At 34.0% G+C, this 115,343-nt stretch carries 117 protein-coding genes, 10 tRNA genes, 2 other RNA genes, 3 pseudogenes and 1 riboswitch (1 of these 133 only partly in view); of the genes and pseudogenes, 17 read left to right on the top strand and 115 right to left on the bottom strand.

What is annotated here, in order from left to right:
- Positions 1-45: 45 nt before the first annotated feature.
- From Q2T46_RS13150 to Q2T46_RS13065, 18 genes are all read right to left on the bottom strand, one after another.
- On the bottom strand, positions 46-939 hold the full coding sequence (locus Q2T46_RS13150; protein WP_303265122.1) for a glycosidase: 894 nt from the start codon (positions 937-939) through the stop codon (positions 46-48).
- Between the two features lie 12 nt (positions 940-951).
- Positions 952-1,860 carry a glycosidase gene (locus Q2T46_RS13145; protein WP_303265123.1) on the bottom strand — a complete coding sequence of 303 codons (909 nt, stop codon included), beginning with the start codon at positions 1,858-1,860 and terminating at the stop codon, positions 952-954.
- A 14-nt stretch (positions 1,861-1,874) separates the two neighbouring features.
- Complete coding sequence (locus Q2T46_RS13140) at positions 1,875-3,743, bottom strand: beta-galactosidase trimerization domain-containing protein (RefSeq protein ID WP_303265124.1); 1,869 nt, start codon at positions 3,741-3,743, stop codon at positions 1,875-1,877.
- Positions 3,744-3,789: 46 nt separating this feature from the next.
- Entirely contained in the window at positions 3,790-4,662 is an 873-nt protein-coding gene (locus Q2T46_RS13135; RefSeq protein WP_303265125.1) for a carbohydrate ABC transporter permease, read from the bottom strand.
- An 18-nt stretch (positions 4,663-4,680) separates the two neighbouring features.
- A complete protein-coding gene (locus tag Q2T46_RS13130; protein ID WP_303265126.1) occupies positions 4,681-5,670 on the bottom strand; it encodes a carbohydrate ABC transporter permease in 990 nt (329 codons plus the stop codon).
- Positions 5,671-5,769: 99 nt separating this feature from the next.
- On the bottom strand, positions 5,770-7,098 hold the full coding sequence (locus Q2T46_RS13125) for a sugar ABC transporter substrate-binding protein (protein WP_303265127.1): 1,329 nt from the start codon (positions 7,096-7,098) through the stop codon (positions 5,770-5,772).
- A gap of 70 nt (positions 7,099-7,168) precedes the next feature.
- A complete protein-coding gene (locus Q2T46_RS13120; protein WP_303265128.1) occupies positions 7,169-8,215 on the bottom strand; it encodes a LacI family DNA-binding transcriptional regulator in 1,047 nt (348 codons plus the stop codon).
- Between the two features lie 258 nt (positions 8,216-8,473).
- A complete protein-coding gene (locus tag Q2T46_RS13115; RefSeq protein WP_303265129.1) occupies positions 8,474-9,466 on the bottom strand; it encodes a glycoside hydrolase family 5 protein in 993 nt (330 codons plus the stop codon).
- A gap of 33 nt (positions 9,467-9,499) precedes the next feature.
- Positions 9,500-10,675: a glycosidase gene (locus tag Q2T46_RS13110; protein WP_303265130.1), complete on the bottom strand. Its 1,176-nt coding sequence runs from the start codon at positions 10,673-10,675 to the stop codon at positions 9,500-9,502.
- Complete coding sequence (locus Q2T46_RS13105) at positions 10,659-11,843, bottom strand: AGE family epimerase/isomerase (protein ID WP_303265131.1); 1,185 nt, start codon at positions 11,841-11,843, stop codon at positions 10,659-10,661. The genes Q2T46_RS13110 and Q2T46_RS13105 overlap by 17 nt, the downstream gene beginning before the upstream one ends.
- Before the next feature lie 84 nt (positions 11,844-11,927).
- Positions 11,928-12,944, bottom strand: coding sequence for a LacI family DNA-binding transcriptional regulator (locus Q2T46_RS13100; protein WP_303265132.1), 1,017 nt, complete (start codon positions 12,942-12,944; stop codon positions 11,928-11,930).
- A gap of 333 nt (positions 12,945-13,277) precedes the next feature.
- Positions 13,278-13,730, bottom strand: a complete 453-nt coding sequence (locus tag Q2T46_RS13095) for a VOC family protein (RefSeq protein WP_303265133.1) — start codon at positions 13,728-13,730, stop codon at positions 13,278-13,280.
- A 250-nt stretch (positions 13,731-13,980) separates the two neighbouring features.
- Positions 13,981-14,664, bottom strand: a complete 684-nt coding sequence (locus Q2T46_RS13090) for an anaerobic ribonucleoside-triphosphate reductase activating protein (RefSeq protein ID WP_303265134.1) — start codon at positions 14,662-14,664, stop codon at positions 13,981-13,983.
- Complete coding sequence (locus tag Q2T46_RS13085) at positions 14,661-16,739, bottom strand: ribonucleoside triphosphate reductase (RefSeq protein WP_303265135.1); 2,079 nt, start codon at positions 16,737-16,739, stop codon at positions 14,661-14,663. The genes Q2T46_RS13090 and Q2T46_RS13085 overlap by 4 nt, the downstream gene beginning before the upstream one ends.
- Before the next feature lie 291 nt (positions 16,740-17,030).
- The gene (locus Q2T46_RS13080) at positions 17,031-19,166 is read right to left on the bottom strand and encodes a sodium-translocating pyrophosphatase (protein ID WP_303265136.1); all 2,136 of its coding nucleotides are present in this window, start codon (positions 19,164-19,166) and stop codon (positions 17,031-17,033) included.
- Positions 19,167-19,332: 166 nt separating this feature from the next.
- Entirely contained in the window at positions 19,333-19,995 is a 663-nt protein-coding gene (locus Q2T46_RS13075) for a TrkA family potassium uptake protein (protein ID WP_303265137.1), read from the bottom strand.
- Positions 19,996-20,065: 70 nt separating this feature from the next.
- Positions 20,066-20,713 (bottom strand): TrkA family potassium uptake protein, encoded by a 648-nt coding sequence (locus tag Q2T46_RS13070; protein WP_099253388.1) that lies wholly within the window; start codon positions 20,711-20,713, stop codon positions 20,066-20,068.
- 9 nt (positions 20,714-20,722) lie between these two features.
- On the bottom strand, positions 20,723-23,497 hold the full coding sequence (locus tag Q2T46_RS13065) for a cation-transporting P-type ATPase (protein ID WP_303265138.1): 2,775 nt from the start codon (positions 23,495-23,497) through the stop codon (positions 20,723-20,725).
- A gap of 442 nt (positions 23,498-23,939) precedes the next feature.
- Between Q2T46_RS13065 and Q2T46_RS13060 the strand changes: the two genes are divergently transcribed.
- The 5 genes from Q2T46_RS13060 (at position 23,940) to gcvPB (ending at position 28,876) form a co-directional block, all read left to right on the top strand.
- Complete coding sequence (locus tag Q2T46_RS13060) at positions 23,940-24,185, top strand: helix-turn-helix domain-containing protein (RefSeq protein WP_303265139.1); 246 nt, start codon at positions 23,940-23,942, stop codon at positions 24,183-24,185.
- A gap of 135 nt (positions 24,186-24,320) precedes the next feature.
- Positions 24,321-24,421: riboswitch (glycine riboswitch) on the top strand.
- Positions 24,422-24,552: 131 nt separating this feature from the next.
- On the top strand, positions 24,553-25,659 hold the full coding sequence (gene gcvT / locus Q2T46_RS13055; RefSeq protein WP_303265140.1) for a glycine cleavage system aminomethyltransferase GcvT: 1,107 nt from the start codon (positions 24,553-24,555) through the stop codon (positions 25,657-25,659).
- 12 nt (positions 25,660-25,671) lie between these two features.
- Positions 25,672-26,046 carry a glycine cleavage system protein GcvH gene (gene gcvH / locus Q2T46_RS13050; protein WP_303265141.1) on the top strand — a complete coding sequence of 125 codons (375 nt, stop codon included), beginning with the start codon at positions 25,672-25,674 and terminating at the stop codon, positions 26,044-26,046.
- 33 nt (positions 26,047-26,079) lie between these two features.
- Positions 26,080-27,435 (top strand): aminomethyl-transferring glycine dehydrogenase subunit GcvPA, encoded by a 1,356-nt coding sequence (gene gcvPA / locus Q2T46_RS13045; RefSeq protein WP_303265142.1) that lies wholly within the window; start codon positions 26,080-26,082, stop codon positions 27,433-27,435.
- Positions 27,425-28,876 (top strand): aminomethyl-transferring glycine dehydrogenase subunit GcvPB, encoded by a 1,452-nt coding sequence (gene gcvPB / locus Q2T46_RS13040; RefSeq protein ID WP_303265143.1) that lies wholly within the window; start codon positions 27,425-27,427, stop codon positions 28,874-28,876. The genes gcvPA and gcvPB overlap by 11 nt, the downstream gene beginning before the upstream one ends.
- Before the next feature lie 20 nt (positions 28,877-28,896).
- Here the strand turns inward: gcvPB and Q2T46_RS13035 are convergent, their stop codons facing one another.
- From Q2T46_RS13035 to Q2T46_RS13000, 8 genes are all read right to left on the bottom strand, one after another.
- The gene (locus tag Q2T46_RS13035) at positions 28,897-29,340 is read right to left on the bottom strand and encodes an OsmC family protein (RefSeq protein WP_303265144.1); all 444 of its coding nucleotides are present in this window, start codon (positions 29,338-29,340) and stop codon (positions 28,897-28,899) included.
- 68 nt (positions 29,341-29,408) lie between these two features.
- Positions 29,409-31,073, bottom strand: a complete 1,665-nt coding sequence (gene lpdA / locus Q2T46_RS13030; protein ID WP_303265145.1) for a dihydrolipoyl dehydrogenase — start codon at positions 31,071-31,073, stop codon at positions 29,409-29,411.
- 143 nt (positions 31,074-31,216) lie between these two features.
- A complete protein-coding gene (locus tag Q2T46_RS13025) occupies positions 31,217-32,197 on the bottom strand; it encodes a lipoate--protein ligase (protein WP_311062434.1) in 981 nt (326 codons plus the stop codon).
- A 127-nt stretch (positions 32,198-32,324) separates the two neighbouring features.
- Positions 32,325-33,542, bottom strand: coding sequence for a S1C family serine protease (locus Q2T46_RS13020; protein WP_303265147.1), 1,218 nt, complete (start codon positions 33,540-33,542; stop codon positions 32,325-32,327).
- 196 nt (positions 33,543-33,738) lie between these two features.
- Complete coding sequence (locus tag Q2T46_RS13015) at positions 33,739-34,932, bottom strand: MFS transporter (RefSeq protein ID WP_303265148.1); 1,194 nt, start codon at positions 34,930-34,932, stop codon at positions 33,739-33,741.
- Positions 34,933-35,118: 186 nt separating this feature from the next.
- On the bottom strand, positions 35,119-35,712 hold the full coding sequence (locus Q2T46_RS13010) for a DUF1847 domain-containing protein (RefSeq protein ID WP_303265149.1): 594 nt from the start codon (positions 35,710-35,712) through the stop codon (positions 35,119-35,121).
- A gap of 74 nt (positions 35,713-35,786) precedes the next feature.
- On the bottom strand, positions 35,787-37,148 hold the full coding sequence (locus Q2T46_RS13005; protein WP_399387408.1) for a cell wall metabolism sensor histidine kinase WalK: 1,362 nt from the start codon (positions 37,146-37,148) through the stop codon (positions 35,787-35,789).
- On the bottom strand, positions 37,138-37,806 hold the full coding sequence (locus Q2T46_RS13000) for a response regulator transcription factor (RefSeq protein WP_209453377.1): 669 nt from the start codon (positions 37,804-37,806) through the stop codon (positions 37,138-37,140). The genes Q2T46_RS13005 and Q2T46_RS13000 overlap by 11 nt, the downstream gene beginning before the upstream one ends.
- Before the next feature lie 158 nt (positions 37,807-37,964).
- Between Q2T46_RS13000 and Q2T46_RS12995 the strand changes: the two genes are divergently transcribed.
- Positions 37,965-38,477, top strand: coding sequence for an alkyl sulfatase-like hydrolase (locus tag Q2T46_RS12995; RefSeq protein WP_209453378.1), 513 nt, complete (start codon positions 37,965-37,967; stop codon positions 38,475-38,477).
- A 104-nt stretch (positions 38,478-38,581) separates the two neighbouring features.
- Here the strand turns inward: Q2T46_RS12995 and Q2T46_RS12990 are convergent, their stop codons facing one another.
- The 5 genes from Q2T46_RS12990 to Q2T46_RS12970 all read right to left on the bottom strand — a co-directional run bounded on the left by Q2T46_RS12990 (position 38,582) and on the right by Q2T46_RS12970 (position 41,899).
- Complete coding sequence (locus Q2T46_RS12990) at positions 38,582-39,400, bottom strand: MBL fold metallo-hydrolase (protein ID WP_209453379.1); 819 nt, start codon at positions 39,398-39,400, stop codon at positions 38,582-38,584.
- Between the two features lie 62 nt (positions 39,401-39,462).
- Positions 39,463-39,819 carry a NifB/NifX family molybdenum-iron cluster-binding protein gene (locus tag Q2T46_RS12985; protein ID WP_209453380.1) on the bottom strand — a complete coding sequence of 119 codons (357 nt, stop codon included), beginning with the start codon at positions 39,817-39,819 and terminating at the stop codon, positions 39,463-39,465.
- Positions 39,820-40,689 (bottom strand): ATP-binding protein, encoded by an 870-nt coding sequence (locus tag Q2T46_RS12980; RefSeq protein WP_209453381.1) that lies wholly within the window; start codon positions 40,687-40,689, stop codon positions 39,820-39,822.
- Entirely contained in the window at positions 40,686-41,531 is an 846-nt protein-coding gene (locus Q2T46_RS12975) for an ATP-binding protein (protein WP_303265151.1), read from the bottom strand. Before Q2T46_RS12975 ends, Q2T46_RS12980 begins: the two co-directional genes overlap by 4 nt.
- Positions 41,532-41,533: 2 nt before the next feature.
- Positions 41,534-41,899: a NifB/NifX family molybdenum-iron cluster-binding protein gene (locus tag Q2T46_RS12970; RefSeq protein ID WP_303265152.1), complete on the bottom strand. Its 366-nt coding sequence runs from the start codon at positions 41,897-41,899 to the stop codon at positions 41,534-41,536.
- A gap of 145 nt (positions 41,900-42,044) precedes the next feature.
- On the opposite strand from Q2T46_RS12970, the gene hydE reads away from it, so the two are divergent.
- Positions 42,045-43,121, top strand: a complete 1,077-nt coding sequence (gene hydE / locus Q2T46_RS12965; protein ID WP_303265153.1) for a [FeFe] hydrogenase H-cluster radical SAM maturase HydE — start codon at positions 42,045-42,047, stop codon at positions 43,119-43,121.
- Positions 43,122-43,132: 11 nt separating this feature from the next.
- Here hydE and hydG read toward each other — a convergent pair whose 3' ends face one another.
- From hydG to Q2T46_RS12885, 16 genes and pseudogenes are all read right to left on the bottom strand, one after another.
- Positions 43,133-44,533 carry a [FeFe] hydrogenase H-cluster radical SAM maturase HydG gene (gene hydG, locus Q2T46_RS12960; protein WP_303265154.1) on the bottom strand — a complete coding sequence of 467 codons (1,401 nt, stop codon included), beginning with the start codon at positions 44,531-44,533 and terminating at the stop codon, positions 43,133-43,135.
- 104 nt (positions 44,534-44,637) lie between these two features.
- Positions 44,638-45,510: a YitT family protein gene (locus tag Q2T46_RS12955; protein WP_303265155.1), complete on the bottom strand. Its 873-nt coding sequence runs from the start codon at positions 45,508-45,510 to the stop codon at positions 44,638-44,640.
- Positions 45,511-45,828: 318 nt separating this feature from the next.
- On the bottom strand, positions 45,829-46,131 hold the full coding sequence (locus Q2T46_RS12950) for a DUF5320 domain-containing protein (RefSeq protein ID WP_209453387.1): 303 nt from the start codon (positions 46,129-46,131) through the stop codon (positions 45,829-45,831).
- Positions 46,132-46,400: 269 nt separating this feature from the next.
- Positions 46,401-46,859 carry a Fur family transcriptional regulator gene (locus Q2T46_RS12945; protein ID WP_209453388.1) on the bottom strand — a complete coding sequence of 153 codons (459 nt, stop codon included), beginning with the start codon at positions 46,857-46,859 and terminating at the stop codon, positions 46,401-46,403.
- A gap of 270 nt (positions 46,860-47,129) precedes the next feature.
- Positions 47,130-47,549, bottom strand: coding sequence for a tRNA (N6-threonylcarbamoyladenosine(37)-N6)-methyltransferase TrmO (gene tsaA, locus Q2T46_RS12940; RefSeq protein ID WP_209453389.1), 420 nt, complete (start codon positions 47,547-47,549; stop codon positions 47,130-47,132).
- A gap of 23 nt (positions 47,550-47,572) precedes the next feature.
- Positions 47,573-48,325 carry an ABC transporter ATP-binding protein gene (locus tag Q2T46_RS12935; protein ID WP_209453390.1) on the bottom strand — a complete coding sequence of 251 codons (753 nt, stop codon included), beginning with the start codon at positions 48,323-48,325 and terminating at the stop codon, positions 47,573-47,575.
- Positions 48,322-49,386: an iron ABC transporter permease gene (locus Q2T46_RS12930; RefSeq protein WP_303265156.1), complete on the bottom strand. Its 1,065-nt coding sequence runs from the start codon at positions 49,384-49,386 to the stop codon at positions 48,322-48,324. The genes Q2T46_RS12935 and Q2T46_RS12930 overlap by 4 nt, the downstream gene beginning before the upstream one ends.
- Before the next feature lie 58 nt (positions 49,387-49,444).
- Positions 49,445-50,584 carry an iron ABC transporter substrate-binding protein gene (locus tag Q2T46_RS12925; RefSeq protein WP_209453392.1) on the bottom strand — a complete coding sequence of 380 codons (1,140 nt, stop codon included), beginning with the start codon at positions 50,582-50,584 and terminating at the stop codon, positions 49,445-49,447.
- 264 nt (positions 50,585-50,848) lie between these two features.
- Complete coding sequence (locus Q2T46_RS12920) at positions 50,849-50,947, bottom strand: 4Fe-4S binding protein (RefSeq protein WP_399388634.1); 99 nt, start codon at positions 50,945-50,947, stop codon at positions 50,849-50,851.
- 51 nt (positions 50,948-50,998) lie between these two features.
- Positions 50,999-51,481: an FAD-dependent oxidoreductase gene (locus Q2T46_RS12915; protein WP_303265760.1), complete on the bottom strand. Its 483-nt coding sequence runs from the start codon at positions 51,479-51,481 to the stop codon at positions 50,999-51,001.
- Positions 51,481-51,705: a hypothetical protein gene (locus Q2T46_RS12910; protein WP_209453393.1), complete on the bottom strand. Its 225-nt coding sequence runs from the start codon at positions 51,703-51,705 to the stop codon at positions 51,481-51,483. The genes Q2T46_RS12915 and Q2T46_RS12910 overlap by 1 nt, the downstream gene beginning before the upstream one ends.
- 240 nt (positions 51,706-51,945) lie before the next feature.
- Positions 51,946-52,128: pseudogene (locus Q2T46_RS12905) on the bottom strand (peptide deformylase); the annotation flags it as partial.
- Between the two features lie 13 nt (positions 52,129-52,141).
- Complete coding sequence (gene scfB, locus Q2T46_RS12900; protein WP_303265157.1) at positions 52,142-53,503, bottom strand: thioether cross-link-forming SCIFF peptide maturase; 1,362 nt, start codon at positions 53,501-53,503, stop codon at positions 52,142-52,144.
- Positions 53,504-53,533: 30 nt separating this feature from the next.
- Positions 53,534-54,076 carry a flavodoxin family protein gene (locus Q2T46_RS12895; protein ID WP_303265158.1) on the bottom strand — a complete coding sequence of 181 codons (543 nt, stop codon included), beginning with the start codon at positions 54,074-54,076 and terminating at the stop codon, positions 53,534-53,536.
- Positions 54,077-54,110: 34 nt separating this feature from the next.
- Positions 54,111-54,980: a DUF89 domain-containing protein gene (locus Q2T46_RS12890; RefSeq protein WP_303265159.1), complete on the bottom strand. Its 870-nt coding sequence runs from the start codon at positions 54,978-54,980 to the stop codon at positions 54,111-54,113.
- Between the two features lie 25 nt (positions 54,981-55,005).
- Positions 55,006-55,830: an Mrp/NBP35 family ATP-binding protein gene (locus Q2T46_RS12885; RefSeq protein WP_303265160.1), complete on the bottom strand. Its 825-nt coding sequence runs from the start codon at positions 55,828-55,830 to the stop codon at positions 55,006-55,008.
- A 262-nt stretch (positions 55,831-56,092) separates the two neighbouring features.
- Here Q2T46_RS12885 and Q2T46_RS12880 point away from each other — a divergent pair.
- Both Q2T46_RS12880 and Q2T46_RS12875 read left to right on the top strand, forming a co-directional pair.
- Positions 56,093-56,884: pseudogene (locus Q2T46_RS12880) on the top strand (PIG-L deacetylase family protein).
- Positions 56,885-56,912: 28 nt separating this feature from the next.
- Positions 56,913-58,829 carry an FAD-dependent oxidoreductase gene (locus Q2T46_RS12875; RefSeq protein ID WP_303265161.1) on the top strand — a complete coding sequence of 639 codons (1,917 nt, stop codon included), beginning with the start codon at positions 56,913-56,915 and terminating at the stop codon, positions 58,827-58,829.
- Between the two features lie 67 nt (positions 58,830-58,896).
- Here Q2T46_RS12875 and murJ read toward each other — a convergent pair whose 3' ends face one another.
- Both murJ and Q2T46_RS15600 read right to left on the bottom strand, forming a co-directional pair.
- A complete protein-coding gene (gene murJ, locus Q2T46_RS12870) occupies positions 58,897-60,450 on the bottom strand; it encodes a murein biosynthesis integral membrane protein MurJ (protein WP_303265162.1) in 1,554 nt (517 codons plus the stop codon).
- Between the two features lie 100 nt (positions 60,451-60,550).
- The gene (locus Q2T46_RS15600; RefSeq protein ID WP_399387394.1) at positions 60,551-60,682 is read right to left on the bottom strand and encodes a 4Fe-4S dicluster domain-containing protein; all 132 of its coding nucleotides are present in this window, start codon (positions 60,680-60,682) and stop codon (positions 60,551-60,553) included.
- Positions 60,683-61,196: 514 nt separating this feature from the next.
- Here Q2T46_RS15600 and Q2T46_RS12860 point away from each other — a divergent pair.
- A complete protein-coding gene (locus Q2T46_RS12860) occupies positions 61,197-61,493 on the top strand; it encodes a carboxymuconolactone decarboxylase family protein (protein ID WP_303265164.1) in 297 nt (98 codons plus the stop codon).
- 122 nt (positions 61,494-61,615) lie between these two features.
- A pseudogene (locus Q2T46_RS15595) lies at positions 61,616-61,681 on the top strand (DUF1003 domain-containing protein); the annotation flags it as partial.
- Between the two features lie 21 nt (positions 61,682-61,702).
- Here the strand turns inward: Q2T46_RS15595 and Q2T46_RS12855 are convergent.
- The 15 genes from Q2T46_RS12855 to Q2T46_RS12785 all read right to left on the bottom strand — a co-directional run bounded on the left by Q2T46_RS12855 (position 61,703) and on the right by Q2T46_RS12785 (position 70,086).
- Complete coding sequence (locus Q2T46_RS12855; protein WP_303265165.1) at positions 61,703-62,020, bottom strand: co-chaperone YbbN; 318 nt, start codon at positions 62,018-62,020, stop codon at positions 61,703-61,705.
- Positions 62,021-62,037: 17 nt separating this feature from the next.
- Complete coding sequence (locus tag Q2T46_RS12850; RefSeq protein WP_303265166.1) at positions 62,038-64,446, bottom strand: PAS domain S-box protein; 2,409 nt, start codon at positions 64,444-64,446, stop codon at positions 62,038-62,040.
- A gap of 231 nt (positions 64,447-64,677) precedes the next feature.
- Positions 64,678-65,421, bottom strand: coding sequence for an ABC transporter permease (locus Q2T46_RS12845; RefSeq protein ID WP_303265167.1), 744 nt, complete (start codon positions 65,419-65,421; stop codon positions 64,678-64,680).
- On the bottom strand, positions 65,418-66,146 hold the full coding sequence (locus Q2T46_RS12840) for a phosphate ABC transporter ATP-binding protein (protein ID WP_303265168.1): 729 nt from the start codon (positions 66,144-66,146) through the stop codon (positions 65,418-65,420). The genes Q2T46_RS12845 and Q2T46_RS12840 overlap by 4 nt, the downstream gene beginning before the upstream one ends.
- Positions 66,147-66,166: 20 nt before the next feature.
- A complete protein-coding gene (locus Q2T46_RS12835; protein ID WP_311062261.1) occupies positions 66,167-66,334 on the bottom strand; it encodes a hypothetical protein in 168 nt (55 codons plus the stop codon).
- Positions 66,335-66,431: 97 nt separating this feature from the next.
- A tRNA-Cys gene (locus tag Q2T46_RS12830) sits at positions 66,432-66,505 on the bottom strand.
- A 6-nt stretch (positions 66,506-66,511) separates the two neighbouring features.
- Positions 66,512-66,587, bottom strand: a tRNA-Gly gene (locus tag Q2T46_RS12825).
- Between the two features lie 9 nt (positions 66,588-66,596).
- Positions 66,597-66,672: transfer RNA gene (locus Q2T46_RS12820), tRNA-Phe, on the bottom strand.
- Positions 66,673-66,687: 15 nt separating this feature from the next.
- Positions 66,688-66,764 (bottom strand) — tRNA-Asp (locus Q2T46_RS12815).
- Between the two features lie 4 nt (positions 66,765-66,768).
- Positions 66,769-66,844 (bottom strand) — tRNA-Val (locus tag Q2T46_RS12810).
- A 160-nt stretch (positions 66,845-67,004) separates the two neighbouring features.
- Positions 67,005-67,208 (bottom strand): cold-shock protein, encoded by a 204-nt coding sequence (locus Q2T46_RS12805; RefSeq protein WP_013298441.1) that lies wholly within the window; start codon positions 67,206-67,208, stop codon positions 67,005-67,007.
- 76 nt (positions 67,209-67,284) lie between these two features.
- Positions 67,285-68,040 (bottom strand): NAD-dependent protein deacylase, encoded by a 756-nt coding sequence (locus Q2T46_RS12800; RefSeq protein WP_303265169.1) that lies wholly within the window; start codon positions 68,038-68,040, stop codon positions 67,285-67,287.
- Between the two features lie 48 nt (positions 68,041-68,088).
- On the bottom strand, positions 68,089-68,238 hold the full coding sequence (locus Q2T46_RS12795; RefSeq protein WP_399388629.1) for a small, acid-soluble spore protein, alpha/beta type: 150 nt from the start codon (positions 68,236-68,238) through the stop codon (positions 68,089-68,091).
- 8 nt (positions 68,239-68,246) lie between these two features.
- The gene (locus tag Q2T46_RS12790; RefSeq protein ID WP_303265171.1) at positions 68,247-69,755 is read right to left on the bottom strand and encodes a peptidase propeptide domain-containing protein; all 1,509 of its coding nucleotides are present in this window, start codon (positions 69,753-69,755) and stop codon (positions 68,247-68,249) included.
- A 109-nt stretch (positions 69,756-69,864) separates the two neighbouring features.
- Entirely contained in the window at positions 69,865-70,086 is a 222-nt protein-coding gene (locus tag Q2T46_RS12785; RefSeq protein ID WP_013298445.1) for a NifU family protein, read from the bottom strand.
- Between the two features lie 166 nt (positions 70,087-70,252).
- Here Q2T46_RS12785 and namA point away from each other — a divergent pair, with 166 nt between their 5' ends.
- On the top strand, positions 70,253-71,275 hold the full coding sequence (gene namA / locus Q2T46_RS12780; protein WP_303265172.1) for an NADPH dehydrogenase NamA: 1,023 nt from the start codon (positions 70,253-70,255) through the stop codon (positions 71,273-71,275).
- On the opposite strand, the gene Q2T46_RS12775 is transcribed toward namA, so the two are convergent.
- The 10 genes from Q2T46_RS12775 to Q2T46_RS12730 form a co-directional block, all read right to left on the bottom strand.
- Positions 71,272-72,057, bottom strand: a complete 786-nt coding sequence (locus tag Q2T46_RS12775; RefSeq protein WP_303265173.1) for a YgcG family protein — start codon at positions 72,055-72,057, stop codon at positions 71,272-71,274. The genes namA and Q2T46_RS12775 overlap by 4 nt on opposite strands.
- 12 nt (positions 72,058-72,069) lie before the next feature.
- Positions 72,070-72,639, bottom strand: coding sequence for a LemA family protein (locus Q2T46_RS12770; protein WP_303265174.1), 570 nt, complete (start codon positions 72,637-72,639; stop codon positions 72,070-72,072).
- Between the two features lie 72 nt (positions 72,640-72,711).
- The gene (locus Q2T46_RS12765; protein WP_303265175.1) at positions 72,712-73,188 is read right to left on the bottom strand and encodes a GAF domain-containing protein; all 477 of its coding nucleotides are present in this window, start codon (positions 73,186-73,188) and stop codon (positions 72,712-72,714) included.
- A 48-nt stretch (positions 73,189-73,236) separates the two neighbouring features.
- A complete protein-coding gene (locus tag Q2T46_RS12760) occupies positions 73,237-74,013 on the bottom strand; it encodes a prolipoprotein diacylglyceryl transferase (protein WP_303265176.1) in 777 nt (258 codons plus the stop codon).
- A gap of 80 nt (positions 74,014-74,093) precedes the next feature.
- Positions 74,094-74,258 (bottom strand): hypothetical protein, encoded by a 165-nt coding sequence (locus tag Q2T46_RS12755; protein ID WP_311062255.1) that lies wholly within the window; start codon positions 74,256-74,258, stop codon positions 74,094-74,096.
- Positions 74,255-74,485: a hypothetical protein gene (locus tag Q2T46_RS12750; RefSeq protein WP_303265177.1), complete on the bottom strand. Its 231-nt coding sequence runs from the start codon at positions 74,483-74,485 to the stop codon at positions 74,255-74,257. Before Q2T46_RS12750 ends, Q2T46_RS12755 begins: the two co-directional genes overlap by 4 nt.
- A gap of 46 nt (positions 74,486-74,531) precedes the next feature.
- Positions 74,532-74,762: a hypothetical protein gene (locus Q2T46_RS12745; RefSeq protein WP_303265178.1), complete on the bottom strand. Its 231-nt coding sequence runs from the start codon at positions 74,760-74,762 to the stop codon at positions 74,532-74,534.
- 76 nt (positions 74,763-74,838) lie between these two features.
- A complete protein-coding gene (locus Q2T46_RS12740; protein ID WP_303265179.1) occupies positions 74,839-75,759 on the bottom strand; it encodes a ComEC/Rec2 family competence protein in 921 nt (306 codons plus the stop codon).
- A gap of 11 nt (positions 75,760-75,770) precedes the next feature.
- Positions 75,771-75,980 (bottom strand): DUF3006 domain-containing protein, encoded by a 210-nt coding sequence (locus Q2T46_RS12735; protein ID WP_303265180.1) that lies wholly within the window; start codon positions 75,978-75,980, stop codon positions 75,771-75,773.
- Between the two features lie 141 nt (positions 75,981-76,121).
- Positions 76,122-76,193, bottom strand: a tRNA-Ala gene (locus Q2T46_RS12730).
- 132 nt (positions 76,194-76,325) lie between these two features.
- Here Q2T46_RS12730 and Q2T46_RS12725 point away from each other — a divergent pair.
- The gene (locus Q2T46_RS12725) at positions 76,326-76,952 is read left to right on the top strand and encodes an SGNH/GDSL hydrolase family protein (RefSeq protein WP_303265181.1); all 627 of its coding nucleotides are present in this window, start codon (positions 76,326-76,328) and stop codon (positions 76,950-76,952) included.
- 85 nt (positions 76,953-77,037) lie between these two features.
- On the opposite strand, the gene Q2T46_RS12720 is transcribed toward Q2T46_RS12725, so the two are convergent.
- The 24 genes from Q2T46_RS12720 to Q2T46_RS12605 all read right to left on the bottom strand — a co-directional run bounded on the left by Q2T46_RS12720 (position 77,038) and on the right by Q2T46_RS12605 (position 97,434).
- Positions 77,038-77,114, bottom strand: a tRNA-Val gene (locus Q2T46_RS12720).
- Between the two features lie 37 nt (positions 77,115-77,151).
- Positions 77,152-77,228: transfer RNA gene (locus Q2T46_RS12715), tRNA-Val, on the bottom strand.
- Between the two features lie 58 nt (positions 77,229-77,286).
- Positions 77,287-78,243 carry a mannose-6-phosphate isomerase, class I gene (gene manA, locus Q2T46_RS12710; RefSeq protein WP_303265182.1) on the bottom strand — a complete coding sequence of 319 codons (957 nt, stop codon included), beginning with the start codon at positions 78,241-78,243 and terminating at the stop codon, positions 77,287-77,289.
- A 19-nt stretch (positions 78,244-78,262) separates the two neighbouring features.
- Positions 78,263-78,964 (bottom strand): purine-nucleoside phosphorylase, encoded by a 702-nt coding sequence (deoD, locus tag Q2T46_RS12705; protein ID WP_303265183.1) that lies wholly within the window; start codon positions 78,962-78,964, stop codon positions 78,263-78,265.
- A gap of 63 nt (positions 78,965-79,027) precedes the next feature.
- The gene (gene mnmA, locus Q2T46_RS12700) at positions 79,028-80,146 is read right to left on the bottom strand and encodes a tRNA 2-thiouridine(34) synthase MnmA (protein ID WP_303265184.1); all 1,119 of its coding nucleotides are present in this window, start codon (positions 80,144-80,146) and stop codon (positions 79,028-79,030) included.
- Positions 80,147-80,221: 75 nt separating this feature from the next.
- Positions 80,222-80,583, bottom strand: an RNA gene (gene rnpB / locus Q2T46_RS12695) — RNase P RNA component class A.
- A gap of 63 nt (positions 80,584-80,646) precedes the next feature.
- A complete protein-coding gene (locus Q2T46_RS12690) occupies positions 80,647-81,762 on the bottom strand; it encodes a Nif3-like dinuclear metal center hexameric protein (RefSeq protein ID WP_303265185.1) in 1,116 nt (371 codons plus the stop codon).
- Positions 81,725-82,435, bottom strand: a complete 711-nt coding sequence (locus tag Q2T46_RS12685) for a class I SAM-dependent methyltransferase (RefSeq protein WP_303265762.1) — start codon at positions 82,433-82,435, stop codon at positions 81,725-81,727. The genes Q2T46_RS12690 and Q2T46_RS12685 overlap by 38 nt, the downstream gene beginning before the upstream one ends.
- Before the next feature lie 52 nt (positions 82,436-82,487).
- Positions 82,488-82,563: transfer RNA gene (locus tag Q2T46_RS12680), tRNA-Ile, on the bottom strand.
- A gap of 5 nt (positions 82,564-82,568) precedes the next feature.
- A tRNA-Asn gene (locus Q2T46_RS12675) sits at positions 82,569-82,643 on the bottom strand.
- A 51-nt stretch (positions 82,644-82,694) separates the two neighbouring features.
- Positions 82,695-83,807: an RNA polymerase sigma factor RpoD gene (gene rpoD / locus Q2T46_RS12670; RefSeq protein ID WP_303265186.1), complete on the bottom strand. Its 1,113-nt coding sequence runs from the start codon at positions 83,805-83,807 to the stop codon at positions 82,695-82,697.
- Positions 83,800-85,596 carry a DNA primase gene (dnaG, locus tag Q2T46_RS12665; RefSeq protein WP_303265187.1) on the bottom strand — a complete coding sequence of 599 codons (1,797 nt, stop codon included), beginning with the start codon at positions 85,594-85,596 and terminating at the stop codon, positions 83,800-83,802. The genes rpoD and dnaG overlap by 8 nt, the downstream gene beginning before the upstream one ends.
- Before the next feature lie 128 nt (positions 85,597-85,724).
- Positions 85,725-86,735, bottom strand: a complete 1,011-nt coding sequence (locus Q2T46_RS12660; RefSeq protein ID WP_303265188.1) for a deoxyguanosinetriphosphate triphosphohydrolase — start codon at positions 86,733-86,735, stop codon at positions 85,725-85,727.
- Between the two features lie 57 nt (positions 86,736-86,792).
- Positions 86,793-87,032 (bottom strand): preprotein translocase subunit SecG, encoded by a 240-nt coding sequence (secG, locus tag Q2T46_RS12655; protein ID WP_303265189.1) that lies wholly within the window; start codon positions 87,030-87,032, stop codon positions 86,793-86,795.
- A 115-nt stretch (positions 87,033-87,147) separates the two neighbouring features.
- Positions 87,148-87,504: a DUF134 domain-containing protein gene (locus Q2T46_RS12650; protein WP_303265190.1), complete on the bottom strand. Its 357-nt coding sequence runs from the start codon at positions 87,502-87,504 to the stop codon at positions 87,148-87,150.
- Between the two features lie 150 nt (positions 87,505-87,654).
- On the bottom strand, positions 87,655-88,941 hold the full coding sequence (gene eno, locus Q2T46_RS12645; RefSeq protein ID WP_303265191.1) for a phosphopyruvate hydratase: 1,287 nt from the start codon (positions 88,939-88,941) through the stop codon (positions 87,655-87,657).
- Between the two features lie 20 nt (positions 88,942-88,961).
- Positions 88,962-90,503 (bottom strand): 2,3-bisphosphoglycerate-independent phosphoglycerate mutase, encoded by a 1,542-nt coding sequence (gene gpmI / locus Q2T46_RS12640; protein WP_303265192.1) that lies wholly within the window; start codon positions 90,501-90,503, stop codon positions 88,962-88,964.
- Between the two features lie 12 nt (positions 90,504-90,515).
- Positions 90,516-91,262 (bottom strand): triose-phosphate isomerase, encoded by a 747-nt coding sequence (gene tpiA, locus Q2T46_RS12635; protein ID WP_013298467.1) that lies wholly within the window; start codon positions 91,260-91,262, stop codon positions 90,516-90,518.
- Between the two features lie 13 nt (positions 91,263-91,275).
- Positions 91,276-92,457, bottom strand: a complete 1,182-nt coding sequence (locus Q2T46_RS12630) for a phosphoglycerate kinase (RefSeq protein ID WP_303265193.1) — start codon at positions 92,455-92,457, stop codon at positions 91,276-91,278.
- 62 nt (positions 92,458-92,519) lie between these two features.
- Positions 92,520-93,527 carry a type I glyceraldehyde-3-phosphate dehydrogenase gene (gene gap / locus Q2T46_RS12625; RefSeq protein WP_013298469.1) on the bottom strand — a complete coding sequence of 336 codons (1,008 nt, stop codon included), beginning with the start codon at positions 93,525-93,527 and terminating at the stop codon, positions 92,520-92,522.
- A gap of 50 nt (positions 93,528-93,577) precedes the next feature.
- Positions 93,578-94,600, bottom strand: a complete 1,023-nt coding sequence (locus tag Q2T46_RS12620) for a sugar-binding transcriptional regulator (RefSeq protein ID WP_094044679.1) — start codon at positions 94,598-94,600, stop codon at positions 93,578-93,580.
- A gap of 165 nt (positions 94,601-94,765) precedes the next feature.
- The gene (gene rpoN, locus Q2T46_RS12615; protein WP_303265194.1) at positions 94,766-96,115 is read right to left on the bottom strand and encodes an RNA polymerase factor sigma-54; all 1,350 of its coding nucleotides are present in this window, start codon (positions 96,113-96,115) and stop codon (positions 94,766-94,768) included.
- A 122-nt stretch (positions 96,116-96,237) separates the two neighbouring features.
- Positions 96,238-96,510, bottom strand: coding sequence for an acylphosphatase (locus Q2T46_RS12610; RefSeq protein ID WP_013298472.1), 273 nt, complete (start codon positions 96,508-96,510; stop codon positions 96,238-96,240).
- Between the two features lie 99 nt (positions 96,511-96,609).
- A complete protein-coding gene (locus Q2T46_RS12605) occupies positions 96,610-97,434 on the bottom strand; it encodes a Cof-type HAD-IIB family hydrolase (RefSeq protein WP_013298473.1) in 825 nt (274 codons plus the stop codon).
- Positions 97,435-97,636: 202 nt separating this feature from the next.
- Here Q2T46_RS12605 and Q2T46_RS12600 point away from each other — a divergent pair, with 202 nt between their 5' ends.
- Positions 97,637-98,059 (top strand): Fur family transcriptional regulator, encoded by a 423-nt coding sequence (locus tag Q2T46_RS12600; protein ID WP_303265763.1) that lies wholly within the window; start codon positions 97,637-97,639, stop codon positions 98,057-98,059.
- Between the two features lie 23 nt (positions 98,060-98,082).
- Here the strand turns inward: Q2T46_RS12600 and Q2T46_RS12595 are convergent, their stop codons facing one another.
- The 12 genes from Q2T46_RS12595 to ssrS form a co-directional block, all read right to left on the bottom strand.
- Positions 98,083-99,570, bottom strand: coding sequence for a VanW family protein (locus tag Q2T46_RS12595; protein ID WP_303265195.1), 1,488 nt, complete (start codon positions 99,568-99,570; stop codon positions 98,083-98,085).
- 79 nt (positions 99,571-99,649) lie between these two features.
- Positions 99,650-100,294, bottom strand: coding sequence for an endonuclease III (gene nth / locus Q2T46_RS12590; RefSeq protein WP_303265196.1), 645 nt, complete (start codon positions 100,292-100,294; stop codon positions 99,650-99,652).
- Positions 100,275-101,417, bottom strand: coding sequence for a tRNA epoxyqueuosine(34) reductase QueG (gene queG / locus Q2T46_RS12585; protein ID WP_303265764.1), 1,143 nt, complete (start codon positions 101,415-101,417; stop codon positions 100,275-100,277). Before queG ends, nth begins: the two co-directional genes overlap by 20 nt.
- A gap of 1 nt (position 101,418) precedes the next feature.
- Positions 101,419-103,791 (bottom strand): Lon protease family protein, encoded by a 2,373-nt coding sequence (locus tag Q2T46_RS12580; RefSeq protein ID WP_303265197.1) that lies wholly within the window; start codon positions 103,789-103,791, stop codon positions 101,419-101,421.
- A 16-nt stretch (positions 103,792-103,807) separates the two neighbouring features.
- A complete protein-coding gene (locus Q2T46_RS12575; protein ID WP_303265198.1) occupies positions 103,808-103,957 on the bottom strand; it encodes a hypothetical protein in 150 nt (49 codons plus the stop codon).
- A complete protein-coding gene (locus tag Q2T46_RS12570; protein ID WP_311062431.1) occupies positions 103,954-104,172 on the bottom strand; it encodes an alpha/beta-type small acid-soluble spore protein in 219 nt (72 codons plus the stop codon). The genes Q2T46_RS12575 and Q2T46_RS12570 overlap by 4 nt, the downstream gene beginning before the upstream one ends.
- A 73-nt stretch (positions 104,173-104,245) precedes the next feature.
- Complete coding sequence (locus Q2T46_RS12565; RefSeq protein ID WP_303265200.1) at positions 104,246-104,434, bottom strand: ferredoxin; 189 nt, start codon at positions 104,432-104,434, stop codon at positions 104,246-104,248.
- A gap of 62 nt (positions 104,435-104,496) precedes the next feature.
- A complete protein-coding gene (locus tag Q2T46_RS12560; protein WP_303265201.1) occupies positions 104,497-104,697 on the bottom strand; it encodes a hypothetical protein in 201 nt (66 codons plus the stop codon).
- Positions 104,698-104,766: 69 nt separating this feature from the next.
- Complete coding sequence (locus Q2T46_RS12555) at positions 104,767-105,426, bottom strand: hypothetical protein (protein ID WP_303265202.1); 660 nt, start codon at positions 105,424-105,426, stop codon at positions 104,767-104,769.
- 52 nt (positions 105,427-105,478) lie between these two features.
- On the bottom strand, positions 105,479-106,819 hold the full coding sequence (locus Q2T46_RS12550) for a radical SAM protein (RefSeq protein WP_303265203.1): 1,341 nt from the start codon (positions 106,817-106,819) through the stop codon (positions 105,479-105,481).
- A 114-nt stretch (positions 106,820-106,933) separates the two neighbouring features.
- On the bottom strand, positions 106,934-108,577 hold the full coding sequence (locus Q2T46_RS12545; RefSeq protein ID WP_303265204.1) for a nucleoside kinase: 1,644 nt from the start codon (positions 108,575-108,577) through the stop codon (positions 106,934-106,936).
- Between the two features lie 92 nt (positions 108,578-108,669).
- Positions 108,670-108,846, bottom strand: a non-coding RNA gene (ssrS, locus tag Q2T46_RS12540) — 6S RNA.
- A 273-nt stretch (positions 108,847-109,119) separates the two neighbouring features.
- Here ssrS and Q2T46_RS12535 point away from each other — a divergent pair.
- Positions 109,120-110,832, top strand: coding sequence for an IS1634 family transposase (locus tag Q2T46_RS12535; protein WP_303263384.1), 1,713 nt, complete (start codon positions 109,120-109,122; stop codon positions 110,830-110,832).
- A 148-nt stretch (positions 110,833-110,980) separates the two neighbouring features.
- Here the strand turns inward: Q2T46_RS12535 and Q2T46_RS12530 are convergent, their stop codons facing one another.
- Positions 110,981-111,529, bottom strand: coding sequence for a rubrerythrin family protein (locus Q2T46_RS12530; protein ID WP_303265205.1), 549 nt, complete (start codon positions 111,527-111,529; stop codon positions 110,981-110,983).
- 128 nt (positions 111,530-111,657) lie between these two features.
- Between Q2T46_RS12530 and Q2T46_RS12525 the strand changes: the two genes are divergently transcribed.
- Positions 111,658-111,963 carry a hypothetical protein gene (locus tag Q2T46_RS12525; RefSeq protein WP_303265206.1) on the top strand — a complete coding sequence of 102 codons (306 nt, stop codon included), beginning with the start codon at positions 111,658-111,660 and terminating at the stop codon, positions 111,961-111,963.
- Here Q2T46_RS12525 and Q2T46_RS12520 read toward each other — a convergent pair.
- From Q2T46_RS12520 to Q2T46_RS12505, 4 genes are all read right to left on the bottom strand, one after another.
- Entirely contained in the window at positions 111,950-112,315 is a 366-nt protein-coding gene (locus tag Q2T46_RS12520; RefSeq protein ID WP_303265207.1) for an ATP-binding protein, read from the bottom strand. The genes Q2T46_RS12525 and Q2T46_RS12520 overlap by 14 nt on opposite strands.
- Before the next feature lie 87 nt (positions 112,316-112,402).
- On the bottom strand, positions 112,403-112,972 hold the full coding sequence (locus tag Q2T46_RS12515) for a hypothetical protein (RefSeq protein ID WP_303265765.1): 570 nt from the start codon (positions 112,970-112,972) through the stop codon (positions 112,403-112,405).
- Positions 112,973-113,066: 94 nt separating this feature from the next.
- Positions 113,067-113,669, bottom strand: a complete 603-nt coding sequence (locus tag Q2T46_RS12510) for a hypothetical protein (RefSeq protein WP_303265208.1) — start codon at positions 113,667-113,669, stop codon at positions 113,067-113,069.
- A 79-nt stretch (positions 113,670-113,748) separates the two neighbouring features.
- Positions 113,749-114,489: a hypothetical protein gene (locus Q2T46_RS12505; protein ID WP_303265209.1), complete on the bottom strand. Its 741-nt coding sequence runs from the start codon at positions 114,487-114,489 to the stop codon at positions 113,749-113,751.
- A gap of 234 nt (positions 114,490-114,723) precedes the next feature.
- Between Q2T46_RS12505 and Q2T46_RS12500 the strand changes: the two genes are divergently transcribed.
- Positions 114,724-115,343 carry the 5' portion of a DUF1906 domain-containing protein gene (locus Q2T46_RS12500; RefSeq protein ID WP_303265210.1) on the top strand. The gene runs 22 nt beyond the window's last position, so the window shows 620 of its 642 coding nt (coding positions 1-620); it begins with the start codon at positions 114,724-114,726; its stop codon lies beyond the right edge, outside the window.

The raw sequence follows: 115,343 nt of genomic DNA, 5'->3' as shown, positions 1-115,343 counted from the left end.
CCCTCACATCATATATACTCTCTTGATGTGAGGGGTTTTTCATGATTAATCAAATTTTATGTCATTCATATTTATATACGCAACACCTATTACAGTGTCTGCGCCACCGTAATATACAAATATGTCGTCGCCTCTTACTGCGTTGCCGCAGCTAAAAACTACATTTGATATAAAGCCGTTCTTTTCCCATTCAAGCTCTGGTTCCAAAATCGGCTCCTTTTGCCTTGCTAAAACTATCAATGGATCATTTAACTCGAGAAGTGCAGCACCTAGTCTATAGACATTATTCTCGTCTGCAGCGTGATATATCAAAAACCAACCATCTTTTGTCTTAATCGGAGGCCCAGCAACACCGACTCTTGAGCTTTCCCATGTACCTTTTATAGGTTTTATGATCGATTTATGACCAAACCATGTTTTTAAATCCCTTGAATATGCTATCCATATATCCGGATACCTTCTGTGAAACATCACATAATTGCCATTTATTTTCTCAGGAAACAGTGTGGCATCTTTGTTGGGTTCATCTAGCACAACGCCTTTTCTCTCCCAATTTATCAAATTTTTCGAAGTTGCAAGGCATATTCTGTAGTCATCATCTGTCCTATCCCCAAAGCCTGTGTACATCATGTAATATGTGTTATCTATTTTAACTATCCTAGGATCTTCGCATCCCCTTAATTCTTGCTCTACGTCATTGCTTAAAACAGGCTTATCAAGCCTCATAAAGTTAATTCCATCTTTGCTTACAGCGTAGCCTAACCTTGATATATACTTGCCGTATTTTTTGTGTGGTCCTAAATCTGTCGCTCTGTAGATAAGGTGAAACAATCCATTGTCGTATATTGCAGAACAGTTAAATACAGCTTTTCTCTCCCATTCATGCTCTGTCACTGGTTCTAAAATTGGTTTGTCGCTTAGCCTTTTTAGCTTTATCAATTTATCCACTCCTTAAAATGATATTTTATTTTTTTCCACTACTGCGACACCTATATGTGTATCTGCACCACCATAATAAACGTAGTACATTCCATTTGCTTCAACTGCACCACAGCTAAACACTACATTCGGTACAAGACCTTCTTTTTCCCAATCAAGTTCAGGCTCCAAAATAGGCTCTTTCTGCCTTGCTACCACTTTTGAAGGATCTTTTAAATCTAAAAGTGCTGCACCTAACCTGTACACATTATTTTTGTCAACTCCATGGTAGATAAGAAGCCATCCATCATCTCTTTTTATAGGAGGCCCTGCTATGCCAATCTTCTTAGACTCCCATGTGTCTTCAATAGGCTTCATTATTATCTTATGATTAGTCCAGTTTATCAAATCATCTGAATATGCTATCCAAATATCGGGTTCTCTTCTGTGAAACATGACATACTTCCCATTTATTTTTTCAGGCAGAAGTGCTGCATCTTTATTAGGTTCATCAAGGACCACCCTATGACCTTCCCATCTTTTTAAATCATATGATGTAGCCATACATATTCTAAAATTATTCCAGTCTTTGCCTCCAAAGCCTGTATAAAGCATGTAATATTTATCATCAATTTTTGTTATTCTAGGATCTTCAACACCCCATTCTTCCTGCTCCGTTTCACCCACCATAATAGGTTTATCAAATCTCTCAAAATTGATGCCATCACTGCTTACCGCATAGCCTATTGATGACACAAATTTATTTTCCTCTTCTGGTTTTTCTGTGTTTAAAACAAATCCATTGTTAGAAGCCCTGTAAAAAAGGTGAAACTTGTGATCTTCATATATTGATGCGGCATTAAACACAGCTTTTCTTTCCCATTCATGCTCTTTAACAGGCGACAATATTGGTTTATCTGTAAGCCTCCTTAGCCTAAACATTATAATACCCCTCTCTACATCAAAAATGCAACTACATCATCAGCTTTTATCGTAAAGTTATCCAAATCAATTTCTTTATTGCTTATTAAATCTTTTATTTTCCCTGAAATATTTACATCAATCTTTATATCAATATCTTCATGATTAATAAATATTACAAGCTTTTTGCCCTTATATTCAAATTCTTTTACCTCTATAAACGGCGATTCTACTTCTATTTTTGGCTTTATACGAGATAACTCTTCTGTGAGTTTGTATATTTCATAAGTTTTGTCGTCTTTATATACGTCCGGCATGTAGCTTAAATAAAGTTCGACAGGGTACGTCACAAGGACTGCATTGCCTTTACCAAATTTATTCATTACAACTGCGGGATTCCCTTCATTGTCGTATCCAATCACACTGCATGTCGTAGGTTTTGCGATTAAGTGCTTGTTAAATTTAAGTGTGCTGTAACTTAACTTAATTTTTCTGTCTTCTATATGAATTGAAGCGGTATTATCCTTCGGCACCATTGAATACTGCGTTTCAATGCCAAAAAGTTCATCAAAACCATCAACAGAAATTCCATCATACGATGTATACAATGTACCGCCACTTTTAACATAATTCATTATTCTCATCCACTGATCGTGATTCAGATGTCCCTTCCTATATGCAGATGGAAGTATCAGCATTTTGTATTTGCTAAAATCCCTCTCAGAAGCTTTTACCATCTCTACATCTATGCCAGCTTCTTTTGCAAGTATGAAACTGTTTAAAAGTATTCTAAAATGCCTTTCAGGCGTATAATCACTTCCTACAAATAAGGCACTATAATATTTATCTGGAACAATAATAGCAGCATCACATTTTTTTGGAATTAACTCATTGTATTCAAGTCTTTTTATAAATTCTGAAAAAGCTTTTATTTCAAGTCCTGCCAACTTAGGTTTTCCATCAGATGATGTTATCCCAAACTGCGTTTCAAAAGGCGTCGTGTTGTATGGCAATTTACTGGCGACTGTAAAATCACCAAAGCACCATACTAACGCACCCAGTGATTCATTTGCCAACAGGCTGTATAAAACTGTTTTATAATATTTCCCCTCTATTTCTTCAGACATCATAAGTGTCGTTGCGCCAAATTCTTCAAACAGTACATCTTTGCCTCCCAGCGCTTTTGTAAGCTTTGAAGCAAAAGGTGCAATGTAAGTACTCCTTATAGAATTTACAGGGTCAATGCATGTATCTGTGTAAATAGGATACGCATGCATACATAAAAAATCATTGCCTCCCCCCATATCTTCTGGGTAAAATTTATTATCTGAAAGAAGAGACGCCTGATGTATGCCTAACGTCACAGGATGATTTTTGTCGTGCTTTTTTATCTCGCTTGACAAAACGTAATTCCAAAGCCATGCATCATGATTCGACTCTGCTTTAACATAGTTATCTGGCTCATTAGAAAGATCCCAGAATAAAATGGCGCTTTCGTCTTTATACCTTTGTGCAAAAAAGCTTACCAGTTTAATTTCATGTCTCAGCATAAAAGGATCATTGTATATGCTTTTACCATTTCTCCACGGAATGTCGAAATTTTCTCCGCTCATGTGACCTACGAAAAACGTAGGGACAATTTTTATGTGAACATCGTGGCATATTCCAATAAGTTCATCAAATTTCTTAATCGCGTCTTCCGATATTATGTCAGGATGCGGCTGAAAATCTTCCCACAAGAGATTTATTCTCAATACATCTAATCCTAATGACTTTGCCTCTTTAAACTCCTTTTTGATCTCATCTTTTTCCCACTGCTTCCACATATCAACACCGTAATTTCTTGGCCAGTAATTAGCACCAATTACAAATTTGTCGAATATAGAATTTGTTGTTGTATCCATTCTCTCGTCCTCTCCTTCAATTCTTGCTATAATTCATCAAACAGAATTAATCTTTCAAGCCAGTAAATGTGATACCTTCTATGAAATAGCGCTGTGCAATAAAGAATAATATTAACATTGGCAGAGCTATTACAATTGACATAGCCATCAAATAGTTCCAACTTGGCTGTTCATTCACACCACCCATGAAGAAGTACATTCCAAGTGTCATCGTGTATTTATTCATATCATTGAGGTAAAGAACAGGACCTAAGAAGTCGTTCCAATATCCTCTAAAAGCAAATATGCAGATTGCAAGAAGAGCCGGTTTAATCTGAGGCAAAATTACATGAACAAAAGTTTGCAACGGCGTCGCTCCGTCAATTTCAGCTGCCTCATCCAATTCTACTGGTATACCCATCAAAAACTGTCTCAATAAAAATATATAAAATGGTCCCCACGCTGTCCACGCCCTTATTACCAAAGGATCAAATTGGCCAACTAGCCCCAACTTTTGCCATATCAAATAAGTTGGTATCAATGTCACATGAAATGGCAGCATCATCGTGCTTAAAAGTATAAAAAATATTAAATCTCTACCGGGAAATTTAAATCTTGCGAATCCATACGCAACCAAAGTTTCGCTGGTTATTTCAGCTACCATTCCCAAAACCACTATAAAAATACTATTTATAAGGTAAATATTAAATGGCATCGCATGCCATGCTTTTGCAAAATTTCCCCATAATGCAGGCTTTGGAAAGAAATCTGGCGGCCAAGCAAATATATCTGCATTAGATTTCAATGCTGTTGATAACATCCAAAAGAAGGGCATCAAAATCACTATGGCTATTGCTGAAAGAATAACATACAAAATGATTTTCTTGGTGACATTGCGAATTCTATTTGATTGTCTATATCCATGTAATATATCCACCATAGTTTAACATCTCCTTAATTACCTCTTAATTTCCCCTTCATAATGTACCCAAGCGGGTGTAGATTTAAAGACTAAAAGCGTAAATGCTAAAATGATTAAAAACAATACCCATGCAATTGCTGATGCTTGTCCCATGTGTAACTGTGTAAAACCTCTATTGTAGATCAATTGATTCATAAATATTCCCGCACCTGTTGTAGGCCTTACAAACATAGCCACAGTAAATATCTGCAATGCACTAATAATTCCCATTACTACCTGCAAAAGTATTACCGGTGATATCTGAGGAATGGTTATATTCCAAAATTTTATCCACGGACTTGCACCGTCTAAATCAGCAACTTCATAAAGGCTTCTAGGAACTCCCTGAAGTCCAGCTAGAAAAACAACTGTGTTTGTTCCAAATATGCCCCATACGCTCATTATTATAAACGCCCATAAAACGTATTTTGGATCGCCAAACCAGTCTATTTTCCCAATATGAAATAACTTAAGAAATGGTGAAAGAGCGTAATTAATAAGACCTGATTGACTATTGAAAAGCCATCTCCATATTAATGCAACAGCAACATCAGGCATAACGGCAGGTAAATAATAAATAGTCCTAAAAACACCTATTCCCTTTATTCGATTATTTAACAACATAGCAATCAATAATGACCCTATAACACCAATTGGCACTGTAAATACTGCATATAGCAAAGTAAGTCTTACTGACGGCCAAAATTCATAATCGCTAGTAAAAATATATATATAGTTTTTAAGCCCAATCCATTTAGGTGTTCCAAATAAACTGTAATTTGTAAAGCTCAAATACAAAGAATAAATAAGTGGAAATGCTGTGAAAATAATAAAACCTATAAGCCATGGAGATATCAAAGCAAAACCAGTGGCAGCCCTTTCTTTCCACCCTATCTTTCTAAGCAAAAAATATATTATCAATGCAAGAAACATAAGAACTACAGGTGTCAAAAGCCATCGTTCTGTAGTCCCAATATACTGTTCCATTAAAATTCCTCCTTTTAAAAGGAATATATAAAATTCTTGTTTTAATCTAAAAATAAACGTGCTTATCTCCTTGAAAGGAGGACATGCCTCCTTTCAATTTTATTTGCTACTGCTATACTGTTTTAAAACATTGTCTAACTGCGGTTTTACTTGAGGTATGAGACTATCAGGATTTGCCTTGTTATTTATAATAGGATCCATAAGTTGATTCCAGAATATATTATCCCAGTCTGGATAATTTACAAAGTATCTGAAACCTTCAGCATACGACATAGATTTTACTATTGTATCTAATGTCTCTGTGCTTCTATCTGGATGCAATTTTTTCAATGCATCTACATTTACTTCTGATTTTAGCGGAGGCACCACTTTCCACTCTTGAATAGCATTTGTCAAGTCAATAAACGCTTTAAACGCTGCATCTGGATTCTTTGTCTTTGCGTTTATTGCCATTCCGTACAAATCTCCAAAAGTAACCTTTTTACCTGTAGGTCCTGATGGAACTTCATAAACACCACTATTGAACTTAACCTGTGTTTCTAGGCTATCAGCAGCTCCTCCCATAAACATAGCAACTTCTTGGTTCTTAAACATTGTATCAAAGCCTTGATCCTTAATCGTTTGCTGTGAAGGAACTGCAGGACTGTTTATCAATTCAGAATAAAACTCAAATGCCTTTTTTGCTTCAGGAGTATCTATTGGTGAGCTTTTGAAATCCGGTGTTATAACTTCGCCGTTATTTTGCCATACAAACATTTGAACTGGTGGCCACCCATTTAATGTAAAGCCCCATTGTTTGATGTTGTTCTTATCAAATCCAGCTTCTCCTGGATGTTTACCATTTGCATCAACTGTCAATTGTTGAGCGACGCTTAAAAACTTATCCCAATTCCAAGTACCATCAGGATATGGAATTTTAGCTTTGTCAAATAAGTCTTTATTAATATATAGTACTACTGGGTTTTCTGCCCACGGCAGGCCATATATTTTGTTTTGATATTTAAATGGTGTTAATGAATTTTCGTAATAATCAGATACATTTGCAGCTTTATTACTGGATTTCGATAGATAATCTGTTAAATCAAGCAGTGCACCCTGTGCTGCAAGTTGTGTTGCCCTCTGTGCAGATACCCAAAACAAATCAGGTCCACCACCTGCAGAAAGCTGAGTTGTAAGCCTCGTATCATAGTCAGCAGGATTTGAATTTTGTACTATGACATAGTCTTTAGAACTAGCATTTAATTTATCAATGATTGATTGCAGTTGTTTTGCCTCGTCTGCGCCAGCCCATGTAGCTAATTTAATCGTCACCTTTTTGGTTGTATTGTTTGAAGCAGTATTTTGTTTCTTTGAACTGCTGGAGCATCCACTCACAAGTATTGATAAAATCATCAAAACCGATATCAAAATTGATATTCTTTTTCTCATAATGATCGCTACCTCCTATTTTTATTTATTGTTTACGAGATAAGCACGTTTACATGAATTAATTAAAACTCTATTTCAATTCCTTTACAGATTCTCTCTCTATTAATTTAACTTCCATTCTTATATGGTCATACGGTTCTTTAATATTATTCATCCTCCACAAGAGTTTTTGAACTGCCTTGACACCCATCAGCTCCTTGTTTACACGAACCGTAGTCAATGGAGGAGTGACAATTTTACATATATCAATGTCATCAAAACCCACAACTGAAATGTCATCAGGCACTTTCAACCCTAAAATGTTCAACGCATTATACAATGTTATAGCTGCACTGTCATTTGAGCATACCCATGCAGTCGGTAGCTTATCCATCTTTGAAATAATATTTGCAACTTCTTTGTAGTTTTTGCTTAAAACATATTTTTCAACACTGCCGATTACACAGTATCCCGGATTTACATTTAATATAGGGTCAATATTGAGTCCTGAAGCTCTCATAGCTTCGTTAAAGCCAAGCCACCTCTCTTTAAAGCTTAGAGAAAAATCTATCTCGCCAAAAAATCCTATCTGCGTATGTCCTTTATCAATAAGATATTTTGTCGCCATATAAGAGCCAGGTATATTCTGGGTCAAAACTGCATCAGTATTTATTAAAAATGATGTGTGATCAACTTGCACTATCGGTATGCCATAATCTAAAAGCATTTTTAAGTGTTCGTCTTTTATCGTGCCAACAACCAATATACCCGACACTTTTCTGCTTTGCACGCTTTTAGGAATTTGAAAATCGTCTTTATTCATAAAATTGACTAAAATATCGAAATTATTCTTTCTAGCTTCATTTTCTATTCCCAGTATTACCTTTGTGTAAAAATGAGTATCGCGAAAATTTCGCTCCTCTATCATGAGACAAATATTTTTAAAGTGATTTTTAATGATAAATGATGGATTCTCGTCAAAATACCCCATTTCATCAGCAGTTTTTAAAACCAAGTTTCTAGTTTCTTCACTAACTCCCACTTTATCATTTAACGCTATCGATACCGCATTGACAGATATATTTAATTTCTCTGCTATATCTTTCATTGTAACCTTTTTTTTCTTGATTGCCGGCAATCTAAACACCTCGGTGTAATTATTTCTTGTAATTAAATTATACGTTATGGTTATATAACTTTCAAGCTATTTTTACTTGAATTTAACATCATTTTACTTGAATTTCGTATTAATATCGTGTAAATAACGATTACTTATGTCCTTTTTGGATGTATATACTTTTTATAAAGTTTATAATTCAAGTAATTCAAGTAAACTTTCTATATTAGATTTAAAAGTGTACGCAAAAAGCCGGTTTTTACTTAAACCGGCTTAAATCTAAACTCTATTCTCTATAAGAAGATCTAAAAGCTTTCTATCCACTTTATATCCATGGAAGTTTTCATATTTAGCACCATCACGACCATGTTCTATGATTCCAAATGGTCCTTTAAAGTTCCAGAGGGAATAGCCCCATTCAAATTCTTTGTACAAGCTTAAAAGGTCATTAAACCATCTTAAAGCAACATCATTTGGTGTCTTGTTGAAGCATCCAAATTCGCCTATATGCACCTCAACGCCTTTTTGTTCCACATCTCGCCATGGCTTGTAGTATTCTCTTATGGTATCTTTATTCCACACCTTCCCGTTCCAAACAAGATCTGGATATGTAGGCACTGACAATCCCTTGTAGCCATTCCACCAGGTTGCCTCATAATGTGTTAAAGCCATTGGCTGATATCCTCTCCCGCTGTGTATCACGCCAATATCAGCTAATTCCGGCATCGCTATATTTCCACCGCCTAGACCGTCTATGACTATTTCTCTTTCAGGATCAATTTCGCGTATTGCCTCTACAGTGCGTTTAATTAATGATGAGTGTATCTCGCGAGTCATGCCGTACTGCCCTATATCCGGTGGCTCATTTAAAAGGTCAAAGCTTAGGTATTTGTTTGACACTCCCTTGTACCTCTTAGCAAAGACCTGCCATTGGTATACAAATCCGTCTTGAGCAACCCTGTCAAGCCACAAATTGTCCCTCTCTATGTCATTGCGGTTAATGCAGTATCCAGGTCCCCTGTGTATATTTAGGCACATGTGAATATTTCTCTTTTTACACTCTTCCAAGTACAAATCTATATATTCAAAAACGCTTTCATCAGGATTAAAATAATCAAAATTTTTTATCCAAAATCTATAATCTGTCGGTACCCTTATGAAATTAAAGCCTGTCTCCACCAAAAAATCCAAAGCTTTCAAGTCAGGCTTTAAAGGTGATTTACCTTCATTCCATACGTATATCCACTGAAAATTAAATCCATATTTTTTCATCAAATTCAACTCCTATTATTTATATAAAGCTTTCTATCTCATATTTAACTCGAGATTTTTCTTAATAAGCTCCTTTCTCTGCTTTACACAATCTAAAGATCTAAGTGCATCTGGTGGTGTGTTAAAGGCATAGTCTAAAAGTTTCTCGACAGTTGTAGTAGCAACGTGGATTCTGGTGTCTGATGAAGCGTAGTATATGTACACATCACCATTATCCCTTGCAATTACACCATTTGTAAATACTACGTTAGAAACATCACCAACTCGCTCCTCACCTCTTGGAGCAATTAAATAGCCTCCTGGAGATGCCATGACTTTACTTGGATCATTTAGATCTGTCACAAATAAGTATATGACATATCTCAATCCAGCAGCAGTGTTTCTGACACCGTGTGCTATGTGTATCCATCCTTTTTCACTCTTTATTGGAACACATCCAGCTCCATTTTTTACTTCTGTAATAGTATGATAAACTCTTGGGCTTACAAGTTTTTCTTCGTCTATTATTGGATTTTCTATGTCATCGCACAAACCAAAACAAATCCCACTGCCGCTTCCTGCTTCTATGAAATCATCTTGAGGTCTTGTGTAAAATGCGTACTTCCCATTTACAAACTCAGGATGCAGTACTACATTCCTCTGCTGTGGTGATTTCGTCTTAAGATTAGGAAGCCTCTCCCATTTTTTGAGATCTTTTGTGCGAACTATACCTGCACTGGCAATAGCAGATGATAAGTCACCTGGAGGAGCATTTGGATCCTTGCTTTCAGAGCAGAATACGCCATAAATCCATCCATCTTCATGCTTTGTAAGCCTCATATCGTATACATTTGTTTCTTCAGGATATAAATCATCAAATTCTACAGGGTAATCCCAGAATTTAAACCCGTCTATGCCGCTGTCGCTTTCTGCAACAGCAAAAAACGATTTCCTGTCGTATCCTTCAACACGAGCAACGAGATAAAACTTTCCATCCAGTTCTATCGCTCCCGGATTAAACACCGCATTTATGCCAAGCCTTTCCATAAAGTAGGGATTAGTCCTTTCATCAAGATCGTATCTCCAAAATAGCGGTGTATGCTCCCTCGTCAATACAGGATATTTATACCTGTCAAATATGCCGTTGTAGTCTTCTGTCTTCTCATTCTTTCTGTTTATCAGATCTTCATATTTACGCAGTTCTATCTCATATCTAGCCTGAAACTTCATTATTTTTCACCCTCTCTATAATCTCAATGCACATCCTGCTGTTGTGATAAGGACACTTCCACGGCTCCACTACAGGCATTTCAAATGGTTTTCCCTTTTCATCAACCTTCCAATACCATTCTCCCCCATCTCTTTTGTCGATCACATATCTTTTTATATATTCCCAGATATTCTTTGAAGCTTCTATGAATCTAACATCATTTGTCTTTTGATATGCGTTAAAAAGCCCCACTACAGATTCTGCTTGAACCCACCATACTCTTGATAAGTCAGTTTTACCTTCAACAGTCTCATTTGCTATGCCGTCTGGTGAATAGATATTATTTAATATGTTTTCAGCAATTTCCACAGTGTATTTTTTTGTTGTATTTTTTATTTCTTCATCACTTAATACATCCACAGCTCTATCTAAAAGCCAGCTTGCTTCTATGTCGTGTCCATATGATTTTATGTCGATGGTAGTGTCCCAATTGTCGTCGAAAAATACTTTTAGATGTTTTCCAACTTCACTGTATATTTTATCTTTAAAGAGATTTAGAAGATATATTATGCTTTTCTTAAGATTGCTGTTCTTCCAAACATCATAAAGTAATGTGTAGGCTTCCAATATGTGGAGATGCGTATTCATTGTACGGCTGGATATTACTCCATGTTCGCTAAGTTCATAATTCTCTTTAAGATTCCAATTGCGATCAAATTCCTCCAAATATCCATTTTCATCTCTGCAATTTCTTTCAATAATGTTAAATAAATCAATTGCAATATTTAAGGCTTCTTCATTGCCTGTCGCTTTGTAGTATTGAACCAATCCGTATATGCCAAAAGCCTGACTGTAGGTATGCTTTCTAGTATCCGCAGGCTTTCCTTCATAATCTAGCATCCAGTAAAGTCCTTTATTTTCTTTATCCAATATATTATCTTTTAAAAATTTATAAGCATGATGGGCCAGTTCAAGTGCTTTTTCATCTTTATCTAAACAGTAAATTGCTGAAAAGAACCACAGTATTCTGGAATTCAATATTGAACCTTTCAAGGCTTTTTTGTCAACATTTAAGTCGTAGTCAACATATCCGTAAAAACCGCCATTTTCTTCATCTTTCAATTTGCTCCAAAAAGGAAAAATTCTATCCTTCAACTCTTTATACATTTCCTGTACAATTTTCTCCATCTGATACGTCCCCTCAACTGAAATTTAATGCTAAAACAAGTTGTTGAAAGATGCAATAATCACCTCATACAAATTTTTGAAGTTCTAATCTATCTCTTTAACTGAACTGCGAATTACAAGCCGCGTATACAGCTTTATATCTTCGTACGGTTTTTCAGGATTATTCATTCTGTACAAAAGCTGATTGACAGCTTTTTCTCCAAGTGAGCTTTTAGGTATATCTATTGTCGTAAGTCCAGGATGAGAATAGGCACTCATTTCAATATTGTCAAATCCTACAACCGAAACTTCCTGAGGCACTTTTACACCCATATCTTCCAAGCTTCTCATAAATGCTAATGCAATTTTATCATTGGCGCAAACCCATGCTGTTGGAAAATCTTCTGTTATAGAAATGTTTCTTTTGAAATATTCTGGATCTCTGAAAAATTCGGCACCCTTTAGATTTATATCAAGCCATACATAATCGTTGTCAACATACATTCCAAGTTCTTCCATACTTCTTACATATGAGTAATACCTCTGTCTGAAACTGAAGGCCCACTCATTGTTGCCAATAAATCCTATCTTTCTGTGTCCATTGTCGTAAAGATATTTTACTGCTTTATATATTCCGTTTTCATTTGCCGTATTTATATAATCACAATCAATTGCATTGCTGTAATGGTCTACAACAACAAATGGTATTTTTGTTGCTTTAACCTTTTTAATAAATTCATCATTCAAAGTACCTACTATTATGATTCCGTTTGTGGTATCTTTCGTAATTGTACTAGGAATGCTTAGATTTTCTTCACCTTCTACATCAATGCCTGTAATACTTAATTTTAAATTATTGTTTCTGGCGGCACTTTCAATTCCATACAGGACATTAGACCAAAAAGTTGACTCAATAAGGAAGTCCGCTCTGCAAAGTATGGTTACATTTAAGATTTTATTGGGAATGTCTTTTATCTTTTTGTATCCCATCTTCATTGCTGTCTCTAATATCCTGCTTCTCATTTCTGCACTTACACCTTCAGCACCTCTCAGTGCTTTTGATACAGTATTTTTTGATACACCTATAACTTCTGCAATATCTTGTAAGGTTACTTTTTTCATATTTATCACCCGTATTCGTTTGATTTATGTTTTTATTTTTTGCTTAATTTAAGTATAAAGTAACTTTTATTTAGTGTCAATACGATTTTAAAATTTGATTTGTAGAAATCGTATTGTATTTATCGTACAAAATATAAAAAACTAAAAGATAGGCTGGCTATTATCTAGCACAACCTATATCTTGCCTTTTCGTAGAAAATATTTATATCATCTTATACACCAATTTACACATTCACTTAACGTCTTAAAAGTGCTTTTTCGACTAAGTGTCTTCCAAGTCCTCTATTAGCTGTTATCAATATGTTCATATTGAAGCCTTCTTGGCAATGTCATTTAGAAATTCTCTAAAAGCTCTGTGATTACCTTTAACTTTGAAAAAGTATCTATGTAAGCATATCTCCCGCCTTCGTAATCACCTTTTTGGACTAGGCTCATATCATTTTGCTCTAATGCTTTTATCTTTTCATCCATGTCTTTTACTTGAAACGCTATGTGATGTACACCTTCCCCGTGTTTATCCAAAAACTCTCTCCAGGTGCTTATGTTTTCATCTGGCTCAATAAGCTCTATTTGAAGCTGGCCCATATCAAAAAAGGCAAGCTTTGCACGGGCATCAGATGGTTTCCCATTAAATTCAGCATGTGACTTCTCGTAACCATCTGTCCAATTCCACTTAGGCTTTAAAACTCCAAAAAAGTCTGCATAAGTCTGTGAAGCTTCATCAATGTCTTTCACTATTATGCCTATCTGTGTAACGATATTAGTGCCTAACAAATTCTTGTCCATAATTTCATCCCCTATGAAAATTATTTTAAATGTATTCAAAGGATTTTCTCTCAATATTTTAAGAGAAAATTCCATATGAATAAAGTTCAATAACGATTTCTTCACCGGCTCAAAAAATGTCATTAAAAAATATAGAAGTAAATCACGTTTTTGTAACCTTAATTTTAAACTTAACCATCTACTTAGATTATACACCATCTATGATTTTTTTCTAAAACAAAAAAAGGAGATAATCTCCTTTTAAACAATGCTATCTTATTAGTATTTCTTCGATTTTATCATTTATCATCTCTTTTATCATTAGCAAATATTCAATGTCGCATTGACCTTCACCGCACAAATCCTTATTTAGTACGCCTTCTGAGTATTTGTATCTTTGCAGTACATATCTTTTGCAAACAGATATCATATTTGCTATAGATAAAAAATCATCTGTAGAAAGCAATTTTTTATTTACAGTCGTCCTGAATTCATAATCTATTCCAGAGTTTTTAATTAAATTAATGCTTTTTACAATTCTCCCTATATCTTCATTGTTTTTTACGAATAAACCGTATTTATTTTTAGGTGCTTTTACATCCATAGCAATGTAGTCCAAAAGATTATCATTAAGCAAATCTTCTATTACATTAGGCCTGGAGCCATTTGTATCCAGCTTGACGCTGAATCCCAAATCTTTTATTGTTTTAATGAAGTTTTTCAAGTCTTTCCAAAGTGTAGGCTCTCCGCCTGTTATGCAAACGCCATCTATGAGATTTTTTCTTTTCTTTAGATAATCTATAAATTCTTCTTCACTTTTTATAGATTTCTGCAAATCAATCAATTGGCTGTTGTGACAATAAGGACAGGTAAAGTTGCATCCACTTGTAAAAACAGTAGATGCAACCTTTCCAGGATAATCTACCAACGACACCATCATGTAATCATACATCATATTACAAATTCCTTCCTGTCTGCAAATTCCTTTTTCTTGCCTTCATTCCAGTTTTGAAGTGGCCTATAGTAGCCAACAACTCTGCTGTAAACTTCGCACTCTTTACCACATTGCGGGCAAGTAAAATGTTCTCCAGATATATAACCGTGGTTGTCACATATTGAGAATGTGGGCGTAATGGTATAATAAGGAAGCCTATAGTTGTATGCTATCTTCTTTACTAATTCTTTGCAAGTATTAGGATCGCTTATGCTTTCACCGATAAATCCGTGAAATACAGTCCCACCTGTGTATTTTGTCTGCAGTTCATCCTGCAAATCAAGAGCCGTAAATATGTCTTCGGTAAAGTCGACAGGAAGCTGTGTAGAATTCGTGTAATACGGCACATCATCGCCTTCTGTAATTATATCTTTGTACAATTCTTTGTCTTTCTTTGCTAATCTATATGATGCACCTTCTGCTGGTGATGCTTCCAAGTTATAAAGATAATTTGACTCCATCTGATATTCTTCCAGTTTATGCCGCATAAAATCCAATACTTCTATAGCAAAATTTCTTCCTTCATCGCTTGTTATGCCAACACCCATGAAATTCAAAAGTGCTTCATTCATGCCAATTAGTCCTATTGTATTAAAATGGTTTTGCCAATAAGAACCAAACCTCTTTTTTATATCCCTCAAGTAAAACTTTGAGTATGGGTATAAACCCATTTCAGTCATTTTCTCCAGTACTTTTCTCTTTATCTCTAAGCTTTTTCTTGCTGTGTCCATCTGTTTTTCTAATCTTTTGAAAAATTCATCTTTTGTCTTTGATAAAAATCCAATTCTAGGCATGTTTATCGTTACAACACCTATTGATCCTGTAAGAGGATTAGCACCAAAAAGTCCGCCACCCCGCTTTCTCAGCTCTCTGTTATCAAGCCTTAACCGGCAACACATCGAGCGGGCATCTTCTGGGTTTAGATCGCTGTTGACAAAATTGCTGAAATAGGGAAGGCCGTATTTTGCGGTCATCTCCATAATTTTATCTATAACAGGGCTTTCCCAATCAAAATCTTTTGTAATATTGTATGTCGGTATAGGGAAAGTAAATATCCTTCCATTTGCGTCACCTTCCATCATGACTTCAGCAAATGCCATATTTAACATATCCATTTCTTTTTGAAATTCTTTATATGATCTATTCATGGCTTTGCCGCCAATTATTACAGGCTCATCAGCTAATATATCAGGAACGACGAGATCCATCGTTATATTTGTAAATGGAGTTTGAAAACCTACTCTTGTTGGAACATTTATATTAAATATAAATTCCTGTAAGGACTGCTTTACTTCTTTATACGACAGCTTATCGTAATATATAAATGGAGCTAAATAAGTATCAAAATTAGAAAATGCTTGTGCACCTGCCGCTTCACCTTGAAGCGTATAGAAAAAGTTGACAATTTGACCTAATGCTGATCTAAAATGCTTAGGTGGCTTACTTTGAACTTTTCCCTCTACACCTGTAAAACCCGAAATAAGCAAATCTTTCAAATCCCATCCGCAGCAGTACACTGATAAAAGGCTTAAATCGTGGATATGCAAATCACCATTTACATGTGCGTCTCTCACTTCTTTTGGATATATCTTATTCAACCAGTAATTTGCTGTAATCGTGCTTGCTATATGGTTATTTAACCCTTGAAGCGAGTAACTCATGTTGCTGTTTTCATTTACTCTCCAGTCCAATTTCCCTATGTATTCATCAACCATCTTTTCAATATCCATAAACATGTTTTTAAATTCTCTCATATCTTGATGCTGTTTTCTGTACAAGATATATGCTTTTGCAGCTTTTGCAAAGCCGCCTCTTATCAAAAACTGCTCAACTATGTCCTGAATCTGTTCCACATTTGCATATCCATCAAAATTTTCTTCTATGTACTTTGTAACTTCGTCAGCTATCTTTAAGGCATCACTGTATTCTCCTTCATCAACTGCTTCAAACGCCTTGTATACAGCATTTGCAATCTTTTCTTTGTTGAATTCTTCTTCCATACCATTTCTTTTAATAACCTTCATTGCGTTTTCCAATTTAAACCCTCCATTAAATTATCTTCCGTAAAAATAATCCCACATAAAAGCTGCACCCATTTAATGAGTTAATTAAATAAACACACATGTCTGAAATTTTCTAATATTAACTCTATATATTGTGTATATAAATATCGCAGCATCAATATATAGTATATCATTGTTATATAGGTACGTCAATACAAATATAAAAAAACATTTCCACATTCATCTCCAGTTTAATTGATTAGTACAACATAAAAAGGTGGAGCATTAAACTCCACCTTAAAACTTGCAATATATTTGCAATTTTTATCTAAACAAAGATGCAAATACTAACGTAATAGTGCTTATAAGTTTTATTAAAACGTGCAAGGAAGGACCTGCCGTATCTTTAAATGGATCACCTACTGTATCACCTACGACACCTGCTTTATGGGCTTCAGACTTTTTGCCACCGTAATTACCTAATTCAATATATTTTTTAGCATTATCCCAAGCACCGCCACCGTTATTCAAGAACAACGCCATTATTACACCAGATATAGTGCCAACCATCAAAAACGCTGCTGCGGATTCTTTGCCAAGTAAAATTCCCACTAAGATAGGCGCAACAACGACTATAAGACCAGGGATAACCATCTCTTTCAATGCGCCTTTTGTAACAATGTCCACTGTTTTTGCATAGTCTGGCTTTGATGTGCCTTCCATTATACCTGGATTTTCCTTAAATTGCCTTCTTACCTCCAGTATGACGTATTGAGCCGCTTTACCAACAGCTCTTATAGCTGTAGAGCTGAAAAGAAATACTATCATAGCTCCTATAAATGCTCCTATGAAAACCTCAGGTTTACCTATATCTACAGCAAACCAGGAATCGATAGGTTTACCTAATATTTTCTTTACTTCATCAAGGTATGCAGAAAATAGCAAGAAAGTAGCTAAAGCTGCAGATCCTACTGCATATCCTTTTGTCAAAGCTTTTGTCGTATTTCCACATGCGTCAAGTCTATCTGTCACAAGCCTTACTGACTCAGGAGCTTCAGACATTTCAGTGATTCCGCCAGCATTGTCAGTGATAGGTCCAAATGTATCCATTGCTAATATATAAGCAGTTGTAGATAACATTCCCATTGTAGCTATAGCAGTACCGTAGAAGCCTGCCGTTGCTATATTAGGAAGTGCAAGCTGACCAAGCCTATATGCAATAATTATTGCTGCTGAAATAAACAGTACAGGAAGTGCCGGAGACTCCATACCTACAGAAATACCTGTGATTATATTTGTCGCAGCACCTGTTGTTGAAGCCTTTGCGATCTCTTGAACTGGTCTTTTACTCATAGAAGTATAGTAATTTGTCAAAAATACAAATACGTAGCTTAAAAGTATGCCTGCAACTGCTGAACCGTAAAGAAGTAAGTAGTTGACTTCAGAACCATTTGACAAATGCCCTGAAAGCATAACCTTTACTGCAAAGAAGAGAACGATTAGATTTACTATTGTCGTAATAAAGTAGCCTTTATTTAAAGCTATCATAGGATCTTTTGATTCGTCTTTTGTGTTTACGAATACAATGCCAATAATTGAAGCAATTATACCTACTGCACGAGCCACTAGTGGAAACAGTATGCCCTTTAATCCAAAGACAGGATACAAGCCTACACCCAATATCATTGCACCTATATTTTCAGCGGCTGTTGACTCGAAAAGGTCAGCTCCTCTTCCGGCACAGTCTCCGACGTTATCGCCAACCAAATCAGCGATTACTGCAGGATTTCTTGGGTCGTCCTCTGGAATGCCTGCTTCTACCTTGCCGACAAGGTCAGCACCTACGTCAGCAGCTTTTGTATATATACCACCGCCTAGCTGTGCAAACAATGCTACAAATGAAGCACCAAATCCAAAGCCTACTATCAATGATGGAGCATTTTTAACCAATTCCTGTTGTCCTGAAGCACCGCCATATGCAAAGAACAAAGTAGCAACACCAAAGAGAGACAACGCAGTCACTGCAAGGCCTGTCACTGCCCCTCCTCTTAAAGCAATCTGTAATGCTTTATTAAGACCTGTTCTTGCACCACTTGCTGCTCTGACATTTGAATTAACTGCCATGTACATGCCTATGTAGCCTGATATAGCTGAGCACAAAGCTCCGGATATAAATGCCAATCCTACATGCCATGCATAGCTAATAGCAGCACCCGCTCCTTCTGATTGATGACCGTAATAATTTGCTATTATGATTAAAACAGCCACAATCAAAGCCAGTACTGTTATCGTTTTATACTGCCTGTTTAGAAAAGCCATTGCACCTTCCTTTATGGAGTCTGAAATCTGCTGCATCTTCTCGTCACCTTTATCTTGTGTAAAAATAAACCTAATAAACCCAATGATGGCAAGAGCTGCAATGATAACAACTCCATAGATTAGAAATAGATAGGAATTCAATTAGACCATCTCCTTATATTTAATTAATATATTTATTAAATATTTCTACAAACATAAGAAAATTCCTCCATGTTTTTATAAATTATTTAAAATTTTTAATGACCAGTCATCATGCAAAAACAAAAAAGGCCAATAGCAAATAAATGCTATCAACCTTATTTTGTCTTTATTGCACATCAAACAAATCTTTCAGTTTTTCCTTGCTCTCATCGCTAACAACGCTTAAAACCTCATCGCCAGGCAAAATATACGTACTGCCATTTGGCAACAAAACTTTATTACTTCTGACTATCGACATTATCACACAGTTACCGGGAAGCATCAAATCTTTAATCATCCTATTTGCAGCTTTTGAATCTTTCTCCACCATGCTTCTGACAATGGATATTTTTCCCTCTGCAAGATTCATTACAGTCGTAAGCCCGCTGATTTCTGTCTCCTCTTCAATTAATTTTGCAATAATTCTGGCACTGCTGACAGCTGCATCAATGCCCATATCCCTTGTAAAAAGCCACTCATTTTGGGGATTATTTATCCTGGATACCACCCTTGATACGCCAAACTCATACTTAGCAAGCTGACATATTATAAGATTATCTTCATCATGACCAGTTGCTGCGACAACTATCTCAGTACCGATAATCCCTGCCTTTTTTAATGTATCTGAATTACAGCCATCCCCAACTACAATATTGCACTTTAATTCTCTTTTAAGTTTTTCAATTCTAGACTCATCTTTTTCAACAACAACGACTTTCTCATTTCTTTCCTGCATCAATTGAGCTAGGTATGAACCTAATCGTCCAGCACCAACAATCATTATCGACATATCGTAACCTGCTATTTGGAAACTTTATTGCATTGTTCCCGTCAGGTTCTTTCACCTCCTATTAAAATCTCTACGACATAAGCATTTGTTTTATCTTTGTCTTCCCGAAAGCTGTTAAAGCTATAAATATTTTATCGCCTTTTTTAAAAGTCGTGCTATGCGTTGGTATAAGTGCTATGCCGTCTCTGACTATACTTACAACATTTATTTCAGATGGTATAGCTATATCTCTTACATGGCGGCCATCCAAGAATGCTGTCACTTCCGTTTCAATTATTTCTACTTCACCACTTCCAAACGACGATACTCTAAAAAGATCAGGATGACATATCAAATCTTTTATCTTATTTGCACCCCACAAAGTAGGTGAAACCGTATTTATACCCATTTTTCTGTATATTTCCGCTCGAATAGGATCGTATATCCTGGCTACTATCGTTGGAACTTTAAATTTCTTTTTTGCAATCAAAGCTGTAACAATATTTGTATTATCGCCATTAGTAGTAGAAGCAACAGCATCAGCATGTTCAATGCCAGCTTTTATTAAAGTAGCTTTGTCAAATGCAATCCCCTCTATAAATTCACCTTTAAAAGACGACTTCAATCTTTTAAAAGCATCTTTGTCTCTATCTATAACAGCAACATGATTACCGTCAGAATCTAATATCTGAGCTAACTCAGCACCAAGCCTGCCGCATCCTGCAACAATTATATTCATAAATCAGGCTCATATAGAGCCTTTCACCTCCTTTTCATTTAATGCAATTTTTTTGCGCAAGAAATATTTTCTGATCTCCTCTGCCCCAATAAGTATCGGCATAAATGCTACGTAAAACAGCCAGTGCTTTAATGAAACAGGATAAGTGTCAAATATTTTCTGCAAAAACGGAACATATATAAGCAATGCAGTAAGTACTATTTCAAATATTACGCCAATATTTAATAATCTATTTTTAAAGAAACTGACGCTAAACATAGAAGCAACTTCAGTGCGGCAGGCAAACACATTAGCCACCTGCATAATAACTATCCCTAAGAAGCTCATTGTAGCAGCTTTTCTCGCCAGTGGATCTGTCAGTGGAAGCGTCTCGCCCCAGTGCCAACCTCCGCTTAATAAAACCCAAAAATAACCTGATAGAACTGCTATCGAGCTAATTATTCCTAGTAAAACATACCCTCTTAGGAATAGGGACAAGTTTAATAATTTTTCTTTAGGTGATCTAGGTGGCCTATCCATAACACCCGGTTCAGGCGGCTCAACTCCAAGTGCAAGAGCCGGCAGCGTCTCCGTTCCTAAATCTATTGCTAATATCTGCATTACCGTTATTGGGACAGGAATATTAAATAGAGAAAACAGTATATAAGGTATAGCCTCTGGTGTCAAATGCGCAAAAATGTATGTTATAAATTTCCTTACGTTGTCGTAAACCGCTCTGCCTTCTTCAATAGCATTAACTATGCTGGCAAAATTGTCATCTGTCAAGACCATAGTGGCAACTTCTCTTGCTACATCAGTACCGGATTTACCCATTGCAATACCTATATCTGCCCTTTTCAATGCCGGTGAATCATTGACTCCGTCGCCAGTAACAGCAACAACTTCACCCATTTCTTTTAATGCAGCAACAACTTTCATTTTGTGCTCTGGAGCAACTCTGGCAAATATGATTTCTTTATTCTTCAATTCTTTCTTCAAATCTTCATTTGACATTTTATCAAGTTCATTGCCAGTTATTATCCTTGGTCTAGGCCCTTTTACTATGCCAATTCTCCTAGCAATAGATTCTGCTGTTAATCCGTAGTCACCCGTTATCATGATGATTTTTATGCCAGCTTTATGAGCCTGTTTAACAGCCAATTCAACTTCAGGCCTTGGTGGATCCATCATAGCTACTAATCCGACAAAGATTAAGTCAGTTTCTGTATCTTCTACTGTATATTCTTTATTCTCATTATCCATTATTTTATATGCCATTGCAAGTACTCTAAGCCCGGATTCAGCAAATTTGTCATTCTGTTTAACTATGTTGTCAATATCCGACTGTTCTAGTTTTTTAACACCATCGTCGCTTAAAATGTAATTGCAAACTGAAAGCGTTTCTTTTGGTGCACCTTTAGTGAATACGTAGATTTCTTTTCCATACTTATGAATAGAAGTCATCCTTTTCCGCCTGGAATCAAACGGAAGTTGAGATATTCTTGGATACTCCCTCAGCATTTTTTCTAATGTAAATCCTGCTTTCTCCGCCAGTACCACTAATGAACCTTCCGTTGGATCACCAATTATACTCCAAGATGGGTTCTCATCCGTTGGCCTAACCAACCGGCTGTTGTTGCACAGCAAACCTATTTTTAATAGCAATGACAGCTCATTAGGAAGATTTTTGCTGTCTATCTTTTTGTTATCCACATAAAAGTCGCCTTTCGGCTCGTATCCAACACCGCTTACATTGTAAAATGCATCTGGGGTCCAGATTTCTCTGACTGTCATTTCATTTTGCGTCAATGTGCCTGTCTTGTCTGTACAGATGACAGTCGCTCCGCCCAACGTTTCAACGCTGGAAAGTTTCTTTACAAGCGCATGTCTTTTAGCCATTCGCTGTACACCCATGGCAAGCGCTAATGTCACTGTCGGCAGCAATCCTTCAGGCACATTAGCAGTAATAATGCCTATTGCAAACATAAATGTATCGACTAAGGACCTTCCCATAAACAAGCCCAGGAGGAAAAAGAATACCCCCATCACAAGAGATAAAAGTGCAATAACTTTTGCAACTCTCGTCAACTGTTTTTGAAGCGGGCTCTGTTCTACACTTATTGTCTGCGTTAAAGAGGCAATTTTGCCAAATTGCGTATTCATGCCTGTTGCATAAACTACTGCCGTTCCAGAACCTGATGCTACATTTGTTCCCATAAACACTATATTTGGTGACTGCAACAGTGAGACATCTTCGTCTAAAACTACATCAGATGTTCTTCTAACAGGCTCAGATTCTCCAGTCAATGCAGCATTAATAGTCCGCATTTCAAAAGCCTCTATAAGCCTAGCATCAGCCGGCACGTGATCGCCTTCTTCAAGGTATATAAGATCTCCAGGTACTAACTCCCGGGCTAAAATTTGCTCCTGACGGCCATTTCTTATCACTTTCACGTACGATGGCAACATCTTTTTAAGACTTTCTGTAGCCTGCTCTGCTTTAAATTCCTGCCAAAAGCTGAATAAAGCATTTACGATTATGACAAGTATTATTGCCCATCCAAGCTGCGGCATCCCTCCGATAAAAGAAAGTATGCTGGCTATCCAAAGAAGTATTGCCAATAAATGTGTAAAATTTGCTATGAATCTAGACAGCATTGATGATTTTTTGACTTCTTTTATTTCATTGTATCCATATTTCTGAAGTCGCTCATTTACTTCATCTGTAGAAAGACCTTTTATGGATGTATTTAATTCCCTAAATAGTTCATCTTCTGTCAATCTAAATATATCATCAATCTTCAAAGCAGCAAACCTGTATTAAACAGGTTTCACACCTCCTTATAGTTTAATATGTTCTCTATATAAAATCGTATGCAACGATTGTTCATAACGGCATAAAAATCACCTCAATACATTTTTCTCCAGTATAGCATTATTGATTTACATATTAAAGTTTTAATTTAGTCATTTAAAACTCAATTAAAGCTATACATTTTCATTTCTTCGATATCTATTATATATTTTGTCTATTAATCTCGATTTATTGCATAAATGCTTAATCGCACAAAATAAAAAATCAACTATAGAAAAATGTAATCTACACTTGCTAGCAAAAAGATTTACTATAGTTGACATATTGATTTTTCATTCTCCTTCAAAAATAATTATGTGCTTTATTAGAACATATAAATGTAAATTTTGAGGTACACTTAAAATGTTCTAATTAAGCACAAAGGTGATTAATATGAAATTAATACTCGACAATGATAACCGAAATATTATTGGACCTCGCTTAAAAGCTATAAGATTAAAAAACAAATTAACCCAACAACAATTATCTGCAAAACTAGAAACAATGGCAGTATACATAGATAGAGCAAGTATTTCTAAAATTGAGCAACAAAAACGCATCGTTACTGATTTTGAACTAGTTGCTTTAGCTGAAATACTTAAAGTGAGCCCTAATTGGTTGTTAGGACTGGAAAAATAATTTTTGTTCTTTATTAGAACATTATATCATTTGTTTTATTTTTTGTAAATCAATTTTATTTCCACTACGCTATATTGAATTAATAAAGTTACTGCACTATAATTATAGTAGCAGTAGGAATTTAATATCATCCAAATGATGATAGCGAGAGACACCTTTTATGGTGGCCGAAGGAGCAATATGAAGTGGGTCACGGCTTCATAAAATCTCTCAGGCAAATTAATCGCTATTTGATGGGACTCTGAAAAGCCGTATGGCACCGATGGGGCAATACCTTAGGGTAGAAACTCTCAGGTCATGACACAGAGGAATATGATGACACTTGTCTTCATATTCCTTTTTTGTTGGCAAATTTATTTAGGAAGGGATGATCCGGTTGGATAGCCTTAAAAAAACCCCATTATACGATACACACCTGAAATACGGGGCAAAGATGATAGAATTTGCAGGTTTTTCAATGCCTGTACAGTATGAAAGTATACTTAAAGAGCATGAAGCTGTTAGAAAAAATGCAGGCCTTTTTGATGTATCACACATGGGTGAAATAATAATAGAAGGTAAAGACTCTGAAAAATTCATAAACTACATTATCTCAAATAACGTGGCAAAGATAAATGATAATCAGGCGATGTATTCCCCTATGTGCTATCAAAACGGCACAACAGTAGATGACTTGCTTGTTTACAAATTTTCCAATGAAAAATACATGTTAGTAGTCAATGCCAGCAACATAGATAAGGATTATAACTGGATAGATGAAAACAAAAACTACAATATTGCTGTAAAAAACATATCAAATGAGATTTCTGAATTGGCATTGCAGGGTCCTAAGTCTCAAAAGATACTTCAAAAAATGACAGAGTACAACTTAGACGACATGAAATACTACCACTTTGACAAAATCAACCTAGATGGAGTAAATTGTTTGATATCAAGGTCAGGTTATACAGGCGAAGATGGTTTTGAGATATTCTTGAAAAATGATTATGCACAACCAATGTGGGAAAAAATCTTGGCTGTTGGAAAGGAATTTGGAATTAAACCTGCCGGCTTAGGTGCAAGAGATACATTAAGGTTTGAAGCAGGTCTTCCCCTTTACGGTAATGAGCTTTCTGACGACATAACACCATTAGAAGCTGGATTAGGTTCTTTTGTAAAATTAGAGAAAGATTTCATTGGTAGAGATGCTCTTTTAAAACAAAAGCAGGATGGACTTAAAAGAAAGATAGTAGGTTTTGAAATGATAGATAATGGAATACCCCGCCATGGCTATGATGTATGCGCACAAGGTGAAAAAATTGGATATGTGACAACTGGATATTTATCACCTACTTTAAAGAAAAATATCGGAATGGCATTAATAAGCAGCCAATTTGCCAACATTGGCAATGAAATAAGTATAATAATAAGAAATAAACCTTTAAAAGCTATCGTAACAAGCAAAAATTTTTATAAGAAAAATTACAAAAAATAGGAGGTTGTTTTTATGAAAATTTTAGAAGGTCTTTACTATTCAAAAAACCACGAATGGGTAAAAGTTGAAGGTGACAAAGCATACGTTGGAATAACAGACTTTGCTCAGCACTCGTTAGGCGACATAGTCTATGCAGAACTTCCGGAAATAGATACAGTATTAAATGCTGGAGATACATTAGGTACCGTTGAATCAGTAAAAGCAGCATCTGACGTATATTGTCCCATAAGTGGCAAGGTTATAGAGGTTAACCAATCTATTGCAGACGACCCATCGCTTTTAAACAGCGATCCGTACGAAAATTGGATGATATGCGTAGAAATAAGCGATCCCAGTGAGCTAGATGAACTAATGTCACCTGAAGAATACAGCGATTTTTGCAAATAGCCAAATTAAATCATCCTCAAAAGGAGTGATATCATGCCCCAATACATTCCATCATCAAACGATGAGCAGATGGAAATGCTTAAATCTGTGAATGCTAAATCGATAGAAGATCTATTTGTAGATATACCAGAAAGCATTCGCTTAAATAAAAATCTAAACTTAAAAGGTCCTTTATCAGAGCCAGAACTGTTGAATCACATAAATAAAATCTCAAAAGAGATAAAGACAACAGATGAACTTACATGCTTTTTAGGAGCAGGTGTCTATGATCACTTTATTCCAGCTGTCGTTAAACATGTAGTATCAAAGCCAGAGTTTTATACAGCGTACACTCCGTACCAGCCTGAAATAAGTCAAGGGACATTGCAAGCGATATTTGAATATCAGACAATGATTTGTTATCTTACTGGAATGGACATATCAAATGCATCTATGTACGATGGAGCCACTGCTTTAAGTGAAGCTGCAAAAATGGCTTCTAATGCAACAAATCGGAAAAAAGTCCTTGTATCATCGTCACTTAATCCTGAAGTAAAAAAAGTACTTCATACATACATGAGGTTCAGTAATATTGAGCTTGTTGAAATCGACGACTTAGATGGAACAGTAAATTTAGAGCTTCTAAAATCATCTCTTGACAGCGATACAGCAGCATTTATAGTTCAAAATCCAAATTTCTTTGGCATAATAGAAGATCTTAAAGATGTTGAAGAAATGGTCCATAAGAATGCTTCGCTTCTCATAATGTACGTAGAGCCAATATCTTTATCTATATTAAAAACACCAGGTGAAATAGGTGCAGATATAGCCGTTGGCGACGGTCAACCTCTTGGAAATAGCCTTAATTTTGGTGGTCCACATCTTGGCTTTATGGCAACAACGAAAAAACTTATGCGTAAATTACCAGGCAGGATCATCGGTGAAACAAATGATATTGACGGCAAAAGAGGATATGTATTGACACTTCAAGCAAGGGAACAACATATAAGAAGAGAAAAAGCGACTTCAAATATATGCACAAATCACTCACTAAATGCATTGACTGCCGCTATATACATGACAGCTCTTGGGAAAAAAGATATTAAAGAAGTTGCACTGCAGTGCTTTAAAAAATCTCATTATGCTTTTCAGCAATTAATAAAAACAAGTAAATTTAAACCATTATTTGATAAACTATTTTTCATGGAATTTGCAGTTGTATGCAATGATAACAGCGTCGACGCTATAAATAATGTGCTTCTAAGTAACGGCATCATTGGCGGTTACAACCTAGAAAAAGAATACAAAAAGTACAAAAATGCAATGCTTCTATGCGTAACAGAAAAAAGGACAAAAGATGAAATTGATAAGCTCGTCAATATAATGGGAGGTGTAGTTAATGAACTATGATAAGCTTATTTTTGAGGTATCTAAGCCAGGTCATACATCATACAGCCTTCCTCCATTAGATGTGGAAGACGTACAATTAGAAGAAGCAATTCCAGATAAACTTCTTCGCCATACAGAATTAAATCTTCCCGAAGTCAGCGAGGTAGAACTGATAAGGCACTACACAAATCTTTCATACAAAAATTACAGCGTTGATAAGGGATTTTATCCACTAGGGTCTTGTACGATGAAGTACAATCCAAAGGTAAATGAAGATATTGCAAGCTTTAAAGAATTTACAAACATACACCCACTGCAGGGTGAAAATACTGTCCAAGGTGCTTTAAAGCTTATGTACGATCTTCAAGAAATGCTAAAAGAGATAACTGGAATGGATGGGATTTCACTTCAACCTGCTGCTGGTGCCCATGGAGAACTTACTGGAATGATGATAATTAAAGCATACTTTGAAGACATCGGTGAATACAATAGGAAAAAGATGATCGTACCTGACTCTGCACATGGCACAAACCCAGCAAGTGCTGCAACAGCCGGATTTGATGTAGTAGAGATAAAATCTGGAAATGATGGGCTTATAGATATTGACGCATTAAAATCGGTTCTTGACGATGACATAGCTGGATTAATGCTTACAAATCCAAATACGCTAGGGTTGTTTGAAAAAAACATACTGGAAATATCAAAGTTAATCCACGATGCTGGTGGCCTTCTTTACTATGATGGTGCCAATATGAATGCCAATATGGGAATAACAAGACCAGGTGATATGGGATTTGATGTGGTCCATATAAACTTGCACAAGACATTTGCAACACCACATGGAGGTGGCGGACCTGGAAGCGGTCCAGTTGGCGTCAAAGGCAAACTTGCAGATTTTCTGCCTGTACCAATAGTTGAAAAAAATGACGATATGTATTATTTTAAGTATGATTTGCCACATACAATAGGAAAAGTGAGAAGTTTTTATGGCAATTTCAATGTTATGGTAAAGGCATATGCATACATTCTATCTATGGGAGCGGACGGACTTAAAGCTGCTAGCAGTTTGGCAGTTTTAAATGCAAACTATGTTAAAGAAAAGCTTAAAGAATATTATGAGCTTCCATTTGATTCGATATGCAAACATGAATTTGTCTTCAGCGGCCTCAAAAACAAAACAAATGATGTCACAACACTAGATGTGGCAAAGCGGTTGATAGACTACGGATTTCATCCACCTACCATCTACTTTCCTCTCATCATTGACAGTGCACTTATGATTGAACCAACAGAAACTGAAAGCAAAGAGACACTAGATGGATTCATAGAAGCTATGAAGGCAATTGCAAAAGAAGCAGATGAAAATCCTGAAATTCTAAAAACTGCACCTCATAATACACCTGTAAGAAGGCTTGATGAAGTAAAAGCAGCAAGAAATCCAATAGTAAAAGCCAATGTATGAAAACATTGGCTTTTATCACCTTATTCAACAACAACATCAGATAAAACTAATTTTACGGGATTTGCTAATGAATCTCCTACAGGGCATGTTTTCTCTATAAACTTTGCAAATTCTTCTACTTTTTCTTTTGAAGCATCTGTTTTAACATGCATCTTAAATCTTATTTCTTGAAAGCCTGGTCTTACGTCAGACTTGCCCATGAATCCGTCTAAATCAATGTCCCCTTCCAATTCAACCCAAAAATCTTGTAGATTTATACCTTTTGCTTTTGCAAAAGCTGATGCTACAATAGTCTGACATGAGCCTAAAGCACAAAGCAAAGCCTCTACAGGATTCATGCCTTTATTTGTGCCGCCTAACTCTTTTGGCTCATCTAAAAGCATTTTAAACCCTCTTACTTCGCTTTCAACAGCTAAGCCTTCTGGCAACTTCCTGGAAACCGCCTTAAAAGTTTCTATTGCCATTTAAATTCCTCCTTTTTTTCCTTCCTAAATTTAATTTATTTTAAAGCATTACCGCTTTAAAATCTTTATTACACTTTATGTATCGATTCTTTAAAAATGTCTTTTACTGCCTCCATGATGGTCTCACTTCTCGTAGGATGAGTATATATCGCTTTTTTAAGATCATCTGCCTTTGCACCACTTTGACATGAAGTAGATATTATCTGCGCTATTTCAGATGCATCGCTTCCGACAACCCACGCTCCTAAAACATCTCCATCTTCGGAAGATATGATCTTGACAAAACCTTTTGTTTCACCGTATGTCTTTGCTCTGCCATTAGCTGCAAAGTAAAATTTACCCACTTTTACATTTTTAAATTTACTCTTAGCCTCTTCCTCTGTATAGCCGAAATAACCTATCTCCGGTTCTGTAAATACAGCAGCCGGTATTCTCATATAATCAAGAGCAACATTGCCTCCAAAAATATTGTCAACTGCTGCTTCGCCTTGTGCTGATGCCACATGTGCCAGCATCATTTTATTGGTCACATCGCCAATGGCATAGACATTATCAATATTTGTCCTTAAATATTCATCAACTTTGATAGCTTTTCCATCGAATTCTAAAAGCTCTGAAATTGGTCCTATGTCCGTATTTAGCTTTCTTCCAATGGAAATAAACACTTTGTCTGCGTATATGCACTTTGTTGCACCATCTTTTATTATTGTTACAACACTTCCACCATTTTCTTCTTCTAAAATCTTTTCAACCTTAGAAGATGTATAGATCTTTATACCACGCTTCTGAGCTTCAAACTTTATTAGATTGCTTACTTCTTTATCCAGTTGAGGAAGAAGTCTTGGCATCATCTCGACGATAGATACTTTTACTCCAAACTGATTCATTATAAAGGCGAATTCCATGCCTATTACACCACCGCCTATTATACACATGCTGTCAGGCAGTGATGTAATCTCTAAAATATCGTTGCTATTTATGACATTTTTCGATTTCACGCCTTCGATTGGCAATTCTTGAGGCTTAGAACCAGTTGCTATTATTATATTTTTCGCTTTTATCTTATTTTCTCCCAACAATATATTTTTATCTTTGTCAATTTTTGCTTCCTCAGAATACAAATCAACACCATTTGCTTTAAGCAATGTATTTATACCGGATACAAGCTCATTTACTATATTATCTTTTCTTTCCACTACTTTTTTATAATCAAATGATTTAACATCTACACTAAGTCCAAATTCATCTGACCTTTTTATGATGTCATACACTTCAGCAACTCTTGCGTAAGCTTTTGTCGGTATACACCCTCTATTGAGACACGTACCGCCTACTTTATCTTTTTCGAAAAGTGCCACTTTTGCACCTTTTTTTGCAGCTTTTATAGCTGCCACATAACCTCCAGGGCCACCACCTATAACAGCTAAATCGTAATCTTTTACTTCATTATAAAATGTATCTGCATTGTCTGAAATTGACTTTTGAGAATCATCCTCAGATTTTGAAATGATAGAAATAACGTCTCCTGATTTTACAGTATTGCCTGCTGGAATAATAATTTTGGAAATTACTCCATCATATTCAGAGTACACCTCATAATTCATCTTTCCAACCGCTATATCACATAAAGAAGTTCCTTTTTTAACAGATTGACCTTCACTGACATGCCATTTCGTTATTTTTCCCTCATTCATTGAATCAGACAAGACAGGTACCTTAACTTCTAACTCCATAAGGTACACCTCCAATTTTTACTACTAGCCATACAAAACATTACTTAAAAGTGGAATTTTTAAGCGGGTTAATTATTTGACAACTTACTCTAACCATATTTTAACACTATCTAAACAATAATTCAATATTTTGAACATAATTTTTAAAACATCACATCAAGCAAATTCTCTAATGTTATGTTTGAAAAATATTCTCCAATGTCTATTGATGAAAGCGCATTTTTAACATCATTTTCAGAGTGCTTTACACCCTTTAGCATTTCCTCTACATCTTTTACATCCTTTTTCCCGAAGAAATCGCCGTATATCTTTATGTCTTTTATTATTCCATCAGATACATTTAAATCCACTTCCAATGTTCCACCCAAAAATTTTTTCTCATTTTTCAAATTATAATCTGGTGACATGCCAAAATTCCATTCCCATGTGCTATACTTTTCATTTTTAAGTTTTTCTATATTTTTTATATCTTCGCCTGTAAATTCATACAGCCCACTTCCACCTGTACGCTGCCGTATGTCATTCATAATAAGATTTATAAATTCCTCAATATCAATAGGCTCTTTTAAATGTTCATTTATGTTTGTCACTCTTTTAGATACAGACTTTACACCTTTGTCTTCAAATTTCACCGGCCGCACCTTCAAAGCTGCTGATAAATCTGTCATGTTAGATGATACGAGTAGCGTTCCGTGATGAAGTATCCTGTTTTTGTAATAGTATTGGGCATTACCTGATATTTTTTTACCATCAATCGTTATATCATTTCTACCTGAAAATTCAGCATTAATTGAAAGCTTTTTTAATACATCAATTATTGGCTGTGTAAACCTTCTAAAATCACTGAAGCCATTCAAATCATCGTTTACAATAAAAGTAAAGTTTACATTTCCTAAATCGTGAAATACTGCTCCACCTCCTGACAACCTTCTCACAACTGGTATATTGTGTTCTTTAACATAATCAAGGTTAATCTCAGCCAAAGCATTCTGATTTTTCCCTATTATTATACTTGGCTTGTTTCTCCAAAGCATGAAACATTCATCGTTAAATTGCTTTAACAAGTATTCTTCTGCTGCTAAATTGAAATAAGGATCTGTGATTTTGTTGTAAATATAAATCATCATGTACACCCTCTCCAAAAATAAGCTGACTTTATAAATTAAGTATAACACAAGTGTGAAGAATTTTAGCAAAATCATGTTGATGAAAAAATAAAAAAGTGGCATGAAAGCCACCGTTAAAAACTTATTATTGCCCATTCGAGCCTGAAAGTTTTACATTAACTGTAAGTGTTTGACCATTTCTCCAAACTGTTACGCTTATTACATCGCCAATATTGTGTTTGTTTAAAATATTTTCAAGTTGATTAAACGTGGTGACATTTGTTCCATCGACAGCAGTTATTATGTCTCCAGCTTGAAGGCCTGCAGCATCAGCACCACTTCCTTGCTGCACTTGTACAATGTAAAGGCCAACAGGTATATTATACTGACGTGCTAGTTGCTTAGTTATTTGTTGCACACTTACTCCCATTACAGGTCTTTCTACATAACCATTTTTTATAAGATCATCGATAATTGGTTTAGCTTCATTGATAGGAATAGCAAATCCCATACCTTCCAAAGGTACGCCTTGACTTTGAAATAAGCCAAACGGATCTTGCGTACTTGAACTACCTGTTGATGTAAGCTTTATGCTTGTTATGCCAATTACTTCACCGATGCTATTTACAAGTGGGCCACCGCTATTCCCAGGATTTATAGCAGCATCTGTTTGTATAAGATTAACTGGGCCATAATCACTTTGCAGGTTTCGATTTAATCCACTTATTATACCTGCTGTAGCAGTTCCAGCAAAGCTGTCACCTAGAGGATTCCCTATGGCTACAGCCAGTTCTCCTACTTCTAGCTTTGATGAATCACCTAATTTTGCTGGTGTCAGATTAGTAGCATTTATCTTTAAAACCGCAAGATCAGTCCTTGAATCCTTTCCTACTAATTGCGCTGTAAATTTTCTTCCGTCAGACAAATTTACAGTTATTTTAGATGCACCGTCTACAACATGATTATTAGTAACTATATGACCTTGTGAATCAATTATTATACCAGAGCCACTGCCTTCCTGTACATAAGAGTTTCCATAAGCTTCGTATCCATTCGTATATGTATCAATACCGACCACAGATGGGCTTACAGTCTTTACTATATTTGTAATCAAGCTGAAATTGTTGTTGTCAGATGAAAGTGGCAGATATCTATTTACTATCTGTGTTTTACCCATGTCGGCATATTTCATAATTCCAGCTCCTGCAGCACCACCTATTAAAGCTGCTACAAGCGCAACAACCACAAAAGATAAAAACATCTTTCTTCTATATCTTTTTACCATCTTGCCTAAACTCTTTTTATTGTTTTTTAATCTAGCTTCAGGCATACTATAATTTTCAAAATCATGATTGAACTCCATATCGCTCAACCTCCTTGGATTATTCTTTCCACGATTATATTATAAATAACATTTTTTAAGAATTTGTGAATACTTTGTAAATATTTTTTTACACTTGTAAGTCAAACTATCCTCACAATAGCATATATTAAACCAGTTGTCAGATTATATGTGTTTCAAATCAATTGATGGTTTTGCATTGTTTTTTATAACACTTTTACGCCCTTGATTTTGCATCTTTGGAAAAGCAGCTAAAATTTAGAATAATCGCAATGAAAGCTGCTGAAATAAGCCCAAGAACACCGCCAAACCAGAACGGTGCATCAGGACTTATATGATCCCACATTGCCCCAGCTATAATAGATGCCAACAATAATCCTATACCTTGAATCATACTATAAATACCCAAAACTGTACCTTTATATTTATCAGGAGAAACTTCAGCTATAAATGCACGCTCGGCACCACTTATAAATGCAGTGTAAGCTCCATAAGCTATAAATAAAAGAAAAATTATGATTTTTGCATTGAACAGTGCAAATCCCAAATATACAAGTCCATAAATAGCATAACCAGAAACCAAAATCAATCTCCTGCCAAATTTGTCTGACAACTTCCCGGAAGGAATAGCAAGTAATGATGTCGAAATATTAAATACAAGATAAAGTAACATGATATATTGTAAAGAAAAGCCCAAATTCTGTGCTTTCAAAAGCAGAAAAGTATTTGATGAATTCCCTAGGTTGAAAATAAACATAACAGCAAGATACAGTTTTAATTTCAAACTTAATCTTAATTCTCTGAATGTCAGCTTTTCAATTTTTTGTTCCTTGTTTCTATCCTCTTTAATAAATGGAATAATCATAATACCAAGAACAGCGGGAATAATCGACCACATAAACGCTACTCTATACTTTAGCCCAATTGTTACTATGATAAAAGCAAGAAAAGCACCTACAGAAGATCCAGCCATGTCTAGCATTTTATGTAATCCGAATGAACCACCCAGTTTTCCCTTGTCGCTGGACTGTGCAACAAGTGCATCCCGCGGTGCGGTACGGATACCTTTCCCAGTACGATCGATAATTCGAGCTATCAAAACGCCTACCCATGAACCTGCTAAAAGAAGAAGTATCTTGTAGATAACTGAAGCTGAATATCCTATAAAAGTCAGCACTTTCTTATTTTTATATTTATCACCGATGTAGCCGCTAAACACTTTTAACAATGATGCTATGCTTTCAGCAATGCCCTCAATAATTCCTACGATTGACGGTGAAGCTCCAAGCGTAGCAGTGAGAAAGAGCGGGATAATCGGGTAAACCATTTCCGTACTCATATCAATAAGTAAACTTACCATGCCAATCAACACAATATTGGAAATCACAATTTCCTTTTTTGAATTTGTCATAATCAATTGACTCCTCCTAAAAATTTCTATATTTCGCATGAAATAATAAAAGCTACATTGAAACTTGTTAATATAATTTTAAATTAACTTAAAGTAATTTTGCAAATATTTATAGCGAAAAAAATAAAAATTTCAATAAAAAAGCTATCCTTATATTATGGATAGCTTTGTGAAATAATGCCTTTTTTATTCTTCAAGTGCTTTTACAGGACAATGACTGTACTTCCTGTCCTTAGCAACTAAAGTTGTCACATATGCTTTAGAATTTTTGTTAAAAATCATATCGTGTCCAACGCAAAGCCCAACAACGACATTTAGTTCTGTATTTTCTTTGTTCATAATTTCAGCTTGTGTAATAGGATTGCATGTTGCAATGAATTTATCCTTCTTTTTCTCTATCCCAATTTCTTTTACATCGACCGAACCAACTTTACAACATACAGGTACAACAGTGATATCGTATTTATTAAGCATCTTTACAAATTTCTTTGCCTCTTTTTCGAGTGAATAGCAAAAAGCGACACCTATCTTCTTCATACCCATTTGCATAATTAAATTAATTATTTCATCTGCTCTACTCCTTAATTCGCCATTTTCGTCAACAGGAAGCGTATTGGCTATTTTCATAATCTTATTCACATTTTCATCATTATTATATCTTTCAATTGAATCATTAATAATATCTTTTTCCATAACTGTAGGGCAATTCTTAGGAAAATTATCATCACCTTTTGCACAAGGCTTATTAGGACATACTGCACAAGAAAATATTGAATTCATAAAATCACTCCTTGTATACTGTATTCAACATTATTATATCACATACCTATCCCGTTGTATAGGGGTATCCAAAATTAAATATCTGCTTTATTTAGTGTAAAATAAAACAAAGTACCTTTATTTATCTCGCTTTCTATATAATATTCGCTGCCATGCAAATCTAATATTTCCTTTACTATTGCAAGACCTAATCCTGTACCTTTATTATCACCTTTGTAAAATTTCTCAAAAACACTTTGCAGCTTTTCTTTCTCTATTCCTTTACCTGTGTCAGATACGATGACTTTTACATTATTATCCTCTAATATTGAAGAAATAGTAATCACTCCTGATTCATCAATGCTTTTTATCGAATTGCTTAAAAGATTCATTATAACCCTTCTAATTAGTTCAACATCTCCATTTACAATAACATCAAGATTCTCCGTGACAATATTTATATTTTTGCCATGTAGCAATGGTTCAAAGCTTAAAACCACATCATCAATTAAATTTTTTAAATTAAAAGACGATACCTTTAGTTTTACTAAACCTGATTGAAGCTTTGATAATGATAAAACATCGTCTATCATTTTTGACATTCGATCGACTTCATTTAATGCAACATTTAAATATTTATTTCTTTTTTCTTTATCATCGCCATAAAAGTCCAGTAGCATTTCACAGTATCCTTTTATAAGCCCTAAAGGCGTCTTAAGGTCGTGTGTAATATTTGCTATTAAATCTCTTTTAAATTTTTCCGCTTTACTGAGGTTTTCTGCCATGCTATTCATGGACATTGCCAAATCCTCTAATTCATCATTTGTCTTTACATCTAATTTCACGTCAAGATTCCCCGATGCTATGTTTTGTGCTGCATTTTTTAAATCTTCAATTGGCTTTGTAAGCCTTTTCGACATGATAATTGACATGATGATTATTACAACAATACATATTAGTAGCATCAAAAAAAATTCACTTTTAAATATGACTGTAGTATCCGTAATAGTCGATAGTGGAATAGTCAATACCAGTTTTGCGTTTTGATTATTGTATGAAAATGATCTTATAACTGCAAGAGATTTTACACCAATTGATGGATGCGTAAATTCTACCACAGCTAATTTTTCATTAGTGTTTAAGAAAGTTTTTGGCAACCCTATTCCGTAGCCTTGTCCGTTTCCATGCATTCCAAAAACCAAGTTGCCTGTATCAGTTACTGCAATTACTTTTGCATTGGATTCTTCCATAAGCTCATTAGCAGTCTTATAATCGTTTGTAGTTAATGCGTTAGCTATTTTTAAGCTGTAGTTTTTCATCTGGTTAATCTTATAATAAGTGTATATCTTACCTATAAAGACAACTTGAGACAAGTAAAACAATAAAAAAATTATTCCTGTTATAATCAGATACGTAATAAAAAGCTTTTTTCTTATGCCTCTCACTTTAATCACCACCTAATTTGTATCCATAGCCCCATACCGTTTTTATGATATCTCTTTTATCGCCGAGTTTTTCTCTCAACTGCTTTATATGTGTATCAACTGTCCTTAAATCGCCAAAAAATTCATATCCCCAAACAATATTAAGACATTTCTCACGGCTTAATGCCTTACCCATGTTTTGTGCAAGTAAATTTAAAAGATCAAATTCTTTTGGAGTAAGGTCTATTTTCTTTCCATCAACTTTAACAACTCTTGAATCAGTGTCAATAGTAATACCCGAAAAAGATATTAGCTTATCCGATTCAGTCCATTTAGATCTCGATAAGATAGCTTTTATCCTTGCTATGACTTCTCTCGGACTAAATGGTTTGACTACGTAATCATCAGCGCCAAGTTCAAATCCTAAAAGCCTATCGTATTCTTCACTGCGAGCAGTTATCATCATTACAGGTATTTTAGATGATTCTCTTATTGTCTTTAATACATTCCAACCGCTCATGTCTGGCAACATTACATCCAACAAAACTATATCAAATGAATTATTTTTAAACATATTTATTCCTGTATTGCCATCTTCAGCAAATAAAGCATCAAAATTGTTTTTCTCTAAGTAAGTTTTTAAAATATCCCTCATTCCCTCCTCGTCTTCAATGACCAAAACTTTTTCCATCATAAAACACCTCCAATTTTAGTTTACTTATTTTAAAAGCCTTTTACAATATTATTAAAAAACCTTCACAAAAACATCACACTTTCATTAAAGATGTATCAAATATAATGGGTAGAATAAAAGTGTAAGATAAATAAATTTTGAAAGGAGATGTTTTTATGAACATCAAAAAATTAGTAGCATCAATAATGGTAGGAGGTTTACTTTTAACAGGCATTGCTGCATATGCGGAAACAGCAAATAACAATTCGCCTCAAACAAACACATCATATACTGCACCAAGGTACAGCAGAACACAAATGGTAGATTTTATGGCAAATCTTTTAGGAAAGTCTACAGACGAAACATTGAAACTTTTAAATTCCGGTAAGACACTGGAACAAATAGCAGTTGAAAATGGTGTAAAATTAGAAGACTTCAAAAATGCCTTGTTAAAACAAAAAGCCGACTATATAGACCAAATGGTTAAAAATGGTGTAATTGCAGAAGAAAGGGCAACAGAGCTAAAATCACTACTTAAAGAAAGAATAAATGCATGTGATGGTACTGGCAATGGTGGTGTAGGACTTGGAATAGGCTTTGGAAGAAGTGGAATGTCAGGTAATGGATATGGCAAAGTGCATGGTGCAGGTTTCGGCAAAAATATGCATTTTCAATCAGGAAATAACTAATTTAGTTCCTAATGATGTTTTTACACATTAACGATATACAATTTGTTGATTCATATAATATGGCCGTAGGAATTTATCCCACGACCATATTATTTTTTATAATTTCACAAAATTATAGATGAGCTGGTAGTCAAATAAGATACCCTATCTCCTAAAATTCGTTTCATAATCCCGTACTCATCTATACCTGTACAGTGACCTGTATAAATATATTGTATATCATAACCTTTCATCGTCTCTGAAATATTCACAATATCTTCTTCAGTCATTCCTTTTAAGTGAAATCCTCCAATAAGTGATTTTATTCTATAACCCTTAAATTTACTTTCCGCAGTGTGCAGGATATTCAAAATACCTAAATGGGAGCATCCTGTAATTATATTTATGCAGTCTCCTTCTTTAACAACAACAAATATTTCATCCAAAAAATTATCTTTTATTTTTACATTATCTTTTTCCACTAAAAAATTTTTAGTCGTAAAATCATTATTATATTTCTCATCAATATTAGTGACTATAAAAAAATCTTTTTCCACTTCTGTATCTTCATGAATTAGTACAAAATTTTCTCTGTTTTTTTCATATATTGACAAATCAAAACCTATTTCATCAATTGTGCCGTTTTTACGTAAAGCATATTTTCTATTAAGTATTTTATGGCTTGCATATATGTGCGCATCTTCATTTTCATCCATAAGATCTTTAAGTCCACCAACATGATCATAATGACCATGTGTTAGTATTACTTTGTTTATGTTCTTTAAATTTATGCCCATCAATCCGGAATTTATAATAAAATTGCCGCTTTGCCCTGTATCGACTAAAACTGCCTTGTCTTCTTTCTTTACAAGCAATGATAAACCGTGTTCAGCCAAAAAACCCTTTTTATAGACTACATTTTCAATTAATACTTGTAATTCCATTTAAACACCTCTTTCCCATAAAATTAGGACTATCTACAAGACAGTAGACAGTCCTTTTACTTTTAGTCTTCACAGTGTCCCGCATGTTCATGTTTTTCACATGCACTATCTGTAGATATCAAAGTTCCATCAATATACCTTTTTACCACATCTTCAGCATCGCCAGACGCACCTGTAATGACATCAATGCCGTAAGAATTAAACAAATCTATTGCGCTTGAACCCATTCCACCAGAAATGATGCATTCTACACCTTTGGCTTTCAAAAATTCCGGCAAAAATCCTGGTCTATGCCCTGGATTTTCAATAAAATTGGCACTTACTATTTTATTTTCTTCCACATTAAAAATCGTAAATCCCTCACAATGTCCAAAATGCATTGAAACGCTTCTTCCATCTGTAGCAACAGCTATCTTCATTTAAGCATCCATCCTTTCATCTAAATATTTTTTTATTTTCTCCCACATGTCTAAAATCTGTCTGTATGCAGTGCTGTCAGGAAATTTATTAATGCTTTGAAATCTTTTTAAAGCTTTAATTACTGTTTCATCAAAATTTATCTTTCCTACAACATCTATACTATTTTCTTGACAATATTTCTCTATTTTATTAGAAATATCTTTATTAATATTCCACTTGTTTATGCAAACGAGAGATTTTATTTTAAAACTCTCAATTGCTTCAAGCACTCTTTTCATGTCTTCAAAACCAGAAACAGTTGGTTCAGTAACAATAAGAGCAATATCTGCACCTGTTGCAGAAGATAAAACAGGACATCCTATTCCAGGTGTGCCATCAATTATAATGTAGTCACAATCACCTTTATTCTCAGTAGCTTTTTTTCTTACCTCAGTAACTAACTTCCCAGAACCATCAGCACCTGGAAACAACTCGGCATATATTATTTTTTCACCTTTCTTATTTTCACCTACTATAATTTCACCTGTGTTTTCTTCAATCATCTTAATTGCACCACTGGGACACTTATAAGAGCAGAGACCACAGCCTTCGCAATGATATGGATTTACTTTATAATCAGAAATCGCATCAAATCTGCACAATGTTTCACATAAACCACACTTTATGCATTTGCCATCATCTATCAATGCTACTTCTTTACCATAAAAATTATCGACTTTTTGTATTTCTCCATTGAAAAGTATGTTTAAGTTAGGAGCTTCAACATCACAATCTGCCATAACTTTATTTTCTACAATTTCACTTAGGGCCGTTGCAACTGTTGTCTTTCCAGTTCCGCCTTTACCACTTAATATAACCAACTGTTTCATCTTCCAATCAGCTCCATTAATCTCTGTGATAAATTTTCAAATGTGTGCCTTATTTCATCGTCTTCTTCAATTAGCAGATTCCCCTTAGAATACAATTCAGCGTATTCTTTTTTAAATGGAATTTTTGCAAGCACATTTATACTTTCTTCCTTGCAATAGTTCTCTATAATACTATCTTCTCCACCCGATTTATTGATAATGACCGCAAATGGCAAATGCAACTCTTTTACAAGTTCAACAGCCAGTTTAAGATCATGTAATCCATATGGAGTCGGCTCAGTGACTAAAAGGCAATAGTCACTGCCTTCAATAGAATGTATGACAGGACAAGATGTCCCAGGAGGACTATCAATGATTACATTTTTATCTGTATCTTTTATCAAATATTTAATTTCTTTTATTATAGGAACTCCTGAAGCTTCACCTATATTTAATTTACCATCTATAAAATCTATATCATCTGATCGTCCAACCCTTATAGCACCAATTTTCTTTGGTATTTCATTTATAGCATTATATGGACATATCTCATAGCATGCTCCACATGAATGACATAAATGGTCAAAAACAAGTATTTTCTTTATCAACTTTGTTAGTGCACCAAATCTACATGCCCTTGTACATTCACCACAAAGGGTACACCTATCATAATCTATGTTGGGAATCATTACATTTACATCTTTTACTTTCTCTATTTCCGGTTTTAAAAACAAATATCCATTAGGTTCTTCTATATCGCAGTCAACATAAATGCTTTTTTGAATTTTAGCAAGATTGGAAGAAACTGTGGTTTTGCCAGTTCCACCCTTACCGCTCAAAACAGCTATCTTGTAACCTCTCATTTTTAATGCTCTCCATGATGACCATTATTAGTAGGAAATTCAATTTTTTCTAGTGTACCCTTTTTAAACTCTTTTACATTTTTTTCGATAGTATCATTGATCGATTTATAAACAGTTATCCCAGCTGCTTGAAACACTTCTAATGCATTTGGCCCTACATTACTTGATATAATTGAGTCAACTCCTTCATCTAATAAAAGTTGTGCTGCCTTTGTACCAGCACCACCTGCAGATGATGCTGCAGTATTATCGATAGCTTTGTAATTCATTGATTCAGTATCAACAACGACAAAATATCTTGCTCTACCAAACCTTGAATCCACATTTGAACTTAGATTATCACCTTCTGAAGAAATCGCAATTTTCATAAACAATCCTCCATTATTTCAAACATACGTCATATACAATTATAAATATATAATTATTTTTGTCATATGTCAACAAAAATATTAAAATTTTTATTTGTTGTATGATATAATGTTAATTATAAAAAATGAGAGGCTGATTTTTGCAATGAGCAGAATTGATTATCAAATTAATTATGATTACATAAAAGATTTAATTTCATATCTTGAAAATGAACACACATTAAGCAAGGAAAATCTTGTCATTCTACTAAAATCTGAATACACTGATGAAATTTGCCAAGCTGCAGACAGAGTAAGAAAAAAATTTGTAGGTGATGTGGTTCATTTACGAGGCTTGATTGAAATAAGCAATTATTGCTGCAGAACTTGCTATTATTGTGGCCTTAGGGTCTATAATAAGTCAATAAAAAGGTATAGGATGGATGAAAATGAAATTTTGCAATGTGCAAAGGCTACAAAAGATGCTGGATTAAAAACTGTAGTATTACAAGGTGGTGAGGACAAACATTTTAAAATAAAGGATTTGTGCAACATCGTTGAAAAAATCAAGGATCTTGACTTATCTATTACACTAAGCATTGGTGAATTGACAACAAAAGAATATGCAGATCTAAAAAAAGCTGGTGCAGACAGATATCTTTTGCGCATAGAAACGACTAACAAGGACCTTTACAAAAAGTTGCATCCAAATATGAGTTTTGATAATCGCGTTAGGTGTTTAATAGATTTAAAAGAACTGGGTTATGAAGTGGGTACTGGATGCCTAATTGGATTGCCTGGACAAACTTCAGATATGCTAGCAGAAGATATACTTTTTTTTAAAAACATTGATGCTGATATGATTGGAATGGGGCCATTTATACCAACTCCAAATACTCCATTAGAAAATGAAAAAGGGGGTAATGTTGAAATTGTATTAAAAATGCTGGCTTTGACACGCCTTTTGCTGCCAGACATAAACATGCCAGCCACCACTGCTCTAGGTGTTAAAGCTGACAATGGATATATAAAAGGGTTACGAGCAGGTGCAAATGTCATAATGCCAAATATGGGACTTAATGAATATAAAAAATTGTACGCTCTGTATCCAGGAAAAACTTCTGATGATGGTTCTAAAGTAGTTAATGATCTAGAAAATATAAAGAAAATAATAATTTCAGAAAATAGGATTATAGGACACGAAAAAGGCGATCGCAAAAAGATATGGAAAAATCCGGGATAACCCGGATTTTTTTAGAAGTACAGATCTCTTTCACCATTTTCTAACCGTTTGAGTCTATTTTTCGTTTCTTCTCTTACCTTCTCAGAAGGAATATTTTCTATGTTTGCAGCAATCGTTTCTTCACCTATAGCTTTTGTGGCTTCATCACCGTAATCTAAAAGGAACTCTTTAAATGTAAGTATAGCATTTGGCAAGCAGAAATTGTGAATCTGTCCTGACTTAGCAAAGCTCATAAACCTATCGCCAGTGCGCCCCATTCTGTAACATGCTGTACAATAACTTGGCAAATAATGCTGCTGACATAAAGTCCTCAATATCTCATTTGGTGTCCTATGATCTCCTACTTCAAACTGAGGTTTTGTCTCTTCCTTTTTCGATATTTCTTCGTAATAACCGCCTACACCTGTACAAGAACCTGCACTTATCTGAGATATGCCTACGCTTATAACTTCTTCTCTAAATTCAGGAAGTTCTCTTGTAGATAGGATCATACCTGTATATGGTACGGCTAAGCGTATTACAGCAACTAGCTTTTTGAAATCTTTATCTGATACAAGATATGGATAATCATCTAGTGTAATATTTAAAGCAGGTCTAAGCCTTGGAACAGAAATAGTATGTGGTCCAACACCGAATTTTTCATCAAGATGATTTGCGTGGTACAGAAGTGCTATCGTTTCATATTTATAATCATAAAGTCCATACAAAACTCCCATGCCTACATCATCAATACCCACTTCCATGGCTCTATCCATAGCAGTCGTATGATAATCATAGTCATGCTTTGGCCCTGTCGGATGCATGTATTCGTATGTTGGCCTGTGATAAGTTTCTTGGAACAATATATACGTTCCTATGCCTACATCCTTTAACTTTTTATAATTTTCAACAGTTGTAGCAGCAATGTTTACATTGACTCTCCTTATGCTGCCATTTTTCAATTTTGTATCGTAAATTGTCTTAATCACATCTAAGACATAATCAATAGGGCAATTTACTGGATCTTCACCTGCTTCAACAGCCAATCTTTTATGTCCCATCTCCTCCAATATTTCTATCTCACGTCTTACTTCATCCATAGTAAGTCTTTTGCGCTCTTGCTCATTGGAGTGTTTATAGCCGCAATACCTGCAATTGTTAACACAATAATTGCTAATGTAAAGTGGTGCAAATATGACTATTCTGTTGCCGTAAATTTGCTCCTTAATGTATCTTGCAACTTTGTACATTTCCTCAAGAAGCTCATCATCTTCCAAATTTAGAAGAACTGCCGCTTCTTCAGGCGTAATACCTTTCAAATTTTTGGCTTTTTCAATAATCTTCAATGCTTCATCCTTTGAGGCACTTTCACCATATCTTAAAGCCGCTTTTATCTTCTCGTCGTCAATAAAATCTGCAATTTGCCTATCCATATATTGATTTCTCCTTCCCTTGCCCTCAGTAAATCCCTTGGGCTTAGTATTTTTATAATAAAATTATATACCTTTTTTGTTAAATATTCAACAATGAAATTTTGCTAAAATAAATCATCCATAAATCCTTTCCCTCTTACTTCTGAAACATCTAAAATTGATATAAATGCATTGCTGTCAATGCTGTAAACCAAATGTTTAATATATGGAATTTGTGAAAGTGATACAACGCAATAAAGTATTCTGCGATTAGTCTTTGTATATGCGCCTTCAGCTTGAATAAACGTAACACCTCTTTTTAAATCATTCATAATTGCATTGCTTATTTTTTCCTCTTCATTTGTAATTATAAAAAGCATCTTTCGTCTGTTAAAACCATTTATCGTCTTGTCTAACACAAACGAATTTATCGACATTGAAACAAGTGTGTATAAAGCACTTTTAAGTCCTATAAATATGGCTCCAGCCAAGACTATGAAAAAATTAATATATAGGTTTGTCTTACCTAATTCAAAATTCTCATATTTTTTCTTTACTAATACAGATATGATATCAAGTCCACCAGTAGAACCATGATTGGCAAAGACTATTCCCATACCTGCACCTGTAAGTACACCGCCATAAAGGCACAGTAAAATCGGGTCATCAAAATTGATTATTTTATCCAAAAACTGAGTTAAAATTAGAAATAGAGATAATGACAATGTCCCCATTACTGTATACATAGTAAATCTTAAGCCAATTTTCTTATAGCTTAATATTAACAATGGGATGTTTAATATAAAAATCGTATAACCTGCTGGTAAACCAGTTAGATACTGTACAATCAATGATATACCTGAAACACCGCCACTTAACAATCTGGCATGTACAATAAAAGTATTAATCCCTATAGAATAGATAAAAGTACCAAAGAGAATTTCAACGATATTCTTTATGCTTAGACTGCTTCTCAATTTATTATTGCCAACAAACATTATTATAATTGCCTCCTAGTACAAGCACAAATCATTTAAAAATACAGTCCTTAGTTAAAATAAATTACTACAATCCATCAACAAAGAAAGCCCCTCCACGTCTAGTTTAATCTATATACATTTATAATGCAATAAAAAATGCAAAATAAATTTTAATGAATTAATAATTCATTTGTTTTTTTAAGCTGATATATATTCTCTAAAAATAACATCGTTATATTATATGTTAAAAATGATTATGAATAAACTTTTTCATCTTCCTTCAAAAAAATTAAGGCTGTAGCAAATTGATTGCTAACAGCCTTAAAGTTAAAAAATTTATTCCTTCTTTTTGTCATCATCATTGGTGTCTTCTAAATCGTTAAGCCGATCTTTTATATACTTTAGTTGATCCTCAAGGTATTGAGCTTGTGCCTTTAAATATGACTTTTCATCTTTTGCATTGCCAAATCTAGCATATCCTGGCACTCCTGTTGCATAAAACATATGTCTATATCCTCTGTGCATGCCAAAACCATGCCCATTCATACATCCAGGAACATTGTAACCTGCACAAAATCCCATACCTCTTCCAGACATTGGACCATAACCCATTGGACCTGTTCCGTCTCCTCTTGGCATATTTACCACTCCTTTTAATTTATTTTAGTCTTATGACCATTTCGCAATTATATAGTATCACTATTATTGACATATGTCAATATTATTTTAAAAAATTTCTTCTATCCAAATCTTTGTATGACATAAATATCTATAAAGACTCTAGCTTGACATTCTACGTAAATAGCTTTCAGCATCATTCTCAATTACTACTGTGCTTGCTCAAAGTTTGCTGAGCAAAAACGCTGCAATGGCTTCTGGCTTAGCACTTGGATTTGGAATTAGAATTTTTATTCTTTTGCTTTTTCTCTACATTTTTTACATATACCATAAACATTAATGCTGCCATAATTTATATCAAATCCATATTTATCTTTAATTAAATTTAGAAATTGTATTATTTCATAACCTGAATACTCTTCTACATTTTTACAATGCTTACATATCAAATGTATATGAATACTGCCCTTTTGAGGTGTAATAAGCTCATAATATTTTACATTATCAATTGTGTTAACAGATATGATGTTTTTTTCAATCAACATATCCAAATTTCTATAAAGAGTCGCTATTCCATAATTAGAATCTTCTTTTCTAACAATACTCAGCAGACTATTGAAATCAAAATGAACATCAGGATTGTTTGTAAATGTCTTTAAAAGTATTAATCTAGTTAATGTGATTTTTACACCAGTCTTTTTTAAAAAATCTACTAAATTTTGTAAAGATGCATTTTCCAATTCTATCACCGCTTAAATTATAATTAACATATGTTCATTATATATAATATAATTAATTTCGTCATATGTCAATAATCATAAAAAATTACCTCTACTTACTTAAACAGAGGTAATTTTTATGATTAATTTTACTTTGTAATCATCTGAACAAATTTTATAATGTCAATGTTTTTTCATAAAATCCACATCAAAATTTGTGAATACCAATAAAAATCTTATATTAGCATATATAGCATCAAAAGCTGCTGATTTACTTAATGAATTTTTAAAAACTTACTACTACAATAAAATATCATCTGGTCCTTTTATGCTATCAAGTTCATAAACGTATGGTTTTACATCAATCAGATAGCTGCCATCTAAAGCATCTACACCTTTTACATAAAGTTTATTGCCATCTACTTTCATAAGATCTGCAACACAAAAAGCAATAGGATTAGGTCTATTAGGCGTACGAGTAGAAAATACGCCCCTTAACTCAGGCCCCCATGGTGTCACATGTCTTAATATATCCCTTTTGCTTAAATGTTGCCAATAAAGTACAATTATATGTTTTCTTTCTTCAATACTCAAAAGTCCGTCTACATATTCAGGATATATCTCTAATACAGTTTCTACATTGTTCATTCTACCCTGAAACGGTGCATCACTTTTATTTTTATAAGGACTGTGTATTATCCCAATTGGATTAATTTCCATTAAAATTACCCCTTCCAATATTTTTATAGTGGTATAACTACTTTAATATCATGAACTCTTTCAACAGCAACAGGAATATCATAAACTGCTTCTATATTTTCTTCTGTCATTATTTCTTCTCCACCATATGCATATATCGAATTATCTTTTAAAAGTAAAAACTTGTCAGAAAATCTAAGTGCTAAATTTAAATCATGAATAATAACAATCGCTGCTATATTTTGTTCTTTAACAGTTTGTTTGATAATTCTAAGTACTTCAATCTGATTTTTTAAGTCTAAGTTATTCGTTGGTTCGTCTAAGAGTATCACAAGAGGCTGTTGTGCCAAAGCCCGTGCTATCACTACCTTTTGTAGTTCACCACCACTTAATTCACTTAAATATCTTAAAGACAATTTATCTAAATTAAATTTGTTAATAACATCATTTACTATTTTTAAATCTTTTTTTGTAACATCCCATTTAATATGCGGCTTTCTGCCTAAAAGCACTGCATCAAAAACAGTAAAACGTCCATTTTCATTTCTTTGTGCAACATATCCAATTTTCTTTGCTATTTCTACCCGATCTAGTTTTAGGATATCTTCTTCTTCTATATAAATTGTACCCTTATGGGGTTTCAAAATCTTATTTATGCATTTTAATAAAGTTGACTTTCCTGCTCCATTATTTCCTAGTATAGACAAAAGCTCCCCTCTTTTAATGTCAAATCTAATATTTTTTAATACTGGTACACTGCTATAACTAAATTCAATACCATCAATATTTAAAATCATTTTTTGTACCCCCTTGAGAGCACGTATAAGAAAACCGGAGCGCCTAAAAATGAAGTTATTGCACCAACGGGTAGTACTATAGGTGAAATTATAGTTCTACCTAAAGTATCTGATGCCAAAAGTATTAAACTTCCTATTGCAGAAGATGCTGGAATTAAAAATCTATGATCGCTACCAATCAATCTTCTCATTATGTGAGGACCAACAAGTCCAATAAAGCCAATAATACCAACAAAAGAAGTTATTGTTGCAGCGATTAAAGATGCAATAAACATTCCAATCAATCTTATCCTTTCAACATCAACTCCTAAACCTTTTGCTGTTTCTTCTCCACTGTCTAAAGCATTATAATTCCAGCGATTTAACATAAAGTATATTAAAGAAAGACCCACAACTGTTGACATTATAGCTAAATCACTCCATGAGGTCCTTCCTATATCCCCAAAAGTCCAGAATACAACTGAAGCTACCTGCACATCATCGCTGAAATACTGTAAAATCATAGTAATAGCAGAAAACAAAGAACCCAATGCTACCCCTGTTAAAACCATAGCCTCAGGAGTTACTTTAAAATTCTTTGCAAGCATCAAAATAATCAATGTAGCACCCATTGAACCCAAGAAGGCAAATATTACCACTAAATATGAATTATTTATAATCACAGAATCAGGATTTGAAGTAGTTCCAGCTCCAAATACTATAATAGCCAATGCAGCTCCAAAAGAAGCACCTTGAGAAATTCCTAAAGTAAATGGTGATGCTAAAGGGTTTCTTAAAATACTCTGTGTCACGCAACCAGCTACTGAAAGTCCAGTGCCCGCTACAATAGCCGATAAAACTCTCGGCATTCTAATATTCCAGACAATAATTTTGAATCTTTCACTGCCCTTACCAATCAATGTTTTAATTACATCGTATGTACTAATACCAGCAGAACCAGCATTTATGGCATACATTGCAAGTAAAATAGTTACCAATATTACAAGAAATATTATTAAAATTTTTCTTTTTATGTATTTGTTATAACTTGCAGGTATACTATTTGTAAAAGTCTCCTTCAAAACTACATCTCCCTTAATTTTAATTTTTTCACAGTTTAAAATAAAAACGCTATTATGATTAAAATTTAATTTTTTCAAACCCACCAAAAAACTTTTTCATTTCATTATATACGTTTTTACCCTTATCTCCAAAAAATAAAGTATATATTTCATTTGCCTTTACTTCTGGGTCAACATCTTTAAATTGTTCAGGATAAAGTACTTTTCCTGCCCAGTAAGAATCTACTAAAGCCGTTTCAATATTTGTTGTATATTGATTGTATGGAAGCATGCCATATACATTATTATTTTTTACAGCCTTCAAGCTTTTGTAAAAATTAGGATTCTTCTGATAATCTTGCTTTACTAAATCAAAATTTCCTTCATCAACAAATAATATATCAGGGTTCCATGATAATAGTTTCTCTCTTTCTATAACTATGCTTCCATTTTGTTTTAATGTATCAGCCACATTTTTTGCATGAATTGCTGCAAATGGCGGATAATTGCATTGTGTACTTTCTATTCCATGTCCGCCTTTAAAACCTAATGCTCCAATATAAACCGTTGGTTTTTTATAATCTGGTATTTCTTTTGTTCTATAATTTAAATCTTCTTGTATCTTTTTTATTTGGCTCACTAATTTTTCCGCTCTATCCTCTTTGCCCATAATTTTGCCTACAACATTTAGAGAAGTATATACGTCTTCATCAAATGTACCCAACTTTCCATAGCTTAAAACAACTACAGGTATACCCGTTTTTGCTTGAAGCTCATCAGCTTTTGACTTGTCTAGAAGAGAGGCAACAAATATTACATCTGGATTTGCTTGAACTAAATTTTCTGCATCAGGAACAGAATCTGGTCCACCCTGACCTATAACAGGAAGTTTATTAAGTTCATTATAAAAAACCATGTTATAAGTTCTTCCATCAGTAAGCTTTTTATCTATATTTTCAACTCCAGATACTCTATTTACTCCATCGATATATGTAATAAGCCTTAATGCACCAGGTCCAATGGCAACAACTTTTTTAACAGGAAGTTTTATTCTAATTTGGCGTCCCACCAAATCTGTAACAGTAACTGTTTGACCATTTTGCTTAGAAATATTAGAAGTTCTCTGTTGGTTCTGAGATCTGCTACAACCTGACAGAGAAATAGAAAAAATAAGCAAAACAACCAAAAACACATTGAATTTTTTAAGCTTATTTAACATTCGATTATACCTCCGCATAAATTTTGTATAATGTATACGTATATATATTATCGTGTTACTTTTTTAAAAATTATAACACGAAAAAGAAAACAAAACAAGTTTTGATAATTTAAGCAAAATAACTATAAAATTTTCCAAAACTTTATTGCTTTGGTTTTATAATAAAGGAAAAAGCTAGTACACTCCAGTACTAGCTGATAAACATAACTTATACCTTCAAAACCATCAAAATTTAAAATAGATACTTTTTTCTTTAATATAGCCTTAAGAAATTGCTCCAGCAGGACATATAGCAACGCACCTTCTACAATTTTTGCATTTATCAGAATTTATATATGCAATACCACCTTCTTTCTTTTTTATAATTCATTTTTAGCATATTGTTCAACTGCTTCTTCAACAGTATCCAAATTTTTAGCAGTTATCGGAATTTTCCCCCATTCTTCTTTTATTTTTTTGGCTCTCTTTACCCATAGCTTTTCCTATAAATAAACCCTGTCCCACCAATTCGCAAATCGTAAATCTTTCATTCTCAATTATTAGTCTTTGTCCTTCTTCAATCATATCATTATCAACAAGTTGTGGTAATATATGATCCATCATATCTATAAGATATGTTTTTATGCCAACCGCATTTAATGCTTGTGCAAGTTCTATTCCTATAGCTCCAGCACCTATCACAACAGCTTTTTGTAGATTTTTAGTAGCATCTTTTATTCTTAAAAGTTCATCCTCTGTCTTAAAAGTTGTTACATTTTTAAGATTAATACCTGGTATATTTGGAATAAAAGGTATTACACCGATTGCAATTATAAGTTTATCGTATTTAATTACATTGCCATCTTTTAGAGTTACTTCTTTAGATTTAAAATTGACATTTTCAGCAACGCCCCTAATTAATTCAACACCATTATCTTATCTGTAACCATCTTGTCGCTTTTAAATGTTTTTTCTGGCTCTATTATACCCTCAACTGCATATGGCATAGCACAATATATAAGACTGTGGTCTTCCTGTCTGACAAGTCCTATTGATAGATCATGGTTATTATTACCAAAAACTCGGCATGCACTCAGCGTAGCAGGACCACCTCCAATAATAAGTACGTCATACTTTTTCATATCTAATCTCCTTTCATAAATAACATATGTTAATATCACTATATATATTAATATATAACTATTTTTGTCATATGTCAATAATTCCGTTACATTATCTTTATTTTTATTCAAAAATAGCTGTTAGCAGGCTAATTGCTAACAGCTAGGGAGTGAAATATGGCTTTAAAAATTATTTACTTTATTATGGCCTTATGACCATTTCCTAATTATAGGATGTCACTATTATTAACTTATGTCAATAACAACAACCAGCCTTCTTAAAATCCCAATCTGATTTGCAGCTAATCCAACCCCATCAGCATTGTACATAGTTTCTGACATATCATCTAAATTCATTAATACATGATCATCTATTTTTTCGACTTGTTTTGCTTTTTTATATAATATAGGATCTCCAATTTTCCTAATATACCTTAACGCCATAAAAATCCTCCCTCTATAATTGTACATTATTAAGAGCAGCTTGTACCATTATAGCACACTCTATTCTTTTCTTTTGCAGTATGCAAGCAATCTCATTTGGTTTTGAAATATCTTTATTTGTAAAGTATGCATTAGCGTGACATCCACCTGAGCAAAACAGCTTTGCCCAACAATTTTTGCACTCTTCTTTAGCAAAAATATTGTTGTTTTTAAATTTATCTTTTAATTCTACGTTCGTTATGCCATCATTTATATTACCAATGATAAATTCTTCTTGTCCTACAAATTGATGACACGGATAAATATCTCCTTCTGGTGATACGGCTAAATATTCATATCCAGCTCCACATGCAGTAATCCTCTTTAACAGGCACGGTCCATTGTATAAATCTAAATTGAAATGATAAAAGCGAAATGATTTACCGCTTTTTAATCTTTCAACATATAATTTTGCAAGATTTTCGTATTCATCTAATATTTCTGGTAAATCAGTTTCATCAAAATAAATTTCATCTCCTGTCCCAACAACAGGTTCAATAGATATCTCTCTAAATCCTAAATCTGCTAAATGAAATACATCCTTTGAAAAATCTTTATTCTTTTTTGTAAATGTACCACGTATAAAATAGCTTTTGCCATTTCTTTCTTCAACAAGTTTTTTTGCTAAAGGAACTATTTTATCGTAGCTTCCATTTCCAGATGCATAATGTCGAATTTCATCATGTATCTCTTTTCTTCCATCAATACTTATTACTACATTATCCATATTTTTATTTAGAAATTTTATTTTTTCATCATCCAGCAATGTTCCATTTGTAGTGATTGCAAAATAAAATTTCTTGTTAAATTTATCTTCCAGCGAATGCCCATAATTAACAACTGCTTTTACAACATCAAAATTCAAAAGCGGTTCTCCACCGAAAAAGTCAATCTCAATATTACGCCTTCCCGTAGAATTTTTTACCAAGTAATCAACCGCTTTAAATGCAACTTCTTTGCTCATCAATTTTCGCCCAGTATTGTAATCTCCTTTTGAAGCAAAACAATATTCACATCTTAAATTACAATCATGGGAAACATGTAAACATAGTGCCTTAACGCTATCCTTAGCAACAAAATGTGAAGCAGAATTTTCAAGCTCTTTTAGAGATGCAAATAACAATCCTTCGTTTTCTAATTCTTTTAATTCATTATACGTTTCTTTGATTTCGTCTATTGAATACTTGTATTTCAAACCATCAGCTACTTCTTCGTATGAAGGAAATTCATCTTTACCTTTCAATATATCATAACCTATATTATCAAGCATATGTATAGCTCCACTGTTTCCATCGACTGCAAAATTATATCCATTTAACGAAAAAGTATGTACCAAAGATAAGACCTTCCTCCTAATTGTATATATTTATACATCATTTTTTATCTTATTTAATAATTCCAAAATTCTATATCCTAGTCTTTTTGCTGCTTCCATTGCTTCTACATCCAATCCTATATCACCTTTTTCATAACCAATCCCGGAAATTCCTCTATTTGCTACAATCATCTCATGTTTTAAAAAGAAAGCATTAATTGCTGTTATTGCACTTTCTGCTCCATATTTACATCCAACAACTACAGCCCCGCCTATTTTATTTCTAAGGCCACCCTTTATGCACCATGTACGATCTATAAATGTCTTAAGCTGTGCTGACACATTGTTGAAGTAAACTGGAGTTCCTAAGACAATCCCATCACTTTCTAAAATCATTGGAATTAATTTTTCATTCATGTCATCTTTGACTGGGCATATGCCCGTCTTTTGGCAAACCCAACATGAATTGCAATATTTTATATTATAATCTGAAAGCCTAATAAGTTCTCCTCCTGTTATTTCTAATGAAATATCTAAAAGATATTCTGTATTTCCATTCTTTCTCGGACCTCCTGAAATATATAGAAGATTCATTAAACATCTCCTTTCAAACAAGCAATACCATTGTTCAAAGGTTATATTTTATTATTGCATCCATTATTTCTACATTGAGATCTTTTGATATTACAGGGCACTTTGATATAAGCATAAAAAATATATTTTTATTTTCACTTAATCCTTCATAATTACCTTGACCTTTTGAAATTACAATGTCATGATTTTTAATCCAATCTTTAACTTCTTTATCTTTTCTATTTGGTCCTGTATCTTTCATACCATTTCCAAGTTTATAAAAAGTTATATTTGGAAATTTATCTATTCCTACTTCATATACGTCATCTAACATTGCATCATTAATTATTGGACCGCCTTTAACCACAAATGCAATCCTACTAAAAGGTTTCTTCCTTACATTTATCATCTCTTCAATAAATATTTTATCAAAAACTATTTCACCAGCATTATCAGCAAAAAAAAGAAGATTATCGTATGTCAATATTTTATTAAATAGTATATCGAAATCATCAATTGCTAATTTTTTATTTAAAACATCATTTATAGTTTTATCTAAATCAAAATCTGATGATGGCCCAAAATCAATAATGTTTCCGGCTATTGAAAGTTTTGCAGCAGTATAAAGTCGTTCTCTTTCATTACTGATTGTACTTAGCTGACTTTTCAGTAAAGGATATAATTTTAATACCGTATTATTGCTTTCTTTTTTTATATCTTTATATGGATCTACTATTTTGGTTTCTTCTCTAATTAAATTATAAATTTCATTTACTATCTCATCATGTGAAATATCCCAATTTACTTCATATAAAAATTTAACAACCTTCTTCAATATTGTAGCACGTATTTCTTCTTCTTGATCTTTCGTTGCAAATAACGTATGTCTCAGAAAACATGGTATGCATTCTAAATAAAGCTTCATTTCTGATACCCTCTTTACTTACATTTCAATAAAGTGATTCTAACGCTTTTATACACATTTCTAAATAATTTTCATTAACTTTTTCAATCTCTCCTCTATCGCACAACTCTGCAATATTTTTGTCAATAGGTATTCTTCCTAAAAATGGTATATTCATTTCTTTTGCAATTTTTTCCGTTTTGCTTTCACCAAAGACATCAATTCGTTCACCACATTTTGGGCATACAATATAGCTCATATTTTCTACAATACCTAAAATTGGTATATTCATTGTTCTTGCCATATTAAATGATTTTTTGACTATAAGAGAAACTAAATCTTGTGGAGATATAACTATTACAATGCCATCTAATGGTATTGATTGAAATACTGTGAGAGGAACATCACCTGTACCAGGTGGCATATCAATAAAGAGATAATCAAGTTCATTCCACACGACATCAGTCCAAAATTGTTTAACAGCATTTCCTATAAGAGGGCCTCTCCAAATTACAGGTGAATCAGGGCTGTCCAACAAAAAATTAATCGACATTATTTTTAAATCATTGCCTGTTTCAACAGGAAATATACCTTCACCAAAAACTTGTGGTCTTAACTCATTTACACCAAATATCTTTGGAATTGAAGGACCAGTAATGTCTGCATCTAATATGCCAACTTTATAACCTTTTCTTTTCATCATTACACCTAATAGCGATGTTACAAGTGACTTCCCAACACCGCCTTTGCCGCTTATCACCGCTACTACATGTTTTATATCACTCAATTCATTGCCTTTAATTAAAAAATTATTTTTGTCATTATTCTTACTATTAGCATTAGAATTTTCTTTTTGTCTGCTTTGCTCCATTTTATAAAACACCTCTTTATATTGACATATGTTTATTTTCATTACAAATATACAATTATTTTAATCATATGTCAATATAAAAACTAAATATTTAATAACTTATCCTCTTCTTCTAATAATATAGAATTGAAATATTTATTTTTCTCCCATTAAGCATAAATAGCCAATTTTATCTTTTTTTAATCTTCTGTTAACAATTTATTCATAAAGTTTTGATATTATTTTCTTACAATTATGACACAAATAATAGGGGGAATTAAAATTGAACAAGACATCTTTTAAATGGAAATATATTTTTATATTGCTCGCTCTTTCCGCTATTATTATAATTTCTTCTGTTATGAATTTAAAAACTACTTTTGCCAATCTCACAGAAAAAAAGCCTGTCCCCAATAGCGACGACCCTGGTCAAAGAATACTTGTAGTTGTACCACACCCTGATGATGAATCATTGGGAATGGCAGGTGTCATACAAAAAGCTATCGAATTGAAAAGACCCATAAAAGTTGTAATTGTAACAGATGGCGAAAGCTACAAAAAAGCTGCTATCGCATTGACAGGTCACAAAAATCCCACTTCGCAAGACTTCTATAAATTAGGATTAACGCGGCATGGTGAAAGTTTAGCTGCAATGTCTGTACTGGGCCTTTCAAAAAATGACGTAATATTCTTAGGTTTTGCTGATGGCTGATCTTACAAAGCTTGCTTCATTCTACTATGACAACCACTTGTATTAGGTGTTCAGACACTGTCGCCCATATCAAAAAATGTAAGATACAACATCGAAATGAGGCTGTTTTACAATGAAAGCATAAAGAGGATCGATTTAGGACTGGTGAATAACAAACTTTATCAGTACAGAAAAGCCAATAATTCACTTTTAAATTCTATAGCATCAAGACCAATAATAGACAAAAATATATTGTGGATAAAATTGAATATTCCACAAAAACAGGACTTGCGCTATATATTCATGGGCTCTGACTCAATATACAAAGGAAGACTTATCGATAAGATTCCTTGGAATATGTATAAGATATCTAAAAAAGCATAGCCACTCTTCATAAATCGAGGTGATTAATTTGCAGAAGAGCTATTTAAAAACAATGATATCACTTACCATCGTATCAGTGTTAATAATCACAGCCATAGGCGGTTACTTTTACGTGGAAAAATACAAAAAAGCATCACAGGAGACTAAAGCTAAAGTCATAGAAAAAAAACAAAATCTTCCTAAACCTATAAAGCTTACCCTTCCTGACGATAAAGATATGTATGATGTCATAGTAGTAGGAGCAGAGCCAGAAGGTGTAGCTGCTGCAAGGTCTGCAGCAAAAAACGATGCTAAGGTCCTCATAATTGATAAGCACAATGGTCCTGGCGGCCTTATGACGTACGGCATGTTAAACACAATTGATATGAGCAAAGGCCCCGATGACACATTGCTTACACAAGGCACATTTAAAGAGTTTTTTAAAGGCATAGGCTCAAAAAACTCATTTGATGTGAAAAAGGCTAAAGAAGTATTTTTAAAGCTTTTAAGTTTGCCAAAAATAACACAGTCTTACAATACAGTATTTGAGAAACCCATAATGGATAGAAATAAGATAATAGGCATAACGGCTTTAAAAGACGGAAAAGAAGTAAATTTCTATGGGAAAAGGATAATCGACGCAACGCAGGATGCGGATATTGCAGCATCAGCAGGAGTACCATACACAGTTGCAGCAGAAGACATGGGTGTAAAAGGAAAAGTACAAGCATCAACACTTATTTTCAGATTAAAAGGATTAGATTGGAACAACCTTATAAAAATAATAAAATACAAAAAAAAGATACCAGCAACGTATATAAACGACACATCAGCAAGTGGGTTTTTATCAATTACGAAAAAGTACAAGCCGTCTACACAGATGTTGAGGCTAAGAGGTCTTAATCTCGGCAGGCAAGATGACGGCACAGTATTAGTAAATGCCCTTTTAATATATGGCGTAGATGGGCTTAACAAATCATCAATAGAAAAAGGAATGGAACTAGCAAAGAAAGAGCTTCCAAGGATAGTCCAGTTTTTTAGAGAAAACATTCCTGGCTTTGAAAAAGTAGAGCTTGACGGCACAGCAGACGAATTGTATGTAAGAGAGACGAGGCACATAAAAGGATATTACACACTTGACATAAACGACGTAGTATTCAATAGGGATTTCTACGACAGGATAGCCATAGGCTCATATCCAGTAGACGTACAAGCGACATCACCAGAAGATGTTGGATTTGTATATGGGAAGCCTGTAGAATATGCGGTGCCATTTAGGTGCATAGTGCCTAAGAAAGTAGATAACCTACTTGTAGTTGGACGGTCAGCATCCTACAGCCATCTAGCAGCAGGCTCTGCCAGGACAATACCGATAGGTATGGCAGAAGGAGATGCAGCAGGTGTAGCATCTGCATATTCTATAGCCAAGAATAAATCATTTGCTGACATAATAGGAAGCGAAGAAGATATAAAGAATATACAATCGATTCTTATAAGCCAGGGAGCATACCTTACACCGTTTAAAGCTGAAAACAGTGTAGAGAAAAGCTGGGCCTTCGACGGACTTAAGTTTGTCCTTCACTGGGGGCTTATAGTACCTGGTTATACAAATGATTATAGGCTTGATGAAAATATAAAGAGTATATCATTTTACTATATGGCATCAAATATGATTAAAAGGTCAATACCAGCTAAGTCTCAGCTTATAGATGATGATTATCAGCATTTGCAAAAATACATTGCAGACAAGCCACTTACAAAGGAAGAAGCCGCAGATATACTATTGACATACGCTGGATACAAAGGTGAAACTGATAAATACACTGGTAGCTTATATGACTTAGCATATGAAAAAGGACTGATGTCTGATGTAGCGTACGAAAAGATGAAAGATACAAAATATGTAAAATATGAAGATGCGTACGACATTATATTGTCACTTCACAATTATCTAACCAGTTTTTAAACACAAATACTGCAGTAAAACTCGGTTTTACCCGAGTTTTTTTATCATTTTAAATTTCATTGGCAAATCAATTTTGAAAACTTGTCAATCTATTGGCAACAATTCCATATAAGTATCTAAATTCTTTCACATTCAAAAGAAACATCATTGTTGCATAAACAGCAACTCCAACAATAACTATCATCATTGTAAGCAACAATTCCAACTTAAATCCAACCATGTACCTTGAAAGAAAATTGTTCATAAAGAATACCGCTGCACCCATCACAAGTGAAGATAGAACCAATTTCCCTCCAGTATTTATAATATCACGTCCACCAAAAGAGCCCTTCTTCTTTCTAAAATCCTTCATCAACAATATAGCGCAAATTACAGCAGATGCAGACGAACCTATTGCAAGTCCAGCAATACCGATGTACTTTACTAATATTATACTTATCAATATATTTACTACAATACCCAATATGCTGTTTATCATAGGCGTCCTCGTATCATTTGTGGAGTAAAACGATACGTTAAACACATCTCTTATGCCGTAGAAAATCATTCCTATGGAAAGGTACAATAGTGCAATAGCAGTAATCTCCACACTGTAATCATTAAATTTACCATGTTTAAACAATATGTTTATTATGTGGTACCTTAAAATCATGATGCCTAAAGTGACAGGAATCATGATCATGTTGATGTTATTTATCGCCTTTACCATGTGGGATTTCATGCCTTTATAATCTCCAGTGCTTCCTTCCCTTGACAATGTAGGAAATATTACTGTAACAACCGACGTGGCAAATGTCCCATAAAAAGCACCTGTTAATAAGCTGGCATAGCTAAAAGCGGTGATGTTTCCATTTGGCAGCCCTGAAGCAAGCCTTGTATTTATAATGATATTTATCTGGTTCACAGATAATCCTACTATGACAGGACTAATAAGCTTTAGCATCCTTACTATGCGAGGATCTTTAAAATCTATTTTAAAGCTGTATCTGTACTTGTTCTTGATAAGCCATGGTATTTGATTTACCACCTGAAGTCCGAACGCAACTGTAGTGTATATAGTAAGGCCTACTATGCCACCGTACTTTGCAAAAAACAGCATAAACACAATAGGTGGAATATCTATCAAAATTCCATTTAAAGCAGGCGCAGTAAAATCATTGAGAGTCTGAAGAATAGCAGTAAATCCTGCTGACATACTTAAAAACAGCATGTTTACAATGCTTATTTTGGTCAAATTTACAGCAAGTTGAAACTTCTCGCCTGTAAAATTTGATGCCATTAATTTTACTAGGTAAGGCGAGAAAATCCACGCTATAACGAATATGCCAAATGAAAACAAGAATAAAATGTTCATGATATTGTTGGCAAAATCAAACATTTCATCTTTGCCACGTTTAGCATACGTCTCATTCAAAAGAGGTATAAAAGCAGTGGATACTGCAACACCTATTATAGAATAAAGTACTGTAGGAATATTTAGAGAAACTGTATAAGCGTCAGTTGCCCATGTGGTTCCAAATACTTTACCTTGCACCGTATTTTTTAAAAGTCCTGCGAATTTCCCCAAAATCGTTATAAATGCCACAATAGTTGCTGATTTAAATAATTTCTTATTACTCATACGATCTCCATTCCATCTTTTGATTTTCTATAATTTGTTCTTCAAACTCACCATGACAATTTTATATTTTACATCCTAATTAATTTTTAAGCAATATCATCTACTCTTTATGCTCAGCATAAAATTTTTCATAATTATCAAGCTCTCTTTTCAGGAGATTAGGCGTATCAAGATTATATGGACATTTACTTTTACAGTTTCCACATTCAATACAGTCATTAATTTTTTCCATTTCTTTCTTAAAATTTTTACAATATATGTAGTTGGAACAAGACTAGATAGCCTTTCTTCATTAGTACCAACTACATCAAGAGACTGTTTGTTCCATTTCATATTGTATATATTAATGCGTTATCAAATACAGAACTCAGATTTTCCCTCAACCATAAAAGCTTTATAAAAGAAGACATTGGATGTATTGGCTTACCAGTGGACATATAATTCCATGCCCCACAGTATTCTTAATCATATCTGCATATTCCCAACTCCTGGTGTCAGCTCATATAAAGCATCATAATTGTGTTGCTTTTTTATTATAAAATTGTAAAATTGATTTAAGTGTCAAAATTACTTTATTAGAGATTATCACGCAACATATTGTAGAAACTTTTTTGTTGATACACAATATTCGTATGAGACAATTTTATTTTTTTACTTTTGACACTATAACCAATCTTAAAATAGTGAAATTTAATCAAAAATGGTGATATAATATTACATGTAAAATTATACTAGGAGGGATTCAAATGCCACTACCACCATTCTTATCATCGATTGATAAAAACGATCCTGAATTTGCAAAAGCAATAGAAAAAGTATATTCTTCTGCAATGGGACCAGGTGCGTTAGATCAGAAAACAAAATTATTAATAGCACTAGCTATTGATGCAACACATGGTGCAAATCTAGGTGTTGAAAACATATCAAATCAACTGAGAAATATGGGGGTTACTGATGAAGAAATATCAGAAGCTATTCGTATAGCCTATTTTGCATCCGGAAATACTATATTGTCCTCATATTTTTCAGCTTTCAAAAAATAGCAGCTAAAAATAAATCGAGTAGGAGCTGAATAATTTTATTCAGCTTCCTTCCTCATTATTAGTTTATTTTACTTTATTAAGGCTTGACTTGATTTTTTAGGCAAATCAAAATTATTTATTTTATAAAGCACTTCGATCCATATCCATTTATTCTGTTAAACTTGGTATTGTCATGCCTTGCTGCAATATAAGCAGCACCAATTATTCTGTCAACTCCTATAATATTTTTGAATCTTTTCTTCCAGCATATCAATGCTGATAAATCTAGCCTCTCTTATGACTTCTTTTCCTTCCATAAAAAGAAGTACCGTAGGAACAGTAAAAATCATGAATTCACCAGATGCAGCAGGCAATTCATCCATTGACACATGTGCACTAGATATTTCAGTATAATTCAAAAGCATTTTTTCTATTTTAGGCAACAATGTTGTACAAATGCCACAATCATTTGTAGAAAAATACAATAAAACTATTTTTTTATTGCTAATTAATTTCTTTATATCATCAATCTTATTTAATTTCTGCAACTTTTTGTACCTCCTATTTAATCATGGCAAACACGGTTTCTTCCTGCAGACTTCGCCTCGTACATTATATTGTCAACTCTGCTCATTATCGAATCAGATATATCGCCTTTTTTATACTCTGTCACTCCAAAACTTGCCGTTACATTTTCTATATTTGAAATTTTCATATTGCTTAACCTGCATCGCAACTCTTCAGCCAGATGTGCTGCATCTTCTACTGTAGTGTCTGGTAACAAAACCACAAATTCTTCACCGCCCCATCTTGCAAATACATCTACTTTTCTTATTCTATTCATTATGATATTCGACAAATTTTTAAGGACTTCATCACCTAAATTATGACCATACATATCGTTAATTTTTTTAAAATGATCTATGTCCAGCATAATAACTGAAAATATGCTTTTATACCGCTTTGAACGCTGTATTTCTTCTTCCAACCTCCGTATAAAATAACGGCGATTATAAGCATTCGTCAAAACATCTGTATCGGATAAATAGCGAAGTTCCTCCTCTATTTTTTTGTACTTTGTGACATCGATGGCGTAATGGAGATATATATCATCGCCCAAAGGTATCCACCAAGTGTCCCATATACTTCCATTAACATTTACTTCACTATTTATCGGTTCATTTCTATCAAACGCTTCATCGGCACGACAGAAACCACATTTTTTTGTTAATAAATCAGAACCATTTTTAGCTATCTTTGAATCTTTGACTTGAAGAGTCATATCATGCATGGTTCCCCAACAGTAATCTCCAACCTTCGTTCCAAAAATCGTTTTTGCTGCATTGTTTTGTGCTAATATACAGTGATCTTTTGATACGAGCCATGCAGGACTTGGTATGCCTTCTACCATTAAGCGGATTCTTTCTTCTTTTTGTCTGTTTTCTTTTTCCAACCATTTCTTTTCGGTTATATCATCTACGATTATTTGAGCACCTACTATCTCTTCATCTTCTTCTAAAGGTTTAATGTGAACTCTAAGCCATACATTCTTGCCCCATTTAGACACATAATTTATTTCATATATCCCTGATTTGTTATTCCTTATGCATTCATCAAGTTCTTTAGAAAGGCCTTGATTAACTAGTAAAGGAAATGTTAATAGATTGATTCTTTTTGTCTCTTCAATATCAGGAGAGCCAAGTATTTCTAATGTTTTTTGATTTACATAGATTATATTGCCGTTTTTATCACATCTTATTATTCCAATCGGTGCATTCTCAGCTAACTCAATGAATCGTTTATGGCTTTGCTCAATCTCTTTTTCATGTTGCTTGCGTTCCTCTATATTGCGTATTATACCCAACACATACCATGAATCTAGAATTTTAAAAGAAGATAGTGAAACCTCAATATCAATTTCTTTTCCACTCTTATGCCTCGCTTTAAATTCAACTGTTTTGCCTATTTTTTCCCCATCTCCTGTAAGGTTAAATCTCTTAAAAGCATCAGCAAAAAGGTTATATGCATTTTCATCAGTTACAATAAGGCGATGCAGATCTTTTCCAATTAGCTCTTTCTTTGAATAGCCAAAGAGCTTTTCCACTGCCGGATTTAAAAAAGCAGTTTTCCCATCTTCATCTAATATAATTATTGCATCTTTTGCTGAATTCATTATTGCACTTAAAATTGCTTCATCTTCTTCAAGTTCTTTTTCCAAAGCTCTGCGCTCTGTCAGATCAGTCGCTATTGACAAACACAACTTTTCACCATTATAATCAAAAAGTTCAAAGGTTATTTCCACAGGATATGAAGAGCCATCTTTTCGGGTATGAACTGTTTTGAAAAATAAGTGATTCTTGTCTACACTAAACAATGAATCAACCAAACTTCGAAAACTAGTCATATCATATTCTGGCATAAGATCAAGAGGAGTCATTGTTTTAAGCTCTTCCATCGTATATCCAAGATTTTCTCTAGCAGTACGATTTACGGCAAGAAAATTCATAGTCTTTGGGTTGAAAACATATAGTTCATTTAATGAATTTTGAAAAATCCACTCAAACATTTTAGCATGTACAGATGAATCATGAAGTTTCAAAGCCATTTCTATAGCCGATAGGAGAGCGTATTTATCAGAACCTTTGACAACAAAACCATATCCTTTAACAGCTTTTATATCATCCAATATTTTTTTAGACGTATTCGCCGTAAGAAATATTACAGGAATATCTCGGGAACTCATTATTTCTTTCGCAGTATCTATTCCATCCATTTTACCTTCTAATTCAATATCCATAAGGACTAAGTCTGGTGGAAGCGTACTATTTATCTTTTTTAATGCTTCTTCACCCGTTGTGACTGTTTCTACATCATAACCATTTTCATATAAAAGATCCGAAACAATTCGCTGTGATAAGTAGCTGTCTTCCACTTGTAATATTCTTCCCCTTTTATGCATATTTTCAATGTACAATTTTTACCCCCTCTAATTTGGTATCTGTTTTTATTAGTTAGCACCACATAATTATTACTATGTATAAAGTATACTTTAAATTTTAAAATAATGCACTATCTAGTCAAAACCCTGTCGAAATCTTTTCTAAAAAGCTAGTTTTTCCTAAAAGCAAATGTCTCGTACAAAAGAATAACATAAAATTTAATAACAATCCAGTATCTTCTAAAATAAAACTACAAATAAAATCAGTTAAATCAATTGATGATTAGGCGTAAAGAAGCGGGTGTATGATAAAAGGGCTACTGAAAAACATGCTATTGCTGTTGTCGATGTTATCATGAATGTAACCATCATCTGATATTTAACAGCATTTATAGGATCAACACCACCTAAGATTAGACCAGTCATCATCCCTGGCAGCTGTACAATACCAAGTGTTTTCATACTGTCTATCGTTGGCATCATTCCTGTTTTGATAGCTGTTTTTATTATTTTCTGGGATGCCTGTCTTGAATTAGCCCCCAGTGAAAGATACGTCTCAATTTCATGCCTTCTATTTTTCATCTCATCTTTAAGCCTTGACACTGTTAATCCAGATGAAACCATTGCATTCCCGATTATCATACCTGAGACTGGTATCACTTCTTGCGGTCTAAAATGTATGCTGCCAAATAATATTAGTGCAGTAAGTGTAATAGCAGCACCAAATGCAATGGATATTGTTATATAGTAAAACACATATGGTATTCCTCTTCCTCTCTTTGCTGCATTATTTCCTGCCACAATAATCATTACAATTACCATTGTAAGTGTAAAAAATATATTATTGGCGCTAAAAATATAATGAAGAATGTATCCAACAATTGTAAGCTGTAAAACCGCTCGCACAGTGCCAATGATTACTTCTTTTTCAACACCAAGTTTTTGGTAATATGAAATAAAAATCGATACCAATATAAGACTTGATGACAATATAAGCGACAATAGACTCATTCAGCTTCCTCCTTTGTCAATTTCCCATCAATAAAGAGTTTCGTTACATCAAATTTAGGATTTAAGAAAAAATTTCTTGTCTCTCCGTACTCAACTAATCGTCCTTTATTCATAAAAATAGTATAATCGCCAACGCGTTTTGCTTGTTCCATATTATGTGTAATCCAAATAAATGTAAGATTTAATTTGTTTTTTAAATTCATTACAAGCTCCTCAATCACTTGTGTAGATGCCGGATCAAGCGCAGACGTTGGTTCATCTAAAAGCAACACTTCAGGTTCATTTGCAAGTGTCCTTGCCATAGAAATTCTCTGTGCTTCACCGCCAGATAAGTCATCGACTTTTTTCTTACTATAACTTTTATCAAGCCCAACTATTCTTAAATAATATTCCACATCAATATCTTTCTTTCCTTTAAGCATAGGTCCATATTTAATGTTGTCTTCAACGGTCCCATCAAAAAGATATGGCTGCTGAAAAACCATCCCAATCTTTCGCCTAAGCTGTATTATGTCATAATTCATTATATCGTTTCCGTCTATCAATATTTTGCCTTCAGTCGGGTCTATAAGCCTATTTATCAATTTTATCAAAGTAGATTTACCAGCACCTGACGGTCCTATTATTGTGTATATATGACCCATATATATTTCCAGTGTTATATCTTCCAAAATCACATCATCAGAATATCTAAAGCCTACATTTATAAACTTTATCTCCTTCATTTTCGCACCTCACAAAAAAATTACACATCATTTATTTCATAATAAGCGATGCAGACTTTAAAATCATCCTTTTTTAAATCTTCCTCATATTGTATATTATAATACATAGCGGAAATGCTTTCCATATACTTTTTATTCCTATCTTCAGGGAAAATAAGTATGTTATTTCCTTCTTTTAACCTATCCAAAGTCAATAGGATCGTATCAGTGCAAAAAATCCGACGTGATTTGACACAAATATAAAAAAATAAAAGCCATGAAAGGCTTGATATCGCTTGATTAATATGGAGGCGGCATCCAGATTCGAACTGGAGATAAAGGTTTTGCAGACCTCTGCCTTACCACTTGGCTATGCCGCCAAATTTTGGAGCGGACAACGAGACTCGAACTCGCGACCCTCACCTTGGCAAGGTGATGCTCTACCAACTGAGCTATGTCCGCATATCTTTATGGTGCCTCGAAGTGGAATCGAACCACTGACACAGGGATTTTCAGTCCCTTGCTCTACCGACTGAGCTATCGAGGCTAAATATCAACTTTATGGCGACCCAAAAGGGGCTCGAACCCTCGACCTCCAGCGTGACAGGCTGGCGCTCTAACCAACTGAGCTATTGGGCCGTAATGGTGGTCGCAATAGGGCTCGAACCTATGACCCCCTGCTTGTAAGGCAGGTGCTCTCCCAGCTGAGCTATACGACCATTTCTCGTGACAAGTATTAGTATACCTAAAAAACTCTGATTCGTCAATATCCTTTTTAAAATTTTTTTCAGCAGTCTAGATAAAAAGCAACTACATCATTATTTACAATCTACTAATAATTAAAAACCCTAACATCTCTGTTAGGGTTAAATTTCTCAATTAAGAAACCTTTTTAACGTTAGCGGCCTGTGGCCCTTTTTCTGCCTCCACTATATCAAACTCAACTTCCTGTCCTTCCTCTAATGTCTTAAAACCATCTTGTTCAATTGCTGAGTAATGTACGAATACATCTGAACCTCCTTCTCTTTCTATGAAGCCATAACCTTTCTCAGCATTGAACCATTTTACTTTACCTCTTACCATTATATCTTCCTCCAAACATGATAAATAATTTACCTATTAATAATAGCACTGAAACATATACATTGTCAAATGTATTTTAATTTTTTGCTGTTTTTAAATATCTCACAATTTTGCTTAATGCTTCGCCTGCAGACTCCCTTATTACTACATCAGCTCTCCTGTCTTCAGGCGTTTCTGATTTATTGATGATTATAAGGTGCTTTACTAATCCAGGGAGAAAATTTACCGGCGATACTGTCAGTGAAGAACCTATTACAATCATTAAGTCGCTGCTTTCCACCTCACGCCAAGCTTTTTCAAAGTCTTCAGGCATCGGATCTCCAAACATGACCACATCTGGTCTTAATATGCCGTTGCATTTGTCACATTTAGGTGGTATTTCTCCTTTCTCGACTTTTGAATTCAGTAAATCAATAGAAACTACTTCACCGCAGTTTATGCAGCTTCCGGTCCTTGTCTGGCCGTGAACTTCAAACACCTTGTGGGATCCAGCTTTTTGATGCAAGTTGTCTATGTTTTGAGTTATTACACAAGATATCAAGCCTTCTTGTTCTAATTGAGCCAATATATAATGGGCCTTATTTGGTTTCGCATCTTTCATAGATAAAAGAATTTTAAAGCCATTATTGTAGAATTTAATAGGATCATTGTACAAAACTCTTGTAGACAAAGCCTCCATGGGGTCCATCTTTTCCCACAACCCAGTTCCCGGACTTCTAAAATCAGGAATGCCGCTTTCAGTTGATATACCTGCACCTGTTAGCACAATCGTCTTTTTAGATTTTTTAATGAGTTCTGCAGACCTTCTATATATATTCTCATTGTCAATCATTTCTATCACCTCTCAAATACAAGTACATCACTTAAGCTTGAATTTGCATCACAAAGTTTTATTTTTTTTTCTCTTTTTGACAATTGCACCAATCTTACCAGTTTCTTGAGCAGTTAAATTTGACCAGCCTACTTTGTATGCTTTTTCCAACAATCCTAATTCTTTTGCAGCTTCCAGTTTAAGTTTTTCATTCACAATATCAACTCCTAATTATTTTTTTTAAATTCATTGACAGATATCTTTCTACATGACGATGCATCAATTATGTAGTCCATATTTTTAAACAGGTAAACCGGCTGGATTTTACCTTCATTGCTGTAAATATAGTAAAGAATCGGTTTTTCATCTAAAAATATATTTTTTACTACATTTTTATCTACAATTTTTTTACAAGGCTTTTCTGCATCATCCCAATTTATAGAGACATTTATTATTTTACCATCTTTGTCTGTTTTAATTCTTAAATAATTATCCATAACTATTGCATTATTGTAGATTCGGTAAAACAAATACGTTTTTTCATTGCCATATATTAAAGGATTTTTTATTAGTGCAAGACTATACGTCTTTTCACTAAAAATGCCTTTGACATAATCAATAACTCTATCTATATCACCTTCAGTATCAAACAATCCATCATTGTTGGAAATGTCTATATTTTCGCTAACTGCTTTTCCACTTTCTTCATCAACAGCTACGCTTGCATTAGCGATTAAGTCTTCATCTGTGCGGTTCATATTAAACGTATATGCTGTTTTACCGGTCAAAGAATATTTGTCTATTTTCTTGCTGCTTAAAATGTTTAAATCATTTATTTTTAAGTTCGAAATTTCCTTTTTTGCAATTTCCAGCGCTTCCTCATATGACACAATTTTATTGAAACTTTTTAATTCTGTTGAATTGCCTTTTATATAAACAATGTCATTATAAAGTTCGTCTCCATTATAGTCTACAGCCTTACCATTTATGGCATTTATTCCTAAAAAGTTATAATCGATGTTAGATATATAGTACAACCCGTATTTTGGAAAATCACTATCGTTATTTTTTAAGTATACGAGAACAGGATCAAACTTATCTTTAAATATTTTTGCCGCCTCATTTGCATCCAATATTTCCTTTTTTTTATTATATAAAGACTCATCTAACCATTTTGCTTTTAATTTCAATATATCTCCACTTTTAGAGTCGATATATACATAAGCATTAGAATTATAAACTAGCACATTAGATATTGTATTTTTAAACAATAATTTATAAATTGTTGGTTTTTTCAAAGCATCGTCAAGATATGTTTCGTCTTTAATAGTTGATATGTATGCAAATTTCTCATTAAACAAATTTTCAAGTAATTTCTCCCCTATAGTTATTGCATCATCCGCACTTATATTTGATTCTAAACTTTCTCCTAAAGAATAGCCTAACGGATCAACATAATAATCAACACTTGTTATATTGCCATTATTTATTGAAACATTCAGTGTTTTATATATATTTTTATTTTTCTTCATACTAATGATTAATGAACCATCATTATTTTTTTTGATGCTGTCCAGAGACATATCTTTTACAAAAGGCATTTTCTCTTTTATAAGATTCAAATAACTATTGGCATAATAGTCTGAAGTATACTCTGATAAACCAAATGCAAAGGAATTTGAGCTAAATGTAATGATTACCACCAATAACAAAGATATCAAATTCTTTTTAAACATACATAGAATACCTCCTAGAAATTATTTCCATATATAGTATTCTATGTATTTTCTTAAAATCCTTTTTTTCTAATTAAAAAATCCGGAATAAATCCGGACTTTTTTATTTTTAAAGAGCAACAACTTCCTTTACTTCAGGTAGCTCCTCTTTTATTGCTCTTTCTATTCCTTCTTTTAATGTCATAACTGCAAACGGGCATCCTCCGCAAGCACCAGTCAATTTAACTTGAACAACACCGTCATCAGTAACGTCGATGAGTTCAACATCTCCGCCGTCTGCTTGAAGAGAAGGTCTTAAAAGATTTAAAACTTCTTCTACTCTTTCTTTCACAATATACCCTCCTTTATCTAAATCTAAGTTTATTATACCACGAAACTTAAAAAAAAGAAATAAAACATGTTCATGAATACGTTTTTGCCATTGATATATTTTTTCTTATAATAATTTTTATTTTAACTGTTTAAGTGGTATTATATATTTGAAAGGAGATGGTACTATGTTATTTACACCATTAAAAATTAAAAGTGTAACAATAAAAAACAGGATTATGATGTCGCCAATGTGCCAATATTCTGCAGATACAGATGGATTGGCAAATAATTGGCATTTTGTCCATTATGTGACTAGAGCTATTGGCGGTGTAGGTTTGATTATGATGGAAGCCACAGCAGTTGAAAGCAGAGGAAGGATTACTGATAATGACTTAGGACTGTGGAATGATGAACAAATAGAGCCACTTAAAAAAATTGTAGATGAATGTAAAAAATACGGTGCTACAGTCGGAATACAACTGGCACACGCAGGCAGGAAGTCAGAAGTAACTGACGAAACGCCGGTAGCACCTTCAGCAATGAATTGGAGCAATGAATATAAGTTGCCACATGAACTTACAAAAGATGAAATTAAAGATATCGTAGATAATTTCAAAAATGCAGCACAAAGAGCACTTAAAGCAGGGTTTGATATAATTGAAATACATGCCGCCCATGGATATCTCATACATGAATTTTTATCTCCTCTTTCCAACAAGAGAAATGATGAATACGGCGGTTCTGTTGAAAATAGAGTGCGAATACTTAAAGAAGTCATAAAATCTGTAAAAGAAGTATGGCCAGATAATAAGCCGATATTTGTAAGGGTATCTGCTGACGATTATATTAACGGTGGCATAAATATTGATGAGATAATAAATATTCTATCACACATAAAGGATACAGGTGTAGACATTATAGATGTCAGCAGTGGCGGACTTTTAAATGCAAAAATCGATCTGTATCCTGGCTATCAAGTAAAATACTCAGAAAAGATAAAGGAAGAATTGGGGTTTAAAACAGCCACAGTTGGTCTTATAACAAAAGCAGAAATGGCAGAGCAACTCCTTAAAGATGAAAGGGCTGATTTAATAGCTTTAGGCCGTGAGCTGCTAAGAAACCCGTATTGGCCTCTATACGCAGCTCACGATCTAAAAGAAGATATTAAATGGCCAAAGCAGTATGAAAGAGGCAAATTCAGAGTTTAGCGACCAGCTCCACCTCCACCGGTGGAACCACCGCCAAAGCTTCCTCCTCCGCCGATACTACCTCCTCCAAAGCCGCTTCCACCAAATCCTCCACCAAATCCTCCGCCAAAGCCTCCGGGACCACCCCACCACCAATTGCGGCGGAAAGATGAAAAAATGAGTATTAAAATTATAAAAACTACAACTGAAATTATGCCTTTAACTTTATCATTATTATCAGTATTTGGCTGAGGATATTCGTTTGTATCGACATTTTTTAAATCTATATTATACTCTTTGGCAACTAATGATGCAATTGCCTTGTATCCATCAACAATACCGCCAGAATAGTCTTTGTTATCCCACTTTGGCAGCACATAGTCATCCAGCACTCTTCCTGCTACAGAGTCAGGTATGGCACCTTCTAGCCCATAACCTACAGATATATATACTTTTCCGCTTAATCCTTCTAAAAGTCTTTTTTTATCTACTAAAAGCAGTACACCGTTGTTTTTGTCTTTCTGACCAATCCCCCAGCTTCTAAATAAATTTAGCGCATAGTCAGAAATTTGATAATTTCCGATGTCGTCAACAGTGACAACGATAATTTGAGCACCGCTTAAATCTTCTATTTCCTTTCCTATACTTCTAATTGTCTCAATATCACTTTGATTCATAAGCTTTGCATAATCGTAGACATAGTCGTATTGTGAAGGCTTCGGAGGTATTGATGCTGCAAAAATCTCAGTAAATATCAATAGAAATAAAATTGACAGCAAAAAGACTTTTCCATATTTTATCACTATTTAACCTCCCTATTTTGAAAAGTCCACTTTTGGAACTTCTGATGCTGAGGCTTGCGCCTTGAAGTACTGCTTTTCTGTAAAGCCAAACATTCTGGCGATAATCACATTTGGAAACTGTTTAATACTTGTATTGTACTGCTGTACAGCATTGTTATAGTCCATTCTTGCAACAGCAATCCTGTTTTCTGTACCTGCTAACTCATCACTTAGCTGCCTAAAATTTTGATCCGCCTTTAATGTAGGATAATTTTCTGATATGGCAAGCAATCTTCCAAGTGCAGTTCCAAGCTCATCATTGGCATTGGCTTTTTCCTGCACCGTATTTGCTGCAAGAAGCTTTTCTCTTGCCTTATTTACACTGTCAAATACAGCTTGTTCATGTGCTGCATATCCTTTAACCGTTTCAACAAGATTTGGTATTAAATCTGCTCTCCTTTGCAGTTGATTCTCAATCTGGCTCCATTTGCTATTGACATTCTCTTGCTGACTGACAAGAGAATTGTAACTTGCAAAAAAATATACCACAAATATTACCACAACAGCTAATACTGCAAGTAAAATAATTGATGATCTTTTCATATTTTGCTCTCCTTTCAATGATTTATATTTAACATTATATATATAAATATAAAAATAATGAAGCGATATGCATCATTCGCCTGCTATTTTTTTACTAACTATGTCTGCAACATCTTCTAAAAATCTTCTGTCATCGTCGTCAAAAGCACCTTTTTCATCACTGTCAATGTCAATTTCGCCTATTATTTCGTCGCCTACACGAATAGGTACGACTATTTCAGACTTTGTCTCTATACTGCAGGCAAGGTAATTTTCCTCTTTTGTAACATCATCAACAACGATAGTAGCATTTTCAGCTACAGCTCTACCGCATATCCCCTGGCCAACTTTTATTTTTACGTGTTCCGTTGGCCTTCCTATATATGGTCCAAGCTGAAGAAGCCCATCTTTCATAAAGTAAAAACCTGTCCAGTTGTAATACGGTAGATTGTTATCTAGTATTTTCACTACCTCATGACAAAAATAGTCTAAATCATCTATCTCTCTCGATGCTTTTTCTACCATTGGAAGCAATCTTTCGAAAATGAGTTTTTTATCCACTAAAATCATCCTTCCTTAATTTCTTTGTCTGTATATAAAAAACCCGCATAAAGCAGGTCAATAGCTTAGTTTTTTATTTTCTGGATCGTTTATGACACGTCTCATCATCCAATATGCCAATATCAGTATAAATGGTGTAGCTATCTGAGTCAAAGTGAAAAAGCCAATTCCAAGATGGTTGTTTAAATAAACAGGTAGAAACAAGGGATTTTCCCTCACTGTTTCTTCGATTAATCCCCTCATAAGTTGATAATAAAATATAAATGACCAAAACTGGTACCCATAAGGCATATGCTTTCTCTCAATGTAGAAATAACGTATTAAAAGAATAAGCCCCATTGCGACACCAACTAACTGTGCAGGCCACCTTCCAAAAGCAAAATCCGTCTGTCTCCCCAATACTTCCTGATTAAATATATTTCCTATTCTGACCAGCATATTTCCTATAGCCAGTCCAATAACGGCATAGTCTTCCAGAGGATTTATCCTGACATTTTTCTTGCGGCAATAATAAAGGCCTGCAAGAAATCCACCTAATATGGCACCATGCCATGAAAGACCGCCTTCATAGATCTTTAAAATTTGTATAGGGTCTTTGTAGAACCAGTCTATGTCGTTTGCCAATACAAACATCAATCTTGCACCGACGATTCCTGATATAACTACAATCATTAGGAGATTCAACAAAAAATCTTCATCGTAATTAAGCTCTTTCGATTTTACGTACAAATAATAGGCACCTGCAGCTATCGATAAAGCCATAAATATCCCATACCAATGCACAGCAATAGGTCCTATTTTAAAAGCATAAGGGCTAAGAGATGGTATATACATAACTAACCTCCAAAACATGTTTATTTGCCATGATTTGATTATATTATTCTTTTTATATTAAGTCAACGTTTTATTGGATTTTAAAAAAACAAGGTGGTTTTATACCACTCATAAGTCATCAATGTCACACGGTCCACCAGCGGAGCTAACTTATGGTAATCATATATTCCCGATATCTCAGGTGAGACCTGGTAGTGCGGTATAACAGACATATCAAGAATTTTCCCTTCTTTTTTCATCATCATTCTAAAAGTGCCCATAAATGCTGTAAGATAATCTTTATCCTGAACATAGTTTTTGTTCCATGAGGTATGAATTCAAAATCTATATTATATCCGTCGAAACCATGCTTTCTCAATAAACTTATAAGCTCATTCATTGTCTCAGTCTTAACTTTCGAATCAGTCAAGACGGAGTCTTTGCTGTCAGCCACGTTTACAAGCGGTATAACTTTTAGTCCATTTTTCAGCAAAGCTTAGCGCCTGTGAATTAGTGGAATCTTTCACTGTACCATCGCCTTAAACAGTTAGCCATAATGGTGACAAAGTATTCATGTACTTCGCATATTTTACAAGCGAATTGTATGAATTATCGTATCCAGGCGAATCAACGTAGAAACCAACAACATTTAAACTTCTTTTAGATGTAACCGGCTTTTTTACAGAGCTTTTGCAACCTGCCAATGATACAGTTGCAAGTACCATGATAAAAACCAGTATCAATATAAAATATGTTTTGAATTTTTTCATAAGATATAACCTCCTTATAAAACTTCCTGGTTGTATCTTTTCTTGAGAACTAAAAATTTATGTAAGATACAATTTTTCAGTTTCTCTGCCCTGGCACATAATCACCGGGTTTGACATTAAATGATACACTATGTCCATCACTTGTAGCAACAATTGTTCCACATTCATCTGTTCTATATACAGGTATATTTCTTGCTTTAAGCTTTTTCAATGTCACACTATGCGGATGACCGTAGTCATTTCCTTTGCCACATGAAATAACTGCATACTCTGGGTCAACAGCGTCCAAAAATGCTGCTGTAGTTGATGTATAACTTCCATGATGACCAATTTTAAGGACATCAGACTTTAAGTCGTATCCTTGATTAATCATTTCCTTTTCTGATTCAGCTTCAGCATCCCCTGTAAACAAAAACGATGTGTCACCGTAATTTAATTTGATTACAGCACTGTATTCATTGAGATCATCATATTTGGTCCTGTTGGGTGCAATCATCTTGGCACTAACTTCAGGCCCGAGATCCAGAGATACTCCCGCTTTTGCCACGTCTATCTTTAATCCTTTATTTTTTGCCGCATTCAATACATATTCAAATGTTTTTGTATTTGTCGTCACTTTCGGCATGTAAAATTTACCAATATCAAAATTGTTTATTACATAATCCATACCACCAATGTGATCCTCATGTGGATGCGTTCCTACTAATATATCAATTTTTTTGACACCTAAGCTTTTTATATAGTCAACAACCTTTTTGCCCATTTCTGGAACACCTGCATCTATTAACATCGTTTTACCATCAGGTGACTTAATAAAAATGCTGTCGCCTTGACCTACATCTATAAAGTAAACTTTAAGTATTCCATCTTTAGATTGTACAGTAGAATTTTGTGTTTCACTTTGTACTTGATTGAAATTCGTAGTATCCAAAGAACAACCAGCTAAAGAAAAAAGCAAAGCAACTATTAAGCTAAAAATTAGAATTTTTTTAAACATAATGCACCTCTTTATTCTCTGAATAATTCATCAGCCAATTTTTTTATGTACTGGCTCCTCATCTTCGTCTCTTCTTTATCTATACGAATATCAATTCTAACTACATCCCCTTCTTTCGCATCCTTTGGCAAAAGCAAACGAGGAATATTAAACGTAATACGACCATACTCTATAACAACATAGTCACCTTCAAATCTATCTATAATACATTTCTCATCCATAAACATCCCTCCACTTTTATTATAACATGCAACCAATTCATAACACGTCATTTAGCTTTATTTTATGTAAATCATAAAATTTAAGCAAAAAAAATTACTAACTTACGTTAGCAATTATCAGTGTAAGTTTATAATTGTAAGTGGAGATGAAGGGATTTGAACCCTCGACTCCCACAATGCGAATGTGGTACTCTCCCGCTGAGTTACATCCCCATCGTAAATAATTATACTATAAAATCACCATAATTTCTACAAATTTTTTGTTTTCACATTGCAATAACGTCTATTAAATGATAACATAATTTACGATATAATATATTCCCAACATATTAAGGAGATGGTGGTATGCTATTAAAAGACAATGATGTGGTTCTTTTTCAAGGTGATAGCGTCACAGATGCTGGGCGCAATAGGGAAAACCCTGACGACTTAGGATATGGTTACCCAACCATAATTGCATCAATGTTTTACGCATTGCATCCTGAGTTAAACGTAAAATTCATAAATAGAGGCGTAAGCGGTAACAGGGTTAGAGATCTTAAAGAGCGTTGGAATAGCGACTGCATAGATTTAAAGCCCACTTTTGTGTCAATACTGATAGGAATAAATGACACGTGGAGAAACTACGACAACAATGACTACACATCACCAGAAAAATTCGAAGAAGACTACAGGTACATACTTGAAACGACAAAGGAAAAACTTGACGCAAAAATCATAATGATGGAACCTTTCGTCCTGCCAGAACCAGAAGATAGAAAGGGATGGCGAGTCGATCTAGACCCAAAAATACATGTTGTTAGAAAACTTGCAAGAGAATTTGGAGCATATTTTATTCCACTTGACGGTATCATGGCACAATACTCGATTATAAAAGAGCCAACTTTTTGGGCTTCAGATGGCGTACATCCAACAAATGCAGGACATGCACTCATTGCAAAGGAATGGCTTAAATTGGTGAAGGCTTTATAAATAATTTTCAAACTGCCTCTTTATTAAAAATGAGGCAGCTTTTTTAAATAAAAAATCCGACTTTGATAGCCGGACATGTTTCATTTGGTGGGGTTAACAGGACTCGAACCTGTGGCCTCTACGATGTGAGCGTAGCGCTCTAACCGGCTGGGCTATAACCCCACTTTTAAAAACATTTTAAGTTAACATACATATTTAATGGTGGGGTTAACAGGGCTCGAACCTGTGACCTCTACGATGTCAACGTAGCGCTCTAACCAGCTGGGCTATAACCCCACTAATCTACATGTCTAGTATATTATATTTTCATATCTATGTCAACATCACGGTCATCTTAAATATAAGACCTTATAAGTCTACAGTTACCAGTAACCGTATATTTATCAATAGATGCAGGAACTAGCATCGATTCTCCACTTTTTAAGTGCATTGTATCATTGTCATATGACAATTTACATTCACCATCTATCACTACCAGTGTATTGAAAGTCCCATTTGTTTCTATATTCAATGACGAATCTACAACTATTACGTCTGTTTTGAAATATTTGGAGTCTACCACTTTAGCTATGCTTCCGCCTTCTATTTTTTTATATTCAGGTACAATCTTATCGCTCTTTAAATTAAAATCAATTACATCTAAAGCCTTATCTATATGAAGCTCCCTTTTATTGCCATTATCGTCAACTCTATTGTAATCATAAACTCTGTAAGTAAGATCAGAATTCTGCTGTATTTCACATATGAGTATACCATCGCCTATAGCATGTACCATTCCTGAAGGAATATAAACAACATCGCCGGGATTTACTTCTACCTCATTTAGGCAATCTTCCAATATACCTTCATCCAACAGTGTCTTAAACTGTTCTTTCGTAGTACCTTCTTTTAAACCGCAAACAAGTTTAGCTCCAGGCTTCGCGTCTATTATGTACCACATTTCTGTCTTACCTAGATCGCCGTTTTCATGTTTGTACGCATAATCATCATCGGGATGTACTTGCACCGACAGCTTATCATTTGCATCTATTATCTTTATCAACAAAGGAAATCTATCGTACGATTTACCTTCTCCGTATAACTCATTCTTATAATTTTTTGCCAATTCATTTAATTTGATTCCGTCAAAACTTCCACCTTCGACTTTGCTAACAGCAGTTCTATTGTCAGAAATACACCACAACTCACCAATTTTATCACCATCAGGAATATTAAATCCGTATCTGGTCTTTAAAGCATTACCACCCCATATTCTTTTCATGAATATTGGCTTAAACTTTAATGGTTGCATTCAATCACCCTCTAAATAATTATTCAGCAATATTAAGTGCAATTTCAATCATATCATTAAATGTCTTTTGTCTTTCCTCAGCAGATGTAGCATGTCCAGTTACAAGGCTGTCACTAACTGTCAATATGGTAAGCGCATCTACACCGTATTTAGCAGCTAAAGTGTAAAGACCTGCAGTCTCCATTTCAACTGCCAAAACCCCAAACTTTGCCCACAGTTTCCAGCTATCTTTATCATCGTTGTAAAATGTATCCGAAGAAAGGACATTTCCTACTTTCACATTTATGCCCATACTTGTAGCAGCATCATAAGCCTTTTTTAGAAGTTTAAAGCTGGCAGTTGGAGCATAATCCATTCCATTAAATCTAATCCTATTTATAGCGGAATCTGTCGATGATGACATTGCAAATATTACATCTCTTATATTTACATCAGGCTGCATTGAACCACATGTGCCAATTCTTATCAGATTTTTTACATTGTAGCTTTCAATAAGCTCGTTAACATATATTGATATTGATGGTATACCCATTCCTGTACCTTGCACAGATACCCTTTTATCCTTATAATTTCCGGTGTAGCCATACATTCCGCGAATTTCGTTGTAGCATTTTACATCGCTTAAAAAATTCTCGGCAATATATTTAGCTCTTAAAGGATCTCCCGGAAGTAGTACCGTATTTGCTACTTCTCCTTCTTTTGCACCAATGTGAATACTCATAACCGCATCTCCTTTTCATATTTTACCCAATACTATATTAACAAAAAAAATCTAAACCTTCAATTATATATAATCATTAAGAATATTTTTGTCTTTTACAATGCTGTCTATTACACCACCACCAAGACAATATTCACCATCGTAAAATACGACAAATTGTCCTGGTGTAACAGCCCTTTGCGGCTTATCAAAAACCACCAAGTACCCAGCGTCTTTAGCATAAACAGTTACATCTTGGTCAGGCTGCCTATACCTGAATTTTGCCTTGCATCTAAATGTATCAGCTTCTATGCTGTTGTCAATCCAATTAACATCTTTAGCAAACAATGCATACGAATATAAAGCTGGATTTTTTTCACCTTGTGCCACATAAAGTATATTGTTTTTAACATCTTTATCAACTACAAACCAAGGTTCTCCAGTACCAATGCCACCTATTCCTAGCCCTCTTCTCTGTCCTAATGTATAAAACATCAATCCGTCGTGTTTTCCTAAAACACGTCCTGATAAATCTCTTATTTCTCCCGGCTTAGCAGGCAGAAATTGATTTAAAAATTCTTTAAACTTCCTTTCTCCGATAAAGCATATACCTGTGCTGTCTTTTTTATCTGCAGTTTTAAGACCAGCCTTTCTAGCTATTTCTCTGACTTCAAATTTGTTTAAGTGGCCTATTGGAAACATCGTCTTAGACAACTGCTTCTGCCCTAATTCACACAAAAAATACGTTTGATCTTTATTTTTATCAACACCTTTTAACATCCTGTATTTACCGTTGCTGTATTCTATTCTTGCATAGTGGCCTGTTGCAATATAGTCTGCTCCAATTTTCAATGAAAAATCTAAAAATGCTTTGAATTTTATCTCTTTATTGCACATAACGTCCGGATTTGGTGTTCTTCCACTTTGGTATTCATTCAAAAAATATTTAAATACCCTATCCCAATATTCCTGAGTAAAATTTATTGAATAATACGGTATGCCAATTTTATCACAAACTCTGACAACATCTTCATAATCCTCTGCTGCTGTACAGTATCCAGAGTCATCTTCTTCATCCCAGTTTTTCATAAATATCCCGACTACATCGTATCCTTGCTCTTTAAGAAGCAGTGCAGATACAGATGAATCAACTCCACCGGACATTCCTACTACGACTTTTATATTCTTATTACTTCCAATCATTTAGATTTACAACCTCTCTTAAAAAATAATTATTGAAAAAAACCCAATGCCATATGACATTGAGTTTTATGCTTGATTACGAGCAAGTCTATAAGCCGAGTTCTGTTTTAGATGGTCATCTATCTACGATATCAGTTGCCTGATACCTCTAGCGGTTTTACCCGAGGGTTAAGCGGGCCACTTATCATTCCCTCCTATTTTACCTTGCTCCAGGTGGGGTTTACAGAGCATTCCAGTCGCCTGGATGCTGGTGAGCTCTTACCTCGCCTTTCCACCCTTACCTACCACTTAATTCGTTAATAACGAGTTAAGTGGTAGGCGGTATATCTCTGTTGCACTTTCCTTGGAGTCACCTCCACCGGGTATTACCCGGCACCTTGCCCTATGGAGCTCGGACTTTCCTCGTACATATAGTACGCGACCATCTGGCTTACTCGTATATTTTGCTCTCTAGATTAAATATGGTATCACTATTTCTGTAGATTGTCAAATGGTAATTATTACATGAATATAAATGGATCAACTTGTTCCTCACTAGTAATGACATTTAAGTCTACATTCATTTTTTGTGCTTCATCCCTTATGTATTCAGCGATGAAATTTACAGAAATCTTCTCAGTGCCAAAGTGTCCTGCATCGATTATGGCCAGTCCAAGATGCCTTGCATCTACTGCATCATGGTATCCCACATCTCCTGTAATCAAAACATCGGCACCTTTAAAAGCTGATATAGATACAAGATTACCACCGCTACCACCACAAATAGCCACTTTATTTATGGTTTTCTGCAAATCACCTACAACTCTGAGATTCTTTAGTCCTAACTTAGCTTTTACACCATTGGCAAGGTCTTCTAATGTAGTACCTTTTATGTATCCTATTCTTCCCATTCCATATTCGTCATACAGCGTCTCTACTGGATATATGTCATACGCTACTTCTTCATATGGATGAACCTTTAGCATAGCACTAATTATTCTGTTTACCAATTTTTCTGGAGCAATCGTCTCAATCCTTACTTCTTGTGTATTTTCTACTTTGCCTATTTCACCTATGAAAGGATTTGTTCCCTCTAATGGTCTAAAACTCCCTGTACCCAATATTTGAAAAGTACAATCACTGTAATTTCCTATAAACCCGGCACCTGCATTGCACATAGCATTTTTTACTATCTCCTCATATCCAATAGGTACATATACGACGATTTTCTTATATCCTTCTTTGTATGTAACATGTAGTATTTCCTCATCGTATATACCAAGTATATTGCAAAGAATATCATTCATTCCACCCTTTGCAGCATCAAAATTAGTATGAGCAGAATAAACTGGTATGTCTTCTTTCACCAGCATGGTTATTATTTCCCCTGCCGGATTGTCTGTACGTACGTTCTTTAAAGGTCTAAATATAATTGGGTGGTGTGTGATTATCATATCTACCTTTTTTGATATAGCTTCTTTTACAACTTCTCTCGTCGCATCTAAAGCTACCATCACAGTAGAGACATCTTTTCGAGGGTTTCCAACTAAAAGTCCTATGTTGTCCCAATCTTCTGCACACTTATGTGGTGCAAGTTTGTCAATCATTCCGGCTATTGTCTGGCATTTCAGACTCATATAATAACACCTCATATTTTTTAATTTTATGCAAAATATCCTCTTTTAAAGAGGCACTATTATTGCCTTTAGAAACTTCATCAATTATTTTATTCAACTTTCCTATTTTATATCTTATAAAATCTTTAAGCAAAGGGTGACTCTTTTCAAAGAGTTTTTTGCCTATTTCAAAAAAAATCTCATCGTCAACCGTTTCAATGCCATGCTCAACAGTTATTATTTCAAAAAATTTACCTTTTTCGAAAACAAGGTCTTCATCAATAATTGAATATCCATTTTCACAAATATATCTGCGAAGATGGTCTGATGCTGTCATAGGCTGCAAAATAAACCTCTTTATCGTCGCTGCAATATTTTTATCTTTTTCCAATATATCTGTTATTAGTATTCCACCCATTCCTGCTATTATTGCAGTATCAACTTCGTATGGTTTTATAACACTTAATCCATCACCAAGCCGTACAATAATATTTTCTGACAACTTGTGCCTTTCGATCTCATCAATAGCTTTATTAAGGGAAGCTAATTTTACATCAGATGCAATAATGTAGTCTGAAATGCCATTTAAGTAAAGGTAGACAGGTATATAACCATGATCTGTCCCAATATCTGCAACTTTTGAATGAACTTGTACCATTTGAACAATAGACTTTAATCTCTTTGACAGCTTCATTTTATAAAATAAAAAGCATTTGTTAATCAAATGCCTATCCTTTCATCTTATATGGTGGGCCTTCAGGGACTCGAACCCCGGACCAATCGGTTATGAGCCGACCGCTCTACCAACTGAGCTAAAGGCCCTAATATGGCTCCTCAGGTAGGGCTCGAACCTACAACCTACCGGTTAACAGCCGGTTGCTCCACCATTGAGCTACTGAGGAATACAATAATTATTATACTACATTTTTGCCTTGTGTCAAGACTGTATTAAACTAATCTAAAAAGTCTTTCAACTTTTTGCTGCGGCTTGGGTGTCTCAACTTTCTTAAAGCTTTTGCTTCTATCTGTCTTATTCTCTCTCTAGTTACATTAAACTCTTTTCCTACTTCCTCCAGTGTCCTTGCTCTGCCATCATCTAACCCAAACCTCAATCTCAACACTTTTTCTTCTCTAGGAGTCAATGTGTCGAGAACATCTATGAGCTGTTCTTTTAGCATCGTAAACGCCGCTGCCTCTGCTGGAGCTGGAGCATCTTCATCAGGTATAAAATCACCAAGATGGCTATCTTCTTCTTCACCAATTGGCGTCTCCAATGATACTGGTTCCTGAGCTATTTTCATTATTTCTCTGACTTTATCTACCGACATATCCATTTCTTTAGCAATCTCTTCCGGCAGTGGATCACGGCCTAATTCTTGCAAAAGCTGCCTTGAAACTCTTATAAGCTTATTAATAGTTTCTACCATATGAACAGGGATTCTTATTGTTCTAGCCTGATCAGCTATAGCTCTTGTTATCGCCTGCCTTATCCACCATGTAGCATATGTGCTGAATTTAAAGCCTTTTCTGTAATTAAACTTTTCAACAGCTTTCAGAAGTCCCAAGTTTCCTTCTTGTATCAAATCGAGAAACAGCATACCTCGCCCTACATATCTTTTTGCGATACTAACTACAAGCCTTAAATTTGCCTCAGTCAGCCTCTTTTTAGCTTCTTCATCTCCTTTTTCTATCCTTTTTGCAAGCTCTATCTCTTCATCAGGAGATAAAAGGGGAATCTTGCCAATCTCCTTTAAGTACATTCTTACCGGATCATCGATGTTAATACCTTCAGGAATGGATAAATCTAAGTCTAAATCTTCTTCAGGTATCAATTCTTCCTGCTGAGGCTCTTCTCCTACGATTTCTATCCCCAACTTTTCAAATGTGTCATAGACCTTCTCGATTTGTTCAGCATCCATGTCAATATCTTCCAGAGAATTCATTATCTCATTGTAAGTCAGCATTCCATTTTTTTTGCCTTTATCAATAAGTTCTCTTATAGAATTCTTTACTTTTTCTTTATCCACGGGTGTCCCCTCCTTATGGGTAACCTTTTTATCAGCCATTTTTTAACTTCAGCATCTCCTTTTCATAATTCTGTAATTGTACTAAAAGTTCCCTTTCTTTCTCAATGTCGCCAGAAATATAAGAATCGTCAATTTCTTTTTTAATGCGGACTATCTTCCTGTTTAAATCGTCTTTTATTATCTCTCTGATGCAATCATCAACTATTTTTTCATTGATTTCTTTTTCGCTATACAGTATATCGAATATATCGTTAAATTCGTCTCTCAATTTAGCATTGTCTAACATAAAGCTTAAGTCTTTTATATCTACACGTCCTCCATCTTCAAGCCTTTCAAACATAAATGTTATAACAGACTTTAAAAGTTCATCGTCAATGTCATTTACGTCTATCTTTTCTTTTACTTTATCATAAAGTTTATTATCAATCAGCAGCAATGCAATCAAATATTTAAGGGATGGTATCTTTTTTATCCCACTGTATTTAATATTATGCCTATTATTGCCAACTGTATACCTAATTTTTTTATTATTTTGTACAAAACCCTTGACAAATTGATCTATTTCTGCTCTAATAGTGTTTTCAGGTATTTCAGCATCTTTCGCTACTATTGATACATATACATCTCTTTTTACTTTATCTTTAATTGTAGAAAGATCCTTGCATACCTTTTTGATATATTTGATTCTGTCTGCAGGATTATTTAAATCTAAATCCTGCTTATACTTTTTAATTTTATACTCTATCAATGTGTCTGTTTTTTCAAGAAGCTTTTTAAAAGCATCAAATCCTTCTTTTCTCACATATTCATCTGGATCTTTACCATTAGGTATTGTCAGTATGTTCACATTTAAGTCCAGCTCATCTAAAAGATTAAGTCCTCTCATTGTCGCTTCAACACCAGCTTCGTCAGCATCGTATGAAATGACGACGGTATTTTTGTACTTTTTTATAAGCCTGCCTTGCTCCTTAGTCAGAGCTGTGCCTAATGACGCAACAGCATTATCAATTCCGCTTTGATATAAAGCAATAGCATCCATATATCCTTCAACGATTATAAATTTATCTTCCTTCGTCTTTTTAGCATAATTAATTCCATATAGAGTTTTACCTTTTTTAAAAACAATAGTTTCAGCAGTGTTTAAATATTTTGGCTTCATGTTATCAAGCACTCTACCGCCAAACCCTATTACATTGTTTTTTTCATCAATTATTGGGAACATTACTCGATTTCTAAACCTGTCATAGAATCCACCATTACTGCTTTTTGATATTAGTCCTGCATTAACCATTGTGTCTATACTATATTTATGCGCTTTTAGAAATTTCAATAATTCATCTCCACCATTTGGTGAATATCCAAGACCAAATCTTTTTATCGTAACGTCATCTATACCTCTGTCATAAAGGTATTTTAAAGCAGCTTGTCCAGATCTAGAATAAAGGCATTTGTAATAAAATATTGCAGCTAATCTATTTATTTCATATATTTCTTCTTTCAGCTTTTTCTTTTGGTACTCTATACCTGATAAATTTTCTTCCTCGATTTTTATACCAGCTTTATCTGCCAAGAACTCAACGGCTTCCTTAAAACCTATATTCTCTATATTCATTACAAAGGTAATGACATTTCCGCTTGCATGGCAACCAAAACAATGATAAAGCTGTTTTTCTTGACTTACATTGAAGGATGGTGTTTTTTCATGATGGAATGGGCATAATCCTTTAAAGTCTTTTCCAGATCTCTTTAATGAAACATAATTTGAAACTATATCAACTATATCATTTTCTTCTATAACTCTATCAATTACGTCTTTCGAATAAGACATAAACACCACCTTTATATTTAGTTCGACAAAAAACAGTAAAATCCTCTTTTTTATAAACAATTATAAAATTTTCACGGAAATAATATATTCGACATAAATTCCTAAAATCCTGCTTGTCTTTTTATATTTTAAAAATTTTTATCTTCCCACGGTGAAGGCAAAAAAAGCTCTTTATATTTGATTATAGCGTACTTATCAGTCATTCCAGCTATATAATCTGCTACTGCTCTCTCTTTTCCGTATTTATATGTCAACTCAACAAATTCTTTCGGCATACCATCTACATTCTCGTAAAAATAATTAAAAAGTTGCTCTACAACTTTTTTCGCTTTAATTTCTTCGCTTTTTGCTTTTGAACCTATATACACTTTTTTAAATAAAAAATCTCTGAGACTGTAAGTGGCCTCATAGATGTCATCACTCATAGATATATCATTCTTACCTATGCTATTTTCGATTATGTTTCTCACCATTGTGTTTATTCTTTTGCTGTGAGTATCCCCTAAAATTTGTCTTAATTCTCTAGGTATATCATCATTTGTCAATATTTTGCCTCTTATGGCATCATCTATATCATGGTTTACATACGCTATCTTATCAGACAGTTGAACGATCTTTCCCTCAAGTGTTCTTGGACTGCCTGAAGTAGAATGATTTAATATCCCGTCTCTTACTTCCCAAGTCAAATTAAGTCCCAAGCCATTATTTTCTAATACATCAACAACTCTCAAGCTCTGCACACTATGCCTAAAGCCATCTTTTAAAAGTTTATTTAATACCTGCTCTCCGGAATGTCCAAAAGGAGTATGACCTAAGTCATGCCCTAATGCAATCGCTTCAGTCAAATCCTCATTAAGCCGTAAAGCCCGTGCAATCGTCTTTGAAATCTGAGCAACTTCTAAAGTATGAGTCAATCTCGTTCTGTAGTGATCACCTTCAGGAGAAATAAAGACTTGCGTTTTATGGCTTAATCTTCGAAATGCCTTACAGTGTATGATTCTATCTCTATCCCTTTGAAAATCTGTGCGTATATCGCACTTTTCTTCTTCTTTAACTCTTCCTTTTGATTCTCTGCTGTGTGCTGCATACGGTGATAGTATTTTATATTCCATATCTTCAGATATTTCTCTTATATTCATCTTATCACCTTCTCAAAAAATAAAACCCAAAAAGGGTTTTATTCCAACTTAAAAATATTATCTTCCCATCAGCAATGTTAATATCAATGAAGTAATGATAAATACGACTGCACTGATTGTCGTAAGTCTCTCCAAAGTGCCTTCCATCGTCCTTGCCTTGTTTTTGCCAAAGAAAGTTTCAGCACCACCTGCTATAGCTCCAGATATACCTGCACTTTTGCCCTGCTGCAACAAAATAACTGCCATCATAAATAAACTGACAATAATATGAATTATAAGTACTATTATTTTTAGCATATGTTTAACCTCCGAAAATCAGATTTACGTGCATACTACACTATTTTTTATTATATAACAATAACTTATTCATATCAAGCATAAATTTAAAATCGTGAAAGGGATTAAAATATAATTACTCATCTTCATTTATATCCATACCGTGCCTGTGGCAATGACCATGATGTACTGTATCGTCTCCATAAACTTTGTAATTTCCGCCCTCCACTTTAATTGCCTTTCCATTAACAAGAGCATCAGCAACTTTCTCACGAGCGGAAATAATAATTCTAAAAAATGTTGGTCTTGAAACTCTCATCTTTTCTGCACACTCTTCTTGCTCCAAACCTTCCAAATCCTTTAGCCTGATAGCTTCAAATTCTTCAACTGTAAGCACTACTTCATTTAAAGAATGCATAGGTATCCCCACCGGCTTAAAATAGTTAACATTTGGTTCACATTTTACCCATCTGCATTTTTGAGGTCTTGGCATATTATCACATCCCATATCCTTTTTTATACATAATTATAGTACTATTTTAACACTTATCTGATATTTACATCAAGATATTAATACAAAACATAATTATTTTGGACACAAAAAGAAACCCAATAAATTTATTGGGCTTCTTTATAATGTTTCTCATTTTACGTTGTAAAATGCATCTTTTCCAAGGTATTGCGCTATTCCACCTAATCCTTCTTCTATTCTCATTAATTGGTTGTATTTTACAACTCTATCTGTTCTTGAAGGAGCACCAGTCTTAATTTGTCCAGCATTTACAGCAACAACAAGGTCTGCAATAGTTGAGTCTTCTGTTTCGCCTGAACGGTGTGATACAACAGCAGTATATCCTGCTTTCTTAGCCATCTCTATTGCATCGAGAGTTTCAGTAAGTGTACCTATCTGATTAAGTTTAATGAGTATTGAATTTGCAACACCCATCTTTATACCTTTTGAGAGTCTTTCTGTATTTGTAACAAAAAGATCGTCACCTACAAGCTGTATCCTCTTGCCTAATCTTTCTGTTAAGAGCTTCCAGCCATTCCAATCCTCTTCTGCCAAGCCGTCTTCTATAGAAACGATAGGATATTTATTTACAAGTTGTTCCCAGTAGTCTACCATTTCTTCTGATGTCCTGACTACTCCTTCACCATCGAAATGATATTTTCCATCTTCTTTGTACATCTCTGATGATGCAGGATCAAGTGCTATTGCTACATCTTCCCCTGGTACATAACCTGCTTTTTGTATAGCTTCTAATATTACCTGGATTGCTTCTTCATTTGATGTAAGATTTGGCGCGAAACCACCTTCATCACCAACTGTTGTGCTTAAGCCTTTTGATTTAAGTACAGACCTTAAATTGTGGAAAACTTCAGCACATGTCCTTAAAGCCTCATGGAAGCTTTGCGCACCAACAGGCATGATCATAAATTCTTGTATGTCAACATTGTTATCTGCGTGTTTTCCACCGTTTAATATGTTCATCATTGGAACAGGCAGAATCTTTGCATTTACACCGCCGAGGTATTGATAAAGTGGCAAGCCAACTTCTTCAGCAGCAGCTTTAGCAACAGCCAGTGATACACCAAGAATTGCATTAGCACCAAGATTAGACTTATTTGGTGTTCCATCCAAATCAATCATGGCTTTGTCTATAGCTACCTGGTCTATTGCATCCATTCCAATAATTTCTGGAGCAATCTTTTCATTTACATTTTCTACAGCCTTTAATACACCTTTGCCTAAATATCTGCTATTGTCGCCATCTCTTAATTCAACTGCTTCAAACTGACCTGTTGAAGCACCAGATGGAACTGCAGCACGTCCTACTGCACCGCTATCTAATTCAACTTCAACTTCTACTGTTGGATTTCCCCTTGAATCAAGGATTTCCCTAGCATAAACATCTACAATTATAGACATAAATATTCTCCTTTCGTTTTTTATCTTCCTATTATAAGGGACTTACCTGTCATCTCTTGTGGTTTTGGAAGTCCCATTATATCAAGCACTGTTGGTGCTATATCAGCAAGTATTCCATCATTTCTAAGTGTAACATCACCCTCGCCAATTACTATAAATGGCACAGGATTTGTCGTATGAGCCGTTTGTGGCTCTTTAGTAACTGGATCTATCATCTGCTCTGAATTTCCATGGTCAGCAGTTATAAGTATAGTACCGCCAACTTCCTGACAAGCTCTAACAATCCTTCCCACGCACTCATCAATTGCCTCAATCGCCTTTACAGCGGCATTAAATACGCCTGTATGACCAACCATGTCAGGATTTGCAAAATTAAGCAGTATAAAACCATATTGATTTGACTTAATTTTTTCTACTACTGTATCAGTAACCTCATATGCACTCATTTCAGGTTTTAAATCGTATGTTGCCACTTTTGGTGAAGGTATCAATATCCTGTCTTCACCTTTATTTGGCTCTTCTACACCACCGTTAAAGAAGAATGTAACATGAGCGTATTTTTCAGTTTCAGCTATTCTAAGCTGCTTTATGCCTTTATCGCTTAAATATTCGCCCAATGTATTTTTTAAATTCTCAGGCTTGTATGCAACATGTATGTTCTCGAATGTTATATCATACTGAGTCATAGAGACAAAGTAAACAGGTATATAGCCCTTTTCTCTTTCAAAATAGTTAAACACTTCGTCTATAAAAGCTCTTGTAATCTGCCTTGCTCTATCTGGCCTGAAATTAAAGAATATTATAGAGTCATTTGCATCTACAGTAGCGGTTGGTTTTTCATTTTCTAAAATAACAGTAGGTTCTACAAACTCATCTGTCTGATCTTTACTATATGCTATATCTATTGCTTCTTCAGGTGAATTAGCAAATACACCTTTGCCTAACGCTATGGCATCATAAGCTTTTTTCGTCCTATCCCATCTTTTATCGCGATCCATTGCATAGTATCTTCCTGCGATGGTAGCTATTTTTCCTATTCCAAGCCTATTAGACTCATCTTCAAAAGATTTTACGTATTCCTTAGCACAGGCTGGCGGAACATCCCTTCCGTCTAAAAATGCATGAACATACACTTCATTTAATCCTTGCTCTTTTGCAAGTTTCATAAGTGCAAAAAGGTGCGTAATATGACTGTGAACACCACCGTCGGACAAAAGTCCAAAAAGATGGAGCTTAGAGCCATTTTTCTTGACATTTTCAATAGCATCGAGAAATTCTTGCTTTTTAAAGAACTCCCCTTCTTTAATTTCCTTGCTTATTCTTGTTAACTCCTGATATACAATTCTTCCAGCGCCTATGTTTAGATGTCCAACCTCTGAATTTCCCATCTGTCCTTCTGGAAGCCCAACAGCAAGTCCACTTGGTATTAGCTTTGTATTGGGATAATTTTTAAAGTAATAATCAAGATTCGGTGTATTAGCTGTGTAAATAGCATTTCCTTCTTTACTTTCTGAAATGCCAAATCCATCTAAAACAACAAGCATTACAAAATTTTTGGGCATGCAATCCTCTCCTTAATAATTTACAATTTTAGCGAAATCCTGCGCTTTAAGGCTAGCTCCGCCCACCAATGCCCCATCAATATCGCTCTCTGACATTAACTCTTTAGCATTATCAGGTTTAACACTTCCACCATATTGTATTCTTACCTCATTAGCAGTATTTATATCATAAATACTAGCTATTGTCTCCCTGATAACTTTTATAACATCATTTGCATCCTTTGATGTAGCTGTTTTTCCAGTACCAATAGCCCATATAGGCTCATAAGCTATAACGACATTTGTTACATCATTCTTTAAAACATCATCTAATGCTTTTTTTGTCTGCTCTCTTACAACATCAAATGCTTTGCCATCTTCTCTTTGACTTAAAGTTTCACCAACACAAACAATTGGTTTTAAGCCATGGCTCAATGCAGATTTTACTTTTCTGTTTACTGTTTCATCAGTCTCAGCAAAATATTGTCTTCTTTCTGAATGACCAATTACAACATATTCTACACCAATTTCCTTAAGCATAAGCGGTGAAACTTCGCCAGTAAATGCTCCTTTTTCTTCCCAATGCATGTTCTGTGCACCTAATCTTATGTTTGATCCGTCCAATGCTTTTTTAACATCTACCAAATCCACAAAAGGTGGAATAACAACCACTTCCACATCAGTATCTGCCACTAGAGGCTTTAGTTCATTTACAAGATTTACAGCATCAGACGGTGTCATGTGCATTTTCCAGTTGCCTGCAATTATAGGTATTCTCAATTAAAACACCTCTTTATTTATCATTTAATGCGGCAATTCCAGGTAAAACTTTGCCTTCTAAAAATTCTAATGATGCTCCACCACCGGTAGAGATGTGTGATACCTTGTCTGCATAGCCAAGTTGTTCAACTGCTGCAGCCGAATCTCCGCCTCCTATTATCGTCGTACCACTGCATTCACTCATTGCCTTTGCAATAGCTTCTGTGCCCTTTGCAAAGTCGCTTATTTCAAAAACACCCATTGGTCCATTCCAGACTACTGTCTTGGCATCCTTTATAACATTAGAAAATGCTTCTACAGTCTTAGGCCCAATGTCTACACCTATTTTGTCTTGCGGCATCTTATCTATGTCAACCACTTCATATGGAACTCCAGGCTTTAATTCTTCGCAAACTACTGTGTCTACAGGCAATAAGAGCTTAACACCCTTTTGTCTAGCTTTTTCAATCAAGTCCTTTGCAAGCTCTAATTTGTCTTCTTCTAACAGCGATTTCCCTATTTCGTGTCCTTCAGCTTTTATGAAAGTATAAGCCATGCCACCGCCTATAAGCAAGCTATCAACTTTATCTAAAAGATTTGTTATTACGCCAATCTTATCAGAGACTTTTGCACCACCAAGTATAGCTACAAATGGTCTCTTTGGATTTTCCAAAGCTCCACCCATAAAGTTGAGTTCTTTTTCAATTAAAAATCCTGATACAGCAGGCAGGTAACTTGCAACACCTGTTGTTGAAGCATGTGCCCTATGAGCTGTGCCAAAAGCATCATTAACGTATATGTCAGCAAGTGATGCTAATTCTTTTGAAAAATTAGTATCATTTTTTTCTTCTTCAGCATGGAATCTTACATTCTCTAGCAATAAAACTTCCCCATCTTTTAATGAATTGGCTTTTGATTTCGCATCTTCTCCTATTACATCATCAGCCATTATAACAGGTTTGTTTAATAATTCTGAAAGTCTTTTTGCAACAGGTTTCATGGAATACTCCGGATTGAATTTTCCCTTTGGCCTTCCAAGATGTGATACTAAAATTACTTTTGCATTGTTATCGATGAGATATTTGATAGTAGGTAATGCTGCTTTTATCCTTGTATCATCGGTAATATTTTTTTCACTGTCCATAGGAACATTAAAATCAACTCTTACCAATACTTTTTTCCCGCTTACATCCACATCTCTGACAGTTTTTTTCACGTATATACCTCCTAACATGATATATTATGGGACAAGGTTATAAACCTTGTCCCACTTACATATTAAAGCCTATCTGCTACATACTTAGCAAGGTCAACAACCCTGTTTGAATAACCCCATTCATTGTCATACCATGAAACAACTTTTACAAGATTGCCTTCCATTACCATAGTTGATAATCCATCAACTATTGATGATCTTGAATCGCCTTTGAAGTCCATCGATACTAATGGCTCATCTGTGTATCCAAGTATTCCTTTGAGCTCATTTTCTGCCGCTTCTTTCAATACTGCATTTACTTCTTCTACTGTCACGTTCTTTTCTAACTCTGCGACAAGGTCAACGACAGACACATCAGGTGTAGGAACCCTCATAGCAAAGCCATTGAGTTTTCCTTTCAATTCAGGTAAAACTAATGCAACTGCTTTTGCTGCACCTGTTGTTGTTGGAATTATTGACATTGCTGCTGATCTTGCTCTTCTTAAATCTTTGTGTGGAAGATCAAGAATTCTCTGATCGTTTGTATAAGAGTGAACAGTGGTCATTAATCCTCTCTTTATGCCGAATTTGTTATGTAATACCTTCGCAAAAGGTGCTAAGCAGTTTGTAGTACATGAAGCATTTGAAATTACATGGTGTGCATTTGGATCGTACTTGTCCTCATTAACACCCATAACTATTGTTATATCTTCATTTTTAGCAGGCGCTGAAATTATTACCTTCTTTGCTCCAGCTTGTATATGCTTTACTGCATCTTCTTTGTTTGTGAACCTACCTGTTGACTCAATTACGATGTCAACACCCAAATCTTTCCATGGCAACTTTGCAGGATCTGTTTCTTTTAATATTTTTATTTCCTTGCCATTTACAACAAGTGAGTCTTCTTTTGCTACAACTTCACCTTCAAATTGGCCAAATGTTGAATCATATTTTAATAGATGTGCTAATGTTTTAGCATCAGTTAGATCATTGAATGCAACAATATCAAGATCTACATTTTTCTTTAATGCTGCTCTGAAAAAGTTTCTGCCTATTCTACCAAAGCCATTAATACCTACTTTTACTGCCATAATATTTCCTCCTTTAAAATTATATTTTATATTAAACACCTTTCGGTGTATTAACAACTTTTTAATATTTCAAACGCTGCGCCTTCATCTGTTATAAGGACATCAACCATACCACTGCTACAAGTTGACAGGATTGCATCAGCCTTACTTCTACCTCCAGAAACAGCTATTAAATTTTTGACATTTTTTAAATCATCTTTTGTAAGAAATATGCTAGGTGTCTCATACACCGTTTCACCATTTATATTTAAGTAAAACCCTAATGCCTCCGATGTTGCACCTACTTTCTCTAAATAGTCCCTTGTAGATGGAGGTAAGTTTCTTCTGTCCGCCATTACATCAGCACGACCAATCCCAAAAAGTACTATATCAGCTTTTTTGAGTATGTCGATGACGTTTTTTATGTCAGGTTCATTTATAAGAGTTGCTATCGCTTCTTTCCCTATGTTGTCAGGTATATGAAGCATTTTATATGAGCCCCCTAATTTTTTTGCAAGAACAGATGCTATCGTATTAGCCTGCTTTTCAACATCACGACCTAAGCCACCTCTTGCAGGTACCACCATTATATCAGACTTTGTATAACACTGGGGCATTTCATTTGCAACTTCCATTACTGTTGAACCACCAGTCAATGCTATAATGCTGTCATTTTTGATAATGCTTTTGAGATAATTTGCAGCAGACTTTCCCATATCCTTTTTTATTAGCTGGTCATTATCAACATCGCCAGGTATAACAATAACTTTTTTCAATTTTAAGCGATTTGCCAGAGTCTTTTCCATGTTGTTTAATCCTTTTAGCTCATGGATAAACTCCTTAAGTTCTTCTAAAAGCTTCTCGCCATCTTTAGTCACTGTCATGCCTAAAGGATTTATGTCGATAAGGCCTTGGCTTTTTAAAAAAGATACTTCAGTCCTTATTATTCTCTCGCCAATGTTTAGTTGATATGATAAAGCTCTTCTGCCAATTGGCTGGCTGAAATATATATTACGCATTATAGTATACCTTTTTTGCAGCAGTTCTATTAACTCAGGCACAATTTTTTGTTGTAGTGAAATTATGTCACTCATGTATCTAAACCTTCTTCAGGACTTTTATTGACCCGTTGTCTTATAACTGTCCCACCAAATTAATAAATAATATTTACTTCCAATACTATTTTATATTAAGAATCTCATTTTTTCAATAGATTAAATGATAAAAGAGAGCAATTTCTAAAATTAGGCTCTCTTTTATCAATATCTCTTTCTCTTGCCTGATGATGGAATATTCATCTCTTCTCTGTATTTTGCGACAGTTCTTCTTGATATCGTGATTCCTTGGCTAACAAGAATTTCGGCAATCTTTTGATCGCTTAATGTTTTTTTAGGGTCCTCATCGCTTATCAACTGCTTTATCATCTCTTTTATCATTTCCTGCGAAAATTTTTCACCATCGCCATTTTCAATACCGTTTTGGAAAAAGTATTTTATTTCAAATACACCTAAAGGCGTATCTACATACTTCCCATTTATTGCTCTGCTTACGGTTGATTCATGAACACCAACGATTTCTGCTATTTTTTTTAAGTTCATTGGCTTAATATATTTTTGAATCCTATCAAAAAATTCTCTCTGCTCTTTTACTATTGCACTTAACACTTTGTACAAAGTATCACGGCGACTTTCTATGCTTTTAATGAGCCACATTGCTGACTGAATTTTATTTGACAGATATTTTTTTATATTGTCATCATCTGTTGCAGTCAAAATACTTTCATATGACTTATTTATTCTCAATCCGGGATACAGTGACTCATTTACCAGCACAATATAATCGCCATTTACCTTTTTAATATATGCATCTGGAATAACATATTTTGTATCATTATAACTTGAAAAACTGGATCCCGGTCTTGGATTTAATTTCTTTATTTCATCAACTGCATTCTGTACTTCCTTGATATCAACGTTTAATTTTTTTGCGATATATGCTAATTTGTTGTCAGCAATCTCATACAGATAATTATCAATAATTTCTTTTATAATGCCGTTGTACAGGTTTTTTGATTTAAGCTGTAGTTTAAGACATTCATTTAAATTCCTTGCTCCAACTCCTGGCGGATCAAAGGACTGTACGATATTTAAGGCTTTCAAAACATCAGCTTCATTAAATTTGTATTCTTCACTTAGCTTTTTAACATCGTCATTCAAATAACCATTACTGTCAAGGTCGTAAATTATAACTTTGCATATTTCTTTTAATTTCTTCTGAAGAGGTGTTATATGAAGTTGAAACATCAAGTGATCCGTCAGTGATGTCTCATTATAAACTATATTTTCAAAGCTATAGTCATCCTTCTCTTCGTCATCACTGCTGTAATTATATTTATCTAAATCGCTATTTTTATTCATCTCAATGTAAGCATCAATGATGTCTTCCCTCTCCTCAGAAGCTTCCAGCATTGGATTTGTCTCTAATTCACTTGTAATCAGTTCATTTAACTCATATGAATTCAATTGAAGAATCTCAATAGCTTGTTTTAACTGTGGAGTCATCATTAACTTCTGCACTTGTTTTAAATTAAGTCCTATATCCAGCTTCATATTCTACACCCTCATTAATTTTATATATCTCTTTAATATATTATATCATAAATGTAAGCGTTTAGAAACATGTGAAAAATATCCAGAAAGGATAAAAAGTCTATGTTTTAGAAAGTTGGATTTCACATAATCTCAAAGGTATGGTATAGCCCTTTATAATCTTCCCACTTTTCTACGACATTTTCGACTCTAGCCCATCTTAACCCATTTTTTATGTAAGAAATAAGCTCTCGAATATTTTCTTCATCACCTTCAGCGACTATTTCAACACTTCCATCATATAAATTTTTCGCATATCCTGTTATATTAAGTCGCATAGCCATATTGTAAACAGAGTACCTAAGACCTACTCCCTGGACATAACCTGTCAAATTTAAGTAAACCATCTTTTTCATAAACTTTTCTCCTTTCACTCATTGCATATAAATAAAATTATCGATCCTTTATATGAACTTTTTATTATGCCGATCCGCAGCTAAAGCAAATGCAATAGGCTATAAAATAAATTTATTTATAACGTAAGCAACACCATTTTCCATGTTTGATTTCGTAATAAAATCTGCAGTTTTTTTAAGTTTTTCAATAGCATTCTCCATTGCTACTCCAAGCCCTGCAAATTCCACCATTTCTGTATCATTTTCACTATCACCTATTGCCACCATTTCTGACCTATCAACTCCAAGGTATTCTCCCAAAATTCTAAGTCCATTGCCTTTATTTATTCCTTTATTTAATATTTCTATGTTATTATAAAATGAGCTTGTAGTTTCTAGTTTATCGCCTTTATTGTTGTCTATTATATCTCTTACACGTTTTATTTTTTCTGAATCTTCATCAAACATTACAAACTTCACAATATTATCTTTTAATTTATCAGTAAAATCGATATCCTTAGGTATATCTTCGACTTTTACTCTTAAAGTTTCAGCATATAGCCTATTCCATTCACCGTACTTTTGATATTTACTGGTGCTTTCAGGTGAGTAGACAATTTTATCACTGTAAAAATGGTAATATAGGTCATTTTCATTTGCCAGATTTATTAAATAGGATATTAAATCAACGTCAAGAACACTTTTATATATTTCATTATCTTTATCATCTCTTATCATTGCTCCATTGCTTGCAATTATATATGGTTTAAATCCTAGAAATTCCGAATATGCATACGCAGATGCATAAATCCTTCCTGTTGATATAACTACATAAATTCCACTGTCATGAGCTTTTTGCAGTGCTTCTAAGTTTTCTCTTGAGATTTGCTTGTCATATGTCAAAAGCGTATCGTCCATATCTATCGCGACTAATTTGTATGCCATCATAGTCCCCCATTCATCAGAATATTTTTTCAATACTACTATATCATTACTTATCATGAACTTCAAGTTTGCAATAATTTTACTGGAAAAAGATATCTTAAAAAAATGATTGACAGTATAAAATAGCAATAGTATAATGTAACTATCAATATTACATGATAAATTTTATTAATTAATATTGTATCTAGAAAGAAGGGATATGATGGACGATATCTCGTCAATTCTCAAAGAAAAAGGGCTCAAAGTTACACCGCAAAGATTGGCAATTATAAATATGCTTAGAAATACCAAGGAACATCCCAGTGCTGAAACAATATACAAAACGTTGTCGTCCGATTTCCCAACAATGAGTCTAGCAACTGTATATAAAACGCTTGAAATGCTTAAAAATATAGGACTTGTACAAGAGCTTAATGTTGGCGAAGGTAGCTTTAGATATGACGCAAATGTCAATTCGCATCCTCATTTAATATGTTATGGATGTAACAGAGTAGATGACCTTGATGATTCAGCACTAGATGATCTTCTTGGTGAAGTTAGTAAATATACTGATTATCTTTTAAAGGATCAAAAGCTATATTTTTATGGCCATTGTCCTGATTGTAAAAAGAAGATGACAAATTAAAAAAACGAGCAAAGCTCGTTTTTTTAATTTGTTGGATTTATATTTTGAGGTTTTCCATTTAAATCTTCTGTAGAAATATTGTTATCTTCATTTTGATTTGGCTCATTTTTTGTGTTGTTATTTTCAGCTGCCTTTTTAGTACCACGTTTTATCACGCCGTCAACTGGTTTATAAATGTCAGTATATAAAAATTCTTTTTTCAAAAGCACATTATTATCATAAATTAGCCTGTAAGTATTTACCTTGTATCCTGTATGCTTTTCTACATCAACCTTTAAAACTCCATCTGGAAGTGTGGGATCATCAACATATGTCACTTTTGGCTCGTATTTCTCAACAATTTCAGAATATATATCTATTCTTTTTCCTGGATCTTCATTATACCCATAAAGATTGACAACAAAATTATTACCGCTTATATATGACTCAATGTATATAGGATATTTGGTAGGGTTCTCGAATTTTAAATCAAGTACATCGCCAGAAATTGTAGCGTCTTGTCCTGGAGACACATATCCAACTGGAAATGTATGATGGTATCTTTCATCGATCTTTAAATCAGCCCGTAGTGCAGCATTGTATAATGTTGTTGCAACCTGACATACACCGCCTCCTATATCTGGAACGAGTTTATTCCCAATTATTACTGGGGCTTCTTTATAACCATTTTGTATGATTCTAGGCCCTAAAGTTTTATTCAGTGAAAAAATCTGTCCTGGCATCAATAGTTTGCCATTTATAGCTTTTGCAGCTACAGCTAAATTTTCTGACCTGTTGACATCCCCTGTATTAAATTGAGTAGAATACGTTACGATTCTGCTTTTTATCATGCTGAGATCTGAAGCTTTTAAATTTGCTTCAACTCTTGCAACAGATATAGGAACTTCTATTGTACTGTCTCCACCTTGATTTATAATATTATCGACCGCACTTTTTATATCATTTACGGTTTTATCTGTATCCACCTGAAAACCAGATATATCATTCGTAATATTAATCTTTCCATTCGATACATTTATTTTAGCATCAACAGGATTTTTATCTATTTTTTTCGATATATCGGCAACAAAAATATCTAAATTTTTATAATTGGCTTCAGGACTATATTCAAGGTATCTGCCATGTTTCCCAACCTCGTATATCGTCTTTATCCGATTAAGGATATTTCCATTCTTTCCTATCGAGTAAGCTTTATTTACAATATTAGCGTAGTCATAGCTTATTTTAATGTCATCGTATGGAACGATAAACTGCATATCATTATACTTTAATACCACTTTCAAATTATCGATTGTTTTAAGCTCGCTTTGCAATTTTGAATATGCTTCAGTTTTAGTAAGCCCGCTTAAATTTACGCCATTTACAAAAACTCCCTTTATAATGATATTTTGATTGACAATAGTATAAAACAGTGCAATTGAACCTGCAAATAGTACAAGAACTAAAAATAGCAGCATGATATAAAAATAATTGCTTTTAGTTCTAATAATTTTTGTGCCCCTTGTCTCCATTTTGATCTCCCCAATTATTAATTTTTTAAAATCAATTTAATTATATAATAAATGTTTTTTTAAATTAATTACATACTAATTAATTTTTTATAAAATTTTTATAAAACTGGCATATATGGTTAACTGGGCAAATGTCGCATTTAGGTTTTCTCGCTGTGCAAATATTCCTTCCGTGGTATATTAAAAGATGATGAGACAAAGACCACAAATTTCTAGGTAATATATCCATAAGCTGTTCTTCTGTTTTAGTAACATCGCTGCTATCTGCAAGACCTATTCTGTTAGAAACTCTGAATACATGTGTGTCAACCGCAATTGCATCCTTTTTGAATGCATTACTTATAACTACATTTGCCGTTTTCCTTCCTACGCCAGGCAGTTCCATAAGTTTTTCCATCTCATCTGGGACATTACCACCATACTTTTCACACAAAATCTTACATGTGTTTATTATATTTTTCGACTTATTTCTGTAAAGCCCACAATCTTTTATTTCTTCCTCAAAATCACGTGGATCTATATCCTTCAAATCGGATGGAGATTTATATTTCTTAAAAAGTTTTTCTGTAACTATATTCACCCTTTTATCAGTACACTGAGCCGACAAGATTGTAGCTATCAACAGTTCAAAAGCATTATTAAAATGAAGCCCAGGTTTTGCATCAGGGTATGTTTTTTTAAGAATCTCTATAACTTCTAATGCCTCATCTTTCGTTATCCTCAAAAACCTCACCTCTAATATTAATTATGGCTTTTTTCATAAATTCCTTTGCAGCTTCATCTTTTTCATTTATATATGCTTTTTCAATATATGTCAGGGAATTTTTTCCATCTAAAATACTTAAAGCATATGCACTATAACCTCTTAAATATGAACTTTCACAGCTAAGCAGCGATTTCAACGGTTCAATTGCATTTTTATCATTTGAATTAATCGCAGCAATTATAGCGTTTCTTATCATGGTATTTTTGCCTCTCCAGGATGCAGATGTTGGTCCAAATACTTCCTGAAACTTCTTCTTATCAAGAGATAAAATTTCTCTCAAATCGTGCTTAGGCTTAAGTCCTCTTGGAATAAATACATCTTTTGTTACTCGTTTAGCTGTTTTATTAAAAGGACAAACATCCTGACATGTATCGCATCCATATATTCTTATTCCTAATTTTTTAATTGTGTCATCGCTTAGATATCCTTTTTTGATAGTAGCATATGACAAACATTTATTTGCATCTATCTTATACTCTCCAATTAATGCCTTCCCAGGACAAGCTTTAAGGCACCGCCTACAGCTTCCACATTTTGATTCAATTTTTTTATCAGGCTCAAAATAAATATTTAAAAGCATTTCACCTAAAAATAAATATGAACCGTACTTCTCATTTATTATCATATTATTCTTGCCATAAAATCCTATTCCAGCATTGTAAGCAATGGCTCTTTCCAAAAGAGGATTGTTATCAACAAGCAGCACCGCTTTTGCATCCTTACATTTAGACAAAATAAAATCTCTTAGCTTTTCAAGCAAGTTTATTAAAACTCTATGATAATCTACACCCCAAGCCGTCCTAGAAATAGTGCCATATGCTGACTTTGGTAAGTCAGCTTCGTAAACAACATTATAAGAAACAGCAACAGATATAATGCTTTTAACATCTTCAAGTAAAATGTAGGGATTTATTCTCTTTTCTATGTCATTTTCTTCTATATTACAGCTTAATCCGTTTTCATATCTATTTGTCAATAAATCCCTGTATTTAAAAAGACAATCGGGACTTGCAAAACCCACAATATCAATTCCCGATTTGTAAGCAAATTCTCTTATCTCATTCTTTGTGACACAAGTCACATTAAACATTCCTTTCTTTATTTGAAGATTCTTTATCTCTGGTCAAAATATCATAAAAAGACTTAAGCTTACTTTTTACCCTTTCGTTTATAACACTCATTTTTTCGCCTGTCAATATCTCCATTCCTTCATCGATTGTATTTACAGTGTATATATGGAATTTTCCATTTCTGCAGGCATCTATTACTTCATCGTCAAGAACAAGATTATTTACATTTTGCTCAGGAATTATTACACCTTGGTTACCTGTAAGTCCCTTTACTTTACATAATTTATAAAAACCTTCTATCTTATGGGTAACACCACCAACAGGCTGTATGACTCCAAACTGATTGACAGAGCCAGTCACTGCTATTCCCTGTTTTATTGGCACATCTGCAAGGCTAGATAGGAGTCCATAAAGTTCAGTACTGGATGCACTATCACCTTCAACACCTTCGTACAACTGTTCAAAGCATATTCTCGCTGAAAGTGTCAATGGAAAATCTAATGCATACCTATTTCCCATAAAACCCGTTATAATCATTACACCCTTGTCATGAATGTGCCCGCTCATCTTAGTTTCTCTCTCTATATTTACGACTCCTTCCTCACCTGGATAAGTTGTAACTGTTATCCTTGAAGGTTTCCCGAATTCATAATCTCCTAAATCTATCACAGAAAGCCCATTTACAACTCCAACTTTTTCACCATCAACATCTATTAAAAAGGTACCGTCTTTAAAATAATCTATATATTTTTCTTCTATCATATTTACTCGTTTAATTTTTTCTTTTATGGCTTTTTCCACGTGCTTTGCCATCACAACTTTGCTTTCATCTATTTCCGCCCAAATATTTGATTCATAAAGAATCTCTACAATGTCGTTAAACTGTGTCGTCAATTTATTTTTGTCTTCAGATATCCTTGTTGAATATTCGATTACTTTTGCTACGCCTGTATTGTGAAATGGTCTTAATTTGTCTTCAATGCAGTGCTTTTTTATAAATGAGGCCATTTTTGAAATATTTTCATCATTTAATTCCATCACATCATTAAAATCAACTTTAACTTTAAAAAGCTTTTTAAAGTCATCATCATAGTTATAAAGAATATAGTATAAATAAGGCGTCCCTATAAGTATTACCTTAACATTCAATTCAATAGGTTCTGGTTTTAATGACGATATTGATAAAAGACCGTATGAAGATGTCACATTTTCTATCGCTATTTTATCTGTTTTTAAGGTCCTCTTTAAAGCATCCCATACATATGGATATGTCAAGACATCTTTAGCCTGCAAAATGAGGTACCCACCATTAGCTTTGTGAAGTGCACCTGCTTTTATCTTAGTAAAATCAGTTATAGCTACACCAAAATCGCTTTCGTACTCAATACTACCTAAAACATTATTGTAATTTGGATTGTACTCGACAACAACAGGTGCACCATTTGTACGGCTGTTATCAACAAAAAGATTGATACTGTATTTTTTAAAAATATCTTTTTTGCTTCTTTTCATGATAAATGGAAACTGACTATCTTCGTCATCATCGCTTCTAAAATTATCAAGGTTTTCTAATATATCCCTCTGTACGCTATCAAGGTATTTCATTACACTGTTATAATTGCTATATTTTTCCCTTAAATCATCAATAAGATGCCCAACAGCAAGTAAGCCTACATTATTATCAAGTTCATGTATGGCATCTCTTGCTTCTTTGTCTATATTTTGTATATCTTTCCATATCTGAAGTGCCTTTTCTTCAAAATTAGCCGCTTTAGCTTCTATTTCTTTCCTCTTCTCATCCTCTAATTGCTCATATTCTTCATTGCTTATCTGCTTACCATCTATTACAGGAATGCTTACAATACCGGTTTTTGTTTCTTTTAGCACAAATCCAAAATTCTTTGCAAGCTCATTTAGTTCTTGGATCAATTCATTTTTTCTATCTTGAAATTTCTTTACAATCTCATTTTTCTGCAGATCGTATGATTTTGAATTAAAAGCCTTTGGAACCTCTCTTTGAAGCTGCTCCACAAAACCCCTCATATCATTTCTAAATCTCTTACCATCACCAGGTTTTAAATTAATAGCAATTGGCTGCGAAGGTTTTTCAAAATTAAACACATACACCCAATCATCAGGTACTTTTTCTAAATGTGCGATTTTACTCACACTACTTACGGCAAAGCTGGATTTACCTGTACCAGTAAGACCGGTTATAAATATGTTGTATCCCTTCCGTTTTATTTTTAACCCAAATTCCATAGATTCTTTTGCTCTTTCTTGACCTATAAGGCCTTCCAATGGCTTTATAGTCTCTGTCGTTTCAAAATTAAATAAATTTGGATCAATGTATTTTTTTAATTCATTAGCTGATAATTCCCTCATATAAAGCCCTCCTTTATTAATAAGATTTCGCCATTAATGCTATTTTCCCTTCTTTAAATCCGCACAAAACTATAATAATTATCCATTCTTCCTGCAAAAAATTTTCGAAAACTTTTATGATAAATAAATAATTAGCTGAAGGACATCCTTCAGCCAGCCACATCAATCTATCTTTCCGCCTTTTTCATCCATCTGTTTTTCAGCATATTTAATCATCTTCTTCACCATATTGCCGCCTATTTTGCCTACTTCTCTAGTGGTCATGTTTTCGAATCCTCGTTCTTTTATATCATCGTCAAGTTGCAACTCTTCCGCAACTTCCTCTTTTAACGAGTCAAGCTCATCTTCTGCTTTTGGGTACAATTTCCTTCTTTTAGACATAGAAAAAACACCTCCGCTCATTATTTTATCCTCCAGCGAAGGCATATATCCTCATTACTATTTCATTGAAACACTATATTTCTTTTATTGCCTCAGTGGGACAGCCATCTATTGAATCACGACATGCTTGTTCTTCACCTTCAGGCACTTCATCAATTATAACGTGTGATTTACCTTCATCATTCCAATCAAAAACTGCTGGACATGTATCTATACAAAGTCCACAAGCTATGCACAAATCTTGATCTACATAAACTTTCATGATTTTACCTCCTATGCTAATTTATACATTTAATATATCATATTTTTACAAAAAACAAAAGATTATTTTATTATATAGTAACACGCTTCTAAATCATCTTCCGCTGCATTTACAATCCTATTTCTCAACTTGTCAATAGTTTCTTCATTTACTTTTGCACCTTTATCACCTAATAATCGTGACACCACCATTTGACTTGCCATTGATTCTTTATACCTTTCGACAAAATCCATTATCTCACTGATTTCTTTTTCTCTGTCCATAAAAAAACACCTCCTCAATTTATTTTCTTTAAAATATTTTTTATTATACAAAAAAAGACCCAAAGGGTCTCAAATGTACAAAAGTGATTCTTTAAAGAAATTATTTAACAATGTCTTATCATTAGAACTCAATTCTCTTATATATTTATGGAAAATATTAATTTTATCAAATACTTTCCTGCTTTCACTGACTAAGTGATAATCGATGTAAAATCCTATTACAATACCTATAAATAACATTACAGGTGCTTCAGAACCAGTAATATTTATAGAATTCTTTATGCTTTCCACTGTTGCAACATCAAGTGTCTTTATCTGTAAAAGTAAAGTCGTAAGTGCATAAGCACAAAACTTCAATGGTTTTAATGTAGTTTTTTTCTCATTTATAAAATCATCGACTAATATTGTATTGTCATTTTTTTTAATCACGTTTAACAACATTTCTTTTACAGTATTCCATTCATGTGTACTGCTTTTGTTTACAACATCATAAGCGCTTTCTTTAGGTGTGTAAACTAAAATCGATCTGCCAAGCGATTTATCCTCATCTAGATAATATTCGCTCTGAACATATCCTAATTCTTCTAGTTCTGTCAGCATATCATAAGCCGTCCATTTGCTTATGCCCATAGAATTTGCAACATCAACATAATGAACAGGAACTTTATTTTTGTCGTAAAGCTCAATAAGAGCTTCTAAAAAGTCTATCTTCCTTCTCGTTAAAGGCACACAAACACCCCATTTCTTCCTCTAATTATAATAGGGTATTTTGCATACCTAGTCAAGCTTCTTTTTTTGAGGCATTCTTCTTTTCCCAGATGTCATCAGCAACTTCTCCCCAATTGTCTGCTACCTTCGTCAGATCAATATACAAGTTCTCAATGTGAGATGCTTCACTGTTTTCAGTATGCTTAGCTTTTGATTCCCTAACTATATCTAACAATTCTTTAGGATTATCAATTAGTGGACACGGCCTTAAGTGATTTTGGTTAAAGGGCATCCTTTTCCTGTATGATTTCATTATTGGCGACATAAGTGCTTCTTTTAAACTCACATCATTTATATTAACATTAGCATAATGAATAAAAGCACATGGTTCCACATCACCTGCTGCATTTATATGCAGATATCTCTTACCACCAGCAATACATCCTCCGCTAAATTCGCCATCATTCCAAAAATCAATTGCAAAAAGCTCTTTTGTGGCTCTTATATAATTTATCTTTTCATACGCATATTTCCTCTGCTCAGGTGTAACCATGAATTTGACATCTGGATCTTTTCCAACAGGTATATATGTAAAATACCAAGCAAAGTAAGCACCTTTTTCTATCATTTTATCGACGAATTCATCACTGAATATTTCCTCAATATTAGTTCTCGTATATGTTGCAGAATACCCAAATAAAACACCATTTTCTCTTAATAAATCCATTGCTTTCATTACTTTGTCAAAAGTTCCTTGACCTCTTATTGCATCATTGTTCTCCTTCAAACCGTTTATACTAATTGCAAATGTGATATTCCCTACCCTTTTAACTTCTTTTACCATATCCTCATCTATAAGTGTTCCATTTGTAAACAAATGAAATACTTGATTCTTATGGTTTTCAGCAAGTTTTATTATGTCTTTCATTCTAACGGTGGGTTCGCCACCAGATAAGACTATAAAATAGACACCAAGTTCTTCTGCTTCACTACAAACTTTATCCATTGTCTCATAAGAAAGATTATGTGGATTGTACTTTCCTGCCCAACAACCTACACAATTTAAATTACATGCTTCTGTCGGATCCATTAATATTGCCCATGGCACATTGGCATCTAACTTTTTTTCCCACTCTTGCTGTTTTGGAATGCCTTTAAGGCTGGCATTTACCAAAAAATTAATCATTAATGTCTTTAAAATATTTTTGTCAATATTTTTAATTCCTTTAATCGTGAATTTGTACCAATTGCTGTCTTTATCTTCTAAAAATGCCTTTACACTTTCTATTTGCTGTCTGTGCCTCGGTAATACAGCTATTTTTGACATGAGATTGGCCATGGTTTGTAGATTTTTTTCGGGATCTTTATCAATGTAATTGATAATCGCTCCTACAGCAGGGTCAATAATGTTCATAAAAATCGTCCTCCTTTTTTCCAATAAAATTAAAATTACCAAAAAGCCCAAAATTCTTCTTAAAAAAATATTAGCACTAATATCATATTAATTCAATACCATTTTAGAACTTTTTTATACATCAAGACAGCTTCCACCAATAAATTCTTTAATTAAAGAATTTGGAGGAATTGCAGATTCATCTTCCAGATTTACAAAATAGCTTAATATCTCCAAAAGCTCTTGTGCAACCGAAAAAGCCCTGCTGTCTTTATCTATCTCTCTTAAAAGAGGCTCAGCGTATTTCTTTATAACAGGCAGTTCATAAGGAAGCGATGAATTAAACATAATATCTGCATCTTCCTGATATGGGAAAATATAATTTTCCTCACCTTTTCTTACAGACGGCCACATAAGAATTGTTTCTTCGGCATCGCTAGAGCGAAACTGATTGTCTCTCACAATCCTTCTTAGAAGTCGTGTTTCGGTAGTAGATATTCTGTTGTGCTCGTCAAGGTTTAACTGCGTCAAAGCGCTTATGTATATCCTGTACTTGCTGTCTTTTGGTATATCTCTAGTTAGCTTTTCATTTAATCCATGTATGCCTTCCACAAGAATTATTTGGTTTTTATCAAGTTTAACTTTTTTCCCGTTTTCTTCTCTTACTCCTTTTTTGAAGTTAAAGATCGGCAGCTTTACTTCTTCCCCTAGCATAAGCTTTATTATATGATCGTTAAAAAGCTCTAAATCCAAAGCATCAATCGTTTCAAAATTATAATTGCCAAATTCATCTTTTGGAGTCAGCTCTCTCGGCAAAAAATAATTATCAAGAGATATTGGCAGTGGTTTTAAGCCATTTACTCTAAGTTGCACACTTAATCTATGCACAAAAGACGTCTTTCCAGATGATGAAGGCCCTGCAATCAGTACTAACTTTATCATCTTATTTTGATATATATGATCTGCTATGCTGGCAATCTTCTTTTCATGAAGTGCCTCAGATATTAAAACAAGCTCCCTCCCATGGCCATTTTTAATCATATCATTTAAAGATGCTACATATCCTATATCAAGTATATTTGCCCATTCCTCAGCTTCTTTAAATATGGATGCCAACTTTGGAACATCCATAAACCGAGGAAGAATATCAGGTTTTGCAGGATCAGGAAATAATAATATCACACCTGGAAAGTAAAGAAACAAATCAAAAAGTTCCAAATATCCAGTGGATGGGACACAGGGACTGTAAAAAAAATCGACAACATCGTCGCAAAAATAAACAGGAATTTTTTCTTTATCGCTATACTTAAAAAGACTTACTTTTTCTTCAAGGCCCTCTTTCATAAATAAATCTAATGCTTCTTTCTTATCCATATATTTTTTAACTATAGGATAATCGGCATCAATTATTTCTTTCATTCTATTTTTAATAGTTTGAACTATTCTATTATTCACTGTAGAGCCATGTATTTCACAGTACAATCCTTTACCTAAAGAGTGCTCAATAGTGACTTTTGAATCTGGTAAGATGTCTTTTACCGCTTTAATCAAGACAAATGTAAGGCTTCTTCTGTATACCATCATACCTTCTTCTGTCGACATGTCAACAAATTGTATCTCACAATCCCTGTCTACCTTTGTAGACAAATCAACCATGAGATTATCCACTTTTGCCGCAACTATTTTTGCTTTATGCATATCTTTAAAATTCTGTGATATATCCTCCAATGTAATACCTTCAGAAAAGAAATACGTTTTCCCATCAATATTTAAATTCATAAAATCACCTCTTACTAGATTATATTACAAATAAATTACCTTTTAAATCTATGTATAAAAAAAACCGGCAATTGCCGGTTTTTTTACATCCAGTCTATCCCGCGAAGCCGTTCGGCTATGTTTTCAAGCCCGCTTTTAAAGTGGGTATCCTGTCAATTATTTCTGAAGTCCCATCAATGTAGGCTATTCATACGTAATTGAACTTAGATTCCCGATGTCATGGTGTTGGTTGAAAACAAATTTGCCGTAACTAAACTTCTCAGGACCTTTATTATGATTTTAGTATATACCTAAATGCTTTTCATTGCAATAGTAGACTACTGGAAAAAATTAAAAAGACACAAATTTCGTTTTTTCTGCCCCACAGACAGGACACTTCTCCCTAGTTTTGCAGCAAAATTTTATGTAGCGTAACCCGGAACCAGCAATTTTACTAACGATTCCGGGTAAAATTTTTTTAAATTTTTGTCATATTTTGGTTGCGGATTATTATGGATTGTGGTATAATATAGTTATATTGAATTTTATTGGGGGAGTTTAATGTGTATTTAAAGAAAAGCAAACGTAGTTCCGGAAGAATATACTTATCTATTGCAGATGGATATCGCGATAAAGAAAGAGGGCATACAAGGACTGTTACTATTAAATCCCTTGGATACCTCGATGAACTTCAAAAACAATACGATGATCCTATCGCTTTTTTTGAACAAAAGGTTAAAGAATTGAATGAACAAAAAGCCATGAAAAAGGCTCCAATTGCTCTTAATTTTTCTCCTAATGAAAGACTTTTGGTTAATACGGATAACCGTAAAAACTTTGGCTATGCTGCATTTAGTAAGATTTATCATGAGCTTGAATTGGATAAATTTTTGAAAAACAGGCAGCGTCATTCAAAAGAAGAGTATGATGCTAATGCTATTATGAAACTTCTCGTATTTTCACGCTTATTGTATCCTGCTTCAAAGAAAAAGACTTATGAGAATAGAGATATATTCTTTGAGAGGTCTGATTTTTCTTTGGATGATATCTACAGATGTTTATCTTTTTTCAATAAGCATAGTGATGCTTTGCAACTTTGGGTTCATGAGCATATTAAGTCTTTATATGAACGAAATACTAATCTAGTTTATTACGATGTTACCAATTATTATTTTGAAATTGATGAACAAGATGAATTGCGTAAAAAAGGCGTTTCTAAAGAACATAGACCAGATCCAATTGTGCAGATGGGATTATTTATGGACACCAATGGTATACCTATTACATATAAACTTTTTCCTGGTAATGCTCTAGATAAAACTACACTTATGCCTATGTTAAGGAAAATACAACATGATTATTCTTTGGGAAGAATTATTGTAGTTGCTGATAAAGGCATCATTACTGGCGATAACATTTGGTATACTTTATCTGCTGGTAATGGTTATGTATTTAGCTATTCTGTTCGTTGTGCGGATAAGGAATTTAAGAAATATGTCCTTGACGAAAATGGATATACATACAGAGGAGATAGCTTCAAGATAAAATCCAGACTTTATCCAAGAGAAATATTAGTAACCACCACTAAAGGCAAAAAAATGAAAAAGGTAGTTGATGAAAAACAGGTTATTTTCTATAGTGAAGAGTATGCCTTAAAAGCAAAATATGAACGAGCTGCTACAATAGAGAAAGCAAAAGACCTAATTAAAAATCCAGCAAAATACAATAAAGCTACATCTTACGGTGCTTCCAAATATGTAAAGAATCTCATTTTTGATGAAGAAACTGGCGAAATATTAGAAAGTGCTCATCAACACTTAGCATTTGATGAGGAAAAACTAAAAGAAGAAGAAAGATTTGATGGATACTATGCAATAGTTACTAGCGAATACAAAGAATCTGATGATAAAATTATTGAAATGTACCGTGGCCTTTGGAAAATAGAAGAATCTTTTAAAATAACTAAAAGTGATATCGAAAGCAGACCGGTGTATTTATCACTAAAAGAGCATATTGATGCTCATTTTCTGATATGCTTTATATCACTTGTAATTGTGAGGATACTTGAATATAGATTAAATGGAAAATATTCTGTTTCAGCTATACTTGAGAGTCTAGCAAAAGCATCCTGCAGTTACATACAAGAAAATTATTACCTGTTTGATTTTAATAATGATGTTCTTGAAGATATAGGTAAAGAATTAGGTATTGATTTTGGGAAAAAGATTATGACATTAGGAGAGATTAAAAAAATTTTAGGAGAAGTAAAAAAATGACATTTCCACTACAACTTATTGACAAAAACAGAAAGCCCGAAAGCCTTCATTTTAAAGGGCTTATGGGCTTTTTTTATCCTTTTTTGCTGCAAAAGTCAGGGTATATACCTAAATGCTTTTCATTGCAATAGTAGACTACTGGAAAAAATTAAAAAGACACAAATTTCGTTTTTTCTGCCCCACAGACAGGACACTTCTCAGGTATAGGTCCTACTGTCGTATAGCCACAAACACTGCAAATATGTACTTCATTGAAGTTAACGTCTTTGCCCATGTCAACAGATAACTTGGCTTCTTTGAAAAGATCAGCATGAATTTTTTCAGCTTCTCTAGCCCATGTAAATGATTTTAAAGCTTCCTGTTCTTGCTGAAATTCTGCTGTAGCAATGTAAGTTGCATACATCTCATTTACTTCAAAAAGTTCTCCACTTATAGCTTTACCTAAATTAAGCGACGTGTTTCCTATGCCAAATCCAGCCATTGCTGGTACTAAAAAATCTCCCTCTATGTCTTTATGTGCTTTAAAGTGATTTCCGGCGTGAACTTCTTCTGCGTATGCAATTGCATTAAATAATTTTGATACATTTCCAAAACCTTCTTGCATAGCAATTTTACCCCACGCTTTATACCTTTGATATGCCATGCTTTCTCCACCAAATGCAGATCGCAGATTTGCTGCTGTCATATTATTTTTCATAAAAACACCCTTTCTTTTCTTAATTACTTTTTCTATATTTTCTATCAAATTCTTTATTTTATACAATGCATCATCATTTATATGAACGTATATATTACTTTTTCATAAATTGTATTGGGGGTTTTATTATGATTAATATAAATGATTTATTAAAAATGATAAAAAAATTCTTTAAAAAAAATAAAGGATATGACAAAATAACTCTAAGACTTTATGGTCTGGATATTGAAATAGAAAGAAAGACAAACATAGATGTGCCACATGAGGTCACAGTAGTTCTACCTAGAGTAGAACTTAGGAAAAAAACAAAAGGCAGTGATGAAGACATAGAAATAATCATGAATAGCATCACAGTTGTCCATTCGCCACGCCATAAAGAGCTTGGCGCATCTTCACCACCGCCTAATATTCCAAAAAGAATTAACCATGAATAAGATGTGGAAGGCATCTTACACAGACTTGCTTTATTTCTCCTTTGTATTTATATGTCAAGATTGGTGCATCGTCATCGCTATTGCCGCAATATGAACATCTATCTTTGTTGATGGTAGCCTTGTGCTTCAATGCAGCTTCTTCGTTAAAAGGTGCCGCTTCCCTTTCTTCAATGGACAAAGCACCTGTTGGACATACATTCAAGCATACCCCAGCACCATCACAAAGCTCCTCACTTATGACTTTAGCTTTTCCATTTACTAAAACGATAGCGCTTTCAACACACGGTGAAATACAAAGTCCACATCCATTGCACTTCTCTTCATCAATCTTTACTATCTTCCTTTTAACCATTTGATAACCTCCATTCATTTATATGCCATAATATACTATACAACAAAATCAACATAATGTTTGTGATAAATATCACAGATTTTGAAATTAATCTTTTATAGAATCTAATATAGAATCTAAAAAATGCGAATTTATCTTGCCGTTAACTATCTTATAAGATTTATAATCATTTATGTTATTATACCAATTAAAAAAGAATAAATGGTAAGTTTTGGTGGTGTCTACGGCAACATCAATATACTTATCATTGGTCACACTTATTCCGATTCTTTCATCTTTTTTATTGGTATAAAAGACAATATCGTAAGAATAATTATTTGCACTAGTATATTTGCCATTATATTGCACAAGTTTAAATTGCTTTAAATACACTATCAAGTCATTTATTGTTTTTGCATCATTGGTACTTTTTATGATACTTTTTTTATCATTGTCAATATTTTTAGCCAACATAACCGAAACGATTTTTGAATTGTCGAAGTTATTTAAAACCAATGAGTTAAACGACCCTATTCGAAAATAGTCTAAGTAAAAATGAATCGCAAGAAGTATACAAAGAAAAAACGTCACAGTATATCTAATCTTAGGCATTCTAAGCTTTGGATGTTTAAAAGAAATAATCGAATATATTATAGCTATTACAGAAATTAGTATCATGAGCAACTAAATCGACCCCCTTTAAACCTTTTTAATCATATATTTGCGACTAATTGTTTTGTTGATTTCTGAGCACTCATTAAGTCTGTAAAAACTATCTTAGCGCATCCTGCCATTCTTTTGGCAATGGATAACTTTTAATAAATACTTGACCATGATATACAGGAATTACACCTGCTTCAACGGCAGGCTTTAAAGGGACATGCTGTGCAATTATTAAAGAACCTGGTGGAATATCTCCAAACATCGGTACAGGGCACCAATACCTTCCGTCAGGAGGTAAATATAAAAAGACAACGCCTTGCAATGTTATATATAAAAATTTATCGTTGGCTCCATTGTTTATAGATTTAGGATCGGTTTTGTCTGTTTCAGTGTAGATGTATTTTTGCCATTCTTTAGGCATTTCCCATGAAGTAAATGAATTTGATTTGGTACCCATATCCTTCCAAACATGTCCGTAAATATCGGAACCTACAACTGGTATTTCTGACATATCAAAAGCTGGGTTTGTTTTCAGTTGCTTTAAAATTTCTTTTTGTGATATTGGGTTCTCCATATCGACACTTTGTATATTTTTAGATATCGCTGCACTGCTATTGCTGTCATAAATGCTTGTATGTCTTGTTAACATTTGAGATAACAGTATGCCAACTATTATTCCTATTACAAAAATCATTGTACTTTTTGCCTTCATACAAGACCCCTCTTTAATGATTTTGAAAATTCTTCGCTCAAATAAATTGCATATACAAACTTTGTTCTATATAATGCGATTAATATGTGAAATTAAATACTTTGCTTTTATCCAGTGAAATGACACTGATTGTGTTTTTTCCCCATTGTATCATTGAATTTTGCATTGATATATCTTTCTCTGAAATTTCACCTACTGTATTTATCTTATGAGTTTTTATTTCATAATGTTTTAAAGAATGACTGCCATTAAGCCCATTTATTTCTGCTGACGGCAAAAAAGCAAACTCTTCATCATTATTGGGGTTAAATGAAATTCTCATCATGCTTTCTTTTTTTGACTCATCATACCACAGTATACTGCTTTTACTTGTATAAGTATCAACAATAATACTAATTGGAACGTCTGATGAAAACTCTAAAACAATATATTTACCTGATGCAGAAGCAGTTATATAGTCAATACCATTAAACAAATCGTACTTTAATGCGTATGAAGTTAAATCAATAGTTTTTATGGTATTATCTTTTACATAACTAAGTTTTATATAACTTTTATCATTATTATAGCTTTCTTTTAAGTCACCATTTTCAACAAATAAGAATTGATTCACCCAAGCAGATATATGATTCCCATTATATGTAATTAACTGTGGAACATATTGATTAATGTGTGGCGCGCCTATACTATCACTATTATTTTTTGCAGTATTTGAAGTTTGAATTGTTTGCAATTTACTACTGCTATCTTCACTCGTTTTGCTTCCGCATCCACTCAAGAATAATGTCAAAACCAATAAACCGACTAAAAATCTTTTCATGTGATCGATCATCCTCCCCGTAACCTTTTAACAATATTATACATCTAATCAATTTGTTAATTATTACATAAATATTAAAAATGATTAAAAAACAATTAAATTTCTAGCCAAATTGAATTAGAATTTTTTAGCAAAGGTTGTATTTTAAAAATAAAACACTCTTTTATAATATAGAAGGGTAAATCGGCCGATAAAATCCTTCTTAAAAAACTAACGAAAGTGAGGTAAAAAAAAATGGGTAATGGAATTCATACAGCAACAAATGTATCAAACGTTTTAACATGTTTAAAAAATCAAGGTAAGACCTTTATAGGACGTTACTTTGCAGTTACAAATACATGGAAAGCTTTAACAGCAAATGAAGTACAAAAAATCTCTTCGGCAGGGTTATATATCGTATCTATATGGGAGGATGGTCCTGCCAATAGTCCTAGTTATTTTACGTATAATCAGGGAAAATTAGATGGAGATAATGCATTCAATTATGCCGCTGATTTAGAGCAAAGTGCTGATACTCCTATATACTTTGCAGTTGATTTTGATGCTACTACGACCCAAAAGCAAAGTATTTTGGATTATTTTAAAGGAATTAATGATGGATACCTTCAGTATATTTACGAACGCCAAAAGGCTGGCGAACAAGTTGTACATTATAAAATTGGTGTTTATGGAAGTTATGATGTACTAACATGGTGCAAAGATCAAGGAATTGCAACTTACTTTTTCCAAGCATATGCGCCAGGTTGGAGTGGTGGCAGAAATACAAATCCATGGTCCGGATATCATTTAAGGCAGACAGCTTCAAATCAAACACTTTGTTCAATAAATGTAGATCTAGACATATCAAATGATGC

Source organism: Thermoanaerobacterium sp. CMT5567-10 (genome assembly GCF_030534315.2).
In the GTDB taxonomy this organism is placed as follows: Bacteria; Bacillota; Thermoanaerobacteria; order Thermoanaerobacterales; family Thermoanaerobacteraceae; genus Thermoanaerobacterium.
Note: the sequence above shows the minus strand (reverse complement) of the source record. Positions and strands in the feature narration are given on the sequence as shown.

Coding starts and splice junctions, on each gene's coding strand:
- Q2T46_RS13145 (WP_303265123.1), bottom strand. CDS start 1,860: ATGTTTAGGCTAAGGAGGCTTACAGATAAACCAATATTGTCGCCTGTT.
- Q2T46_RS13140 (WP_303265124.1), bottom strand. CDS start 3,743: ATGGATACAACAACAAATTCTATATTCGACAAATTTGTAATTGGTGCT.
- Q2T46_RS13135 (WP_303265125.1), bottom strand. CDS start 4,662: ATGGTGGATATATTACATGGATATAGACAATCAAATAGAATTCGCAAT.
- Q2T46_RS13130 (WP_303265126.1), bottom strand. CDS start 5,670: ATGGAACAGTATATTGGGACTACAGAACGATGGCTTTTGACACCTGTA.
- Q2T46_RS13125 (WP_303265127.1), bottom strand. CDS start 7,098: ATGAGAAAAAGAATATCAATTTTGATATCGGTTTTGATGATTTTATCA.
- Q2T46_RS13115 (WP_303265129.1), bottom strand. CDS start 9,466: ATGAAAAAATATGGATTTAATTTTCAGTGGATATACGTATGGAATGAA.
- Q2T46_RS13110 (WP_303265130.1), bottom strand. CDS start 10,675: ATGAAGTTTCAGGCTAGATATGAGATAGAACTGCGTAAATATGAAGAT.
- Q2T46_RS13105 (WP_303265131.1), bottom strand. CDS start 11,843: ATGGAGAAAATTGTACAGGAAATGTATAAAGAGTTGAAGGATAGAATT.
- Q2T46_RS13100 (WP_303265132.1), bottom strand. CDS start 12,944: ATGAAAAAAGTAACCTTACAAGATATTGCAGAAGTTATAGGTGTATCA.
- Q2T46_RS13095 (WP_303265133.1), bottom strand. CDS start 13,730: ATGGACAAGAATTTGTTAGGCACTAATATCGTTACACAGATAGGCATA.
- Q2T46_RS13090 (WP_303265134.1), bottom strand. CDS start 14,664: ATGATGTATGATTACATGATGGTGTCGTTGGTAGATTATCCTGGAAAG.
- Q2T46_RS13075 (WP_303265137.1), bottom strand. CDS start 19,995: ATGTCGATAATGATTGTTGGTGCTGGACGATTAGGTTCATACCTAGCT.
- Q2T46_RS13070 (WP_099253388.1), bottom strand. CDS start 20,713: ATGAATATAATTGTTGCAGGATGCGGCAGGCTTGGTGCTGAGTTAGCT.
- Q2T46_RS13060 (WP_303265139.1), top strand. CDS start 23,940: ATGAAATTAATACTCGACAATGATAACCGAAATATTATTGGACCTCGC.
- gcvT (WP_303265140.1), top strand. CDS start 24,553: ATGATCCGGTTGGATAGCCTTAAAAAAACCCCATTATACGATACACAC.
- gcvH (WP_303265141.1), top strand. CDS start 25,672: ATGAAAATTTTAGAAGGTCTTTACTATTCAAAAAACCACGAATGGGTA.
- gcvPA (WP_303265142.1), top strand. CDS start 26,080: ATGCCCCAATACATTCCATCATCAAACGATGAGCAGATGGAAATGCTT.
- gcvPB (WP_303265143.1), top strand. CDS start 27,425: ATGAACTATGATAAGCTTATTTTTGAGGTATCTAAGCCAGGTCATACA.
- Q2T46_RS13035 (WP_303265144.1), bottom strand. CDS start 29,340: ATGGCAATAGAAACTTTTAAGGCGGTTTCCAGGAAGTTGCCAGAAGGC.
- lpdA (WP_303265145.1), bottom strand. CDS start 31,073: ATGGAGTTAGAAGTTAAGGTACCTGTCTTGTCTGATTCAATGAATGAG.
- Q2T46_RS13025 (WP_311062434.1), bottom strand. CDS start 32,197: ATGATTTATATTTACAACAAAATCACAGATCCTTATTTCAATTTAGCA.
- Q2T46_RS13020 (WP_303265147.1), bottom strand. CDS start 33,542: ATGGAGTTCAATCATGATTTTGAAAATTATAGTATGCCTGAAGCTAGA.
- Q2T46_RS13015 (WP_303265148.1), bottom strand. CDS start 34,932: ATGACAAATTCAAAAAAGGAAATTGTGATTTCCAATATTGTGTTGATT.
- Q2T46_RS13010 (WP_303265149.1), bottom strand. CDS start 35,712: ATGAATTCAATATTTTCTTGTGCAGTATGTCCTAATAAGCCTTGTGCA.
- Q2T46_RS13000 (WP_209453377.1), bottom strand. CDS start 37,806: ATGGAAAAAGTTTTGGTCATTGAAGACGAGGAGGGAATGAGGGATATT.
- Q2T46_RS12995 (WP_209453378.1), top strand. CDS start 37,965: ATGAACATCAAAAAATTAGTAGCATCAATAATGGTAGGAGGTTTACTT.
- Q2T46_RS12990 (WP_209453379.1), bottom strand. CDS start 39,400: ATGGAATTACAAGTATTAATTGAAAATGTAGTCTATAAAAAGGGTTTT.
- Q2T46_RS12985 (WP_209453380.1), bottom strand. CDS start 39,819: ATGAAGATAGCTGTTGCTACAGATGGAAGAAGCGTTTCAATGCATTTT.
- Q2T46_RS12980 (WP_209453381.1), bottom strand. CDS start 40,689: ATGAAACAGTTGGTTATATTAAGTGGTAAAGGCGGAACTGGAAAGACA.
- Q2T46_RS12975 (WP_303265151.1), bottom strand. CDS start 41,531: ATGAGAGGTTACAAGATAGCTGTTTTGAGCGGTAAGGGTGGAACTGGC.
- Q2T46_RS12970 (WP_303265152.1), bottom strand. CDS start 41,899: ATGAAAATTGCGATTTCTTCAGAAGGTGATAATCTAAGTTCAAATGTG.
- hydE (WP_303265153.1), top strand. CDS start 42,045: ATGAGCAGAATTGATTATCAAATTAATTATGATTACATAAAAGATTTA.
- hydG (WP_303265154.1), bottom strand. CDS start 44,533: ATGGATAGGCAAATTGCAGATTTTATTGACGACGAGAAGATAAAAGCG.
- Q2T46_RS12955 (WP_303265155.1), bottom strand. CDS start 45,510: ATGTTTGTTGGCAATAATAAATTGAGAAGCAGTCTAAGCATAAAGAAT.
- Q2T46_RS12950 (WP_209453387.1), bottom strand. CDS start 46,131: ATGCCAAGAGGAGACGGAACAGGTCCAATGGGTTATGGTCCAATGTCT.
- tsaA (WP_209453389.1), bottom strand. CDS start 47,549: ATGGAAATTAATCCAATTGGGATAATACACAGTCCTTATAAAAATAAA.
- Q2T46_RS12935 (WP_209453390.1), bottom strand. CDS start 48,325: ATGATTTTAAATATTGATGGTATTGAATTTAGTTATAGCAGTGTACCA.
- Q2T46_RS12925 (WP_209453392.1), bottom strand. CDS start 50,584: ATGTTAAATAAGCTTAAAAAATTCAATGTGTTTTTGGTTGTTTTGCTT.
- Q2T46_RS12910 (WP_209453393.1), bottom strand. CDS start 51,705: ATGAAAAAGTATGACGTACTTATTATTGGAGGTGGTCCTGCTACGCTG.
- Q2T46_RS12895 (WP_303265158.1), bottom strand. CDS start 54,076: ATGAATCTTCTATATATTTCAGGAGGTCCGAGAAAGAATGGAAATACA.
- Q2T46_RS12890 (WP_303265159.1), bottom strand. CDS start 54,980: ATGAAGCTTTATTTAGAATGCATACCATGTTTTCTGAGACATACGTTA.
- Q2T46_RS12885 (WP_303265160.1), bottom strand. CDS start 55,830: ATGGAGCAAAGCAGACAAAAAGAAAATTCTAATGCTAATAGTAAGAAT.
- murJ (WP_303265162.1), bottom strand. CDS start 60,450: ATGAGTAATAAGAAATTATTTAAATCAGCAACTATTGTGGCATTTATA.
- Q2T46_RS15600 (WP_399387394.1), bottom strand. CDS start 60,682: ATGGAAAAAATTAATGACTGTATTGAATGTGGAAACTGTAAAAGTAAA.
- Q2T46_RS12860 (WP_303265164.1), top strand. CDS start 61,197: ATGCCACTACCACCATTCTTATCATCGATTGATAAAAACGATCCTGAA.
- Q2T46_RS12845 (WP_303265167.1), bottom strand. CDS start 65,421: ATGAGTCTATTGTCGCTTATATTGTCATCAAGTCTTATATTGGTATCG.
- Q2T46_RS12840 (WP_303265168.1), bottom strand. CDS start 66,146: ATGAAGGAGATAAAGTTTATAAATGTAGGCTTTAGATATTCTGATGAT.
- Q2T46_RS12805 (WP_013298441.1), bottom strand. CDS start 67,208: ATGGTAAGAGGTAAAGTAAAATGGTTCAATGCTGAGAAAGGTTATGGC.
- Q2T46_RS12800 (WP_303265169.1), bottom strand. CDS start 68,040: ATGATTGACAATGAGAATATATATAGAAGGTCTGCAGAACTCATTAAA.
- Q2T46_RS12790 (WP_303265171.1), bottom strand. CDS start 69,755: ATGTTTAAAAAGAATTTGATATCTTTGTTATTGGTGGTAATCATTACA.
- namA (WP_303265172.1), top strand. CDS start 70,253: ATGTTATTTACACCATTAAAAATTAAAAGTGTAACAATAAAAAACAGG.
- Q2T46_RS12770 (WP_303265174.1), bottom strand. CDS start 72,639: ATGAAAAGATCATCAATTATTTTACTTGCAGTATTAGCTGTTGTGGTA.
- Q2T46_RS12765 (WP_303265175.1), bottom strand. CDS start 73,188: ATGATTTTAGTGGATAAAAAACTCATTTTCGAAAGATTGCTTCCAATG.
- Q2T46_RS12760 (WP_303265176.1), bottom strand. CDS start 74,013: ATGTATATACCATCTCTTAGCCCTTATGCTTTTAAAATAGGACCTATT.
- Q2T46_RS12755 (WP_311062255.1), bottom strand. CDS start 74,258: ATGATGATGAAAAAAGAAGGGAAAATTCTTGATATGTCTGTTATACCG.
- Q2T46_RS12745 (WP_303265178.1), bottom strand. CDS start 74,762: ATGAAAAAATTCAAAACATATTTTATATTGATACTGGTTTTTATCATG.
- Q2T46_RS12740 (WP_303265179.1), bottom strand. CDS start 75,759: ATGTTTAAAAAAATTCTAATTTTTAGCTTAATAGTTGCTTTGCTTTTT.
- Q2T46_RS12735 (WP_303265180.1), bottom strand. CDS start 75,980: ATGGATGAGAAATGTATTATAGATAGATTTGAAGGTGACTATGTTGTT.
- Q2T46_RS12725 (WP_303265181.1), top strand. CDS start 76,326: ATGCTATTAAAAGACAATGATGTGGTTCTTTTTCAAGGTGATAGCGTC.
- manA (WP_303265182.1), bottom strand. CDS start 78,243: ATGCAACCATTAAAGTTTAAGCCAATATTCATGAAAAGAATATGGGGT.
- deoD (WP_303265183.1), bottom strand. CDS start 78,964: ATGAGTATTCACATTGGTGCAAAAGAAGGAGAAGTAGCAAATACGGTA.
- mnmA (WP_303265184.1), bottom strand. CDS start 80,146: ATGATTGGAAGTAATAAGAATATAAAAGTCGTAGTAGGAATGTCCGGT.
- Q2T46_RS12690 (WP_303265185.1), bottom strand. CDS start 81,762: ATGAGTCTGAAATGCCAGACAATAGCCGGAATGATTGACAAACTTGCA.
- Q2T46_RS12685 (WP_303265762.1), bottom strand. CDS start 82,435: ATGAAGCTGTCAAAGAGATTAAAGTCTATTGTTCAAATGGTACAAGTT.
- rpoD (WP_303265186.1), bottom strand. CDS start 83,807: ATGGCTGATAAAAAGGTTACCCATAAGGAGGGGACACCCGTGGATAAA.
- dnaG (WP_303265187.1), bottom strand. CDS start 85,596: ATGTCTTATTCGAAAGACGTAATTGATAGAGTTATAGAAGAAAATGAT.
- Q2T46_RS12660 (WP_303265188.1), bottom strand. CDS start 86,735: ATGAATATAAGAGAAATATCTGAAGATATGGAATATAAAATACTATCA.
- secG (WP_303265189.1), bottom strand. CDS start 87,032: ATGCTAAAAATAATAGTACTTATAATTCATATTATTGTCAGTTTATTT.
- Q2T46_RS12650 (WP_303265190.1), bottom strand. CDS start 87,504: ATGCCAAGACCTCAAAAATGCAGATGGGTAAAATGTGAACCAAATGTT.
- eno (WP_303265191.1), bottom strand. CDS start 88,941: ATGTCTATAATTGTAGATGTTTATGCTAGGGAAATCCTTGATTCAAGG.
- gpmI (WP_303265192.1), bottom strand. CDS start 90,503: ATGCCCAAAAATTTTGTAATGCTTGTTGTTTTAGATGGATTTGGCATT.
- gap (WP_013298469.1), bottom strand. CDS start 93,527: ATGGCAGTAAAAGTAGGTATTAATGGCTTTGGTAGAATAGGCAGAAAC.
- Q2T46_RS12620 (WP_094044679.1), bottom strand. CDS start 94,600: ATGAGTGACATAATTTCACTACAACAAAAAATTGTGCCTGAGTTAATA.
- rpoN (WP_303265194.1), bottom strand. CDS start 96,115: ATGAAGCTGGATATAGGACTTAATTTAAAACAAGTGCAGAAGTTAATG.
- Q2T46_RS12610 (WP_013298472.1), bottom strand. CDS start 96,510: ATGAAAAAGATGGTTTACTTAAATTTGACAGGTTATGTCCAGGGAGTA.
- Q2T46_RS12605 (WP_013298473.1), bottom strand. CDS start 97,434: ATGGCATACAAATTAGTCGCGATAGATATGGACGATACGCTTTTGACA.
- Q2T46_RS12600 (WP_303265763.1), top strand. CDS start 97,637: ATGGACGATATCTCGTCAATTCTCAAAGAAAAAGGGCTCAAAGTTACA.
- Q2T46_RS12595 (WP_303265195.1), bottom strand. CDS start 99,570: ATGGAGACAAGGGGCACAAAAATTATTAGAACTAAAAGCAATTATTTT.
- Q2T46_RS12580 (WP_303265197.1), bottom strand. CDS start 103,791: ATGAGGGAATTATCAGCTAATGAATTAAAAAAATACATTGATCCAAAT.
- Q2T46_RS12570 (WP_311062431.1), bottom strand. CDS start 104,172: ATGTCTAAAAGAAGGAAATTGTACCCAAAAGCAGAAGATGAGCTTGAC.
- Q2T46_RS12565 (WP_303265200.1), bottom strand. CDS start 104,434: ATGAAAGTTTATGTAGATCAAGATTTGTGCATAGCTTGTGGACTTTGT.
- Q2T46_RS12560 (WP_303265201.1), bottom strand. CDS start 104,697: ATGGACAGAGAAAAAGAAATCAGTGAGATAATGGATTTTGTCGAAAGG.
- Q2T46_RS12550 (WP_303265203.1), bottom strand. CDS start 106,819: ATGAACATTATTGACCCTGCTGTAGGAGCGATTATCAATTACATTGAT.
- Q2T46_RS12545 (WP_303265204.1), bottom strand. CDS start 108,577: ATGAATTTAAATATTGATGGGAAAACGTATTTCTTTTCTGAAGGTATT.
- Q2T46_RS12530 (WP_303265205.1), bottom strand. CDS start 111,529: ATGAAAAATAATATGACAGCAGCAAATCTGCGATCTGCATTTGGTGGA.
- Q2T46_RS12525 (WP_303265206.1), top strand. CDS start 111,658: ATGATTAATATAAATGATTTATTAAAAATGATAAAAAAATTCTTTAAA.
- Q2T46_RS12520 (WP_303265207.1), bottom strand. CDS start 112,315: ATGGTTAAAAGGAAGATAGTAAAGATTGATGAAGAGAAGTGCAATGGA.
- Q2T46_RS12515 (WP_303265765.1), bottom strand. CDS start 112,972: ATGATACTAATTTCTGTAATAGCTATAATATATTCGATTATTTCTTTT.
- Q2T46_RS12510 (WP_303265208.1), bottom strand. CDS start 113,669: ATGAAGGCAAAAAGTACAATGATTTTTGTAATAGGAATAATAGTTGGC.
- Q2T46_RS12505 (WP_303265209.1), bottom strand. CDS start 114,489: ATGAAAAGATTTTTAGTCGGTTTATTGGTTTTGACATTATTCTTGAGT.